General features: G+C 75.0%; 83 protein-coding genes and 1 pseudogene. 40 read left to right on the top strand and 44 right to left on the bottom strand.

Features of this window, described 5'->3' with window-relative positions; translation table 11 throughout:
- Positions 1-113 precede the first annotated feature (113 nt).
- On the bottom strand, positions 114-425 hold the full coding sequence (locus ABZ497_RS22465; RefSeq protein ID WP_359807820.1) for a putative quinol monooxygenase: 312 nt from the start codon (positions 423-425) through the stop codon (positions 114-116).
- A 97-nt stretch (positions 426-522) separates the two neighbouring features.
- Here ABZ497_RS22465 and ABZ497_RS22460 point away from each other — a divergent pair, with 97 nt between their 5' ends.
- The 5 genes from ABZ497_RS22460 (at position 523) to ABZ497_RS22440 (ending at position 6,736) form a co-directional block, all read left to right on the top strand.
- On the top strand, positions 523-852 hold the full coding sequence (locus tag ABZ497_RS22460) for a helix-turn-helix domain-containing protein (protein WP_359807819.1): 330 nt from the start codon (positions 523-525) through the stop codon (positions 850-852).
- 249 nt (positions 853-1,101) lie between these two features.
- Complete coding sequence (locus ABZ497_RS22455) at positions 1,102-1,407, top strand: hypothetical protein (protein WP_359807817.1); 306 nt, start codon at positions 1,102-1,104, stop codon at positions 1,405-1,407.
- A gap of 105 nt (positions 1,408-1,512) precedes the next feature.
- A complete protein-coding gene (locus ABZ497_RS22450; protein WP_359807815.1) occupies positions 1,513-3,018 on the top strand; it encodes a hypothetical protein in 1,506 nt (501 codons plus the stop codon).
- A gap of 365 nt (positions 3,019-3,383) precedes the next feature.
- Positions 3,384-4,451, top strand: a complete 1,068-nt coding sequence (locus ABZ497_RS22445; RefSeq protein ID WP_359807825.1) for a polyprenyl synthetase family protein — start codon at positions 3,384-3,386, stop codon at positions 4,449-4,451.
- Positions 4,452-4,702: 251 nt separating this feature from the next.
- Positions 4,703-6,736: a SpoIIE family protein phosphatase gene (locus ABZ497_RS22440; RefSeq protein ID WP_359807813.1), complete on the top strand. Its 2,034-nt coding sequence runs from the start codon at positions 4,703-4,705 to the stop codon at positions 6,734-6,736.
- 64 nt (positions 6,737-6,800) lie between these two features.
- On the opposite strand, the gene ABZ497_RS22435 is transcribed toward ABZ497_RS22440, so the two are convergent.
- On the bottom strand, positions 6,801-8,681 hold the full coding sequence (locus ABZ497_RS22435; protein WP_359807812.1) for a protein kinase: 1,881 nt from the start codon (positions 8,679-8,681) through the stop codon (positions 6,801-6,803).
- A gap of 128 nt (positions 8,682-8,809) precedes the next feature.
- On the bottom strand, positions 8,810-9,388 hold the full coding sequence (locus ABZ497_RS22430) for a helix-turn-helix domain-containing protein (RefSeq protein ID WP_329491171.1): 579 nt from the start codon (positions 9,386-9,388) through the stop codon (positions 8,810-8,812).
- 430 nt (positions 9,389-9,818) lie between these two features.
- Between ABZ497_RS22430 and ABZ497_RS22425 the strand changes: the two genes are divergently transcribed.
- The 3 genes from ABZ497_RS22425 (at position 9,819) to ABZ497_RS22415 (ending at position 13,178) form a co-directional block, all read left to right on the top strand.
- The gene (locus ABZ497_RS22425) at positions 9,819-11,282 is read left to right on the top strand and encodes an MFS transporter (RefSeq protein ID WP_359807810.1); all 1,464 of its coding nucleotides are present in this window, start codon (positions 9,819-9,821) and stop codon (positions 11,280-11,282) included.
- Positions 11,283-11,432: 150 nt separating this feature from the next.
- Positions 11,433-11,876 (top strand): Rrf2 family transcriptional regulator, encoded by a 444-nt coding sequence (locus tag ABZ497_RS22420; RefSeq protein ID WP_359807808.1) that lies wholly within the window; start codon positions 11,433-11,435, stop codon positions 11,874-11,876.
- 87 nt (positions 11,877-11,963) lie between these two features.
- Positions 11,964-13,178 (top strand): globin domain-containing protein, encoded by a 1,215-nt coding sequence (locus tag ABZ497_RS22415; RefSeq protein WP_359807824.1) that lies wholly within the window; start codon positions 11,964-11,966, stop codon positions 13,176-13,178.
- A 96-nt stretch (positions 13,179-13,274) separates the two neighbouring features.
- On the opposite strand, the gene ddaH is transcribed toward ABZ497_RS22415, so the two are convergent.
- Together ddaH and ABZ497_RS22405 are read right to left on the bottom strand one after the other, a co-directional pair.
- The gene (gene ddaH, locus ABZ497_RS22410) at positions 13,275-14,102 is read right to left on the bottom strand and encodes a dimethylargininase (protein WP_359807807.1); all 828 of its coding nucleotides are present in this window, start codon (positions 14,100-14,102) and stop codon (positions 13,275-13,277) included.
- Between the two features lie 331 nt (positions 14,103-14,433).
- A complete protein-coding gene (locus ABZ497_RS22405; protein WP_359807805.1) occupies positions 14,434-15,336 on the bottom strand; it encodes an MBL fold metallo-hydrolase in 903 nt (300 codons plus the stop codon).
- A 290-nt stretch (positions 15,337-15,626) separates the two neighbouring features.
- On the opposite strand from ABZ497_RS22405, the gene ABZ497_RS22400 reads away from it, so the two are divergent.
- Positions 15,627-16,409 carry an SGNH/GDSL hydrolase family protein gene (locus tag ABZ497_RS22400; RefSeq protein ID WP_329491165.1) on the top strand — a complete coding sequence of 261 codons (783 nt, stop codon included), beginning with the start codon at positions 15,627-15,629 and terminating at the stop codon, positions 16,407-16,409.
- A gap of 7 nt (positions 16,410-16,416) precedes the next feature.
- Here ABZ497_RS22400 and ABZ497_RS22395 read toward each other — a convergent pair whose 3' ends face one another.
- Positions 16,417-16,848, bottom strand: coding sequence for a DUF2809 domain-containing protein (locus ABZ497_RS22395; RefSeq protein ID WP_359807803.1), 432 nt, complete (start codon positions 16,846-16,848; stop codon positions 16,417-16,419).
- A gap of 204 nt (positions 16,849-17,052) precedes the next feature.
- Between ABZ497_RS22395 and ABZ497_RS22390 the strand changes: the two genes are divergently transcribed.
- Positions 17,053-17,457, top strand: a complete 405-nt coding sequence (locus ABZ497_RS22390) for a hypothetical protein (RefSeq protein WP_359807801.1) — start codon at positions 17,053-17,055, stop codon at positions 17,455-17,457.
- A 155-nt stretch (positions 17,458-17,612) separates the two neighbouring features.
- Entirely contained in the window at positions 17,613-19,055 is a 1,443-nt protein-coding gene (locus ABZ497_RS22385) for a DUF2252 domain-containing protein (protein WP_359807799.1), read from the top strand.
- A 51-nt stretch (positions 19,056-19,106) separates the two neighbouring features.
- Here the strand turns inward: ABZ497_RS22385 and ABZ497_RS22380 are convergent, their stop codons facing one another.
- From ABZ497_RS22380 to ABZ497_RS22365, 4 genes are all read right to left on the bottom strand, one after another.
- The gene (locus ABZ497_RS22380) at positions 19,107-19,802 is read right to left on the bottom strand and encodes an alpha/beta fold hydrolase (RefSeq protein ID WP_359807797.1); all 696 of its coding nucleotides are present in this window, start codon (positions 19,800-19,802) and stop codon (positions 19,107-19,109) included.
- A 75-nt stretch (positions 19,803-19,877) separates the two neighbouring features.
- A complete protein-coding gene (locus ABZ497_RS22375) occupies positions 19,878-21,506 on the bottom strand; it encodes an MFS transporter (RefSeq protein ID WP_359807795.1) in 1,629 nt (542 codons plus the stop codon).
- Positions 21,503-22,066 (bottom strand): XRE family transcriptional regulator, encoded by a 564-nt coding sequence (locus tag ABZ497_RS22370; protein ID WP_359807793.1) that lies wholly within the window; start codon positions 22,064-22,066, stop codon positions 21,503-21,505. The genes ABZ497_RS22375 and ABZ497_RS22370 overlap by 4 nt, the downstream gene beginning before the upstream one ends.
- Before the next feature lie 191 nt (positions 22,067-22,257).
- A complete protein-coding gene (locus ABZ497_RS22365; RefSeq protein ID WP_359807792.1) occupies positions 22,258-23,688 on the bottom strand; it encodes an MFS transporter in 1,431 nt (476 codons plus the stop codon).
- Positions 23,689-23,758: 70 nt separating this feature from the next.
- On the opposite strand from ABZ497_RS22365, the gene ABZ497_RS22360 reads away from it, so the two are divergent.
- Positions 23,759-24,748, top strand: coding sequence for a helix-turn-helix domain-containing protein (locus ABZ497_RS22360; protein ID WP_359807790.1), 990 nt, complete (start codon positions 23,759-23,761; stop codon positions 24,746-24,748).
- A 149-nt stretch (positions 24,749-24,897) separates the two neighbouring features.
- Here the strand turns inward: ABZ497_RS22360 and ABZ497_RS22355 are convergent, their stop codons facing one another.
- Positions 24,898-25,125, bottom strand: a complete 228-nt coding sequence (locus tag ABZ497_RS22355) for a hypothetical protein (protein ID WP_359807788.1) — start codon at positions 25,123-25,125, stop codon at positions 24,898-24,900.
- Positions 25,126-25,174: 49 nt separating this feature from the next.
- On the opposite strand from ABZ497_RS22355, the gene ABZ497_RS22350 reads away from it, so the two are divergent.
- Together ABZ497_RS22350 and ABZ497_RS22345 are read left to right on the top strand one after the other, a co-directional pair.
- A complete protein-coding gene (locus ABZ497_RS22350; RefSeq protein WP_359807786.1) occupies positions 25,175-25,849 on the top strand; it encodes an LppX_LprAFG lipoprotein in 675 nt (224 codons plus the stop codon).
- A 180-nt stretch (positions 25,850-26,029) separates the two neighbouring features.
- On the top strand, positions 26,030-27,370 hold the full coding sequence (locus ABZ497_RS22345; RefSeq protein ID WP_359807784.1) for a DUF5685 family protein: 1,341 nt from the start codon (positions 26,030-26,032) through the stop codon (positions 27,368-27,370).
- Between the two features lie 374 nt (positions 27,371-27,744).
- On the opposite strand, the gene ABZ497_RS22340 is transcribed toward ABZ497_RS22345, so the two are convergent.
- From ABZ497_RS22340 to ABZ497_RS22320, 5 genes are all read right to left on the bottom strand, one after another.
- Complete coding sequence (locus tag ABZ497_RS22340; protein ID WP_359807782.1) at positions 27,745-28,053, bottom strand: hypothetical protein; 309 nt, start codon at positions 28,051-28,053, stop codon at positions 27,745-27,747.
- Positions 28,046-28,204, bottom strand: a complete 159-nt coding sequence (locus ABZ497_RS22335; RefSeq protein WP_329491152.1) for a hypothetical protein — start codon at positions 28,202-28,204, stop codon at positions 28,046-28,048. The genes ABZ497_RS22340 and ABZ497_RS22335 overlap by 8 nt, the downstream gene beginning before the upstream one ends.
- Positions 28,205-28,316: 112 nt before the next feature.
- Positions 28,317-28,718 carry a TIGR03618 family F420-dependent PPOX class oxidoreductase gene (locus ABZ497_RS22330; RefSeq protein WP_352296660.1) on the bottom strand — a complete coding sequence of 134 codons (402 nt, stop codon included), beginning with the start codon at positions 28,716-28,718 and terminating at the stop codon, positions 28,317-28,319.
- Between the two features lie 119 nt (positions 28,719-28,837).
- Positions 28,838-29,470, bottom strand: coding sequence for an MBL fold metallo-hydrolase (locus tag ABZ497_RS22325; RefSeq protein ID WP_329491149.1), 633 nt, complete (start codon positions 29,468-29,470; stop codon positions 28,838-28,840).
- Positions 29,467-30,552 (bottom strand): S-(hydroxymethyl)mycothiol dehydrogenase, encoded by a 1,086-nt coding sequence (locus ABZ497_RS22320; RefSeq protein WP_359807781.1) that lies wholly within the window; start codon positions 30,550-30,552, stop codon positions 29,467-29,469. The genes ABZ497_RS22325 and ABZ497_RS22320 overlap by 4 nt, the downstream gene beginning before the upstream one ends.
- Before the next feature lie 520 nt (positions 30,553-31,072).
- Between ABZ497_RS22320 and ABZ497_RS22315 the strand changes: the two genes are divergently transcribed.
- Entirely contained in the window at positions 31,073-32,377 is a 1,305-nt protein-coding gene (locus tag ABZ497_RS22315; protein ID WP_359807780.1) for a cytochrome P450, read from the top strand.
- Positions 32,378-32,511: 134 nt separating this feature from the next.
- Positions 32,512-32,754, top strand: coding sequence for a ferredoxin (locus ABZ497_RS22310; RefSeq protein WP_359807778.1), 243 nt, complete (start codon positions 32,512-32,514; stop codon positions 32,752-32,754).
- A 61-nt stretch (positions 32,755-32,815) separates the two neighbouring features.
- Here the strand turns inward: ABZ497_RS22310 and ABZ497_RS22305 are convergent, their stop codons facing one another.
- The 3 genes from ABZ497_RS22305 to ABZ497_RS22295 all read right to left on the bottom strand — a co-directional run bounded on the left by ABZ497_RS22305 (position 32,816) and on the right by ABZ497_RS22295 (position 36,522).
- The gene (locus ABZ497_RS22305; protein WP_359807776.1) at positions 32,816-34,108 is read right to left on the bottom strand and encodes a phosphotransferase; all 1,293 of its coding nucleotides are present in this window, start codon (positions 34,106-34,108) and stop codon (positions 32,816-32,818) included.
- 226 nt (positions 34,109-34,334) lie between these two features.
- Positions 34,335-35,231, bottom strand: a complete 897-nt coding sequence (locus ABZ497_RS22300; protein ID WP_359807774.1) for a PhzF family phenazine biosynthesis isomerase — start codon at positions 35,229-35,231, stop codon at positions 34,335-34,337.
- Between the two features lie 196 nt (positions 35,232-35,427).
- Positions 35,428-36,522, bottom strand: coding sequence for a DUF5937 family protein (locus ABZ497_RS22295; RefSeq protein WP_359807773.1), 1,095 nt, complete (start codon positions 36,520-36,522; stop codon positions 35,428-35,430).
- A gap of 101 nt (positions 36,523-36,623) precedes the next feature.
- Here ABZ497_RS22295 and ABZ497_RS22290 point away from each other — a divergent pair, with 101 nt between their 5' ends.
- The 8 genes from ABZ497_RS22290 (at position 36,624) to ABZ497_RS22255 (ending at position 44,481) form a co-directional block, all read left to right on the top strand.
- Entirely contained in the window at positions 36,624-37,985 is a 1,362-nt protein-coding gene (locus tag ABZ497_RS22290; RefSeq protein WP_359807771.1) for an MFS transporter, read from the top strand.
- 26 nt (positions 37,986-38,011) lie between these two features.
- Positions 38,012-38,593, top strand: a complete 582-nt coding sequence (locus tag ABZ497_RS22285; RefSeq protein WP_359807769.1) for a hypothetical protein — start codon at positions 38,012-38,014, stop codon at positions 38,591-38,593.
- Between the two features lie 142 nt (positions 38,594-38,735).
- Positions 38,736-39,539: an MBL fold metallo-hydrolase gene (locus tag ABZ497_RS22280; protein WP_329491138.1), complete on the top strand. Its 804-nt coding sequence runs from the start codon at positions 38,736-38,738 to the stop codon at positions 39,537-39,539.
- Positions 39,540-39,545: 6 nt separating this feature from the next.
- Entirely contained in the window at positions 39,546-39,983 is a 438-nt protein-coding gene (locus ABZ497_RS22275) for a nuclear transport factor 2 family protein (RefSeq protein WP_329491137.1), read from the top strand.
- Positions 39,984-40,160: 177 nt separating this feature from the next.
- Positions 40,161-41,417, top strand: a complete 1,257-nt coding sequence (locus ABZ497_RS22270; RefSeq protein WP_359807767.1) for an FAD-dependent oxidoreductase — start codon at positions 40,161-40,163, stop codon at positions 41,415-41,417.
- A 470-nt stretch (positions 41,418-41,887) separates the two neighbouring features.
- Positions 41,888-42,313: an Hsp20/alpha crystallin family protein gene (locus ABZ497_RS22265; RefSeq protein ID WP_359807765.1), complete on the top strand. Its 426-nt coding sequence runs from the start codon at positions 41,888-41,890 to the stop codon at positions 42,311-42,313.
- Between the two features lie 893 nt (positions 42,314-43,206).
- Complete coding sequence (locus ABZ497_RS22260; protein ID WP_329492369.1) at positions 43,207-43,485, top strand: MerR family transcriptional regulator; 279 nt, start codon at positions 43,207-43,209, stop codon at positions 43,483-43,485.
- A gap of 192 nt (positions 43,486-43,677) precedes the next feature.
- Positions 43,678-44,481, top strand: coding sequence for a hemolysin III family protein (locus tag ABZ497_RS22255; RefSeq protein ID WP_359807763.1), 804 nt, complete (start codon positions 43,678-43,680; stop codon positions 44,479-44,481).
- A gap of 1,198 nt (positions 44,482-45,679) precedes the next feature.
- Here the strand turns inward: ABZ497_RS22255 and htpG are convergent.
- From htpG to ABZ497_RS22215, 8 genes are all read right to left on the bottom strand, one after another.
- Complete coding sequence (gene htpG / locus ABZ497_RS22250) at positions 45,680-47,620, bottom strand: molecular chaperone HtpG (RefSeq protein ID WP_359807761.1); 1,941 nt, start codon at positions 47,618-47,620, stop codon at positions 45,680-45,682.
- A gap of 211 nt (positions 47,621-47,831) precedes the next feature.
- Positions 47,832-48,518 carry a type III effector protein gene (locus ABZ497_RS22245; RefSeq protein ID WP_359807759.1) on the bottom strand — a complete coding sequence of 229 codons (687 nt, stop codon included), beginning with the start codon at positions 48,516-48,518 and terminating at the stop codon, positions 47,832-47,834.
- Between the two features lie 186 nt (positions 48,519-48,704).
- Positions 48,705-49,880 (bottom strand): alpha-hydroxy-acid oxidizing protein, encoded by a 1,176-nt coding sequence (locus ABZ497_RS22240; RefSeq protein ID WP_359807757.1) that lies wholly within the window; start codon positions 49,878-49,880, stop codon positions 48,705-48,707.
- A gap of 129 nt (positions 49,881-50,009) precedes the next feature.
- Entirely contained in the window at positions 50,010-50,702 is a 693-nt protein-coding gene (locus tag ABZ497_RS22235) for an O-methyltransferase (protein ID WP_359807756.1), read from the bottom strand.
- A gap of 231 nt (positions 50,703-50,933) precedes the next feature.
- Positions 50,934-52,541, bottom strand: a complete 1,608-nt coding sequence (locus ABZ497_RS22230; RefSeq protein WP_359807755.1) for an alpha/beta hydrolase — start codon at positions 52,539-52,541, stop codon at positions 50,934-50,936.
- A 205-nt stretch (positions 52,542-52,746) separates the two neighbouring features.
- On the bottom strand, positions 52,747-54,003 hold the full coding sequence (locus tag ABZ497_RS22225) for an MFS transporter (RefSeq protein ID WP_359807753.1): 1,257 nt from the start codon (positions 54,001-54,003) through the stop codon (positions 52,747-52,749).
- A 256-nt stretch (positions 54,004-54,259) separates the two neighbouring features.
- Positions 54,260-56,041 (bottom strand): ABC transporter ATP-binding protein, encoded by a 1,782-nt coding sequence (locus ABZ497_RS22220; protein WP_359807751.1) that lies wholly within the window; start codon positions 56,039-56,041, stop codon positions 54,260-54,262.
- Positions 56,038-58,038 carry an ABC transporter ATP-binding protein gene (locus tag ABZ497_RS22215; protein ID WP_359807749.1) on the bottom strand — a complete coding sequence of 667 codons (2,001 nt, stop codon included), beginning with the start codon at positions 58,036-58,038 and terminating at the stop codon, positions 56,038-56,040. Before ABZ497_RS22215 ends, ABZ497_RS22220 begins: the two co-directional genes overlap by 4 nt.
- Before the next feature lie 1,006 nt (positions 58,039-59,044).
- On the opposite strand from ABZ497_RS22215, the gene ABZ497_RS22210 reads away from it, so the two are divergent.
- The 9 genes and pseudogenes from ABZ497_RS22210 to ABZ497_RS22170 all read left to right on the top strand — a co-directional run.
- Positions 59,045-60,385, top strand: a complete 1,341-nt coding sequence (locus ABZ497_RS22210; protein ID WP_359807748.1) for a condensation domain-containing protein — start codon at positions 59,045-59,047, stop codon at positions 60,383-60,385.
- A gap of 165 nt (positions 60,386-60,550) precedes the next feature.
- Positions 60,551-61,438: a diiron oxygenase gene (locus ABZ497_RS22205; RefSeq protein ID WP_359807746.1), complete on the top strand. Its 888-nt coding sequence runs from the start codon at positions 60,551-60,553 to the stop codon at positions 61,436-61,438.
- A 115-nt stretch (positions 61,439-61,553) separates the two neighbouring features.
- On the top strand, positions 61,554-62,399 hold the full coding sequence (locus tag ABZ497_RS22200; RefSeq protein WP_352293770.1) for an aminoacyl--tRNA ligase-related protein: 846 nt from the start codon (positions 61,554-61,556) through the stop codon (positions 62,397-62,399).
- Positions 62,386-63,447 carry a nitronate monooxygenase gene (locus ABZ497_RS22195; RefSeq protein WP_359807744.1) on the top strand — a complete coding sequence of 354 codons (1,062 nt, stop codon included), beginning with the start codon at positions 62,386-62,388 and terminating at the stop codon, positions 63,445-63,447. Before ABZ497_RS22200 ends, ABZ497_RS22195 begins: the two co-directional genes overlap by 14 nt.
- 4 nt (positions 63,448-63,451) lie before the next feature.
- The gene (locus tag ABZ497_RS22190; protein ID WP_352293773.1) at positions 63,452-64,465 is read left to right on the top strand and encodes a methyltransferase; all 1,014 of its coding nucleotides are present in this window, start codon (positions 63,452-63,454) and stop codon (positions 64,463-64,465) included.
- A 111-nt stretch (positions 64,466-64,576) separates the two neighbouring features.
- Positions 64,577-64,816: an acyl carrier protein gene (locus ABZ497_RS22185; protein ID WP_329491118.1), complete on the top strand. Its 240-nt coding sequence runs from the start codon at positions 64,577-64,579 to the stop codon at positions 64,814-64,816.
- A complete protein-coding gene (locus ABZ497_RS22180; RefSeq protein ID WP_359807742.1) occupies positions 64,813-65,478 on the top strand; it encodes a cysteine hydrolase in 666 nt (221 codons plus the stop codon). Before ABZ497_RS22185 ends, ABZ497_RS22180 begins: the two co-directional genes overlap by 4 nt.
- A 584-nt stretch (positions 65,479-66,062) precedes the next feature.
- Positions 66,063-68,120, top strand: a complete 2,058-nt coding sequence (locus ABZ497_RS22175) for a molybdopterin cofactor-binding domain-containing protein (RefSeq protein ID WP_359807741.1) — start codon at positions 66,063-66,065, stop codon at positions 68,118-68,120.
- Positions 68,121-68,192: 72 nt separating this feature from the next.
- Positions 68,193-68,639: pseudogene (locus ABZ497_RS22170) on the top strand ((2Fe-2S)-binding protein); the annotation flags it as partial.
- 219 nt (positions 68,640-68,858) lie between these two features.
- On the opposite strand, the gene ABZ497_RS22165 reads toward ABZ497_RS22170, so the two are convergent.
- From ABZ497_RS22165 to ABZ497_RS22140, 6 genes are all read right to left on the bottom strand, one after another.
- Positions 68,859-69,401, bottom strand: a complete 543-nt coding sequence (locus ABZ497_RS22165; RefSeq protein ID WP_359807739.1) for a GNAT family protein — start codon at positions 69,399-69,401, stop codon at positions 68,859-68,861.
- Between the two features lie 90 nt (positions 69,402-69,491).
- The gene (locus tag ABZ497_RS22160; RefSeq protein ID WP_359807737.1) at positions 69,492-70,088 is read right to left on the bottom strand and encodes a TIGR03086 family metal-binding protein; all 597 of its coding nucleotides are present in this window, start codon (positions 70,086-70,088) and stop codon (positions 69,492-69,494) included.
- A 208-nt stretch (positions 70,089-70,296) separates the two neighbouring features.
- Positions 70,297-71,046, bottom strand: a complete 750-nt coding sequence (locus ABZ497_RS22155) for an SDR family oxidoreductase (RefSeq protein WP_359807736.1) — start codon at positions 71,044-71,046, stop codon at positions 70,297-70,299.
- Positions 71,047-71,140: 94 nt separating this feature from the next.
- The gene (locus tag ABZ497_RS22150) at positions 71,141-71,833 is read right to left on the bottom strand and encodes a class I SAM-dependent methyltransferase (RefSeq protein WP_359807734.1); all 693 of its coding nucleotides are present in this window, start codon (positions 71,831-71,833) and stop codon (positions 71,141-71,143) included.
- Between the two features lie 77 nt (positions 71,834-71,910).
- A complete protein-coding gene (locus ABZ497_RS22145) occupies positions 71,911-72,696 on the bottom strand; it encodes a transglycosylase family protein (protein ID WP_359807732.1) in 786 nt (261 codons plus the stop codon).
- Positions 72,697-73,223: 527 nt separating this feature from the next.
- The gene (locus tag ABZ497_RS22140) at positions 73,224-73,979 is read right to left on the bottom strand and encodes a LysE family transporter (RefSeq protein WP_359807730.1); all 756 of its coding nucleotides are present in this window, start codon (positions 73,977-73,979) and stop codon (positions 73,224-73,226) included.
- Positions 73,980-74,048: 69 nt separating this feature from the next.
- On the opposite strand from ABZ497_RS22140, the gene ABZ497_RS22135 reads away from it, so the two are divergent.
- Positions 74,049-74,480: an Lrp/AsnC family transcriptional regulator gene (locus ABZ497_RS22135; RefSeq protein ID WP_329491109.1), complete on the top strand. Its 432-nt coding sequence runs from the start codon at positions 74,049-74,051 to the stop codon at positions 74,478-74,480.
- A 31-nt stretch (positions 74,481-74,511) separates the two neighbouring features.
- Here ABZ497_RS22135 and ABZ497_RS22130 read toward each other — a convergent pair whose 3' ends face one another.
- The 3 genes from ABZ497_RS22130 to ABZ497_RS22120 all read right to left on the bottom strand — a co-directional run bounded on the left by ABZ497_RS22130 (position 74,512) and on the right by ABZ497_RS22120 (position 79,507).
- A complete protein-coding gene (locus ABZ497_RS22130; RefSeq protein ID WP_359807728.1) occupies positions 74,512-75,180 on the bottom strand; it encodes a response regulator transcription factor in 669 nt (222 codons plus the stop codon).
- A 104-nt stretch (positions 75,181-75,284) separates the two neighbouring features.
- A complete protein-coding gene (locus tag ABZ497_RS22125; protein ID WP_359807726.1) occupies positions 75,285-76,964 on the bottom strand; it encodes a histidine kinase in 1,680 nt (559 codons plus the stop codon).
- Positions 76,965-77,080: 116 nt separating this feature from the next.
- On the bottom strand, positions 77,081-79,507 hold the full coding sequence (locus tag ABZ497_RS22120) for a SpoIIE family protein phosphatase (RefSeq protein ID WP_359807724.1): 2,427 nt from the start codon (positions 79,505-79,507) through the stop codon (positions 77,081-77,083).
- A 182-nt stretch (positions 79,508-79,689) separates the two neighbouring features.
- Here ABZ497_RS22120 and ABZ497_RS22115 point away from each other — a divergent pair, with 182 nt between their 5' ends.
- The 3 genes from ABZ497_RS22115 (at position 79,690) to ABZ497_RS22105 (ending at position 82,169) form a co-directional block, all read left to right on the top strand.
- Complete coding sequence (locus ABZ497_RS22115; RefSeq protein WP_359807722.1) at positions 79,690-80,013, top strand: DUF4326 domain-containing protein; 324 nt, start codon at positions 79,690-79,692, stop codon at positions 80,011-80,013.
- A gap of 145 nt (positions 80,014-80,158) precedes the next feature.
- The gene (locus ABZ497_RS22110) at positions 80,159-81,475 is read left to right on the top strand and encodes a PQQ-binding-like beta-propeller repeat protein (protein ID WP_359807719.1); all 1,317 of its coding nucleotides are present in this window, start codon (positions 80,159-80,161) and stop codon (positions 81,473-81,475) included.
- Positions 81,476-81,539: 64 nt separating this feature from the next.
- Positions 81,540-82,169 carry a uridine kinase gene (locus ABZ497_RS22105; protein WP_359807716.1) on the top strand — a complete coding sequence of 210 codons (630 nt, stop codon included), beginning with the start codon at positions 81,540-81,542 and terminating at the stop codon, positions 82,167-82,169.
- Here ABZ497_RS22105 and ABZ497_RS22100 read toward each other — a convergent pair.
- The 5 genes from ABZ497_RS22100 to ABZ497_RS22080 form a co-directional block, all read right to left on the bottom strand.
- Positions 82,123-82,974, bottom strand: a complete 852-nt coding sequence (locus ABZ497_RS22100; protein ID WP_359807714.1) for a DNA-formamidopyrimidine glycosylase family protein — start codon at positions 82,972-82,974, stop codon at positions 82,123-82,125. The genes ABZ497_RS22105 and ABZ497_RS22100 overlap by 47 nt on opposite strands.
- A gap of 46 nt (positions 82,975-83,020) precedes the next feature.
- On the bottom strand, positions 83,021-83,464 hold the full coding sequence (locus ABZ497_RS22095; protein ID WP_359807711.1) for a universal stress protein: 444 nt from the start codon (positions 83,462-83,464) through the stop codon (positions 83,021-83,023).
- A 261-nt stretch (positions 83,465-83,725) separates the two neighbouring features.
- Positions 83,726-84,736, bottom strand: coding sequence for a zinc metalloprotease (locus tag ABZ497_RS22090; RefSeq protein WP_359807709.1), 1,011 nt, complete (start codon positions 84,734-84,736; stop codon positions 83,726-83,728).
- 293 nt (positions 84,737-85,029) lie between these two features.
- The gene (locus ABZ497_RS22085) at positions 85,030-85,734 is read right to left on the bottom strand and encodes an AAA family ATPase (protein WP_352293803.1); all 705 of its coding nucleotides are present in this window, start codon (positions 85,732-85,734) and stop codon (positions 85,030-85,032) included.
- A gap of 353 nt (positions 85,735-86,087) precedes the next feature.
- Complete coding sequence (locus ABZ497_RS22080) at positions 86,088-87,014, bottom strand: LLM class F420-dependent oxidoreductase (RefSeq protein WP_329491098.1); 927 nt, start codon at positions 87,012-87,014, stop codon at positions 86,088-86,090.
- A 162-nt stretch (positions 87,015-87,176) separates the two neighbouring features.
- Between ABZ497_RS22080 and ABZ497_RS22075 the strand changes: the two genes are divergently transcribed.
- Together ABZ497_RS22075 and ABZ497_RS22070 are read left to right on the top strand one after the other, a co-directional pair.
- On the top strand, positions 87,177-87,530 hold the full coding sequence (locus ABZ497_RS22075) for a DUF6401 family natural product biosynthesis protein (RefSeq protein WP_359807706.1): 354 nt from the start codon (positions 87,177-87,179) through the stop codon (positions 87,528-87,530).
- A gap of 186 nt (positions 87,531-87,716) precedes the next feature.
- On the top strand, positions 87,717-88,442 hold the full coding sequence (locus ABZ497_RS22070) for an alpha/beta hydrolase (protein ID WP_359807822.1): 726 nt from the start codon (positions 87,717-87,719) through the stop codon (positions 88,440-88,442).
- A 28-nt stretch (positions 88,443-88,470) separates the two neighbouring features.
- On the opposite strand, the gene ABZ497_RS22065 is transcribed toward ABZ497_RS22070, so the two are convergent.
- The gene (locus ABZ497_RS22065; RefSeq protein ID WP_359807705.1) at positions 88,471-89,343 is read right to left on the bottom strand and encodes an SDR family NAD(P)-dependent oxidoreductase; all 873 of its coding nucleotides are present in this window, start codon (positions 89,341-89,343) and stop codon (positions 88,471-88,473) included.
- Between the two features lie 393 nt (positions 89,344-89,736).
- Between ABZ497_RS22065 and ABZ497_RS22060 the strand changes: the two genes are divergently transcribed.
- Positions 89,737-91,431: a fatty acid CoA ligase family protein gene (locus ABZ497_RS22060; protein ID WP_359807702.1), complete on the top strand. Its 1,695-nt coding sequence runs from the start codon at positions 89,737-89,739 to the stop codon at positions 91,429-91,431.
- A 74-nt stretch (positions 91,432-91,505) separates the two neighbouring features.
- Here ABZ497_RS22060 and ABZ497_RS22055 read toward each other — a convergent pair whose 3' ends face one another.
- Complete coding sequence (locus ABZ497_RS22055; RefSeq protein ID WP_359807699.1) at positions 91,506-98,045, bottom strand: type I polyketide synthase; 6,540 nt, start codon at positions 98,043-98,045, stop codon at positions 91,506-91,508.
- A gap of 80 nt (positions 98,046-98,125) precedes the next feature.
- Positions 98,126-102,355 (bottom strand): SDR family NAD(P)-dependent oxidoreductase (locus ABZ497_RS22050; RefSeq protein ID WP_359807696.1); only part of this gene is annotated, 4,230 nt, incomplete at its 5' end.

Raw genomic sequence — 102,355 nt, 5'->3', positions numbered from 1 at the left:
CACCACCGCGTCACCCAAGCCCTCGACGCCCTCACCCGCGGCGCCCACCTCCCCTTCCTCCTCCGCGGCATCCCCGCCGAATAGCAGCCCGCCGAATGGCAGCCGGCGGCGGGCTATTCCCGGCCGTAGGGACTGTGCATCGTCAGGAAGCGGATCTCCAGGTCACTGGCCAGGTAGTCCATCCGCCGCTCCCAGAAGGCGCTCAGGTGCGGCAGGGCCAGGTGGGCGTCGAGGTCGGCCTGGCTTCGCCACGCCTCGTAGAACACGAAGACGCCGGGCTCCTCGCGATCCTCGTGGAAGTGGTACTCCAGGCAGCCCGGCTCCCGCCGGGTGGGGGCCACGAAGGAGAGCAGCAACTCCTTCAGCTCCACCGCCCGTTCGGGCTTCGGGCGGGCGATGCCGACGAGCGTGACCAGCTGATCCATGCGAACTCTCCCTCATCCAAGGTACGACGAATCTCGTACCTCGGGACGGTACCGCTGCCGGAGGTACGATTCAAGCCGTACCTGAGGGAGGTCACCCATGCCCGACGAGGAAGGGCACCCGGCCGTCGAGGAGATCGAGCTCGGCAAGGTGCTGGCGGCGCTCGCCGACCCGCTGCGCCGCCGAGTGGTCCGCGAGCTGGCCTGCTCGCCGGACGGCGCCGCGCGCACCTGCAGTTCCTTCGCCCTGCCCGTCTCGAAGGCCACCGTCACCCACCACTTCCGCGCGCTGCGCGAGGCCGGCCTGATCCGGCAGGTCGACCGGGGGAACAGCCGGATGGCCGCCCTCCGCCGCACCGACATCGACACCCGCTTCCCCGGCCTGCTCGCCCTCCTCACCGCCGAGGCGCAGGCCCCCGGCGACGGCTGATCCGATGCCCACAGAACGCGGTGCACAGGAAGTCGGTATGGCCGACTTCCTGTGCACGCCCGGGTGTTCTCCAGACGCACAGGGTGCCGTCACCCCAGAAGGGACCGGCCGGGGCGACCGGTCCGCCTAGCCCCGCCCTACGATGGCCGGATGCCCGCAGAACCGATGCGTTTCCCGCCCCGGCCCCTACGCGATGTGCAGGCGCGGCACCTCCGGCAGGCCGGCGGGTGCGGTGGGGGTGCGGCCGTCGTGACGGTCGACTTCGAGCCGTGCACCGGCCCCACCCACTTCGAGCTCACCCTCCCGGACGACGTCCGGTTCCGCTTCGGCCCCGCCGGCGGCGACGAGGACTACCGCGAGGTCTTCTCACTCCTCGAAGCGCTCGACGAGGGCATGCGCGAGGTGCTGGCCGAGGACGGGCGGATCACCGTCCACTGCCGGGCCGTGCTGCGGTCCATGGTCGTCCACCCCGTCGACTCCCACCCCCGCGCGTTTCGTGAAGCAGGGCGGCTCGCCGCACGCAAGGCCCTGGAACAGGTCTTCGGCGCCTCCTGACACCACCGGCGCGGCGGCCCGAGCACAGGAAGTCGGCCGACCCGACCTCTCGTGGGTAATGTGTGTGCCCCAGCAGACCGGTGTGAGTGCGAGCGAGGTAGCGACGTGGAACCGGCGGGGGACGGCACGACACACGACCGGGCGTCGCCGGACGTTCGCAACGACCTCTCCGGCCGGGTCACCGGGGCAGCCGTTCAGGCGGGGGACATCCACGGCGGCGTGAACGTCGTGGTGGTGAACGCGGCACCGGAGAGCGGCCCTCCCCACGAGGCCGTCGCCGAGGCGCTGCGGAAGTCCTCGCACAGCTGGCGAGCACGTTTCTCCAGCGTCGATCTGGTCAACCTGCCACGGATCGCGATGCTCTCGGACGGCAGCGCGATCCTCGGCGCGGCGAGGAACGCGCAGCTCGACACCACCAAGCCGTTCCGGGGCCAGGGGCTGGCCCCCGGGCTCTTCGTCGCCCATGTCAGACCGTTGTTCGAGACGTGGGACGCCGAGTCGGCGACCAGGCTGTGCGAGAGCACGATCGACCACGTACACCGCGGCCTGCTGGTCTCCTTCGAAGCGCGGATGCGCTGCCGCAATCCCCCGACGATGCCTCCGTCGGAGCCCACCGGAGTCCTCGCGAAGGACCCGCACCTCTGCTTCGACATCGGCGGACGCAGCGTCGTCGTCACCTTCGACCCGCACTGGCTCACGACGGCCACCGCTTCGGGCACGCTCCACGACGCCGCGCGGAACCCACTGGTCTACTCCGGCCTCGGTACCGTGGCCGCGGTCCTGGACGACGGCACGATCCGCGTCTCCGCGCTCGTCTTCGGCCAGCCCGAGACCCCGTTCCAGTCACACCTGAAGCACATGGGCGCGTCCGCACTGCGCACGCCGGCCGGACTCACCGCCGCCGATTTCCGCAACGAGTTCTCCACCCGCCCCGGGGAAGGGGTCGCCATTCCCCGCACCCGAGAAGGAACTGCCGTGAGCCGTACGGGTATCGCCCTGCTCTTCGACGAGGGCCGGGTGATCCCGGGCCAGATCGACCGCGCCGTGCTGACCCAGTCGACCAGGATCGCCCCGGAGTACCGTCGCGACCTCGGCGTGGCCGTCGCGAGCCTGTCACCGGGGCCCGCCTTCGCCGCGGGAGCCACCCCGGGCGACATCGCCGCGCACCTGCTCGCCCGCACGCCCCCGCTCTGGAAGTCCCTCACCGTCCCGGGGCTCACCGCGCTGATCCGTTCGCGCAACCTCGCCGTGTCGACCGTCACCGGGCTCACCGCGGGGCAGCTCGGGGACCTCGACGAGTTGATGCGGGCGGAGACGCCGGGCTATCTCGGCGGCGTCGAGCTGGACAGGGCCCTGCCGATGCAGCGGGAACTCCTTCCGCAGTGCGACCAGTACCACGTGGTGGGCGCCGAACTCCGGTTGGTCTACACCGCTGCGAGCCGCTACCTCGACGAGGCCAACGACGAGGACCTCGACCGGCCGCCGGCCCAGTGGCGGGACACCGGACTCTTCCGAACCGTGGTCTGGGAGGAGGACACCCGTCGGTCGGAGGCGGAGGAGGCCGAGGCCGCGTTCCTCCTCCGCGACTGGCTCGGCGGGCGGACCGAGTAGCCGCGGAAGCGCACCCGGCCGTCGAGGAGATCGAGCTCGGCCCGCGTGCCGTCGGCGAGCGCCGACGGCACGCGGGCCGACCGGGAAGTCGGCCCCGCCGACTTCCCACTCCCCCGACTCGGTGTCAGGACCACCCGGGGCCGACGCGGGCAGCGGCCGACAGGTCGGGATCGCGGCCGGAGCAAGGGTGCCGAGGCCACCTCCCAGCCGAAGGCCGGGGAGCCCGGCCGACCCGGCAAAGCTCCACGGGACACGAACCGCGCCTGTCCGTAGCCGCGCCGCGCGCGCCGCCCGCGAGGCGCCCGGCCCCCGTCGGCGGGCCCCGGCGCGGGGGTGCGAGGGTAGGGCACGTGAACCAAACGATCATGGCAGCCGCCCGCGAACGGGCCGCCGGACACCGGCGGCGGTTCGACCTCCGTTTCGAGGCCTACTTCGCCTCCCTGCCGGAGCGCCTCGACACGCCACCGCTCAGCCGCTTCACCCCCCGCTGCCTGGAGCTGCTGCGGGACCTCTCGCTGCGCGGCGGCAAGCGGCTGCGGGTCGCCCTGCTGTACGAGGCCGCCCGGCTGGTGACCACCGAGCCGGTGCCCGGTCTGGCAGAGGCCGCGCTGAGCATCGAACTGCTCCAGACGCACGGGCTCGTCCACGACGACATCATCGACGACGCGCCGGTCCGCCGGGGCGGCCCCTCCACCTACTACGCCTACCGCGAGGAGTTCCCGGCGGCGGAGCGCACCGCGCTGGGCCTGGCCGTCCTGGCCGGGGACCTCGCCGCCTTCCTCTCGATGCGCGTCCTGCTGGAGGCGGACGTCCCCGCCGAGCTGCGCCAGGCGATGCTGGAGGTGCAGCTGAACGCCGCCGCGGAGACGGTCACCGGCCAGATCGTCGACCTCGAACGCGACTTCCGGGCGCTTCCGGAGGAGGAGTTCCTGCACACCGTCTGCGAGTACAAGTCCACCCGCTACTCCGTCCTCGCCCCGCTGCGGCTGGGCCTGCTGGCGGCCGGCGAGGACGTGGCCGCGCACGACGCGCGCCTGCGCCGGTACGCGACGCTGGTCGGCATCGGCGGCCAGCTGCGCGACGACTACCTCGACCTGTTCGCCGACGAGGCGGCCACCGGCAAGTCGACCGGCGCCGACCTCCGGTCCGGCCGCCGCAGCTACGCCGTGAGCGCCCTGCTCGCCGCCGCGGACGACGCGCAGCGGGCCGTGGTGGAGTCCGCGCTCGGCGATCCGGACTGCTCCGCGGCGACGGTCGGGCGCGTCCGCGAGCTGGCCCGGTCGCTGGGCGTGGACGGCAGGCTCCGCGCCGACATCCGCCGCTGCGCCGAGGCCGCCGCCGGGGAGGCCTCGGGCTGGCGCCCGCACTGGCGCGAGGAGGCGGTGGCCTTCTTCGAGGGCCTCCCGTTGTCCAACGTGCTGCCGACCGGGTGAGCGCAGCGGGCGGCCCGGGCGGCCCCGGCCGAACTCGCGGCCGCCGGGCACTCACGCGTCACCCCCGGCAAGGGCGACAATCGTGGCATAACGGTACAGATGTACCGGCCAGACCGTATCGTGCCAAGGACGGCCGCGGGCGATCGCCGCAAGGGCAGACCCGAGGGCAGCCGGCCGGAGGCAGCCGGACACCCCGGGTACGGGGACGCGGTTGCCGCACGACACAACACCGGACAAGGGGGCACCACGGGGTGGTCGAGCCGCAGCTGACACCCGAGGTCTTCGACCGGGCGATCGTGGCGATCGCCCTGACCGCGGGCCGGGAACACCGCCTGGTCTACCGCAACGACGCCTTCCGCGAGCTGTTCGGGCCGCGGTCGATCGGGGTCCCCGTCCGGGAGCTGTTCGCCGAACCCGGGGTGGAGAGATTCTTCGAGACGCTCGACCACGTCCTCGCCGACGGCACCGCCCGCCAGGTGACCACGCCCCGGACGGTGGAACGGCCCGGGGACGGTGACGGTGACCACCGGCACTTCGTCTACAGCTGCTCCCCGATCTCCTCCCGCTTCGGCCCCGGCATCCTGATCGCCGCGATCGACACCACCACCGAGGTGCACGCCGCCCAGCAGGCCGAACAGCTCTCCACCGACCGCCTGCGCACCCTGGAGCGGTACGAGGCGCTGATCTCCGCCGTCTCCCAGCTGGTCTGGATCGTCCGCGCGGACGGCAGCATGGCCGAGCTCGTGCCCGGCTGGCAGCGGCTCACCGGGCAGCCCTGGCGGGAGACCATGGACGAGGCCTGGTTCGAGCTCATCCACCCCCGGGACCGGGCCGGGCTGGCCGAGCAGTGGCTGAAGGCGGCGGACGCCGAGCCGTCCATGTTCGAGCACTCCTTCCGGGTGCGCACCGTCACCGGGGAGTACCGGCACGTCTCCGCCCGCGCGGTGCCGATCGTCCGCGAGGGCCGGCCGGTGGAGTGGGTCGGGGCCACCTCCGACATCGAGGACCGCTGGCGCAACCGGCTCCGCGAGCGGCTGCTCGCCGGGGCCCTCGCGGTGACCGAGACCGCCCGCCCGGACGACGCCTTCGCCGCCGTCGCGGACCTCGTCGTCCCGGAGCTCACCGACGCCTGCACGGTGTTCCTGCTCTCCACCCGCGAGCACGCCACCCGGCCCGACGAGATCCTCGGCACCCGGATCGCCTCCACCGCCCGGCCCGGCCTGCCTCCGCTGCCCGCGCTGCGCCAGCAGAGCTACCGGCTCGGGCCGGCCGCCCTGCGGGTCGTCGCCCGCCAGGCCCCCGCGCTCCTGACCTTCCCGGTCGGCGAGATCCCCCCGGGCGTCGTCCCCCGGGAGTCGGCCCAGTGGCTCACCCGGGCCCGCGCCACCAGCCTCACCCTGCTGCCGATCGTCATCGACGGCATCACCGTCGCCCTCGCCGCGGCGGCCGGCTGCGAGGACACCCCGCCGCCCGGCCGGCCGGACATCGACCTGCTCCAGGACGTCCTCCAGCGCGCCCAGGCCACGCTGCGCCAGACCCTGGAGCTCCAGCGCACCCGGCAGGTGGCACTCGTCCTCCAACGGGCGCTGCTCACCGCCCCGCCGGTCGTCCTCGGCGCCGAGCTCGCCGCCCGCTACCAGCCCGGCAACCGGGCGGCCGAGGTCGGCGGCGACTGGTACGACGCCTTCCTGCTGCCAGACGGCTCGCTCGCCCTGACCATCGGCGACGTGGCCGGGCACGACCTCACCGCGGCCACCACCATGGGGCAGCTGCGCAGCATGCTGCGGTCGGTCGCCTACAACCGCACTCATCTGCACACCCCGGCCGACACCCTCGCCGCGCTCGACACGGCCGCCGACGGCCTCGGCGTGGCCGCCTTCGCCACCGCCGTCCACCTGAACCTCACCCGGGTCGGCGACGGCTGGCGGATGACCTGGTCGAACGCCGGGCACCCGCCGCCACTGCTGGTACCCGCCTCGGGCGAGCCGCGCTTCCTGGTGACCGAGGAGACCGACGTGCCGCTCTGCGTGGCCCCCGCCGAGCGGCGCCACACCCACAGCACCGGAATCGCGCCCGGGGACACCGTGCTCCTCTACACCGACGGGCTGGTCGAGGTGCCCGGGGAGAACCTGACCGTCGGCCTGGGCCGGCTGGCGCAGGCGGCGGGCGCCGTCGGCCACCGGCCGCTGGACGAACTCTGCGACCACGTGCTCGCCCAGGTCGCCGAGACCCGGGACGACATCGCCCTGCTGGCCTTCCGCGCACTGGCCGCGCCGCCCGTCTGAGGCCGGCGCGGCTCGGGTACCGGTCCCGGGGACCGCGCTCAGGCGCTGCCGCCGGGTGCCGCGCTCAACTGCCGCGCGGGAAGGACCGCTTCACGGTGCCCTTGGTGTCGGCGGAGAGGTAGCCGCCGCCGTACTCGCCGGACAGGTAGACCTTGATGCTGGGCGTGCCGTCGGAGCTGTCCGGACCGATGATGAGGTAACGGCTGGTCGGGTTGGGGACGTTGAGGGTGTCCTGGGCCTTCTGGAGCAGGGCCGGGATGATGTCCCAGTCGTAGCTCCGCAGGTCGACGGTCTTCTGACGGGACGTCATGGTGCCGCCCGCGGTGCGGGTGACCTTGCCGTCGCGGTAGTTGAGCCGGTCGAACACCGTAGGGTCGGCCGCGGTCGGCCCCTCGGCGCTCGCGTAGGTGGGGTAGACGGTGAGCTGGGTGATCTTGGAATCCGCCAGCGACGGGCGGAAGGCCTCGACCGTCGTGCGGACCCCGGCCGGGGTGAGGAAGTCCGGGGGGACGGCGGACGGGGGCGCGGTCTTGGCCGTCACCGACGGGGCGGCGACCGGCTCGGGCGCGGTCGACGCGGCGGCGGGGGTGGTGGGGCCCGTGCTGCCGGTCGCCGCCGGGCCGGACACCGACGGGCCCGGGGCGGCGCCCGTGCCGTTCTCGGTGCCCGAGTCGGGCAGGAGGATCCAGGTGAGGGCACCCGTCAGTGCGACGGCGACGACCGAGAGGGTGACCGCCCGCGCCCGCCCGCCCCGGGGCACCGGGGCCGCCGGGCCGGGCGTGGTCGTGCCGGTCGGGACGGCGTCCGCCGGGACCGCGTCGACCGGGTGCCCGGGGAAGCCGGGGCGGCCCGGCCCGGCAGCGCCGGGGTGACCGAACGTGTCGGCCGGGGCGGCGCCGTAGCCGTACCCGGGACCGGCGCCGGAGCCGCTGTCGTACCCGGGACCGCCGGGACCGTCCCCGGCGCCGGGGGCGGTTCCGGGCGCGGATCCGGCCCAGGCGTTCATCGCCGGGTCGGTACCGGGCCACGGGGTCGCCGCAGGCCGCGGGAGGTCGAGACCCGTCGGCGACCAGGCCACCGGACCGGAGGCCGGGCCCGGGGCGGCCCCGGCCTCCGCGGCTGCGAGCGCCTGGTCGAGCTGCTCCGCGCTCGGCCGGACCGCCGGATCCCTGGCGAGCACGGCCGCCAGCACCGGGGCGAGCCGCCCCGCCCGCGCCGGCGGCGGCAGCGGCTCGTCCAGGACGGCCGCGAGGGTGGCGAGCGTGGTGGCGCGGCGCAGCGGGTGGTGGCCCTCGACCGCGACGTACAGCATCATGCCGAGCGACCACAGGTCGGACGACGGGTTGCCCTCCGCCCCGCGGATCCGCTCGGGGGCGATGTACTCGGGCGAGCCGATCAGGGCCCCGGTGCTGGTGAGGGCGGTGGCGCCCTGCATGGCGGCGATGCCGAAGTCGGTGAGGACGGGCGTGCCGTCCGGGCGCAGCAGTACGTTCCCGGGCTTGACGTCGCGGTGCTGGATGCCGGCGGCGTGGGCGGCGCGCAGGGCGGAGAGCACCCCGCGGCCGATCCGGGCCGCCTCGGGCACGGTGAGCGGGCCGCGGGAGAGCCGGTCGGCGAGGCTGCCGCCGGTGACCAGCTCCATCACGAGCCAGGGGTGCGGATGGTCTGCGGTGTCGACGATGTGATGGATGATCACCACGTTCGGGTGCTGGAGCCGCGCCAGGGAGCGCGCCTCGCGGAGCACCCGCTCGCGCAGCTCCGACGCGTCCTCGGGATTGGCGGCCGCCATCGCCGGGTCGGGCGGGCGGACCTCCTTGAGCGCCACCTCGCGGTGGAGCGCGTTGTCCCGGGCGCGCCAGACCAGGCCCATGCCTCCGCCGCCGAGTCGTTGCAGCAGCTCGAACCGGCCGTCGATGAGCCGTGCGTCCGACCCGTCAGCGTTCATGCCCGTCATCGTAGGAGACGCCGCCGACACGCCGGTGGCCGGGACGGCCCGCACCCGCTTCTCCCCGGTCGCGGGCGAGCGGGCGGGTGCGAACGGCCCGCCGGGGAGCGCCGGTCGCCGGTCCCCGGTCAGGCGGTGGTCCGCACGCCGTCCAGGGCGATGGCCAGGACGCGGTCGCGCTGCTCCTCGTCGGGGAACGCGACCGAGCTGACACCCGAGACGAGGCGCAGCAGGTCGTCGATGGACATGTCCGCCCGCGCCACCCCCGCGTCCTGCGCGCGCCTGAGCAGCGGTGCGCTCGCGTCGAACATCGACTGCCGGCAGGCCAGGAAGATGTCCGACTCCTCCCCCTCCAGCGCCTCGCGGATCGCCCGCTTGGTCAGGGTGTAGGCGACGAACCTGCGCAGCCAGCCGGTCAGCGCCTCCCAGGGCGACTCGCCCGACAACTCCCCTGCGGCCAGACTCAGTTCATTGACCTCGTTGGCGTAGACCGTCTCGAAGAGGTGCCGACGGGTGGGGAAGTTGCGGTAGAGGGTGCCGATGCCGACGCCGGCCCGCCGGGCGATGTCCTCCAGCGAGGCCTCGGCGCCGTGCTCGGCGAAGGCCTCGCGGGCGGCAACCAGCAGCGCATCGAAGTTGCGCGCGGCATCGGCGCGGCGCGGACGCTGGGCCGCCACAAACTCGCCGACCACGACCTGTTCCGTCACTGGGGCTCTCTTTTCGGACACCGGGTTGAAGCGGAGGTACGCCTCCGCTAATCTGGAGGCATGCCTCAACTTTAGCAGTGAGGTCCTGTCCCCGCCCCTGCCGGCACACCCGGTGGAGGCACCAGCACGCCCGTCGATCCGGCACCGGATCCCGAGCGCACCCGCCGGCCCGCGCCGTACGCACCAACCCTGTTGGCCCGTTCTCCACACCTCGCACTTCGCCGCGCGTCCGGCGGTACGCACCACAGCTCCGACCGCACCGGCACCGGCGCCGGCACCGGCACCGCACAGCGCGCGCCACCCAGCACACGGCGCACCACGCACCACGCACCACGCCACGCACCACGCACACCAAACACCACGCACACCGCTTCCGCCCGCAGCCCGTGGGCGCGCTCCCCTTGCGCGCCCCATGCCCCGAGAAGGTTCGATGAGCCGCCCGTCCAATCGCCTCACCTTCGGCGTCCTCGCGACCGGCGCGGGCGTGTTCGCCCTGCTCCAGTCGCTGATCACGCCCGCCCTGCCCACCGTCCAGCACGCGATGAACACCTCGCAGGCCACCGTCACCTGGGTGATGACCGCCTACCTGCTCTCCGCCTCGATCTTCACGCCGATCCTCGGCCGGGTGGGCGACCTGGTCGGCAAGAAGCGCACCCTGGTCGCCGCGCTCGGCGCGCTCCTGGTGGGCTGCCTGGTCGCCGCCCTGGCTCCCAACATCACCGTCCTGATCATCGCCCGGGTCATCCAGGGCATCGCCGGCGCGCTCTTCCCGCTGTCCTTCGGCATCATCCGCGACGAGTTCCCCGCCTCCCGGGTGGCGACCGGCATCAGCAACCTGTCCGCCGTCATCGCGGTGGGCAGCGGCCTCGGCATGGTCCTGGCCGGACCGATCGTCGGCGCGCTGGACTACCGCTGGCTCTTCTGGTTCCCGGTGATCATCGTCGCCGTCACCGCCGTGATCGCCCAGCGCTACGTCCCGGAGTCGCCCAAGCGCGCCGAGGGCGCCGGCGGCGCGGGCAGTGTCAACTGGCTCGGCGCCGCCCTCCTCTCCGGCTGGCTGGTGGCCCTGCTGCTGCCCATCAGCCAGGCCTCGAAGTGGGGTTGGGGCTCCAACGGGGTGATCGGCCTGCTGGTCGCGGCCGTCGTCCTGTTCGGCCTCTGGGCCCTGGTCGAGGCCCGCTCGCGCAACCCGCTGATCGACCTGCGGATCATGCGCCTCCCGGCGGTCTGGACGACCAACACCGCCGCCCTGCTCTTCGGCGGCGGCATGTACGCGGTCTGGGCCTTCCTCCCCGGCTTCGCGCAGACGCCGACCTCGGCCGGCTACGGCTTCGGGTCGAGCATCACCGGCGCGGGGCTGCTGATGCTGCCCATGCTGGTCACCATGTTCGTGGCCGGGATCCTCAGCGGGCGCCTCGCCGGCCGGTTCCCCGCCAAGGCCCAGCTGACCGCGGGCGCCGTCTTCGGCTCGGCCGCCTGCGCGATGCTCGCCGCCTGGCACGACCGGCCGTGGCAGGTCGCCCTGGCGGCGGGGGTCTTCGGGCTCGGCATCGGCCTCGCCTTCGCCTCGATGAGCAACCTCATCGTCCAGAGCGTGCCCGCCGCGCAGACCGGCGCGGCCACCGGCATGAACGCCAACATCCGCACCATCGGCGGCTCCATCGGCGCCGCGCTGATGACCAGCCTGGTCACCGGCCACCTGCAGCCCTCCGGCCACCCCTACGAATCGGGCTACACCCACGGGTTCGCCCTGCTCGCCGCCTTCTGCCTGGCGGCGGCCGTCGCCGCCCTGCTCGTCCCGGCCCGTCGGCCCGCACCGTTCGTGATCGGCGGCCCGGCCGCCGCCGACCCGGTCGCGGGCGCGCCGGCCCGGCCGGAGGCGGTCCGGAGCTGACCGGGTCACCCGCCCGCCCCGCCCGCCCACCACGCGCCCCGCCGGCTCCCGGCGGGGCGCGTCCGTGTGCCACCGGGTGCAGCTCCGTCCGGGCGCCGAGGGCGCACCCCAAATTGGAGTACAGAATTCGCATTCGATAGCCTGCCGGGCGTGAGGCTGACCAAGAGCACCGACATCGCCCTCCGCATCGCCATGCGGCTGGCGGTCCTCGACGAGGACGCGAACCCGACCACCCGCGAGGTGGCCGAGTCGGTGGGCGTGCCGTACACCCACGCCGCCAAGGTCGTCAGCCGGCTCCAGCACCTCGGTGCGGTCGAGGCGAGGCGCGGGCGGGGCGGGGGCCTCGCGCTCACCTCCGCCGGCCGGACCGGGTCGCTCGGGGTGCTGGTGCGCGAGCTGGAGGGCGTCGGCGACGTGGTCGGCTGCGAGGACGAGCCGCCCTGCCCGCTACGGGCCGCCTGCCGGCTGCGCGGGGCACTGCGGACCGCGCAGGAGGCGTTCTTCGCCTCGCTCGATCCGCTCTCGATCGACGACCTGGTCGGCCCGCCCACCGGGCCGGTCCTGCTGAGCCTCTCCGGCAGACCCGCCGGCTGACCCCACACCTCCGTTCACCGACCCGCCGGGTCGCGCCTCCGCACGACCTTTAATATGCATTCCAGATACCAGTTCGGAGTGAGCCCCATGCTGTCCGCCAAGTCCGCCGAGATCGTCGAAGCCACCCTGCCCGCCGTGGGCGGCGCGATCGGCGAGATCACGCCGCTCTTCTACGACACACTCTTCGCCGACCACCCGGAGCTGCTGCGCGACCGGTTCAACCGGGGCAACCAGGCCAACGGCACCCAGCGGCAGGCGCTGGCCGGCTCGATAGCCGCCTTCGCGTCCGCCCTGATCGCCCGCCCCGACCTGCGGCCGGACGCCATGCTCGCCCGGATCGCCCAGAAGCACGTCTCGGTCGGCATCCGGAACGACGAGTACCCGATCGTCCAGAAGTACCTGTTCGCCGCCATCGTCGAGGTGCTCGGCGAGGCCGTCACCCCGGAGGTCGCCGCCGCCTGGGACGAGGTGTACTGGCTGATGGCCAACGCGCTGATCGCCATCGAAGACCGGCTGCGCGCCGAGACCGCCGCCGCGCAGTCGGGCGACCCGGACGACCTCTGGCGCCGCTTCACCGTGATCGCCCGGCGCCGGGAGACCGACGACGTGACCACCTACCTGGTCCGCCCCGCCGACGGCGGCCCCGTCCCGCCCGCACGGCCCGGCCAGTACGTCTCGGTGCGCGCCACGATGGCGGACGGCGCCCGGCAGATCCGCCAGTACAGCCTCTCGGGGAGCTCCGGCGGCGCGCTCCGGTTCACCGTCAAGCGGGTCGGTGCCGGGGCCGACGGGGCACCGGCCGGCGAGGTGTCCAACCACCTGCACGACCACCTGCACACCGGCGACGTGGTCGAACTCGCCCCGCCGCTCGGCGACCTCACCCTCGCCGACGGCGCCGGACCGGTGCTGCTGGCCTCGGCCGGGATAGGCAACACGCCGATGACGGCCATGCTGGACCACCTCGCCGCCACCGGCTCCCCCCGAACGGTGATCTCCGTGCACGGCGACCGGGACCAGCACGCGCACGCCTTCCGGGCCGAGCTCGACCGGCTCACCGCCGAGCTGCCGAACGCCGTCGCGCACGTCTTCTACGAGCGGCCGGTGGGCGACTGGCCCGCCGAGCGCACCGGCCTGGTCGACCTCTCGACGGTGCCGGTCCCGGCCGGGACCGTCGCCTACCTGTGCGGGCCGCTGCCCTTCCTGCGCTCGGTGCGGGCCCAGCTGCTCGCGGCGGGCGTGGCGGCCGCCGACATCCACTACGAGGTGTTCGGCCCCGACCTCTGGCTGGGACAGGACGCCTGAGCCCTGGCGGCCACTGCCGAACCACCGCTGCCCGAGCGACCCCGGCCCGAGTGCCCTCCCGACGGCCGGGGGCGCTCAGCGGACGGCCGGGGGCGCTCAGGCCGGCCGCAGCTCCAGGGTGCAGCACTTGGCGCCGCCGCCGCCCTTGAGCAGCTCGGAGACGTCCACCGGCACCGGTTCGTAGCCGTGCTCGGCCAGCCGGCCGGCCAGCGCCTTGGCGGCCTCCGGCAGCAGGACCCGCCGCCCGTCCGAGACCGCGTTGAGGCCGAACACCTCGGCGTCCGCGCGGTCGGCGAGGATCGCGTCGGGGTAGAGGCTGCGCAGCAGCGCCTGGCTGTCGGGCGTGAAGGCCTCGGGGTAGTACATGACGTGGTCGTCGCCGAGGACGGCGAGCGCGGTGTCCAGGTGGTAGAAGCGCGGGTCGACCAGGGTCAGGCCGAGCACCTGGACCCCGAACAGGGCCCGGGCCTCGGCGTGCGCCGCCGGATCGGTACGGAACCCGGTGCCGGCCAGCACCCGGCGGCCCACCACCAGGTGGTCGCCCTCCCCCTCGTTGACGTGCCCCGCCCGGTGGACCTCGCGGTAGCCGGCGGACCGGAACCACGCCTCGTGGGCGTCGGACTCGCCGGCCCGCTCGGGATGCCGGAAGGTCGCGATCAGGGCCCGGCCGTCCAGGACGGTTGCCCCGTTGGCGGTGTAGACCATGTCGGGCAGGCCCGGCACCGGCTCGATCAGCTCGACGGTGTGGCCGAGCCGCCGGTAGATCGAACAGAGCCGCTCCCACTGGCGGACGGCGAGCTCGGTGTCGGTCGGCCGGGCCGGGTCCATCCAGGGGTTGATCGCGTAGTCGACGGTGAAGTGCGTCGGCCGGCACATCAGGTAGCGCCGCGGCCTCGCGGTGCGCTCCGGGGTTCGGTTCGGCATGCGGCTACCTCCGCCGTCCGGGACTGCTGGGATCGGGATCGGGATGCTGTGCGCTGGGGCGCCGGGGCGGTGGAGAACGCGGCCTCGGATACCGGAGCACGTGGGGGCGTGCCGGTGCGCTGCGCACCCAGAGGGCGGCTGCCCACGCGAGTCAGTTCGCACACATGAGCGGACACCATCGCCGGGTGCAACTCCCCGCGCACCCGGCGCGCACCCCGGCGCACGGGGGCGCCGGGTGCAGGGGCACCGGGCACCGGGGCGCCGGGGCGCCGGGGCACGGGTGTGCGGAGGCACCCTCACGGTGCCGGGGCGCCGCCGCCCGGCCGCCGGCCTACCAGCGCAGGACGAAGTCGACCGGCCTCGTCCGCAGCCCGGCGCACCGCTCGGCCAGCGCCCGCAGCCGCCGGTCGGCCTCCTCGGCCGGCATCCGCCGCCGGTCGCCGTGCCCCGGCAGCACCCACTCGAAGCGCAGGCGCCCGACGCCCCGGGCGAGCGAGGCCGCCAGCTCCTCCATCGAGTACCAGGTGACCCCGTCGGCCACCTCCAGGTCGCCGGTGGTGCGCGACCAGTAGAAGCTGTCGCCGCTGAAGCAGTACCGGTCGTCGGCCACGTACAGGACGCTGCCCAGGGTGTGCCCGGGGAACGGGTGGGCCACGACCCCGGGGGCGATCTCGACGGGTTCCCGGCCGCGCAGCACCCGGTCGGCGTCGGGCGCGGCGTCGAGGTCCCCCTCGTGGATCCAGAGCCGCGCGCCGAACCGGTCGGCGTACGCGCGGCCGTGCGCCGCGTGGTCGCGATGGGTGAGCAGCACGTCGGTCACCGGGCCGAGCGCCTCGTAGCGGGCGGCCAGCGGTTCGGCGTACCGGGGCGTGTCCACCATCAGGTACCCGCCGGGCCGGCGCAGCAGGTACGCGTTGGCGCCGGCGGTGTGCTGGGAGTTGTGGCCGCACAGCAGCAGGCCCTCGTCGAGCGCGAGCGGGAACGGCTCCCGTGCCGGTTCGAGCGGCCGGCCGCGGAGGCGGACGGAACGGGTGGGGCAGGCGTGGGCGGCGGCGTACAGCTGCCGCAGCTCGGCCTCGTCGCGGGGCGGGCGGACGACCTCGGAGCGGCCGTCGCGCTCGTGGATCAGATCGGGGGCGAGCTGGCGGGCGACGTCGCAGTTGGTGCAGCGGTCGTCGACGTACCAGCCCGTTCCGGGGGTCCTGGACGCGGTGAGGGGATCGGTGTCGGTCATGCTTGCGCCCTCCTGGGTGGGGCGCCCGCCGAACGGCGGGGCCCTTCCAGGGTGGGCACCGGCGGACCGGAAGCGGAAGGGGGTCGCGATCTTGTCATTTCTCCGACGGAGCTATCCGGACCACCTCCCTGACGGGCCATCAGGCCGGTTCGACCGCCCGCCGCCCCCGGCGCGCCCCGCCCCCCGCGATATTCCCGGAACCTGCTGAATCCGTACGTGGTCCATCTCACGTCCCCCCGAGGGCCACCTACGGTGGCGTAGGTCACTTGAGACAGTGAACTATCTCCTTCATGCCGAACCTCCAGGAGACTCTTGACCTCAGTTCGTACGCGGCCCTCGGAGACAGCTTCACCGAGGGGCTCAACGACCCCGGCGTCGGCGGCGCCTTCGCCGGCTGGGCCGACCGGCTCGCCGGCCTGCTCGCCGACGGACGCCCGCCGGGCGAGTTCCGCTACGCCAACCTCGCGGTGCGGGGCCGGCTGCTCGACCAGGTCACGGCGGAGCAGGTGCCGCAGGTCCGGCGCATCCAGCCGGACCTGGTGACCTTCTGCGCCGGCGGCAACGACATCCTGCGACCCGGCAGCGACCCGGACGAGGTCGCCGAGCGCTTCGAGCGCGCCATCGTCCAACTCACCGAGTCCGCCGGGACGGTGCTCATCTGCACCGGCTTCGACACCCGGGGCGTGCCGCTGCTGAAGCACCTGCGCGGCAAGATCGCCACGTACAACGGCCACATGCGGGCCGTCGCCGACCGCAACGGCTGCAAGGTCGCGGACCTCTGGTCACTGCGCGCGGTGCAGGACCGCCGGGCGTGGAGCGAGGACCGCCTGCACCTCTCGCCCGACGGCCACCAGCGGGTCGCCCTGCTGGCCGCCCGCTCACTGGGCCTGCGCACCGAGCAGGACCCGGAGGCGCCCTGGCCGGTCCTGCCGTACCAGTCCGCCGCCGACCAGCGCCGGGAGAACCTCCAGTGGGCGCGCGAGTTCCTGCTGCCGTGGGTCGGCCGCCGACTGCGCGGCGAGTCCTCCGGCGACCACGTCGAGGCGAAGCGGCCGGAGCTGCTCCCGCTCTGACGAACCGTCAGGCCCGGCCGGGTGCGGTCCCCCTCCCCACGGAAGCGGACCGCACCAGCCGGACCGCCCCCGCGTGCAGCAGCGCGGCGGCCGCCGCGCCGACCAGGTACCAGCAGAGGTCCGGCGCGTTGAAGGTGGACCCGAGCACCAGCCGGGCCACCGTGCTGCGCCGCGCCAGGTCGTCGGGGACGCCCGTGAGCTGGAACAGCTCCACCGCCCAGCTCAGCCCCGCCGCCACCGCGCCGGCGGCCACCGGACGCAGCCGCGGCGCGGCGAGCACCACCAGGGCGTACACCAGCACCGTGTAGAGCGCGTCGCCCGCGTACTTGGCGAGCTCGCCCCCGCCGACCGCCCGCACCCCGAGCCCGGCCCCCACTACCAGCACCGCCGCCACCCCGGCCACCGCCCGGACACCGCCACTCCCCCGAAGCTCACCCATCGGGCCACCCTAGGGGGTGTCGCGAGCCGGGGACCACCCGGTGCCGCGGTGGCGCCCGGTCGGTGAGGGACGGAGAATCCTTGGTGGTCCCGGTCGGTCCGGAGCCGCCCCGCGCGCGGCGCCGGGCGCCGTCGCCGACCCGTACGCGCACGCCTCCTCGGGGGCGTCCACCGGTCGGCGGTGGTGGCACGATCCGGAGCTGACATGACCGATCCGCGCACGATCCTCTGGCAGGCACGCCAAGGCCCCGTACCGACGGACTGGCACGTCTTCACGAAGAGGCGGGGCAAGCTGAAGGGGTTCTTCCGGGGGACCTCGGACGATCCGGACCCGCTGCTGGTCATCACCCCGGACGGCACCGTCGAGTACACGGACGAGCGCCACCCGCCGACCGTCGTCGACTTCTACGCCCTCACCGACATCACCCTCCAGGTGAGGGGGCAGAGCTTCTCCGACAGCACCATGGTGAACCTCGCCGTGTGGATCGACCTCCAGTACCGCGACGGCACGAAGGCGAAGTGGCGGTCCGCGTCCTTCCCGGGCGACCTGCGGGCCGTCCAGGGCTTCATCGAGGCGTACGGCGCCCACAAAGCACTTCTCGGGGGCTGACGCCGCGCCCCGCCCCCGCAACCGCGGCACCGCCCCGGGCGTCCCTCCCTCCCGACGGGTTGTCCGGGCGGGCGGGTAACCTGCTGCCCGGCCCGCCGACGGGCCGGGTCCGCACAGGTCGCGGGCGGGAACGACAGAGGACGGGGCGGGGCACCATGACGCAGCTCACCGAAGCGGTGGAGGAGTCCGGCGTGCGGGCGGAAGCGGCCGGCCGGGGGCGGCGGTTCGCCGTCGACGGGTTCGCGCCGCACCACGACGGCCGCTCCCGCGAGCGCGGCAAGGCCCTGCGCGAGCGCGTCCCGCGCCAGCGGCACGCCGAGTTCGCCACCGCCGACGACCGTCCGACCGCCACAGCGGCGATCGAGGCGTCCAACGCCGGGCGGATCACCGAGCTGGTCCCGATCCGGCTGGGCCGGATGGCGGCCACGCCGTTCGCCTTCCTGCGCGGCTCGGCCGGCCTGATGGCCGCCGACCTCGCCCCGACGCCCACCTCCGGGATCACCGCCCAGCTCTGCGGCGACGCGCACGCGGCCAACTTCGGCCTGTACGGCGACGCCCGCGGGCAGCTGGTGATGGACATCAACGACTTCGACGAGACCGTGCCCGGCCCGTGGGAGTGGGACCTCAAGCGGCTCGCCGCCAGCCTGGTACTGGCCGGCCGCGAGGTCGGGGCCGACGAGACCACCGCGCGCCAGGCCGCGTTCGACGCCGCCGGCTCGTACCGCCGCACCATGCGCGCGCTGGCCAAGCTGCCCGTCCTGGACGCCTGGAACGCCGTCGCCGACGACCAGCTGGTCTCGTTCGCGCAGGCGCACGACCTGGCCGACGCCCTGCAGAAGGTCGGCGCGAAGGCGCTGGGCAACACGAGCGCCAGGTTCGCGGCCAAGTCCACCGTCCGCGCGCAGGACGGCGGCCTGCGGTTCACCGCGGCGCCCCCGGTGCTCAGCGAGGTCCCGGACGCGACTGCCGCCGCGGTGGCCGCCGCGCTGGGCCCCTACGTCGGCACGGTGCCCGCGGAGCTGCACCCGCTGCTCGCCCGCTACCGGGTGCAGGACGTGGCGTTCCGCGTGGTGGGCACCGGCAGCGTCGGCACCCGCTCGTACGTCGTGCTGCTGACCGACCACCGGGAGCAGCCGCTGGTGCTCCAGGTGAAGGAGGCCCGGCCGTCGGTCCTGCTGCCGCACCTGGCCCGCGCCGGGTACCCGGTGACCGCGCCGGAGGGCCACGAGGGCCGCCGGGTGGTCCTCGGCCAGAAGCGGATGCAGGTGGTCAGCGACACCCTGCTCGGCTGGACCACCGTGGACGGACTGCCCTACCAGGTACGGCAGTTCCGCAACCGCAAGGGCAGTGTGGACCCGGCGGCGCTGCTGCCCGCCCAGCTCGACGACTACGCCCGGATCACCGGCGCCCTGCTCGCCCGGGCCCATGCGCACACCGCCGACCCGGGCCTGATCACCGGCTACTGCGGCAAGAACGAGGAGCTGGACGAGGCGGTCGCCACCTTCGCGGTGGCGTACGCGGACCGGACCGAGGCGGACCACGCCGACCTGGTCACGGCCGTCCGGGCGGGCCGGCTCCCGGCCGAGCACGGCGTCTGATCCCGGGCCCGGCGCCGCCCCGGTCGCCCGGCGCGGCGCCGCGGGCGCCCCTCAGCGCCGGGCGAGGTCCAGGAACGGCGCGACGGCCGCGACGAACTCCGCCGGCCGGGTGTGGTGCACCAGGTGCCCGGCCTCGACGGTGACCACCCGGCAGTCGGGGATCCGCCCGGCCATCTCGGCGATCCGGTCCTGCGGGACGTGGCTCGCCCGGCCCCCGGCCACCACCAGGGTGGGTGCGGTGATCGCGGCCATCCGCTCCAGCCAGACCGGCTCGGGGGTGTCCAGCTGCGCCTTGACCGGCTTCACCACCGCCCAGTCGAAGTCCACCGGCCCGGCGGGCGCGTCGGCCACCGGGGCCGCCGGCCGCGGGTAGGGCGCGGGGACGTCCTCCAGCACCAGCCGGCCGACCCGCTCGGGGTGCTCCTGCGCCAGCAGGTACGCCACCACACCGCCCATCGAGTGCCCGACGACATCGACCCGGTCCAGCCCGAGGGCGTCCAGGAAGGCGAGGACGTCGTCCCGCATCGTCTCGACGCCGTACCGGCCCGGCCGGCCGCTGTCCCCGTGGCCGCGCAGGTCGAGCGCGAGGACGCGGTGGCGCGGCGCGAGGTCCGGCAGCACGCCGGCCCAGTCGGTGGCCCGCTCGCCGAGCGCGTGCAGCAGGAGCAGCGGCGGGGCACCCGGCGGGCCGGACTCGCGGTAGGCGAGGGTGACCTCCGGCAGTTCCACGGTCCGATGATCGGTCATGCCGATCACCGTATGCCGTGGCCCCCGGCTGCCGACAGGCCGTTCGCCCACCGCTCAACCCGGCCGGTCACGGTCCTATCCCCGGGCCCGTACCTCGCCGGCCCGCACCTTCCCGGCCTGTACCTCGCCGGCCTGTACCTCGCCGACCGGCACCTCGCCGACCCCGCCGGCCCGCACCTCGCCGGTCCGGCCGGGGGCGGGCGCTCCGGGTCCGGCCTGCCCGGGCAGCGGTACCGCCACCGGTCGCGCGTCCTCCCGGGCCGCCACCGGTCCGCCGTCCTCCCGGGCCGCCGCCCGGCTCGCGAGCACCGAGGCCAGCACCGCCAGGGCGGCCACCGCCGCGCAGACGGCACTGGCGGAGGTGTACGCGGCCCGGTGGCCGCCACCGCCGCCCGTCGCGCGCAGGTAGACACCGGAGAGCGCCGAGACGCAGACCGCCGCCGCTATCCGCTGCGCCATCTGCAGGATCGCCCCGCTCACCCCGGCCGCCTCGGCGGGCGCGTGGCGCAGCACGTACGCCTGGTTGGTCGCGCCCATCACGCCCGCGGCCGCGCCGCCGAGCAGTTGCAGCCCCGCCAGCAGCCAGGGCAGCCCACCCGTCGGCGCCCACCGCACGACCAGGCCGCCGGTGAGCATCACCAGCGCCGCGAGCGTCAGGCCCGCGGTGACGGTCCGCCGGCCGAAGCGCTGCACCACCCGCCAGGCGAGCGCCGAGGCGACGCCCATCGAGACCGCCGAGGGCAGCGCGACCAGCGCCGCGCCCATCGGGGAGAGGCCGAGCCCGTCCTGCAGGAACATCGCCAGCACCAGCCCGGCCGCCACGGACGAGCCGAACTGGGCCATCGCCACCGCCGTGCCGAGCGCGTACGGCGCGGACCGGGTGAGCGCCGGGTGGATCAACGGGTGCCCGCCGGCCCGGGCGCAACGGCGCTGCCACCACACCAGCGCGCCCAGCAGCAGGGCCGCGCCGGCGCCGAAGGCCAGCCAGCCGGTCCAGGCGGGCGGCTGCACGAACGGCAGCATCAGCACCAGGGTCAGCGCGGCGACCAGCAGCAGCCCGACCAGGTCGAGGTCGGCGTTGCGGGCACTGGGGCGCGGGCGCGGCAGGCAGCGGGCCGCCAGCACGACGGTCGCCAGCCCGAACGGCACGTTGAGGAGGAAGGTCAGCCGCCACCCGAACTCCGGTCCGACCGCGGCCAGGACGGCGCCGCCGATCGGCGGCCCGAGCGCGAAGGCCAGGCCGCCGGTAACGGCGTACATCCCGAGCGCCCGGGCCCGCAGCTGGCCGTCGAACACGTCCTGGATGGTGCCGATCATCTGGGAGTTGACCAGCCCGGCCCCGGCGCCCTGGAGCAGCCGGGCGGCCGCCAGCACCCAGGGCTCGGTCGCGGTCGCGGAGAGCACGCTGACGGCGGTGAACACGGCCAGGCCGGTGACGAAGAACCACTTGCGGCCGCGGACGTCGCCGAGCCGCCCGCCCGGGACCAGGGCCAGGCCGAAGGCGAGCGAGTAGCCGGCGACGATCCACTGCAGATGGGCGGGGCCGGCGTGCAGGCTCTCCCGGAGGGCGGGTATCGAGGTGTTGAGGACGGACTGGTCGAGCAGGGTGGTGAACCCGCCCGCGACGCAGACCAGCAGGACGCGGCGCCCGGCGGCGTCGAAGCGCTCCCGGGGCGGCGCCGCCGGGCCGGTGGCGGGGGTCACGGCTCGACCACCACCAGGACGTAGCGGGCGGCCTCGGACCCCGGGCTGCGGAACCGGGTGCTGTCGGCGGTGAACCGCAGGCAGTCGCCGGCCGCGAGCTGCTGCGGCTCGCCGTCGACGGTCAGCTCCAACCGGCCCTCCAGCAGCCAGAGGTGGTGCTCCAGGCCGGGGACGGACGGCCGGTCGTAGGCGATGTCGGCGCCCGCCGGCAGCAGCCCCTCGATGATCTCGGCCCGCAGCGAGCCGTCCGGCGGGGACACCGAACGCCGCACGAACCCCGTCGCCTCGTCACGCCAGACCCGCTGCTCCCCGGCCCGGACCAGCCCGGCCGGGGCCGACTCGACCTCGGCGAGCAGCCGCGACATCGTGCGCCCGTACACGGCGCAGAGCCGGCCGAGCAGGGCGGCCGTCGGGCTGACCTCCGCCCGCTCGACCCGGGACAGCGTGGACCGGCTCACCTCTGCCCGGCGCGCCAACTCCTCCAGCGTCCAACCGCGTTCGACGCGGAGTTCGGCCAGTCGGATGGCCAGCCGCTCGTCGGCGGCCGTATCGATTCCCATATTCGCGATGCTATCCCGAATATGGGATCACCTACAGGGCGCGGGCCCCGGCCGAGCGGCCCGGCGGGGGGCGCCGGCGCGTGGCGTGCACGGCCGCACCCCGGTGGTGCCACCGGTGTGCGGCCGGTGCGCGGCGCGATCACCCCGGCGGCACCGGCCGCTCCGCGCCCCGGCGCCCACCCGGCGCTACGTCAGCAGTCCGGGGCCTCCGAGGCCGCAGACCCGGGTCGGCCCGGCGCCTCCGGCGTGCCGCCCGCGGGAGCGGCACGGCCCAGCGTGCGGATCGCCGGGATCGCGAACAGCGCCACGCAGCCCGCCAGGCAGGCACCCGCCGACACCAGCAGCAGCCGCCCCGGGGAGGCCAGCGCGGTGGCCGGTCCTGCCAGGATCTGACCGAGCGCGATCCCGGACACCGAGCCCGCCAGCTCGTACGCGCTGACCCGGTTGAGCACCGCCGGCGGGGTGTGGGTCTGCACACTGGTCGCCCACATCACCGACCAGAACGCCCAGGCGCCGCCGCCGAGCACGTGGCCCGCCAGCAGCACCGGCAGGCCGGTGTCCAGTGCGACGCAGAGCGGCAGCACGGTGTACAGCGCCATCGCCGCCGCACCGGCGGCCAACGGCCGGGCCGGGCGCACCCGCAGGGCCAGCAGCCCGCCGAGCACCGTTCCGACGCCGAGGAAGGAGACCGCCAGACCGTAGGCGTTCGGGCCGAGCCGGGCACCGACCAGCGCGGAGCTGAGCGGCACCAGCGGACCGAAGAGCAGCACGCCGTAGCCCACCCAGATCAGGATCACCGCCCACATCCAGGTGCGCGCACGGAACTCCTGCCAGCCCTGGCGCAGGTCGCGGCGGAGCGAACCGCCGGTGCGGGCACCGGGGTCGGCGCCCGCCGGGGAGCCGGCGGCGGCCGGGGCGGCCTCGGGCGCGCCGGCCGGGGCGAGCCGGATGAGCGCCAGGCACAGGGCGCTGAGCAGGAAGGTGGCGCCGTCGATCGCGTAGACCGTCCCGGCGCCGGTCAGCGCGATCAGCAGGCCCGCCAGGGCAGGGCCGAGCAGTTGGGCGAGCGCGTCGGCCACCTTGAGCGTGGCGTTCGCCCGCTGCGGCTCGCGGGCGACCAGCGGGACCATCCCGTTCACCCCCGGCTGGAACATCGCGGTGGCCGCACCCGCCAGCGCCGCCATGGTCACCAGCAGCCAGAACGGCGGCGGTGCCACGAAGAACGCGGCGGCCAGCACCCCCTGGGTGAGCACCCGGGCGAGGTCCGCGCCGACCATCATCCGGCGCGCACCGACCCGGTCGGCGAGCACTCCGCCGAACAGGACCAGGGCGACGACCGTCCCGGTCCAGATGCCGAGGACGATGCCGACCCCGGAGATCCCGTAGAGCGCGCCGACCGCGAGTGCGGTGGCGACCGGCATCATCGCGTCGCCGACCAGCGAGACCGCGCGGGCGACGAAGTAGAGCGTGAAGCGCCGGTCCCACAACGGGGGCCGGGCGGGCGGCGGACCGGTCCGGGCGGCGCGAGTGGTCCGGACGTTCCGGGTGGTCCGACTGTTCTGCGCGTCCTTGGTGTTCCGGCTGTTCTGTGCGTTCTGCGTGTGCGTCTGCGAGGTGGTCACAGCACGATGGTGGTCTGGACCATTCGACCACCCCAGTGTCCCGAACGACATGATGGGGTACTTTCGCGCCATGACGCTTCGTCCGCCGCCCGGATCCCCGGCGCCGCACCGGGTCGTGGCCCTGCTCCAGCCCCCGCAGTCGACCTTCCTGCTGGCCTGCGCGACCGAGGTGCTGGGCGACCACGGCCCGGCGATCCCCGCCCGCTACACGTTCGAGGTCTGCACCGAGCACCCCGGTCCGGTGCGGACCCAGGTCGGCTACGACCTGCTGGTCACGGCAGGCCTGGACGCGCTGGAGCGCGCGGACACCGTCCTGGTCCCCGGCTGGCAGCAGCCGGCCGGCGCCGAGGTGCCGCCGGCGGTGGTCGAGGCGGTCCGCCGGGCACACCGGCGCGGCGCGCGGATCGTCGGCATCTGCTCGGGCGCCTTCGTGCTCGCCGCCGCCGGACTGCTGGACGGCCGGCGGGCCGCCACCCACTGGGCCCGGGCCGCCGAACTGGCCGACCGGTTCCCCCAGGTCCGGGTCGACCCCGCGGTGCTCTACGTGGACCACGGCGATGTCGCCACCAGCGCCGGATCGGCGGCCGGCGTCGACCTCTGCCTGCACCTGGTGCGCACCGACCACGGCGCCGCGCACGCGATGCGGATCGCCCGGCAGATGGTGATGCCGCCGCACCGCGAGGGCTGCCAGCTGCAGTACGCCGAACTGCCGACCTCCGGACCGGTCACCGACTCGCTGGCCCCCCTGCTGGAGTGGCTGGGCGGGCGGCTGGACCAGCAGGTCAGCGTCGCCGAGATGGCGCTCCACTCCCAGGTCTCGGGCCGCACGCTGACCCGGCGCTTCACCGAGCAGCTGGGCATCAGTCCCGGACGCTGGCTGCTGGACCGGCGGATCGCCGCCACCCGGGCCCTGCTGGAGGAGACCGACCTGCCGGTGGAGACCATCGCGCACCGGGTCGGCCTCTCCTCGGCGGTCAACCTGCGCCGGCGCTTCCACGAAGCCCTGCGCACCACGCCCGCCGCCTACCGGCGGGCCTTCCGCTCGGACCCGACCCGATAGGCCCAGGGCCGCCGCGGGACCGCCCGGGGCCGGGTCGCACCACCCCGCCGGAACGCCCCTGACCTGGCCCGATAGGGTCGGTGGGCCGGGCGGGCGCGGAGCACGCGCCACCACGGGGACGTCGCACCGCGCGGCGGGCCCGGCCGTCGTCACCGTGTCACCACCAGGTCGGGGGAAGAAGTGCGCCGTTCCACAGGTCTCGTCAGTACCGTGCTCGCGCTGCTGTGCGCGGCGGGCTGCTCGTCCGCCGCCGGCGGGAGCGCCGCCGGGCCGTCGGCGAGCGGCTCGGCGAGCGTTTCGGCGTCGGCGGGCGCACCGGCGGCGAGCACCGCGGCCGCGAGCACCCCGCCGCCGTCCGGCGCTCCGGCGACGCCCACGGGTGCCACGAGCGCCCCGGCCGCGCCGTCCGCGGAGCATGCCGCCGCCGTGCGCGAGGCCGCGGCCGCCACCGGCCGCACCAGCGCCAGGGTCGGCCAGACCGTGCAGCTCACCAACGGCGACACCACGTACAACCTGGCCGTGGCCGGGGACTTCGACATGGCGGCGGACCGGGGGCAGCTCGGCGTCGACCTCCCCGGGGGCGCGATCAGCCACCTCGACGAGGTCTTCGCCGACGGCCAGGTGTACGTGCGCGGCTCCGCGGGAGTGCCCGCGGGGTCCTGGGCGGCGATCGACCGCGAGCGGACCGTCGCGCACGCCCTGCTCCGGTCGCCGGTCAACGACCCGGAGCACGTCCTGCAGCAGCTCTCCACGCTGACCCGGGTCGTCCGGAACGGGGAGGAGGAGCTGGACGGCGTCCGCACCCTGCGGTACAGCGGCGTGCTGGCCGACGACGCCGTCGTCCTGCGCCTGGCACCGGAGGTCCAGGCCAAGCTGGCGACCTACCGGAGCCTCGGCGGCGGCGACCTCCGGATCCCGGCCGAGGTCTGGGTCGACCCCCAGGGCCGGGTGGCGAAGGTCCGGCTGGTCCTGGACATGGACCCGATCCACGCCGTCACCACGGTCACCTTCACCGAGTTGGGCAAGCCGGTGAAGGTGTCGCCGCCCCCGGCGAAGAGCACCAGCGCGGTCACCGAGCTCTCCGGCGTCCTCACCGGCTGACCGGCCCGCGCCGGGCGCGGAGCCGGTCCCGCACGCCTGCGGCCTGCGCCGCGACCTCCGGCGGACGGCCTCCCCGCCGGTGTTACCCACCTGGTTCACGACCCTTCCAAAGCCGTGAACTGCCGGTCATATGATGTCCGCGATCGGGGGCCGACCAGGGCCCGCGCACCAAGGGGGATCATGTTCGGGATCATCAGGCCGTGTCGGCACCGGCTCTCCGAGCGGCTGCAGGCCTCGTGGATGGCTCATCTGTGCGGACTCTGCCTGGCACTCAGGGACGACCACGGCCAACTGGCCCGGACGGCCACCAACTACGACGGTCTGATCATCTCGGTGCTGGTCGAGGCACAGAGCGCGAAGGACGACGCCTCCTGGCGCCGCACCGCCGGGCCCTGCCCGCTGCGCGGGATGCGCACCGCCTCGGTCGCCAAGGGCGAGGGCGCCCGGCTGGCGGCCGCCGTCTCCCTGGCGCTCGCCTCGGTGAAGATCCGCGACCATGTCGAGGACCGGGACGGCGTGTTCGCCCGGCGCCCGGTCGCCGCCGGGGCCCGCGCCGTCACCAGGCGCTGGGACCGCAAGAGCGCGGGCGGCGCCTCGGCGGTCGGCTTCGACACCGCCGTCCTGCTCGACGCGGCCTCCCGCCAGGGCGCGTTGGAGCGTGCGCTGCCCCCGGGCGGGTCCGTCCTGCTGGTCACCGAGCCGACCGAGAGCGCCACTTCGGCGGCGTTCGCCCACACCGCCGTCCTGGCCGGCCGGCCCGGCAACGCCGAACCGCTGGCGGAGGCGGGGCGTCTGTTCGGGCGGCTCGCCCACCTGCTGGACGCCGCCGAGGACCAGGCCGAGGACGCCGCGAGCGGAGCCTGGAACCCGCTCACGGCGACCGGCACCGACCGGGCCGAGGCCGAACGCCTCTGCCGGGACGCCGTCCACGGCATCCGGCTCGCGCTGCGCGAGGTGGAGCTGACCGACCGGTCCCTGGTGCACACCCTGCTCGCGCACGAGACGGAGCGGGCCGTGGAGCGCGTCTTCGGCCCGGCCGCGCACACCGCCACCTGCCGGACCCGGACGGCGCCCGCCGACGGCGCCGCCGCGCACGGTTCCGCCGGGAACGGGGGCGCCGGGCACGGCTCCGACCCGTACGGTTCCGACCCGTACCGGTCGGCGCCCCGGCAGGACCCGGGGCAGGCGCCGCCCGCCGGTCCCGGCGCGCCGATCCCGCCCTGGGTGCCGCAGGGCCCCGGGTTCACCCCGCCCGGCGGCCGCCCCCCGCACCGGCGCAACCTGCTGGCCGGCTGCGCGGTCTGGGCGCTGATGGCCTGCACCTGCCAGCTGATGTGCTGCTCGCACGACGATCCGTTCTCGCGCGAGCGCAAGGAGGGGTGGTGCGCACGGCAGGACGTCGACTGCGGGGACTGCGGGGACTGCTGCAGCAACTGCGGTGACTGCTGCAACTGCTGTGGAGACGGCGGGTGCTGCGACGGCTGCGGATGCGACGGGTGCGACTGCGGCTGCGACTGCTGAGCACCGCCGCCCTGCGCGGGCCGGGCGCGATCGCCGCCCGCGCAGGGCCACTGCCCCCGCCTCAGGTGGAGCCGGGGTCGTCCGCGAGGCCGGGCCGCCCGGCGCGGCGGCTCCGACCTGCGACGGACCACGGCTCCGCGACTTCTTCGCCCCGCTGCCCGCCGAGGTCCTCGCCGGGCCGGTACTCCTGCTCAGCGCGCGGCGCAGCAACGAGGCGCCGGAGGCGGCGGCCGACTGGGAGCGGACCTGGCAGCAGCTGACGGGCTGGCGGCGCTGGCTGGACCTGCCCGAGGGCGGTCACCTGTGTCTGGGCGCCTTCTTCGACCGGCACCTGCTCGGCCGCCCGAGCGCACTGCTGAACGGCCCTCGGCGGACTACCCGGAGGTCCGCTTCGTGAAGTAGTCCACGCCCGCACCGGCAGCCACGGCCACGCCGCCACCGGCGCCGACAGCGACACCCGCACCGGCGCCGACACCCGAGCAGCCGGCTCCCCCGCCTCGGGCCGGCCCGGCCGGGTCCGGCAGCGGGACACGTCCTGCCACCGGCAGCCCGCCCGTCGCCGAACCGGACAGCGGGTCCGGCAGCGAACCCGACCAGGGAGCGGACACCGGCCCGCGCTGCCAGAGCGGCAGCACCGCGACCGGCCCGCGCTCACCGGCCGTCGTCACCCCGGACTCACGCATCGAACCCCGCCTCGGCGGCCGCCCGACGGTCCGCCGTCAGCGAGTCGCCCAGGCGCGCCAGCAGCACCCGGAAGCGCTCCGTGTCCTGCTCCGTCATCCGCCCGTCGGGCAGCGCCCGCCCGCCCTGCTCCTCGACCGTTCCCTCGTTCATGCCGCCAACGCTAGGCGCCGGCGATCAACGGCCGATAAACACCCACATCACGGAGGCACCACGGGTACCACGAAGCTCCGGGCACACCCACGGGCCGCTGCCGTCGCGGCCGTTACGCCCGGCCGAGCACCCGGTCGACGGTGATCTCGATGACCACGCGGTCCGGGTTCACCCGGGGCTCGCGGTACCGCTCGGTGTACCGCCGGACGGCATCGGCCACCGCGTCCGGCTCGTCCCGCACCACGGCCACGCCCTCCAGCGTCGACCAGCGCGCGCCGTCCACCTGGCAGACCGCCACCCGCATGCCCTCGGCCCCGGCGGCCTGCACATTGCGCACCTTGCGACTGGTCCGGCTGCTGATCACCCGCGCCGTCCCGGTCTCCGGCTGGTACGTCACCCCCACCGGCACCACGTGCGGCGAGCCGTCGGGGCGCCGGGTGGTCAGCGTGGAGATGTGCCGCTCCCGCCAGAAGGCGAGGAAGGCTTCGTCGAGTGCGTGCGGATCATGGGCCATGCCCGCGATCGTACGGCGCCCGGCCCGGTGCGCGGGGCACCGGGCCGGGCATCGCCCCCGGTCACCGGCCGGAACCGGTTCAGGCTCCGGCTCCGGCCGGTGACCGGGGACCATCGCGGTCAGTGGCCGCGCGCGATCCACTCCGGAAGTGCGGGCGCCTCGGCGGCGATCGTGGTCGGGTCGCCGTGGCCGGTGCGGACCACCGTCTCCGGGGGGAGCGAGAGGAGGCGGTCCCGGATCGAGTCGATGATCGTCGGGAAGTGCGAGAACGACCGGCCGGTGGCGCCCGGGCCGCCCTGGAAGAGGGTGTCGCCGGTGAAGACCGTGCCGAGCCCGGGCGCGTGGAGGCAGACCGCGCCGGGCGCGTGGCCGGGGGTGTGCAGCACGGTCAGCTCGGTGCCGGCCACCTCGATCCGCTGTCCGTCGGCGAGTTCGCCGTCCGGCAGGCGGTCCGGGTGGGTGAGCTTCCAGAGCGGCAGGTCGTCCGGGTGCAGCAGGATCGGCGCACCGGTGCGGTCGGCGAGCGCCGGGGCCGCGTCGATGTGGTCGTTGTGTGCGTGGGTGGAGACGATCGCCAGCAGGCGGCGCCCGCCGAGGGCCGCCTCGATCGCCTCGGCGTCGTGCGCCGCGTCGATCACCACGGCCTCGTCGTCGTCACCGACGATCCAGACGTTGTTCTCCACCTCCCAGCTGCCGCCGTCGAGGTCGAAGGTGCCGGCCGTGACCAGCCGGTCGATCCGCGCGCCGCTCACAGGATCACCACCGAACGGAGCACATCACCCTCGTGCATGCGCGCGAACGCCTGCTCCACGCCGTCGAGTTCGATGGTCTCGCTGACGAACGCGCCGAGGTCCAGCCGACTCTGGAGGTAGAGGTCGATCAGCATCGGGAAGTCCCGCGACGGCAGGCAGTCGCCGTACCAGGAGGACTTCAGCGCGCCGCCCCGGCCGAACACGTCCAGCAGCGGCAGCTCCAGCGTCATCTCCGGCGTCGGGACGCCGACCAGGACGACCGTGCCGGCCAGGTCACGGGCGTAGAACGCCTGCTTGTACGTCTCCGGGCGGCCGACCGCATCGATCACGACGTCCGCGCCGTGGCCGCCGGTCAGCTCGCGGATCGCCTCCACCGGGTCGGCGGTGCGGGAGTTGATGGTGTGGGTGGCACCGAGCTTCTCCGCGGTGATCAGCTTGCGGTCGTCGATGTCCACCGCGATGATCTTCCCCGCGCCGGCCAGCCGCGAGCCGAGCACGGCCGCGCCGCCGACACCGCCGCAGCCGATCACCGCGACCGAGTCGCCCCGGCCGACGTTGCCGGTGTTGATCGCGGCGCCGATGCCCGCCATCACACCGCAGCCCAGCAGGCCCGCGACGGCCGGCTCGGCCCTCGGGTCGACCTTGGTGCACTGGCCGGCCGCGACCAGGGTCTTCTCCGCGAACGCGCCGATGCCCAGCGCCGGGGACAGCTCGGTGCCGTCCAGCAGCGTCATCTTCTGCTTGGCGTTGTGCGTGTCGAAGCAGTACTGCGGGCGCCCGCGCTCGCACGCGCGACACTGGCCGCAGACCGCACGCCAGTTGAGGGCGACGAAGTCACCGGGCACGACCTCGGTGACGCCCTCGCCGACCGACTCCACGATCCCCGCCGCCTCGTGCCCCAGCAGGAACGGGAAGTCGTCGTTGATGCCGCCCTCCCGGTAGTGCAGGTCCGTGTGGCAGACGCCGCAGGCCTGGATCCGCACCACCGCCTCGCCCGGCCCGGGGTCGGGTACGACGATCGTCGTCACCTCCACGGGCGCGCCCTTGGCACGCGCGATGACTGCCTTCACCTGCTGGGCCATCCGATTCCACCTCCGTCGGCCGGTGCGGCTCTGCACCGGCGTGACCTGCGTCAAACGACTTGCCCACGAAGCGTATCGCCCGGTGCGGGGCGCGCCCGGCGAACGGCCCCGGTGATCCCGCTCACCGCCCCCGGGCGGCGGGGGCGCGTGGGCACGACCGAGCGCCCGTCATCGGCCCCTCAACCACCCCGCGTTGGCTGGAATGGTTGCTGACTGTGGCTCGGCGCCCACGTACGGTCGTAACGACCCGTCCGACTCACCCGCCCCGTCCGCCCGCGTCGCCGCCCGGGCCGGCCGCACCGTGCCAGGCCTCCCCGACCGACCGTTTCCGCCGATCCGCCCCGCCCTGCACCACCCCGGCACCCCCTGCGCCGTCCCGACCGCCCGCCCCCCTGCGCCGTCCCGACCGCCCGCCCCGACCGCATGCCCCCGACCGCCTGCCCCGCCCCCGCGCACCTCCCCGGATCCACCCCCCGTCGGGCCGCCCCTGCGGCCCACCGCCCTGGAGTCTGGAGTACGGATGTCCGCCGAGAACAGTGCCACCCGTGCCACGACCGGCCCCGCCGAGACCCATGCGCCCGGCCCGCCCCGTCCGGCCCCGGCGTCCCACCCGGCCGCGCCGCCCGCGCTGGCCGGCCCACCTGCCCTGCCCGCGCTGCCGCCGCTGCACTGCCTGCGGCGCCTCGAACCGGGCCCGCCGCGCCTCGGGGCGCTGCCCACCGGCACCCCGGTCTGGCTGGTCAGCCGGCACGCCGACGTGCGGCAGGTGCTGACCGACCCGCGCCTGGGCCGCGCCCCGCTCTACGCGCCCGAGGCACCCCCGCTCACGCTCACCCCGAACCTCCTGGACAACCCGGAGGGCATGCTGAACCTCGACGGCGTCGACCACCAGCGGCTGCGCCGCACGGTGCAGCGGGCGTTCACCCCGCGCGCGATAGCCCGCTGGCGGCCCTGGGTCGCCTCCGTGGTCGAGGCCCTGCTGGACGAGCTGATCGACCAGGGCTCCCCCGCCGACATCATCGCCGCCTACACCCGCCCGCTGCCGGTGGCCGTGATCAGCAGGCTGATGGGCCTCGACGGCCTGGACGGCAAGCGCCTCGCCCACTGGAGCGACCACGCGCTCTCCACCACCGCGCACTCGACCGAGTCGGTCCGGGTGGCCATGGAGGAGTTCGCCGGTTTCGGGGCCGGCCTGATCGCCGAACGCCGGGCCGCGCCCGGTGACGACCTGGTCAGCGGCCTGCTCGCAGCGGCCCGGGAGAGCGGGGGCATCACCGAGCGGCAGCTGGTCTCGCTGGTGATCGGCCTCGTGGTGGCCGGGCACGAGACGACCATGACGATGCTCGGCAACGCCCTGGTCTATCTGCTGAGTGACGGCCGCGAGGCCTGGCACCGGCTGGCCTCCGACGAGCAGAGCGCGGTCGCCGCCACCGAGCAGCTGCTGCGCGGCGTCCCGCTCGGGGACGGCGACGCACTCCCTGGTCTGTTCCGGCGCGCCGTCGAGGAAGTGGAGATCGGCGGCGTGGTGATCCCGGCCGGCAGCGTGGTCGCCGCCGACACCACGACCGCCAACCACGACCCCGAGGTCTTCACCGGCGATCTGCTGACCGAGCTCTTCTCGCCGCTGGCCGCGCCGATGTACACCTTCGGCGCCGGGCCGCACCACTGCCTGGGCGCCTGGCTCGCCCGGATGGAACTGGAGCTGGCCCTGCACCGGCTGGCCCGCCGCTTGCCCGCGCTGCGGCTCGTCGGGCCGACGGACTCCATCGACTGGCGGCGCGGGCTGCTGACGCGCAGTCCGAACACGCTCCAGGTCGCCTGGTGACTCCGGACTCGACCGGGCCCGCGTCGGTCACCCGGCGTGCGGGCTCCCGGCAGTCGTCCTCCCCGACCGCTCCCGCGGCCGCGGTTGCGGCGGCTGCGGCTGCGGCCGGAGGCCCGCCCGGGGAGGACGACCCGGTGGTGGTCCGGGTCGACCGGGACCGCTGCATCGGCTCGGGCATGTGCGCGCACACCGCTCCCGGCTCGCTGGCGCTGGGCGCCGACGGCGTGGCCCACCCCCTGCGGGGATCCGCGCCCGACGGCGGACCGGCCGGCGAGCGGCTGACGGCGCGACTCGCCGAGGCCGTCGACTGCTGCCCGGTCGAGGCGCTCGCCCTGCACTCGGCACGGGACGGCCGCCGGGTCGCGCCGTCCGACTGAGACCGCCGGCGCCGCCCTCCGGCCCCGGGGAGCGGCGGCGCCGACCGCCCCGGACGACCGCTCAGGCCCGGGCGGCGGCTTCCGCGCAGGCCAGCGCGGCGCGGAGCTCGCTCACCGGATCACCCTCGTGGTACGGCCGCTCACTGGTCTCGATGTGGTCCAGGAACTCCTGGTACCGCACCGCGTAGGCGAGGTGGTAGAGCGGCTCGACCAGCGCCAGGGCGCGCTCCGGGTCCGACCCGGGGGCGTGCTCCCGCCAGGCACCGGCCCACACCGCGGCGACCTGCGCCCAGCGCTCGTCGGACACGTACTGCCGGGGGCGCAGCCCGTCCAGCGCCGGGTGCCCGAAGCAGGAGTCCGCGTAGTCGACGACCACCGCCCGCGTGCCGTCGGAGCGCCAGTTCCCGGGGTGGAAGTCCCCGTGCACCAGGGTCTCGGGCAGCCCGCAGGCGGCCAGCTCCGCGACCAGCGCGGGCAGCCGGTCCGCGAGCGCCCGGGCGGCGGCGAACTCCTCGGCCGTCAGCGACTCGCCGGACGCTCCCGGGCCGGCCGGCTCCGCGGCGCCCTCCGCTTCCCGCTCCAGACGGTCGAGCAACGCGCCCACCTGGGCGACCAGCGTGCGCGGGGTGCGGTCCCGCAGGCCGGCCGCGGCGGCCCGGCCGTCGGCGGCGAGCGCCGCCTGGGCGGCGACCAGCCGAGGCACCACGGCAGCGACCTCCTCCCCGGACGGACCCCAGCAGTCCTCCCCGGGCACGTGGTCGAGCAGCAGCCGCCCGTGCACCGGGTCGGTGCCGAGCAGCCGCGGCACCAGGGTGGGATCGACGCTGCCGAGCAGCGCGATCACCGCGCCCTCGTCGGCGTTGAACGCCGGGTTGGTCACCTTCAGCCAGGCGTCGACGCCGGTCGCCGTCCGGTAGCGGAAGAGTCCGGACAGGTTCCACGTCCGGACCTGCTCCACCGGGCCGGCCACCGGACGGCCCACCCGGTGCAGCGTCCGCTCCGCCCAGTCGAGGGTGGCCCGCAGCCCGGCCTGGGTGGCCCAGCCGGCCCGCCGCTCGGCCGGCCCGAGCAGGACGGCCGCCTCGGCACCCGCCTGACGCGGCACCAGGGTGGCCGGGCGCTCCAGTGCCTCCGCGTGGTAGACCACGTGCCCGCCGCTGCCGCCGCCACCCGCCGCCACCTCGGCGAGCCGGAGCACCAGCACGGGCACCCCCAGCTCCTCGGACAGCCGCTCGACGACCGGCCCGGCCGACGACCACCACGCCCCGTCCACCTCGAACGGCCCTACCGGGCCGAGGTATTCACTGCCGTGGGTGACGTGGATGCTGACCGTCCGACCGTTCGCCTGTTCCATCCGCGCAGGCTCCCCCACCCGTTCGACGTGCGCAAGCCGGTTTTCCGCGCACCGCCTCCGCCCACCGCCTCCGCCCACCGCCTCCGCCCACCACCTCCGCCTCGGCCGCGCTACCGAACCGACCGACCGACCGACCGACCAGGCTGACTCCCCCACTGCCCCTGCGTGCTCTGCGCACCCGAGGTGACGGAGCGCCACCACCGACGGTCCGAGGGCCCCTCGGCCGCTACGGGATCACCACCCCCGCGCCCGAGACCCGGACGCGGGTGTCGTCCGCGCGCAGCTCGACGCCCAGCACGCCCGGGCGGCCGAGGTCCTCGCCCTGGTGGATCGTCAGGGTGGCCGGTGCGGTCACCGCGCCCCGCTCCCGCAGGTAGGCGCCGAAGGCGGCGGCCGCCGCGCCCGTCGCCGGATCCTCCACGACGCCGCCGACCGGGAACGGGTCACGGGCGTGGAAGACGTGCTCGCTCTCCCGCCAGACCAGCTGCACGGTGGTGAGCCCGCGGGCCGTCATGTAGGCGGCGAGGCCGTCGAAGTCGTAGTCCAGCCGGGCCAGCCGGTCACGGGTGGCGGCGGCCAGCACCAGGTGCCGGGCGCCGGCGTAGGCGATCCGGGGCGGCAGCGCCGCGTCCAGCTCGTCGGCCGACCAGCCGAGCAGGGCGAGCGCCTCCTCGACGTCCGCGCCGCTCACCTCCTGGACGTGGGGCTCGACGCTGGTCAGCGTGGCGCGCAGGACGCCGTCCGCGCCCTTGTCCACCTCGATCGGCACCTCGCCGGCCTGCGTGGCGAAGACGAACCGGCCCGGGCCCGTCCGCTCGGCGAGCGCGACGGCGGAGGCGACGGTGGCGTGGCCGCAGAACGGCACCTCCAGCAGCGGGCTGAAGTACCGCACGGTGTAACCGGCCCCGGCCGGGCCCGCGACGGAGCCGGCCGCGTCCGGTATCAGGAAGGCCGTCTCGGAGTAGCCGAGCTCGGCGGCTATGGCGAGCATCCGCTCCGCGGACAGGCCGGAGGCGTCGAGCACCACACCGGCCGGGTTGCCACCGCCGGGGTCGGTGGAGAAGGCCGCGTAGCGCAGGACGTCACTCTGGGGAACTGCCGCGGGCGCGTCGTCAGTGATCATGCCCGGTCGAACGCCGTCGTTCGGCCGCCTGTTCCCACCCGCCGGCCCCGATCGGTGGTGCGGCGCACGTCGCACGCCCCTCCCCGGCCCGCGCGCCCCCGACGCACCACCGCCGACGACCCGCCGGTCCGTCCCGTCCCGTCCCGTCCGGTCCCGGAGCCCTCCCTCGCGCCAGCACCGCACCGGCACCGCACCGTCAGCGCAGCACCGCCTCCAGCAGGTCCGAGCCCAGCCGGGCACTGCCCGCCAGGTCGAGCTGGTACAGCATGTACCGCCCGCGCCGCCGGGTGGTGAGCAGCCCGGCCCGGCGCAGCACCGCCAGGTGCCGCGACACCTCCGGCGCGCTGAGCTGCCAGGCCGCCGCCAGCTCCCCCGTGGTGTGCGGACCGCGCGCCATCGTGCGGGCGAGCCGGAGCCGGACCGGGTGGGCCAGCGCCTCCAACCGCTGCTGCACCACGGCGAGCGAGACCGGCTCGGGCAGCCCGCCCTCCGCGATCGGGTACTGCACCACCGGCCGCCACCCGGGCTCATGCACCACCAGCAGGTGCGGGTACCCGAAGGCGGTCGGCACGAAGGTCACTCCCCCGGCGTCGGAACGGGTGGCGCTGTCCTGCAGCTTGTCGATGACGATCCGCCGCCGCCCGTCCGCCCGCTCCTCCAGGGCGATCGAGGAGGACACCGCCGCCAGGGCGCTGCCGAGGCCGTGCCGGGCCAGCCGGTCCGCCTTGTGCCGGGCGTCGGCCGCGAGGTCCGGCAGCACCCGGCGCCAGGCAGCCGCGAAGAACGCCTCCCCGCAGTCCTCCAGCAGCCGGCGGAGCAGGGCCCGGACGGCCGGCGGGTCGGCGAACAGCCGGTCGGCGAAGGCCGCCTGGCGAGGGCCCCGGGCCATCGCGAGCTCCCGGGCCCGCTCCTGCGCCACGGGGTCGCTGAGCGGCGAGTCGCGCCGCTCGGAGAGCCGGGACGTCCCGCAGGTCATGAAGGAGGCCGCCCGGACGTACAGCTCGTCGTCGATCCGGTCGACGGCGTCCAGCTCCTCGGCCAGGGTGGCCCCCGGCCGGCCCGGGACGAGGAAGTCGGCCCGCGAGGAGCGCCAGAGGAAGTCGGCCTCGGAGAGGCGTTCGGACAGCTCCGGGGCGAGCGAGGCGGCCGTGCTCGCCGCCCAGCCGTGCAGCCCGGGGTGGTGCGCGGGCTCGGCGAGGACGTGCAGCATCGAGCTCAGCTCGGCCAGCGGCGAGGGGGTGAAGAAGACGCGGTCGTCGGGCAGCGCGGTGATGTCGATGCTGAGGCTCACTCCGGTGATCCTGCCAGCCCGTCACGACGGCAGCGCCGTCGATTGACGGGAGTCGTCAATCGACGTGCTCCGGGGCGGTGCGCGGCCGCACGGTACCGGCCATGAACCAGCTCCAGCAGAAGTCCCGCTCCGCAGAGGCCTCCGCCCGGGCCGGCCGGCCGCCGAGCCCGACCGCCGCCCGGCCCGGGCCCGCCGCCCTGCTCGCGCTGCTCACCGCCGCCGGTGGCCTCCGCTACGCCACCGCGCTGCTGGTGGACGCGCTCGGCACCGGTCTGCTCCGCCCGTTCATGCTCCTCTACGGCATCGGGGTGCTGCGGCTCGGCGCGGGCACGGTCGGCCTCGCGCTCTCCGCCGGTCTGCTGGCGGGCCTGCTGGTGCTCCCGCTGACCGGCCGCTGGATCGACCGCGGCGCACGCAGCCTCCCGGCGGCGGCGACCCTGCTGATCAGGGCGGTGGGCTCGGTGGTGCTGCTGTGCGCGGACGGCCTCGGCGGGTTCACGGCGGCCGCCGTGCTGCTCGGCATCGGCGGCCAGAACTGGCCGACCACCCACGCGGCGCTGGTCAGCACCCTCACCGAGGGGCGCACCCGGGACGCCGCGCTGGCCGCCGGGCGGACGCTGCGCAACGCGGGTCTGGGCGCGGGCGCGCTGCTCGCCACCCTGGCGGTGACCGGCGGGTCGGGCGCGATCCGGCTGCTGGCCGGGGCGACGGCCGCCGCGTGCCTGGTCGCGGCGGCGCTGGTGCACTCGCTCCGGGTCACCGACCCCGGCGCCGCGGCCGCCCCGAGCCCCGCACCGGCCGCCGACCCGGCCACCGTTCCGGACCCGGCCGACGCACCGGACCCGGCCCCGGCCGCCGACCGGGCCCCTGACCCGACGGCCGGCTCCGCCGCCGCTCCGGTGCTGCGCCGGATCGGCCTGCTCAGCATCGCCGCCCTCCCCTACGCGTTCTGCTTCGACGTCCTGGAGGTCGCCCTGCCCGCGCTGCTGGTCCTCCATCTGCACGCGTCCCCGGCCTGGTCCTCCGGGGTGTTCGTGGGCAACACCGTGCTGGTGATCACGCTTCAGCTTGCGATCGTGCTCCGGCTCGCCCGCCGTTCGCGACGGGCCGTGCTGGCCTCCGCCGGAGCGGTCCTGGCGCTCGCCTACCTGGGCTTCTGGGCGGCGTGGGCGATCGGCGGCACCGCTGGTGCGGCCACCGTGGCGGCCGTCTCGGTGCTGTTCACGCTGGGCGAGATCCTCTACAGCGGCTCGGGGACGGCCCTGGTCGCCGCCGTCGCGCCGCCCCGGCTGCTCGGGCGGGCGCTCGCCCGCTGGGAGCTGTCGACGGGCGTCGGCCGCGCGCTGGCCCCGGCCGTGCTGACCGCGCTGCTGGCCGCCGGGCCGGGCGTGCTCTGGCCCGCGCTGGCGGCCGCCACCCTGTTCGCGGCCGGGGCGGTGACCAGGCTGGCTCCGCGGGGGTGACCGGTCGGCGGTGGGAGGATCCCCCCATGGCCGTCACCGTCTTCCAGCAGCAGCTCCGCGACCGCTTCCTCGCCGCCACCGTCACGCCGCCGCCGGTGCCCTGGCAGCCCGTCGGTCCCGGCATGATCGCGGTCGGCGGGCTGCTCGGGATCGGCTTCGCCACCGACCCGGCCACCGGGCACGACCTCGTCCTGGCGGTCTCGACCGCCGGGCACGGCCTCTTCGACGCGACGACCGGCGAGAAGATCGCCCGGGTGTACGACCCCGAGGAGGAGCCGGACGGTCCGGACCTCGCCTGCCCCGGCATCGGCCCGGTCGCCGACGTCCGCGTCCCGGTGGCCGGCCTCCACGGCGGCGGCCTGCACACCGGTACCGACGACGGCTGGCACGTCGAGGTGCTCGTCCCGGAATGGCCCAACGAGCGGGTCCTGCTCTGCACCGGCGGCGGACCGTACACCGGCGACCACGGCGAGACCTGGTGGCAGGTGTTCCACTCCTCCTGGTCGACCTTCCGCGCCGCCGGGTTCTCCCCCTCGGGGCGGACCCTGGCCGTGGCCACCAGCAGCGACCTCACCCTCTGGAGCCGCCCCGACCCGCGGGGCCGGTGAGCGGTCCGGCTCCCGCCCGAGGTGCGGGCCGCACCGGCCGGCGCGGGACCGCCCGAGGTGCGGGCCGCGCTCCGGTCGCCGATGCTGGGCGGCGACGCGCGCGCTGCACGGCGGCCGGCCCGGCCCGAGGAAGGACACCCGCATGAGCTCACTCGACTTCGAGGTCATCGACAGCCCCGACAGCTCGCTCAACAAGACCTCCGTGCTGGTGACCGGGCCCGACGACGCCCTGCTGGTGGACGCCGGGTTCACCCGCTCCGACGGGCGCCGGCTGGTCGACCGGATCCGGGCCTCGGGCAAGCGGCTGACCACGGTGTTCGTCAGCCACGGCGACCCGGACTTCTACTTCGGCGCGCAGGAGGTGCAGGACGCCTTCCCGCAGGCGCGGTTCCTGGCCACGGCGTCCACCGTCGAGCACATCCAGGAGTCCTACGAGGGCAAGCTCAAGGCCTGGGCGCACCTCGGACCGGAGCTGCCGACCCGCCTGGTGCGGCCGGAGCCGCTGCACGGTGACGAACTCGTCTTCGAGGGACACCGGTTCGAACTGCGCGGCGCCGACTTCCACCTGCCGGACCGGCACTACCTCTGGCAGCACCACCACCGGGCGCTCCTCGGCGGGGTCCTGCTCTTCGAGGGCCTGCACGTCTGGACCGCCGACACCCCGACCCCGGCGCAGCGGGGCGCCTGGATCGACCTGCTGGACGGCATGGAGGCGCTGGAGCCGGAGTTCGTGGTGGCGGGCCACCGGACCGCCGACGCGCCCACCGACACCACGGCGATCGCGCACACCCGCGACTACCTGCGCTCCTTCGAGACCGAGATCGGCCGGGCCCCCGACGCGGCCGCCGCCAAGGAGGCGCTGGAGCACCGCTACCCGGGGCTGGGCATGGCACTGGCGGTCGACCTCGGTACGAAGGTCGCCAAGGGCGAGATGGTCTGGGGCTGAGCCGCGATGATCGAGATCCCGAGGTCCGAGATGTCGTTCGCCGAGTCCGACGCGCCCGCGGACGTGGTGCGCCGCCAGTACCTGGCCTCGGCACGCGGCGATCTGGCCGCGCTGCGGGCCACCCTGGCCGAGGACGTCGAGTGGACGGAGATGGCCGGCTTCCCGCTGGGCGGCACCTACCGGACGCCGAAAGGCGTCACCGGCGGCGTGATGGAGCGGCTGGCCGCCGACTGGGAGGACTGGACGGCCCACGACGACAGCTACGTGGTGGCCGGCGAGAACGTCGTGGTGCTGGCCCGCTACACCGCGGTCAACCGGGCCACCCGCCGACCGCTCGACGTCCGGGTGGCCCACCACTTCACGGTGCGCGGCGGCCGGATCGTCCGCTTCGAGCAGTTCGTCGACACCGCACTGGTCCGCGAGGCGATGACGCACACGCCGTGACGCGGGTGCCCTGACGCGGGGCGCCCTCACGTCCGCCTGCTGGCCGCCGCAAACCCCGAACGCCCTCGCTCCACCCGTTCGGGGGAGCCTGTCGCGGCGCGCCTGGCGTGGCCTCGACAGGCCCTCCGACCGGCGGCAGGCTGTCCGTGATTCCGGCCGGAGAGCGAGGAGTTCAGCATGAGCACGGACACAGCGGGTACGGCCGACGGGCGCGGGCGCCCGTACGTCATCGTCGGCGCCTCCCTCGGCGGCGCGAAGGCGGCCGAGGCCCTGCGCGAGGCCGGCCACCAGGGCGACATCGTCCTGATCGGCGCCGAGCACGAGCGCCCGTACGAGCGGCCGCCGCTCTCCAAGGGCTATCTGCTCGGCAAGACGCCGCGCGAGAAGATCTACGTCCACCCGCCGCAGTGGTACTCCGACCACGACGTCACGCTGCGGCTCGGCACCGCCGTCACCTCGATCGACCCGGTCGCGCACACCGTCACGCTCGCCGACGACGGCCGGATCGAGTACGCGAAGCTGCTGCTCACCACCGGTTCGGTGCCGCGCCGGCTGCCGGTACCCGGCGCGGAGCAGGACGGCGTGCACTACCTGCGCCGGGTGGAGGACAGCGACCGGATCAGGGCGGCGCTGGTACCGGGTGCCCGGGTCGTGGTGATCGGGGCCGGCTGGATCGGCCTGGAGACGGCGGCGGCGGCGGCCCGGACGGCGGGTGCCGAGGTCACCGTGCTGGAGGCGGCCGAGCTCCCGCTGCTGCGGGTGCTCGGCCGCGAGGTCGCCCAGGTCTTCGCCGACCTGCACCGTGACCACGGCGTGGACCTGCGGTTCGGCGCCCAGGTGGAGGAGTTGACGGGCGAGGACGGCACGGTCACCGGCGTCCGGCTCGGCGACGGCACGACGGTGGCGGCGGACGCGGTGATCGTCGGCATCGGCATCGCCCCCGACACCGCGCTCGCCGAGTCGGCCGGGCTGGCGCTCGACAACGGCGTGAAGACCGACGAGTACCTGCGCACCTCCGACCCGGACATCCACGCGGCGGGCGACGTCGCCAACGCCTTCCACCCGCTGTACGGCCGCCACATCCGGGTGGAGCACTGGGCCAACGCACTCAACCAACCGCAGACCGCCGCGCGCGCGATGCTCGGCCAGGACACGCCCTACGACCGGGTGCCGTACTTCTTCACCGACCAGTACGACCTCGGCATGGAGTACACCGGCTACGTGGAGCCCGGCGGCTACGACCGGGTGGTCTTCCGCGGCGATGTGAAGGCCAACGAGTTCATCGCCTTCTGGCTCGCCGACGGCCGGGTGCTCGCGGGGATGAACGTCAACGTCTGGGACGTCACCGACCCGATCCGCGAACTGATCGTTTCCAAGCGCGTGGTGGACGCCGACCGCCTGACGGATCCCAAGATCCCCCTCAGCGAGCTCTGAGGCACAACAAGAGCCCTGGCCGGCAAGGAGCCACCCGATCAATCGCCGCGGGCGACGAACGGGACCCGGCTCGGTGGCCAGGGCTCCACCCGGCGGGCGTGAACGCCCTCGACAAGGGGGGTGGCCCAGCCGGCACCGGGACGAGTCCGTCCCTCACCTGCGGCGAGCGGCCATCCTCGTCCGCCCCCCGCTCGACCTGGTGGGCGGCGGCATCGGCGCTCGGGCAGGTGGTGGCCCCGCATCATGAAGTGCAGCGCCGACACGCTCGCCGCACAGACCTCGCCACGCCGAAGGTCGCGCGCACCAAGCTCCCCAAAGTTGAGCGTCAGCTTGTCAAGAAAGCTCTGGCGTCGCTATAACTTTCTCGTCGAGGTGCCCAGGCAGGAGGACAGAGCCGGGCAGGTCCGGCGCCATGGCGCCTCTGGGCACCCGTGACCGTTCACGACCGTGAGGAGCTGATCCCTTTGTTGATGCGTACCGACTCCCTGCGCGGAATGCGCGACCTGGACCGGCTGACCCAGCAGTTGGTCGGTACCGCCTCCCAGCCGGCGGGGATGCCACTGGTCGCCTACCGCGACGGAGAGGTGTTCGTGCTGCGCCTGGACCTGCCGGGCATCGACCCGAAGACCATCGACCTGGACGTGGAGCGCAACGTCCTGACCGTGCGTGCGGAGCGCGCGTCCGGGCTGCCGCAGGGCGCGGAGGTGCTGGCGGACGAGCGGGTGCTGGGCCGTTTCTCCCGGCAGGTGTTCCTGGGCGACGCACTGGACACCGACCGGATCGAGGCCGACTACGACCAGGGGGTGCTGAGCGTGCGCGTGCCGATCAGCGAGAAGGCCCGCCCCCGCAAGATCGCCATCACGGCGAAAGGCGAACGCGAGGCCATCTCCGCCTGACCGCGGCGAGGCGCCCCGCCTCGTGCGGGGCGAAGACCGCCTCCCCGACCGGCGCGGAAAATCTATGCCCGCTGGAGTAGACATTGCCGCGCACCGTGGTTAGTGTTTCTCTCGTAGCCGAGATCAAGCGGTACCCGCCAGACACGAACTGGCGGGCAGCAGTTCAGAAGTGCGCAGGTCGGCACGGTTGCAGGGTTCTGAAGCCATGGATGGTGCAGTAGGCGACGGGGCTGGCGGCCGGGCCGGGTGGCCCGCAGGTATCAGGGGCCACCACCGAGCGGTACCGCAGTTCAGCAAGTGCACTACTCGTAGGTGAAGTTGAGTTCGGCAGTACCGGCAGTCGCAGTACGCGGTACCCCGGTGAAGGCGCCCAGGCTGCGGGCGCGCGCACCGGGAGTCCGGCAGTGGGGTTCCAAGCCGAGCAGGTTGAGCAGGACGGGCGACGGGGCTGGCTGCCGGAGTCGGCGGGACCGCCAGGGACCGCCGCAGCAGGACCAGGTAGTTGGCACTACCACGCAGTGGGAAGTACCGCAGTTCGCAGTAACCGGCCCGTACAGAGGATGAATGGAGGGACAACGCGCCATCAGGATCGCCCGGCCCGTGAGGAAACAGCCCGGGCGGACTCCGTAGACCCCAACGCAAGGACGGTGGTTTCCGGTCACGCATACGCGATCCCCGCACACCCCCTCCCCGGGGGCAGTGCGGACACAAGGACCCCGGCCCCAGAGCCGGTAGATGGTGTAAAACCCTTCGGGGCCCCGGGAGCCGCAACGGCCCCGGGGCCCCTCAGCGCGTCCCCGGGCACAACAACAAGAAGAGGTGCAGTGACCACGACAGCCATTCGACCGCATACCCCCGACTCCCTCGACGACGACGACTACCCCGCCTACACCATGGGCCGCGCCGCCGAGATGACCGGCACCACCCCCGGCTTCCTACGCGCCCTCGGCGACCAGGGCCTCATCACACCCCTGCGCTCCGACGGCGGCCATCGCCGCTTCTCCCGCTATCAACTACGGATCGCCATGCGCGCCCGCGACCTCGTCGACCAGGGCACCCCCATCGACGCCGCCTGCCGCATCATCATCCTCGAAGACCAACTCGAAGAAGCCCTGCGCATCAACGAACAGCTCCGCCGCGACGCCGGACAGGAACCCGCAGCCGACACCTGATCCACCCACCACGCCGACGAGACCGGCCCGCGGTGAGCGGCAGGTGCTCACCGCAGGCCGCCCCGGTCGCCCCCGACCGCCGGCCGGCCACTCCCACCGCACGGCCCGCCTCACCGGCGCAGGCTGGTTCCAGCACCCGGGCCTTCCTGCGGGCGTCGGCCGCACGTCCTCCGCCCTTCCTAAAGTGAGCGCATGATCGCCGAAGACACCCAGCCGCCGGGAGACGGAGGAAAGTCCCGGCCCGGCCCCCGCACCACGTCCGGCTCCCTCCACACCGCCGCGCTTGATGCGCCCGCCGGCACGACCGGCCGGCCGACCGGCCGGCTGACAGCCACCGGCCCGGCCGGCGGCGCGCCGTGCGCGGCGGTAGCGCTGAAACCGAGATTTCGGGGTTGGCTGCACGCCGGCATCTTTCCCCTCTCACTGGCCGGCGGCGTCGTCCTGATCGCCCTTGCGCGCCCGGCCGCGGCGGTGGCGGCCTGCTCGGTGTTCGCGCTGTCGGCCTGGCTGCTGTTCGGTACCAGCGCCGTCTACCACCGGGGAACATGGGGCCGGCGCGGGGAGGCGGTCCTGCGGCGGCTCGACCACGCGAACATCTTCCTGATCATCGCCGGCACCTACACCCCGCTGGCGGTGCTGCTGCTGCACGGACGGCGCCGGACGGTGCTGCTCACCGTGGTGTGGGCGGGCGCCCTGGCCGGCATCGCCTTCCGCACGCTGTGGATGGGGGCTCCCCGGTGGCTGTACACCCCGTGCTACATCGCCCTGGGCTGGGCAGCCGTCCTCTACCTGCCCGACTTCGCACGCACCGGCGGCACCGCGGTCGTCGTCCTCGTCATCGCCGGCGGCCTGCTCTACACCGCGGGAGGTGTCGTCTACGGACTCAAACGTCCAGACCCGTCACCGTACTGGTTCGGCTTTCACGAGGTCTTCCACGCCCTCACCGTCGCCGCCTTCAGCGCGCACTACACGGCCGTTCTTCTCGCAGCCACATGACTTGGTCGTCGCGGGCACCGGACACGGGTGCAACGGGCGGTCACTGCAGCTCTTCATGGATCTTCGGGGACGCGGCGAGGGGCCCCGGAGCCGTTGCGGCTCCGGGGCCCCGAAGGGGTACAACACCATCTACCGGTCTGGGCCGGTCCTTGGGTTCCGCGCTGCCCCGGAGGCCGGGGTGTGCGGGGATCGCGTATGCGTGACCGGAAACCACCGTCCTTGCGTGGGGGTCTGCGGTGTCCGCCCGGGCTGTTTCCTCACGGGCCGGGCGATCCTGATGGCGCTTGCGCCCTCCATTCATCCTCTGGACTGCACTGTCACTTTCGTACTGCCAGTACTGCACTCACTGAACTACGCACAACCGGTACCGCTGGTGGCGGCCCCTGACACCTGCGGGCCGCCCGGTCCGGCAGCCAGCCCCGTCGCCGTCCTGCACCTGCCTGGCTTCGGAACTCCACTGCCGGACCGAACTGCGAACTTCTGTCCAACAACCCCGGCCAGTTCGTGTCTGGCCGGTATCGCCGACTGCTGTCTACGAGAGAAACGCTAGACCCGCCCGCGAGCAATGTCTACTCCAGCGCACATAGATTTTGCGTTCGCCGCGAATGAGGTATTCTTCCGGTGCGTGGCGGCGGCACCCCCCGAGCCGCCGCCACGCCCTGCCGACGAACAAGCAGTAGCGCGCAGGGGGCGGGAGTGGAGGGCCTGGCGCCCGGAGCGCCGCAAACCGCCCGGGACGGGCAGGCTGCCCTCGTCGAGGCGATCATCGAAGCTGTCCGCGGCGGCGGCGAACCATCCGCCGGCTGCTGGCCCGCTTCGCCGAACCGGACTCCATCGCCGACCTGTACGCCCTGCGCGATTCCCTCCACCCCCCGCCCATCCGGCCCCCAGGCAGAGTGACTCCTGCCAGGCTGGTGACCAGGTGGGCGGTGCCGTCGGCGAGCCGGTAGGAGAAGCCCGACGACGGTGACCCGGCCGGCCTGGACCGCCGCGGCAGGCACGCGGGAGCGGTCCGGCAGCAGGTCGACGGGGCGCCGTCTGCGCGAGGCGATGCGGTCCGCGTCCTCGGTGTGCCCGGCCGCGGCAGCGCCCCAAGGCCCTTCCCAGCGGCGCGCGCCGGGCGGGGACGGCCGAGCGCGGTGCGGGGCGCGGCCGGCCGGACTGGTCGGTTGACCGGCGGGCCGCGCCCCGGCGGGGGCTACAGGGCGTGGGTGAGGCGGTCGGCCAGCAGGCGTGTGAAGCGGGCCGGGTCGGGCAGGTCTCCGCCTTCGGCGAGCAGGGCGCTGCCGTGGACGAGTTCGGCGGTTTCGGCCAGCGCCGGGTTGTCCGCTCCGGCCTGGTGCGCCTGGTGCAGGGCGGTGATGAGGGGGTGGCTGGGGTTGAGTTCGAGGATGCGCTTGACCTGGGGAAGTTCCTGGCCCATGGCCCGGTACATCTTCTCCAGGGTGGGGGTCAGGTCGTGGGCGTCGCCGACCAGGCAGGCGGCGGAGGTGGTCAGGCGGGTGGAGAGTCGGACCTGCTTGACGTGCTCGGCCAGCGTGGTCTGGAGCCAGGCGAGGAGAGCGGCGAAGTCCTCTTCGCGCTGCGCCTTCTCCGCCTTCGCCTCGTCACTGCCTTCCCCGTCGGCGTTGTCGTCGAGGTCGACCTGGCCCTTGGCGACGGACTGGAAGCGGTGGCCGTCGAAGGCGGGGATCTGGTCGGTCCAGACCTCGTCGACGGGGTCGGTGAGGATCAGGACCTCGTAGCCCTTGGCGGTGAAGGCCTCCATGTGCGGGGAGTTCTCCACCATCGCCCGGTTCTCGCCGGTCAGGTAGTAGATGGTGTCCTGGCCGTCCTTCATCCGCGCGACGTAGTCGCGCAGCGTGGTCGGCTTCTCCGCGTCATAGGTCGAGGCGGCGCTGACCAGTTCCAACAGGGCGTCGGTGTTGTCGCGGTCCTCGATCAGGCCCTCCTTGAGGGCCCGGCCGAACTGCTCCCACACCTTGGCGTAGGTCTCGCCGTTCTTGGTCCGCATGTCCTTGAGAGCGCCGAGGACCTTCTTGACGAGGCGCCGGCGCACGGCGGTGATCTGGCGGTCGTGCTGCAGGATCTCGCGGGAGACGTTCAGCGACAGGTCGTGGGCGTCCACCACGCCCTTGACGAACCGCAGGTAGTTCGGCATCAGCGCGTCGCAGTCGTCCATGATGAACACCCGCTTGACGTACAGCTGCACGCCCCGCTTCGTGTCCCGGGAGAACAGGTCGAACGGGGCTTGGGCGGGGATGAACAGCAGCGCCTCGTACTCGAAGGTACCCTCGGCGCGCATGTGAACGGTCTCGGCCGGGGCCTGCCAGTCATGGCTGATCTGCTGGTAGAACTCGCTGTACTCGGCCTCGGTCACCTCACTGCGAGGACGGGCCCACAGCGCCTTCATCGAGTTCAGCGTCTCCGGCTCGCCCGCAGCCGCACCGTCGGCGTCGGCGCTGTCGTCGGCAGTGGTACTGCCGGGCTCGGTGGCCATCCGGATCGGCCAGCGGATGAAGTCCGAGTACTGCTTGACGATCTGCCGGATCTTCCACCGGGCCAGGTAGTCGCCCAGCCCGTCCTCACTGTCCTCGGCCTTGAGGTGCAGGGTGACCGAGGTGCCCACCGGCAGACCTTCGACTTCCGCGATCGTGTAGGTGCCCTCGCCGTCGGACTCCCACACGGTGCCCTGCTCGGTGCCGGCGCGACGCGTGTGGAGGGTGACCTTGTCGGCGACCATGAACGCCGAGTAGAAGCCGACGCCGAACTGGCCGATCAGGTGCTGCGCGGCATCCGCGTCCTTCGCCTCCTTGATCTTCGCCAGCAGGCCGGCGGTGCCGGACTTGGCGATGGTGCCGATCAGGTCGACGACGTCGTCGCGGGTCATGCCGATGCCGTTGTCCCGCACCGTCAGGGTGCGGGCGTCCTTGTCGACCTCAAGGACGATGTGCGGGTCGGAGGCCTCAAGGGTGGAGTCGGTGAGGGATTCCAGGCGGAGCTTGTCGAGGGCGTCGGAGGCGTTGGAGATCAGCTCGCGCAGGAAGATGTCCTTGTTGGAGTAGATCGAGTGGATCACCAGCTGCAGCAGCTGGCGGGTCTCCGCCTGGAACTCCAGCGTCTGGGTCGGACTGGCCACGGGAGGCTTCTCCTTCGAGTGATGGAAAGGGTTCGTATCCGGTCAGGGCACCGGGGCCGGCGGGTGTACCGCGTGGCCGGCCCCGGAGGTGTTCAGATGTGGCTGAGGAGCTGGTAGGGCTGCTCGGGGCGGGTGTGGCCGGGCCGGGGCGGTGCCGTACACCGGTCGACAGCGTGCGGGTCGCGCACCCGTAGCGGCGTGCCCGGCGCGGTCACGGGCCGGCTGGCGGTGTGCGGCGCTGCCGAGCGCTGTCGTCCCGCAGCTGGTCGGCTCGGGCGGTGAGCCGATCGAGGCGGTCGGTGAGCTTCGGGTGGCCCGCCTCCAGGAGGGGTCGGGTCTCGGCGAGCGGGGCGAGCAGACGGGCCGGGTCGTGGTGGCCCAGTGCGTCCAGGAGGCGTTCGACGGCGGGGGCTGCCTGGGGGCCGAGGCCGTCCAGGGCGCCGATCTGTCCGGCGAGGCGGCGCAGGTCGGCGGCGTTGTCGCGGGCCCAGGTGGCCACCGCGCGGTCGGCGGCGCGCTGGCTGCGCGTGGCCTGGACGCGCTGCTCGCCGGTGCTGCCCGCCTCGGTGCCGGCGTCAGCGTTGGGGCGCAGGCGCAGGTAGCGGCGTTCGGCGGCCTGGCGGCTCTGGACGCCCAGCGGTTCGGCGAGCTCGGCCCACGTGGCGCCCGCGTCGCGGGCGGTCTCGATCAGGCCGGTCTCCCAGTCGGCGAGTTCCGCGCGCAGGTGGCGCAGCAGCAGGAGTGCGGAAAGGGCCTGCTGCGGATCGTTTTGTCCGGTGTCGTCCGGGGGTGCGTGGCGGGCGGTGCGGGCGGCGGCGTCCATCCTGCCCAGCGCGGCGGCGGCGGCCAGGAACGAGGCCGGCCCCACCCCGGCCGCGCCGGTGTCCTGGCTGTCCATGTTGTCACCCTTTCGATGACTGGAGGCTTGTCATCATAGGGATGACATAGTACACGATTCGCGTCGCGTCACACCGGTTGCGAACTCTGCGCCGGCCGCACTCCCTTGCCGAGCGCCACCGTGTCCGCGAGGACGAGCAGGGGGCCCTGCCGATCCTGGCCCCCTCCCCGGCCCGGCGGCTCGTCGTCAGCTCCACCCCCGGCGCAGGGCGTCCTCGGCACGCAGGTCGGCGAGCGTCGGGTAGCCGTCCACCGCCATGATCAGGTCGGCCTCGGCGAGCAGCGAGCGCAGCACGTGCACCACGCCGTCCTCGCCACCGAGGGCCAGGCCGTAGGCGTACGGGCGGCCGACGCCGACCGCCGTGGCGCCGAGGGCGAGTGCCTTGACCACGTCGGCGCCGCTGCGCACACCGGAGTCGAAGAGCACGGGCAGGCCGTCGGCGGCCTCGACCACGCCGGGTAGCGCGTCCAGCGCCGGCAGGCCGCCATTGGCCTGCCGGCCACCGTGGTTGGAGCAGTAGACGCCGTCCACGCCGCCGTCCCGGGCGCGGCGGACGTCCTCCGGGTGGCAGAGGCCCTTGAGGATCAGCGGCAGCTCGGTGAGCGAGCGCAGCCAGGGCAGGTCGGCCCAGGTGAGCGGGTTGCCGAAGACACTCGCCCACTCCAGCACGGCGGCGCCCGGGTCCTCCTCCGGGGCCTTGGCGAGGCGGGCCCGGAAGACCGGGTCGGAGGTGTAGTTGGCCAGGCAGTGCCCGCGCAGCTGGGGGAAGTTGCCGGTGGCGAGGTCGCGCGGGCGCCAGCCGGTCACCCAGGTGTCCAGGGTGACCACGATGCCCCGGTAGCCGGCCTCCTCGGCTCGGCGCACCAGGCTCTCGGCGAGCGCCCGGTCGGTGGGGGTGTAGAGCTGGAACAGGCCCGGGGTGTCGCCGAGTTGGGCGGCGACCTGCTCCAGCGGGTCGACCGAGAGGGTGGAGGCCACCATCGGCACGCCGGTGCGCGCGGCGGCCCGGGCGGTGGCGAGGTCGCCGTGGCCGTCCTGGGCGCAGAGGCCGATCACGCCGATCGGCGCCAGGAACAGCGGTGCGGGCCACCGCATTCCGAGGAGGTCCACCGACAGGTCGCGCCGCGCGGCGCCGACCATCATCCGGGGCACCAGGCCCCACCGGTCGAAGGCAGCCGTGTTGGCGCGCTGGGTCCGCTCGTCACCGGCGCCGCCGGCCACGTAGGACAGCAGCGTCGGCGGCAGCGCGGCCTCGGCACGCGCCGCCAGCTCGGCGAAGGCCATCGGGAGCTTCGGCTGCCTGCCGAACAGCGCGTCGAAGTAGATCTCGTTCTGGTAGTCCCCGAACTGCTGCCCCGTCATGACCGGTCGCCGTCCTCTCCTGGGGCCGGTCCGTCCGGGCCGGTCCCGGGCGGCGGCCGCGCCGGCCCCACCCTGTCAAACCACGGGCCGCCGGGGGAGACCCCCGCGCGTCCGGACGGGCCCCGCCGGTCAGGCGGTGACCAGCGCGACGACGAAGCCGTCGTAGCCCTTCTCCCCCACGGTCTGGACGGCGGTGGCGGTCAGCCGGGGGTGCGCGGCGATCAGCTCGGTGAAGCGGCGCACGCCCTGGACGCGGGGGTCCGTGCTGGTCTCGTCGGTGACGGCGCCGTCGCGGACCACGTTGTCGCCGATGATCAGGCTGCCGGGCCGGGTGAGCCGTAGCGCCCACTCCAGGTAGTCGGGGTTGCTGGGCTTGTCGGCGTCGATGAAGACCAGGTCGAAGGGCTCGGCGCCCTCCTGCTCCAGTTGCGGCAGGGTGTCCAGCGCCGGGCCGGTGCGCAGGTCCACGACCGGTGCGAGCCCAGCCCGTTCGAGGTTGCGGGTGGCGACGGCGGCGCACCGCTCGTCGGCCTCCAGGGTGACCACCCGGCCGCCCTCGGGCAGCGCGCGGGCGAGCCAGATGGTGCTGTAGCCGCCGAGGGTGCCGATCTCCAGCACCCGGCGGGCACCGTGCACGCGGGCCAGCAGGGCGAGCAGCTTGCCCTGGTTGGGTGCCACCTGGTGCGGGGGCAGCCCGGCCGCCTCGCCGTCGGCGACGGCGGCGAGCAGGGCGGCGTCCTCCTCGACCAGCAGGCCGTTGAAGTAGTCGTCGACGGCGGTCCAGGTCTGCTGCGGGGTCGGCCGGCCGGTCTCCGTGGTCATCACGAGTTCCCTTTCAGTACTGACTCAGTTCCGAAGGGAAACCTACGCCATGCCCGAGCCGGCCCGAGCACCGGCCCCAGCCCGAGCCGGCCCGAGTACCGGCCCCTCCCCCGGGCCCGAGCCGGACCGAGCACCGGCCCCTCCCCCGGGCCGGGGCCGGGCCGCACACCGGCCCCCCGCCGCACGGACGGGGGGCCGGTCGCCCGTCGGCTGCCTGCCGACCCGGCGGGGTCAGGCCACCGGCGGGAAGGCCTCGGCGTCCGGCTTGAGGAGCTGGCCGGGAGCCGGCACCTGCCGGCCCACCAGGTAGGAGGTGACCAGCTTGTTCAGCTCCTTGCTCCGGCCGACCGCGCAGTGCTCGATCACGTCGACGCTGACCAGGACGGCGCTGCCGAGCTGGCGCTGCATGCGCTTGGCGAAGGTGTACTGGGTGGCCGGGTCGTAGAGGTTGCCGATCACCATCACCGGGGTGGCGGTGCGCCGGTTCCACGGGCCGGTGTACCGCTCGACGTCACGCGCGGGGGCCGGCCAGGTCGCGCAGGCGGGCGCGTCGAAGGCCTGGTAGCGCCCGAAGGTCGGCGCGTCGCGCTCCCAGGAGCGGGCCGCGTTGACGAAGGCCCGGGGGTTGGACGGGTACGGCTTGTCCTGGCAGTTGACGCCGTAGTAGGAGTCGTCCGCCGAGTACGGGGTGTCCGCCGGGGCCTCGCGCAGCGCGGCGGGCACGGTCACCGCCAGCGGGTCGGCGTCGGCCGCGTTCTTCGGGACGGCCAGGGACGGGGCCTTCTGCTGGCGGAGCACGTCGTCCAGCGCCTGCAGCGAGGTGGCCAGCGGGGCCTGCCGGCTCTGCGCGTAGAGCGCGTTGGCGACCTGGCTGGTGAAGCTGGACAGCGTCACCTGGGAACCGCTCGGCAGGGTGACCGGGGAGGTGCGCAGGTGGTCGCGGATCGCGTCGAACTTCGCCCGGGTGTCGCCCGCGCCGAAGGCGCAGCGCGGCGCACCGGCCGCTGCGCAGCGCTTCAGGTACTCGTCCAGGGCGAGTTCGAAGCCGTCCGCGCGCTGCCGGTCGTACTCCAGGCCGTCGTGCAGCCGCAGGTTCGGGTCGACGTTGCCGTCGATGATCACCGCGCGGACCTTGTCGGGATACATGTTGGCGTAGGTGGCGCCGATCAGCGTGCCGTAGGAGAAGCCGGCGAAGGAGAGTTGGCGGTCGCCGACCCCGCGGCGCATCCGGTCGAGGTCACGGACCACGTTCTCGGTCGACATGTGCTCGATCAGCGGGCCGGCGTTGCGGTCGCAGGCGTCGGTGTAGTCCCGGGTGGCGGCAAGCGTGCCGTCGATCTCGGCCTTGGTGACGGGCACCCCGGTCAGCCGGTCGAAGACGCCGTTGGCCTCCTCGTCGGTGCCGAAGCACTTCAGCGGGTTGCTCAGGCCGACGCCGCGCGGATCGAAACCGACCAGGTCGAACCGGGCCTGGACCTCGGGCTCGAAGCGGGTCGTGGTCGCCCAGAGGTAGCCGCTGCCGCCCGGGCCGCCGGGGTTGAGGAACAGTGAGCCGATCCGCTTCGCCGGGTCACCCGCGCGCCGGCGCATCATGGCGATGCCGATCTTCTCGCCGGACGGGTGCGCGTAGTCCAGCGGCACCGGGTAGACGGCGCAGTCGTATATCCCGGGGTCCGGCTTGGACGGGTCGGGATTGCACGGTGCCCAGGCGACCGGGTCGACCCGGGCCTCGGCGGCCGCCGCGCCCGGGTCGGGTGCCGCCGAGGCGGCGGCGGTGGTGCCGGCGACGAGCGCGAACGCGCTGGCGACCGCCAGCGCGAGACTGGTGATACGGGACACGTAACCTCCTCCGGTTCTGCAAACCCGGTCAGCCTGGCAGCCGCTCCTCGGGAGGGGAAGACCACGTACCGCCGTGGATTCTTCTGGTGCGACGCCATCTGTCCGGCAATTTCCGTTATCGGAACAGGATTTGGCGCAAAATCCGCTGCGGGCCGTCCGCACCCCCTCCCCATCCGGACAGCGCCCGCCTGCTGGTGATGGCCCGTCAGGTTCGCGCGGGTAGCGCCTGCGCCGCCGGTGGCGCCGCCACGGCTCCCGGGCGGCGGTGCTCCGCCCAACGCACCGCCGGCCCCATCGCCCAACCGGCCGCCGCGAACAGTGCGCCCAGCAGCAGCCAGCCCGGCGTGCCCCAGCTCAGCAGCAGCGTGGTGAGCAGCAGCGGCCCGATCGTGCGTGCCACGGCCACGCCCGAGCCGAAGAACCCCTGGTACTGGCCGGTCTGATGGGCCGGCGCCAGGTCGAAGGCGATCTGCCAGGAGCCGGCCGACTGCCGCAGCTCACCGGCCACCTGGAGCGCCGCGGCGGCGACCAGCAGCCCGCCCAGCGCCCAGGGCGGCAGGCCCGCGGCTGCGGCCATGGCGAAGACCACGCAGGAGACGAGCAGGACGACGCCGGCCTCGCGCACGGCCCGCGAGGCGGTCCGCAGTCCGGTGACCCGGCGGGCCACCCGCACCTGGAAGAGCATCACCCCGACCGTGTTGAGGACGAACAGGCCCGATCCCAACCAGCCGAGCCCGGGCGCCCGTTCGGCGATCCAGAGCGGGATCACCAGGCTGAGCAGGGGCATCCGCAGCAGCAGGACGGTGTTGAGCAGGGTCACCACCGCGAACGGCCGGTCCGAGAGCACCTCCAGCCGGGGCGCGGCGCCGGTCCGGTCCCGGCCGGGCGCCACCTCGGGCAGTCGCAGCAGCGTCAGTCCGGCGCTCAGGAAGCCCAGCGCGGTCACCAGGAAGGCGGCGAGGAAGGCCGTCCGCGTGCCGACGGTCAGGACGACGCCGCCGAGGGCCGCGCCGAGCGCCAGTCCCGCGTTGAGGGTGGACTGCAGCCGGGCGAGCAGTTCGGTGCGCTCCTCGCGCGGAACGAGGCCGCCGACCAGCGCCTGGCGCGCGGCCGTGAGCCCGGACTGCGTCGTGGCGTACACAGAGGCGGCGAGCAGGAACGCCGCGAAGGAGTGGACGACCAGGAAGGAGGCGACGGCCGCACCGGTGGCCAGGGCCAGCAGCACCGCCGTGCCCCGCGGCCCACGCCGGTCGGCGAGGTGGCCGAGCGGGACTCCCGCCAGCGAGCCGATCGCCCAGGCGACGGCCAGGCCGAGGCCGAGCCGGGCGGGCGAGAGGCCGACGACGTGGGTGAAGTACAGCGCCGAGCAGGTGAAGTACGCGCCGTCGCCGATCGAGCTGATCAACTGGGCGGCGGCGAGGGTCCGCCGGGCCCCGGCCGGTGGGACGGATCGAATCGACACAGCTCTCCCGGGTCGGGCGGCCGTTAGCCGCTCGGTAGCACTGACAGGATCAATGCTAGGGAGCGGGTGGACCGGCCGACAGGGCCAGTGGTGTGGCACCGGAGTGGGCCACTTCGCCGCCGGGGCAGGTCAGGGCCGGTCCCGGTCCGGCCCCGCCCCGGCGAAGGGGGCGGGACCGGGCCGTCGGCCCAGCGGTAGACGCGGGCCCGCCGACGGCAGAGCTCAGCGGTAGACGCGGACCCGCCGACGGCAGAGCTCAGCGGTAGACGCGGGCCTGCAGACGGTAGAGCTCCGCGTACAGGCCCTCCGCGGCGGCGAGTTCGGCATGGCTGCCGACCTGCGAGACCCGGCCGCCCTCCAGCACCACGATCAGGTCCGCCATCCGCACCGTCGAGAAGCGGTGCGACACCAGCAGGGTGACCGCTCCGGTGTCCGCCCGGGCCTGGGCCGCGAGGTCGGCGAAGTGCTCGAACAGCACGTGCTCGGCGGTGGCGTCCAGGGCGGAGGCCGGTTCGTCGAGCGCCACCAGCAGCGGGCGGCGGCGCAGCAGGGCCCGGGCCAGGCCGAGCTTCTGCCACTGGCCGCCGGAGAGTTCGGCTCCGTCGCCGTAGCCGCGGCCGAGCAGCCCGTCGAGGTCGCCGTCGACCCGGGCCAGCGCCGGGCCGCAGTCGGCGCTCTCCAGAACCCGGGTGAGCGCCGCGTCGTCGTCCAGCCGCTCCAGGTCCCCGATGCCCACGTTGTCCCGCAGCCTCAGCTCCAGCCGGGCGAAGTCCTGGAACAGCGTGGCCACCCGGCGCTGCCAGAGCTGCGGGTCGCACTCCTCCAGGTCGACGCCGTCGATCAGGATCCGGCCGGAGGTGGGCCGGTAGAGCCCGCACAGCAGCTTGACCAGGGTGCTCTTGCCGGCGCCGTTCTCGCCGACCACGGCGAGCGCCGCGCCCGCCGGGATGTCCAGGGTGACGTCGTCCAGGACGGCCCGCTGCTGGCCGGGGTACCGGAAGGTGACGCCCTCCAGGCGGATGCCGACCGTCATGGCCTCGGGGACGGCGCCGCCCGCCGCCTCCTCCCGGCGCGGCTCGCGGAGCCCGTCCAGCCGCTGCAGGGTGCGGCCGGCGCCCTGGAGCACCGAGAGCAGCGTGAGCGCGCTGGAGACCTGAAGGCTGACCTGCGCGGCCAGCGTGATGACCAGGATGACGTCGCCGATGCCGGCGCCGGCGCCGCTGTTCACGGTCTGCCGGGCGACCAGGTAGATCGCACCACCGTACGCGGCGGCGAAGGCCAACTGCCCTGCCGCGCGCAGCAGCCCGGCCTTGGCGTGGGCGCGGGCGAGAGTGCCGGTGGCGCGCCGCCAGTCGCGGCCGTGGCGCTCGATGAGCACCGACGCGGCGCCGGACAGCCGCACCTCCTTCACGGAGGCGTGGGTGGTGGCGAGTTCGAGCAGGTGCCGGCCCAGCCGGTTCTCCGGCGCGGTGGCCTCCTTGCCCCGATCGACCAGGAGTTGGGCCCGGTTGCCGACCAGCACGGGCACCACGGCGAACAGCGGGAGCAGCAGCAGCCACGGGTTGAGCAGTCCGAGCAGGACGGCGGTGACGGCCATCTGAAGCCCCAGGCCGCCGAGTTGGAGGACGGCTTCGAGCGCGGCGCGGGTGCGCGGCAGCTCCTCGCGGATCAGGGTCAGGGCGTCGGCGACGTCGGCGCGGTCCAGCTTCTCCAGGCCGCAGTCGCCGTGGGCGATCGAGATCACCTCGGCCTGCAGGCTGAGCTCCTCCAGCTCACCCAGCTCGAAGTAGGAGAGGTGGGCGAAGTGATTCATCGTCAGTTCGACGACCAGCAGGAGCGCCGTGGTCAGCGCCAGCCAGGTGGCGGCCGAGCCGGTGCCGTCGATGGCGGCCGTGGTCAGCTCCTTGAGGCTGACCGCGATCAGCGGCGTGGCCAGGTAGCCGACGGTCATCAGCAGAACGGCGTGGGTCAGCCGGCGGGAATCGCAGTGCACGGCGAGCCTCAGCAGCCGGCGCACGGCGTGGAACAGTGTGGTCATCGGGCACCCACCGGGCGCATGGTGCGGTCCTCTTCCTGTCCGTCCGGGTCCTGCGCGCCGGTCGGGCCGTCGCCGGATTCCTCGTCGCGCGCGAACCGCTCCGCCTGGATCCTGAACAGCTCGGCGTAGCGGCCGTCGAGTTCCATCAGCTGCTCGTGGGTGCCGCTCTCCGCCACGCCGCCGTCGGCCAGCACGACGATCCGGTCCGCGCGGCGCACGCTGGAGAACCGGTGGGCGATGATCACGCTGGTGATGCCCTCGGTCATCTCCAGGAAGCGGTCGAAGAAGGCCGCTTCGGCCCGCACGTCGAGCTGCGCGGTGGGCTCGTCGAGGATCAGCAGCGAGGCGCCGGCGTCCACCGCGAGCAGGGCGCGGGACAGCGCGATGCGCTGCCACTGCCCGCCGGAGAGGTCGCTGCCGCCCTCGTACTGGGTGGACAGGACGGTGTCCAGGCCCTTCGGGAGCCGCGCGACGATCTCGGCCGCTCCGGCCCGTTCGGCGGCGGCGAGCAGTGCCTCGCGGTCGCCGAGCAGCTCCGGCCGGCCCATCCCGATGTTCTCCGCGGCGGTGAGCTGGTAGCGCGTGAAGTCCTGGAAGATGACGGCGATCCGGCGCTGCCACGCCTCGGCGGGCAGCCCGGCGAGGTCGGTGCCGCCGGCGGTGACCCGGCCCTCGGTCGGCTCGTGGAGCCCGGCCAGCAGCTTGACCAGGGTGGTCTTGCCGGAGCCGTTGAGGCCGACGATCGCGGTCGACCGGCCCGGCCGCAGCTCCAGCTCCAGGCCGCGCAGCACGTCGGGGCCGTCCTCCTGGTAGCGGAAGGCGACGTTCTCGAAGCGGATCGGACCGTCGATCGCGGGCGAGGCCCCGGTGGGCGACATACCGGCGGGCGAGGTCCCGGCGGCGGAGCCCGGCGCGGGGCCGACGCCGGGCCGCGCGGGCACCCGGGCGCGGGCCAGGGCCTCGAAGCGGACCAGGGAGTCGTAGGCCGCCAGCCCGTACTGGGTCTGGACGTCGCTCTCCGGGAAGTAGACACCGAAGCGCATCGGGATCAGCACGGCCTGGAGCGCCACCGAGAGCTGGAGCAGCGACAGCGTGCCGTCGACCCCGCTGCGGGCCAGGACCACGAGCGCGGTGCCGCCGCCGAGCAGACCGACCACCGCGAGGCCGACGAAGGGCCAGAAGAGCAGCCGGCGGCGGCCGGTCCAGAGCGGTTCGAGGTATTCGCGGGCCTCCCGCTCGTGACGGCCGAGCAGCCAGGGCAGCAGCCCCAGCATCCGGGTCTCCTTGGCGAGTTCGGGCCCGCCGGCGGCCCGCCGCAGATAGCCGACCCGGCGGCGCGGGGCGGCCAGCGAGCCCAGCAGGGTGGCGAAGCGGCCCAGCGAGCCGCGCTGGCCGAAGCGGATGACCAGGGCGGTGAGGGCCACCATGACCCCGGGGAGGACACCCAGCGTGACCGCCACCATCACGGCGGCGCCCGCCAGTTGGGCGTAGCGGGCGATCAGCGCCAGGGCTCCGGCGGCGGCGTCGCCCGGAGTGGGCCGGGCCCGGTCGAAGGCGCTGCGGGCGTCAGAGAGCAGGTCGAGCACGTCCTGCCGCTCCAGCTCCGCCGCGGGTAGGTCGTTCAGCGCGCCGTCCATCAGCCGGCCGATGCAGGCGCCGTCCACCCGGCGGGTGACCACCTCGCTGACCACGGTCTGGAACGGGGTCAGCAACTGCTGCAGCACGAACGCCCCGACGGCGATGCCGAGCGCCGCGGCGACCTTCTCCCAGTCCGCTCCCGTGGTGCCCCCGGCCGCCGCGGCGGCCGGGATGTCCGCGATGACCCGGCTAGTCCAGGCGATGAACGCGATCGGCAGCAGCCCGACCACGAGGTGGACCACGGCGCCCGACACGAGCAGGCCGGCGCCGGCATGGCGCAGCAGCTCGACGACGGCGCGCCAGCGCCTGACGCGGCTGCCGAGCCAGCCGACGTCGGCAGACGGAACGGATGACGACACCTTGAAAACCCCCGTGGACAAGTGTGCTGACGAAGCCGGCGGACCGGTGAGGCACCGGCCCGACGAGCCGGGTGAACGACGAGCAGGGCGAACGATGAGCCGGGTGAACGACGTGCAGGGCGAACCACAGGACGTGGACCGGAAGGACGGACGGACGGAACCGGCGGACTGCCGGGCCGGTGAGGAAGGGAGCGGACGCGTGACGCGTCGTCGACCGCGGTCGTTCGTACCGGTGCTGGAAGACACCCCGAAGCAGGACCGGCGGCTGTGCGGTTCGGCGCGAGCAGGAGCCACGGGGTACCCGGGCGGTCGGCGGAGGGGCGGGCGTGGGTGACAACCGATTATGTTCCGCTGCTGCTCATGATCGTGCGCCGCGATCAGCTTGGACTAGACCAGTGGTCACGTCAAGGAATTCGTGGAACTGCCGGTTCCGGGCGGGCCGGGTGGTTCGGCCCGCCCGGCCGAGGGGCGGCGCGGGCCGCCGGAAGGTGCTGGACAACCCGAAGCGGTGGTCGCTAGGGTCCGAAGCGGAAGGGAGCAAACCGGCCGGCCGGGTCGGTGTCTCCGTCCTTCACCTCGGACCGGGGTCGACGTGGGCCGCCGCCCGATCGGTGGCCCCGCACCTCTGGAAGCCGGACCGAGGGCGAGGCCCACAGCCAGCCCCACCCTCCGCGGCGTCCCACCCTCCACCGGACTTCACGCCGCACCGTCCCCGCGACCGCCGGTCCGCCCACCGCACCGCTCCCGCCTCGCGTTCCGCCGGGCCGGCCGCGTACGGCGGTCGACCGGGCCCGCCCGCACGTCCCCGAGCGATGCCCGCACCCCCGAGGCGCCCCACTGCCGTGGCGCCCGGCCGAGGACGCGGCAGCCCCACCGCATCACCGCACCGCACCACGCCGTCAACCGACCGCGCCGCTGACGCGGCGCAGCCCCGAGAGGCATAGGCATGGAACAACGTCGTGTCGGCTCCCTCCGGTTCCATGGGGACCGGACCGGGAGCGCCCCGATGACCTGGGGTCAGCGCGCCATCTGGAAGTCCATCCAGTGGCTCGACGAAGGCGCCCACTACTACAACATCCCCCGGGTCGTGTCCGCACCACCCAGTCTGACGGTCCATCAGATTGAAAACGCACTGGGCCGGTTGCTCTCGCGCCATGAGGCACTGCGCACCCGGTTCGAGCAGACCGGGCAGGGGCCGGTGCAGCACGTGTCGGCCTCCGGCGAGCTGGCCGTCCCCGTCCACGAGGCCCCGCCGGGCGAGGGCGCGACGGTCGCCGACGAGGTGTCCCGGGCGCTGGCGGCCGAACCCTTCCGGCACCGCGAGGAGTGGCCGTTCCGCTGCGCCGTGGTGACGGAGCAGGGCGAGCCGGTCCAGGTCGCGCTGGTCTTCTCGCACCTGGGCGTCGACTTCTGGGGCGTGCAGCAGGTCGAGCAGGACCTGCGCGACCTGCTCGCCGGGCAGGACCCGGAGCCGCCGGCCTGGCAGCCGCTGGACCAGGCGGGGTTCGAGACCGAGGGCCCGGGCGCCGCCCGCGGCGCCGCCTCGGTCGACTACTGGCGCCGGAGCCTCGCGGGCCTGCCGCCCACGATGTTCCCGGCCACACGGTTCCCGCCGGTCGCGGGCGAGGCCTCCCCGGTCCCGGACGCCGCCGAGCGGTTCGTCCGGCTGCGCATGGACTCGCCCGCCACCGCGGTGGCCGCCAGCGCGCTCGCCGACCGCTGCGGGGTCAGCACCGGTACCGTCCTGCTCGCCGGGACGGCCGCGCTGCTCGGCGCGTACACCGGGAACAGCACCGCCGTCCTGCAGTTGATCGCCGTCAACCGGCACGACGAGCGCAGCCGCCGCCTGGTGGCCGCGATGACCGCCAACGCGCTGTTCTCGCTGGACGTGGCCCGGCCGACCTTCGAGGAGGTCATCCGCGCCAGCTTCCTCGCCGGCATGAACGCCTACCGCTTCGCGCAGTACGACCCACTGGTGGTCGACGGGGTGATCGACGCGGCCCGGGAGGCGAGCGGCGGCGCCCTGCGGCTCGCGTCCTTCTTCAACGACGTCCGCCTGCACGACCGTTGGGAGCGGCTGCCGGCCACGGACGGCTCCGCGGAGCAGCTGCGGGCGCTCACCGAGAAGACCGAGGTCTCGCTGATCGGCACCTGGGAGCGCCAGGACGCCGACTTCTTCGTGCACACCACCTACGAGCCGGACACCTGCCTGCTGTACCTGATGGCCGACACCGCGCTGATCCCCCGTCCGGAGATCGAGCGCCTGCTGCGCGCCTTCGAGCGGCTGCTCGTGGAGAGCGCGGCCGGCCTGCCGGGCCTGGACACCCTCCCGGTCGCCGGCTCCTGACCCGACCTCCCTCCCCCACCACCGAAGTACGCCCGGCCGAAGTACGCCCGGCGTAGGTCCGGTCACGCCCGAAGTACGTCCACGTACCTCGGAGCGCGCCCGACGTTCACCCAAGTACGCCCGACGTACCCCCAGAAGCCCTCCGTCGCACAGGAGCACGCACCCATGAGCAGCACCGCACCCGCCATCTGGGACGAGGAGGTCAGCGCCGCCGTCGAGCGCCTGACCACCGCCGCCGAGAACGAGTACTACAACCCGTACCAGACCTTCGACTGGCCGGAGAGCATCCCCGAGGGCGCCCTGTGGATGAGCGAGGACCTGATGACGGTCCACGGCACCGACGCGGCCGCCGAGCTCACCCGCGAGCAGTACCTGACGCTGGCCAAGTGGGAGAGCGTCAACTTCTACAGCCTGAACGTGCACGGCATCCGCGAGCTGATGCAGGAGGTCGTGGCGCGCATCCACGCCCCGGGCTACGAGATCCCCACGCCGTTCTTCCACCACTTCCTGGGGGAGGAGAACGAACACATGTGGTTCTTCGCCGAGTTCTGCCTGCGCTACGGCGGGAAGCTCTACCCCAACCGGGCGATGAGCTTCGGCGACCAGAAGCACTCCGCGCTGTTCGACAACTTCATCGTGTTCAGCCGGATCCTGATCTTCGAGCAGATCGTGGACCACTTCAACAGCAAGATGGCCGGTGACACCGCGCTGCCGGAGACGATCCGGGCGATCAACCGGGTCCACCACCAGGACGAGTCCCGGCACATCGCGTTCGGCGCCCAGCTGGTCCGCGCGCTCTGGGACCGGCTGCGCGAGGCCGGCGACGAGCAGGAGCTGACCGCCGCCCGGCAGTACATCGAGAAGTACATCAACGCCTCGATCCAGCAGCTCTACAGCGTGGACGTCTACCGGGACGCCGGCATCCCCGACCCGTTCGCCTTCCGCACCCGGCTGCTGGCCGACCCGGCCCGGGGGCCGGTCCACGACGCGATCGTCAGCCGCACCACCGCCTTCTACCGCCGGATCGGCGTGCTCGCACCGAAGGCCGCCTGAGCCCTCGGCCCCGCCGGGACCACCGGCCACCGGAACCCCCGGCACACGAGAACCGCCGGAACCACCGGAACCACCAGCCCTCCGGCCCCATCCACGAGAACGAGGTACCGCTCGCATGACATCGACCGTAGAGCCCGCCGCCGTCCGGCTGCGCGACCCCGGCCCCGGCCTGGTCGCCCTCGACCCCGACCGGGCCGCGCTGCTGCTGGAGCTCGACGCGCTCTTCACCGGCCTGGCCGACCAGGTCGCCGCGCCCGCCGTGGTGGGCCCGCCGCTGCTGCCCGTCGAGGGCCTGGCCAAGCTCGACTACTTCCGGAACTTCCCCCACCTCGGGGTGCTCGCGGCCCGCCTGTCCGAGCAGGCCGTCGACGAGCTGGCGGCCGGTGCGGAGGCCGGCCGGCAGCCCGTCGAGCCCACCGGCTACGTGCTGCCCTCGGCCACCTGCTACGGCGTGCTGCTCTCGCTGGAGGGCCAGGAGGTCGGCGAGGAGCTGCGGCTGACCGCCGTCGGCCGCTGCTTCCGCAACGAGGACCACTACGACGGCCTGCGCCGGCTCTGGGGCTTCCACATGCGCGAGGTCGTGTACTTCGGCTCGGCCGACGGTGCCCGCGACCACCTCGCCACCTCCCGGGTCTTCGTCGAGGAGCTGGCCGGGCGCCTCGGCGTCGAGCTGTCCTACCAGCCCGCCAACGACCCGTTCTACGACCGGACCGGCTCCCGGGCGAAGCTGATGGCCCTGGACCCGGTGAAGTACGAGTTCGTCGCCACCGACGGCACCGCGATCGCCTCGGTCAACCGCCACCGCAACTTCTTCGGCGAGCGGCTCGGCATCACCTCGGGCGGCGCGACCGCGCACAGCAGCTGCACCGCGTTCGGCGTCGAGCGCTGGGTGCACGCGATGCTGCTCGCCCACGGCACCGCCGAGAAGGCACTGGCCCGGGTGCGCGATGTCCGCGCCTGACACCGGGGAGCGGGCCCGGGTGCTCGCCGCGGCCGAGCGCGGCGCCGCCGCCCTCGGCGTGGAGTTCCCTCTGGCGCAGGCCGGTATGGGCGGCATCGCCGGACCGGCCCTGGCGGCCGCCGTCAGCGAGGCGGGCGCGCTGGGCACGGTCGCGCTCTACAAGGGCGACCGGGCGCTGGCCGTCGAGCTGATCGGCGACACCGCCCGCCGCACGGCGCGCACCTTCGGCGTCAATCTGATCCCCGAGGTGTCGGGCCGGCTGCTCCCGGAGCAGATCGGCGCGCTGATCGAGGCGGCCGACCGGCAGCTCGTGCTCAACAGCTACGGCCTGCCGCCGGAGGCCGAGGCCCGCCGGGTGCTCGACGCCGGCCACCGGCTGGTCATCCAGGTCGGCACGCCCGAGGAGGCGGCCGCCGCCGCGGCGCTGGGCGCCCACGCCGTCGTGCTGCAGGGCACCGAGGCCGGCGGCCACCACCTCGGCACCCGGCCGCTCGCCGAGCTGCTGGCCGCCTACGACCAGGAGCCGCCCGCGCTGGTGGCCGGCGCCGTCACCGACGGCGCCGGCCTGCTGGCCGCGCTCCGGGCCGGGGCGAGCGGGGCGCTGTGCGGCACGGTCTTCGTGACCACCGCGGAGTCCGCCGCGCACGACGACTACAAGACGGCCGTCGTCGCGGCGACCGGTGCGGACACCCTGATCACCGACCGCTTCTCGATCGGCTGGCCCGGCCGTCCGCACCGGGTGCTGCGCGGGCCGGTCACCGATTCGCCCGAGCCGCCGCCGGCCACCCTGATCGCCTGGACCACCGTGATGGGGGTCCGCCGTCCGGTGCCGCGCGGCTCCGCGGCCGCCCCCACCGTCGAGGCCGAGGGCCGGATCGACGCCATGGCCCGCTACGCCGGCCTCGGCAGCGGGCGGATCACGGCCGTCGAGCCCGCCGGGCGGGTGGTCGCCCGGCTCCGCGAGGAGTTCCGGGCCGCCCTCGCCGGCGACGCCGCCCTCACCGGCGACGCGGCCCCCGACTCCCTCCGACCCTCCGAAAGGACGTGACCCCATGGCCCTGGACCTCGGACTGACCCAGGTCAGCCAGCTGGCGTTCGGCTACTGGCACTCCCAGGTACTGATCGCCGCGGTCGAGCTCGCGGTGTTCGACGCACTCGCCGACGGCCCGCTGGGCGTCGACGAGGTCGCCGAGCGCTGCGCCGTCCCCGCGGACTCCGCGCTGCGGCTGCTCGACGCCGCGACCGCCCTGCGGCTGCTGACCCGGGACCCCGACGGCGGGTACCGCAACACCCGCACCGCCGAGCGCCTGCTCACCACCGGCTCGCCTGAGTCGCTGGTGCGCTGGGTCCGGGTGATGGGCCGCTGGTACCAGCCCTGGGGCCGGCTCGGCCAGGCCCTGGAGCAGGGCCGCGCGGTCGAGGACCGCAGCGGCCGGCTCACCGACGACCCGGCGTACGTCGAGGACTTCATCCTCGGCATGCACGAGTACAACTCCCGGACGGCGGAGGCCGTCGCCCGGGCGCTGCCGCCCGAGGACGCCCGGCGGCTGATCGACGTCGGCGGCGGCGCGGGCAGCTACAGCATCGCGTTCTGCCGGGTCTGGGAGGGGCTGCGGGCCGAGGTGGTCGACCTCGCGCCGGTGGCCGAGCTGGCGGGCAAGGTGATCGGCGAGGCCGGTCTGGCCGACCGGATCACCGCCCGGACCGGCGACTACTACCGGGACGCCTTCGGCACCGACGCCGACGTCGTGCTGCTCTCCAACGTGCTGCACCAGGAGAGCCCGGAGAACTGCCTCTCCATCCTGCGGCGTTCGGCGGCGGCGCTGCGCCCCGGCGGCCGGGTCCTGGTGCACGGCCACTTCCTGGAGGAGTCCCGCACCGCCCCGGTCTTCACCACCCTGCACAACCTCTCCGCCCTCGCCCTCTGGAGCGGCGGCCGCAGCTACACCACCGCCGAGATGGCGGAGTTGATGACGGCGGCCGGGCTGTCGGACATCGAGGTGCTGCCCACCGCCGAGCAGTCGGCCCGCCTCCTGGTGGGCCGCGCCGGGGGCACCACCGCCTGAGCGCCGCCCGTACCGCCCGCCCGTCCTACCGCCTGCCGGGCCGGCGCCGTCCCCGCGGACTCCGTCACGGACGCGTCGCCGGCGCACCTTCGAAACCTCCCAGGAGCTGTCATGCAGCAGATCATCGAGTGGATCAACGCCAAGAACCCCGAGCTGGACCGGGAGATCGACCGCGAGGAGGACCTCATCGAGGGCCGCCTCATCGACTCCCTGGACTTCCTGGAGTTCATCTACCTGCTGGAGAGCATCTCCGGCCGCACCATCGACCTCCAGGAGGTCAGCGTCGACGACTTCCGCACGGTCGAGCGGATCGAGCAGCGCTTCCTCGCCGACCTGATCGAGGCGGCATGACGACCGCCGACCCGCACCTCGCCCCGCACCCGGCGTCCTCCGCCCTGGTCACCATCGACCTGCAGCGGGACTTCCTCTCCGAGAGCCCCTACGGCATCCCCGGCACGACCGAGGTGCTGCCGCAGGTGCGCCGGACGGTCGAGGCCTTCCGCGCCGCCGGCCGCCCGGTGGTCCACGTCGTCCGGCTGTACGAGAAGGGCGGCGGCAACGCCGACCTGGTCCGCCGGACGCTGCTGGCCTCCGGCACCGACCTGGTCTCGCCCGGCTCCGAGGGGAGCGGGCTCGCCCCGGCGCTCGCCCCGCTCGGCGCGCCCCCGCTCGACCCCGAGCTCCTGCTGGCCGGGCAGGCCCAGGCGTTGGGTCCGAGCGAGTACGCGATCTTCAAACCGCGCTGGGGCGCGTTCTACCGGACGCCCCTGCAGGAGCTGCTGGAGGGGCACGGCGTGGACACCGTCGTCCTCGTCGGCTGCAACTTCCCGAACTGCCCCCGGGCCACCCTGATCCAGGCCAGCGAGCGGGACTACCGGGTGGTGGCCGTGCCCGACGCGATCTCCCGCACCAGCGAGCAGGGGCTGGCCGAGGTCGCCGGGCTCGGTGTCCAACTGCTCGACACCGCCGAGCTGCTGGCGGGGTTCGGGTTCCCGGCGCCCGAGGAGGGCTGACGTCCGCGGGTGGTCGGAGCGGGCCGCCCCGGTCCGCTCCGACCACCCGCACGGGCGCCTCCCGCGGCTTTGCGGTCCCGCTCGCCGGCGGGCCCGCGGACACCCCGGGCCGGACCCGCGGCCGAGCGGCGAACCCCCGTACGGGCAGGGCCCGGCCGTCACCCGGACAGCGGTACCGCGGCCGCCGCCACGCCCTGCGGTGCCGTCCGTATCCGCCCCATCCGACATCCCCGCAGATGCCCGTTCCGGCCCGAAGTGCCCGTGTTGACCGGCCAGCAACCCCCTCCTATGCTCGACCGCGTTCGTGATCCGGCACCGGGGCCGGGGCCGCCGAGGCCGCCCGGCCGGAGCCGACCCCGGCTCGAAGGGCTCCTGCCATCAGCACCTCCGTCGCATCCCCGGACAGCGGGCGGGACACCGCCGCCCAGGCCGCCGCCGACCGTGCCGCCAGGCCCACCGGCCGCCGCCGCTTCCTCACCTATCTGCTGGCCGCCCCCACCCTCACCGTCGCCGCCCGGGCCGGACTCGACGCCGCCGCACCCGCCACCGCCCACGCCGCCGAACGGGCCGCCGAGGCACCGCAGTTGCTCGGTCTGCCCGGCATCCCCGACATCCTGGACCTCGGCGACGCGCTGATCGTGGCCGGACTGCCCACCGCCCACCTGCTGGTCCTGGAGATCACCCCCGGCGGTCGCGCCGCGCTCCACCTCCCCCGGCTGGAGGTCGGCCAGGGCCTCACCACCACCATCGCGATGCTCGTCGCCGACGAACTCGACGCCCGGCTCGGCGATGTCGACGTCCCGCTCTCCGACGGCCGCCCCGACCTGCTGTTCAACCAGCTCACCGGCGCCTCCAACTCGGTTCGCTCGCTGTACGACCCGGTCCGCGCGGCGGCCGCCGCCGCCCGCGCCCGGCTGGTCACCGCCGCCGCCCGCCGCTGGTCGCTGCCGGCCGACACGCTGCGCACCGCCGACTCCGCCGTCCTCGCCCCCGACGGCCGTCGGGCCGGTTACGGCGAACTCGCGGCCGAGGCCGCCGCCGTGGCCGTCCCGGCCGTGCCCGCCACCCCGAAGCCGACCGACCAGCAGCGCCTGGTGGGCCGGCGGACCGGGCGGATCGACGCCCGGTCCATCGTCACCGGCCGCGCGAAGTACGCCGGCGACCTCGCCGTCCCCGGCGCGGTGCCGACCGTGGTCGCCCGCCCGACCACCATCAACGGCACCCTCAGGTCCCTGGACGCCTCGGCCGCCCGCACCATGCCCGGCGTCCTCGGCGTGGTGCGGATCCCGAGCGGCGTGGCCGTCCTGGCAGAAACCTTCGACCAGGCACTCAAGGCCCGCGACGCGCTTCGCACCTCCTGGAACCCCGGTCCGGTCGCGGCGCTCTCCGACGCCGACATCCGGGCCCGACTCCGCGCCGCCCACGCCCCGTTCCTCGTCCCGCCGCTGCTCACCCAGTACGTGGACGGCGAGTTCGACTTCGCCTTCGTCAACCACGCGCCGATGGAGGTGCTGACGGCCGTCGCCGACGTGCGCCCCCACCGGGCCGAGATCTGGTTCGCCTCGCAGACCCCGATCGTGGCCCAGCAGACCATCGCCGCCGAACTCGGCCTGCCACAGGACGCCGTCACCGTCCATGTGGTGCGCGGCGGCGGCTCGTTCGGCCGGCGGCTGTTCTTCGACGCCGCACTGGAGGCCGCCCAGATCTCCCGGGCGGCGGGCCGCCCGGTCAAGCTGATGTGGACCCGCAACGACGACATGCGCCACGGCCGGATGCGCCCCGCCAGCCACCACCGGGTGCGCGCCACCTACGGCCTGGGGCAGGTGCTCAGCTACGAACACCGGGTCGCCACCGTGCGGACCGACTTCCGGCACGGCCTCGGCGAGGCGCTCACCGCCGCCGGGTTCAACCTCTCGGTGGCCGGGATCAGCCTCGCCCAGGCCTTCTTCCTGCTCAGCGAGAAGAACCCGTACAACGTCGGCGTCCCGACCCAGTTGCTCTCCGAGGTGCCGCTGGAGGTGCCCACCGGCAGCTGGCGCTCGGTCTACTCGGGCACCGTCCGGGTCGCCGACGAGATCATGATGGACGAACTGGCCCGGCGGCTCGGCCAGGACCAGGTCGCCTTCCGCCGGGCCCGGCTGCGCGACGCCCAGGGCCGGGCCGTCCTGGACAAGGTCGCCCAGGCCGGCCGGTGGGGCCGCCCGATGCCCGCCGGCCAGGCCCAGGGCATCGGCTACCACGACGAGAACGGCGGCCGGGTCGCCTACCTGGTCGAGCTGGACGCCTCCGACCCCCGCCGGCCGCGGGTCACCCGGGCGGTGATCGCCGCCGACGTGGGCCGCGTGATCAACCCCAGTGGTCTGGAGGCCCAGTTGACGGGCGCGCTGATCGACGGCATCTCGGTGATCCTCCGGGCCGGCAACCACATCGACCTCGGCGCCGTCCGCGAGGGCAGCTTCTCGGACTTCCGCTACGCCCGGCAGCGGGACACCCCGCCCTCGGTCGAGATCCACCTGCTGCCGCCGAGCGGCCCACCCGGCGGCGCGGGCGAGCTGGGCGTCCCGGCGGCCTCGGCCGCGGTCGCCAACGCCTACGCCCGCGCGACCGGAACCGCCCCGCGCTCCTTCCCGCTCGACTTCTGACCCGCCGCCCGCACTCCCCCGGTGGGCCCGGTCCGCCGCCGCCACCGACCTCTTCGAAGGGCACGACTCCCCATGCCCAGCCACACCTTCGTCCTCAACGGGCAGCCGGTCACCGTCGAGGCGCCGGACGACATGCCACTGCTCTGGGTGCTGCGCGACAAGCTCGGCGTCACCGGCCCCAAGTACGGCTGCGGGGTCGGTGTCTGCCGCGCCTGCACCAGCCACCTGGACGGCGAGGAGTTCCAGCCGTGCACGGCGGCGGTCAAGGACTGCGCCGGACGGACGGTCACCACCATCGAGGGCCTCGCCGACGGCGAGGTCCTGCATCCCGTCCAGGAGGCCTGGCTGGAGTGCGACGTCGCCCAGTGCGGCTTCTGCCAGCCCGGCCAGATCATGACGGCCGTCGCCCTGCTGCGCCGCACCCCGGCGCCGACCGACGCCGACATCGACGGGATCCAGAACATCTGCCGCTGCGGCACCTACCCGCGGATCCGCGAGGCGATCAAGAAGGCCGCCGCCGCCCAGGCGGCCCCCGCACCCACGGCGACGACCGGTTTCGCACCCGGACTCGTACCCGTGTTCACCACCCGGGCCACGGCCGGGCCCGCAGCGCGCCGCACACCCTGAGCCCGGCCCGGGACGGACCGGCCACACCCTTGCCGAACCGGAACGTCTCGGCCCGGCCCGTGCCGACAACGGTGGCCGCGCCCTTGCCCGAACGGGCCCGCACCAGCGAGATCACCGTCCATCGCCGGGATTCGGCCGCCATTCCGCTTCGAGGATGCCGAACATCTCGGAGTCCCGCCAGCCGTCCCGGATCAACGCGGTGTGCCGATGCCGCCCTTCGTACGTCATGCCGAGCCCGGCCAGCAACCGGGAGGACGCGAGGTTGCGGGGGTCACAGGTCGCGTAGATCCGGTGGAGTCCCAACTCCCCGAACCCGCGCGACAGTAGCTCCCGTCCGATCGCCGTGCCCACGCCACGCCCCCAGGCCCTCGGGTGCACGATGTAGGCGATTTCGCCCTGCCGATGGCGACGGCTGCGAATGTGCAGCTCACCCATGCCGACGGGTTCGCCCTCGAAGCGGGCGACGTAGACGTATCGCTGCTGACGGGCGTGCGACCAGGCGTCGACGGCGGTCTGCACGAACGCGCGCGTCTGGTCCTCGGTGTTCGGCCCCCACGCCTGGTAGCGACAAGCCTCCTCAAGGCCGGCCCAGGAGTGCACGGCCTGCCAGTCGTCGAGCACGGGCTTGCGCAGAGTCACCGCGGATCGGGTCATCGGCGGATCCTGCCGGATTCCGTACGGGCGGGAGCCGGAGCCGGTTGGTCCGGGCGCCGGCCACCGGCGACCGGCCACCCCGCCCGCGGCTCAGCGGGCCTCACGGTCCCGGCCGAAGAAGGCGGCCAACCGGTCGTAGACCGGAGCGTCCTCGGGCGCGGCCACCTCGGGGCCGAAGGAGTGGTGCTCCTCCTCGCTGCCCCGGTACTCGGGGCGCAGCGCGCCGCGCCCCCAGTCGAGCGCGGCCCGCCCGACCTCCTGGTCCAGGCCGGCCGTGGACTGGCCGGTGGAGCGGGCCACGTCCCAGCCGTGCACGGCGAACTCGGCGATCTGCTGGTCCAGCGGGAAACGGGCGGGCAGGTGCTTCCCCCCGGGGAGTTCGATGACGCCGTCCAGGTCGCCGGCCGCGCGCCAGGCGGCCACCAGCTCTTCGGCGCCGGCCTCGAAGGCGTGCAGCCAGTCGCCCTCGACCCGGTCGAAGGGCTGTGACCAGTCCGGGTCGCCGCCCTCGGCCCGGAGGGTGAACTGCCGCAGGTCGAACAGGAGGTGGCTGACGAGCTGGGTGACGTCCCAGGAGCGGCAGGTGCTCGGGTGGGTGCCCTGCTCGGCACCGATGCCGTCGATCAGCCCGGCGGTCTGGGCGAGGGCCCGGGCGAGCAGGTCGATCGGGTCTTCCGTTGCGGTCATGGCACACCTCTTCGCTTCGGGGCGGGCGGTCGGACCGGCCGATCGTAAGCGGGGGGACCGACAACCGGCCCGGCGCAACACCGCGCCGGGCCGGCCGTCGCCCCGTTCGACCGGCCCGCCGACCGCCGGCCGCCCCGAACGGGCCGGACCACGCCGGACCACGCCGGATCAGGCCCGATCAGGCCCGATCGGACCGGACCACGCCCGATCAGGCGGCGAGGCCGCCGTCCACGGCGATCTCGGCGCCGGTGATGTACCGGCCGTCCTCACCGACGAGGTGCGCGATGGTGGCCGCGACATCCTCGACCCGGCCGTAACTGCCGAGTGCCGTCAGCCCCCGCTGGAACTCCGCCGACGGACCGTCCGCCGGGTTCAGCTCGGTGTCGATCGGGCCGGGGTGGACGACGTTCGCGGTGATCCCCCGCGGGCCCAGCTCGCGCGAGAGCGCCTTGGTGAGACCGATCATGGCGGCCTTGCTCGTCCCGTAGAGCGTGGCACCGGGGAAGGCCACGTGCTTCGCGACGCAGCTGCCGATCGTGACGATCCGCCCGCCCTCGGCCAGGTGGGCCGAGGCCGCCTGGGCGTAGAGGAACGGCGCCCGGACGTTCACCTCCAGCACCCGGTCCACGTCGTCGAGCGTGAGCTCCTCGATCGGGCCGAGCACGCCGACGCCGGCGTTGTTGACCAGGATGTCGAGCCGCCCGAAGCGCTCGGCCACGGCCTCGACCACGGCCCGGACGGCCTGCGGGTCGGCACTGTCCGCCCGGACGGCCCAGCCGCGCCGGCCCATGGCGGTGATCTTGGCCGCGACCGCCTCGGCCCGCTCCGCACTGCCCTGGTAGGTGACCACGACGTCGGCGCCGTCCTCGGCCAGCCGCAGGGCCACCGCCTCCCCGATCCCCCGGCTGCCGCCGGTCACCAGGGCCACCTTGCCGTCGAGCTTCGCAAGCTGGGTCATCGTCATATCGTCAGAACTCCTTGACTCGTTCGCGGACATGACTCAATCCTCGACCGGCGCCGCCCACGAGTCCGGCGGTATTCGGACGTCGCGTTCAATCTTCAACAATCGGCTGTTCCCGGTAGTACGAGGCCACCGCGGGCTGGCCGGTCCAGTTCGGACCGGCCGCCGGGTCCGCCCCCAGGTACCCGAACGGCAGGCGCACGGTCCGCGCACCGTCCAGCACCAGCAGGTGCCGCCGGGCCCGGTACTCGAACCCGGCCGCGCGCAACGCCGTCAGGACGGCGCGCGCGGCGCTCGATCCGTCCGCCCGGCGCACCGAATCCGGGTCGAAGTGCGCGGCGAGCCGCCCGTCCGGCACCAGCCGGCCCGCCGCACGGGCGATCGCACCGAGCTGGTCGCCGAGGTAGTGCAGTCCGTGCACACAGGTGATCAGGTCGTAGGCGCGCTCCGGCACCCAGTCCGCCACCGCCGCCGTCACCAGCTCCAGCCGCGCCGCACCCGCCGGCAGGGCGGCCGGCGGGGCCGACGGGCCCACCAGGTCGACACCGGTCAGCACGCTCGCGGTCGGCAGCCGGTGGGCGGCCTCGACGAGCGCCCGTCCTTCCCCGCTGCACAGGTCCAGCCAGCTGGGGGCGCCGCAGCGGCCGCCCAGCCACCCGGCCGGGTCGAAGCCCAGCTCCCGGGTGTAGCTGTTGACGCCGCTGAGCCCTCGCTCGCGGTTCATGGTGTTGTTGGCGACCACGTCCGAGCTGGTCAACTCGCCGTCACCGATCAGTCGGGGCATGGCGTCGACCCTACCGACGCGCCCGAGCGGCCGCCCCTGGACGGGGCGGCCGCTCGGTGCGAGGTGCGGGGCGGGCGTCAGACGCTGAGGGTCTGACCCGGGAAGATGAGGTCCGGGTTGCCGCCGATCGCCTTGACGTTCTTGGCGTGCAGGCTCGCGGTGTCGGTGCTGAACTTGGCCGCGATGTCGCTCAGGGTGTCGCCGCTCTTGACGGTGTAGCTGCCGCCGGAGCCGTTCCGGTCGGCGGCGGCCGGCTTGGCCGGCATGGCCGGCTTGGCGGTGTCCTGGGACTTCCAGGACTGGGTCTTCTGCGACTTCTGGGCCTGGTCGCCCTGCGCGGCCTTGCCCGGGGCCTGCTTCGCCTGCGGGGTCTGCGCGGGCTTGGCGGGCTTGGCGGGCTTGGCCGGCTGCTGCGCCTTGGGGGCGGCCTCGGCGGCGGTGTCGACGGCCGCCGGGGCGCCGCCCTTGGCCAGACCGGCCTTCGCCGAGCAGACCGGCCAGGCGCCGGGCCCCTGCGAGGCGAGCACCTTCTCGGCGACCGAGATCTGCTGCGCCTTGGTGGCCTGGTTGGCCTGCGAGGCGTAGGCGGTACCGCCGTACGCGGCCCAGGTGGACGGGGTGAACTGCAGTCCGCCGGAGAAGCCGTTGCCGGTGCTGATGCTCCAGTTGCCACCGCTCTCGCACTGGGCGACGGCGTCCCAGGTCGAGGTGGACGCGGCGGAGGCCGAGGTGGCCGTGACGAGGCCGGCCACCGGCAGGGCCGCGACGGCCCCGCCGACCAGCACCAGACGGGCACGGCTGCGGCGCTTCCCGGCGGTGGTGGTGTTGGTGGTGGCAGCGGCGGTCTCGTTACGGATCGTCATGAAAGTCCTCTCGACAAGCCCCGGGCGGGCAGGCGGAACCAGACCCTTGGCAGGGCCTTCGCGCTCACCTCACTCGACGGGCGGCCGGGCACGTGTCGGACGTGCCGCGCCGCCCCGGCCACCCTCGCTCGCCGACGGCCTGTTCGAGCCGATCGCGTCAACGGGCACGGCCCTCGCGCCGGGGGTCAGTCGGCGGGCTGTGCGTCGGGGGTGAACCCGGGTGGTGCTCGTTGCACCGCCAATGAAGCTACGGCCCCACCCGGGGCGGCTTCAAGCAATTCTTGGACGCCGCAGGTCAGTTGACTGTTACCGGCGGTATCGATCATGAAACTGTGCCCGAAATTTACGTGTTTGACCGCATTTTCAAGATCGAATGATCAATTTCCGTGCCATCGCTCACACCTGTCCATCTGTGAGGCCCCCCACACCGTCGACACAGAGCGATGGCGGGCCGACGGACCGTCACCACCGCCACCGGAGTTCCCGGTTCCGCGGGCCGCCCCCGTGGCATCGCCCACACCTGTCACTCAGCGTGGCCACGCCATGCGCAGCGCGTAGCACACGACCAGTCCGTACCCGACGCAGTAGCTGAGCACCCGGGCCCGCGGCGAGAGTCGCGCGCCCACCGAGACGCCCACCGCCGCCAGCCCCTGCTGCCAGAGCAGCGAGGCCACCAGCACCCCGGCGACGAAGGCCACGCCACCCGGGCCGCCCCGCGGGCCGCTACCGCCCGTGACCAGGGCGGCGAAGTAGAGCGCGGTGGTCGGATTCACCGCGGTCAGGGCGGTGAACCGCAGGAAGGCCCGGACCGGAGGGCCCGCCGGCCCCGCCCCACCCCCGCCCGCCGCGCCCACGAAGGCCCTGCCGCCCCGGCCCGCCCTGCCGCCCCGGTTCGCCCTGCCCGGGCCCGCCGGCCCGCCCGGTGCCAGCCGCAGCCCGAGCAGCCCCCGGACCGCCACCACCACCAGCACCACCGCCGAGCCGATCCGGGCCCAGGACTCCCAGCCGGCGGAGGTCGATGCCCATCGGGAGCCGAGCGCCGTGGCGAGCGCCGCGTACGCCGCGTCCACGCAGGCCACCGCGCACGCCGCACTCACCGCGGCCGCGCGCCCGCGCCGCCCCTCCTCCAGCAGAAGCACCCCGACCGCCCCCAGCGGCACCGCCACGCCCAGCCCCGCCCCGACGCCCGCCAGCGCCGCCGCCGCGGGCCCCGCCGCGGCCGCCACGCCCTGGATCGGGTCCGTCGCCGTCACCCCGGCCCCGAGGGCCGTCCCGAAAGTCATGGCGCCACCGTGGCCCACCCGCCGCGACAACGGCGGCCGGAAACCGGCCAGGGCCGCGACAATCGCGGTATGGATGCCCTCGACAGCGAAATCATCGGCGAACTGCGCGCGGACGCGCGGATCTCCTACCGCGACCTCGGCGCGCGGGTGGGCCTGAGTGCCAACGCGACGGCCGACCGGGTCCGCCGGCTGGTCCGCAGCGGTGTGATCCGGGGCTTCACCGCCCTGGTCGACCCGGCCGCCGACACCGCCCGTCCGGGCCTGACCGTCTTCGTCGACGTCCGGCTGCGGCCGGAGACGGACAGCGACGCCTTCGAGACCACCGCGCTACGACTGCCCGGCGTCACCGAGGCCGCCCATGTCACCGGCGAGTACGACTACCTGCTGCGCGCCCGGGTGGCCGACGCCGCCGGACTCGACCAGCTGCTACGCCGGCTGAAGCACGAGGCGGGCGTCGCCCACTCCAACACCCGGCTCGCCCTGCGGATCGCCACCCGCTGACCGGGGACCCGGCACCGGGCACCCGGCCGGGTCAGATCCCGCCACCCAGCCCCGCGTCGCGCGCCAGCAGCGCCGCCTGCACCCGGTTCTCGCAGCCCAGCTTGGCCAGGATCCGGCTGACGTACGTCTTCACCGTCGCCTCGCTCATGTGGATCCGGGCGCCGGCGTCGGCGTTGGAGAGCCCCTCGCCCAGCAGGGCCAGCACCTCCAGCTCGCGCGCGGTCAGCACCTCCAGCCGCTGCCGGGCGGACGCGCCCCGGGCCACGGCCGGGCCGCTGCGGGCGCCGGCCAGCGAGTCCACGATGTACCGGGTCGCGGCGGGAGAGAGGAAGGCGTTCCCGGTGGCGGCGGCGCGGACGGCCTGGATCAGCTCGGCCGGCGCGGTGTCCTTGAGCAGGAACCCGGCCCCGCCCTCCGTGACGGCGCGCAGGACGTTGTCGCGCTCCCCGAAGGTGGTGAGGATCAGCGCCCGCGCGCCGGGCACCACCCGGCGCAGCTCGCCGAGGGCGGTCAGCCCGTCCATGACCGGCATCTGGATGTCCAGCAGGACGACGTCGACCCGGTGGGCCAGCGCGAGGTCGAGGGCCTGCCGGCCGTCCGCGGCCTCGGCGACCACGTCGATGTCGTCGGCGGAGGACAGGATCATCCTGATCCCGGCCCGGATGAGCGGCTCGTCGTCGGCGACGAGGACTCGGATCACTGCTGGTCATCCCCTCGATGTGGTGCGGGTGGCGCTGCTCGCCACCATCCTCACATCTCGCGGGCCGACCGGTCACCGGCCCGGGCGGCCCCGGTGGCGCGGCCTCAGGACCGGGCCGGGTAGTGCTGCTTCTCCAGCAGCACGCCGTCCTTGAAGCAGAACCGCGCCACCTCCTCCTCGCTCCCCAGGCCGCCCGTGGTCCCGTAGACGAAGTAGCGGCAGGAGGAACCGGCCGGCGGGGTCGGGCCGCTGCCCTCGTAGTCCTGGGTGAAGAGGCTGTTGCCGATCGGGAGGCGGCCCCCCACCTCGGCCTCGGGAGTGCCCTCCTGGAGCGAGTCGTACAGCCCGCGCGGCACGGTCGCGTCGCCCGCGGCGCCGATGAAGGCCACCACACCCCAGACCAGCAGGCCGAGCACGGTGAGCAGCACCACCACCCCGCCGACCGCGCAGCCGATCGCCGGGCTGCGCCGCCGCCGGTCGCCGGACCCGCTCCCGACCTCCGGCAGCACGTCCCGCACCCAGGCCTCCTCCTCCGCGCCCGGGGCAGCGGCCGGATCGCCGCCGGCCCCCTCGTAGGGGAGCACCGCGGCGAGCCGGAACCCGGCCTCGGCGGTCGGCCCGGCGTGCACCATCCCGCCGACCAGCCGGGCCCGCTCACGCAGTCCGGTCAGCCCCTGACCGCCGCTGACCGGCGCGACCCGGCCACCCGCCGGCACTTCGGCCGGCTCCGGGGCGCGGGGGTTGGCCACCTCGACCACCAGGGCGTCCGGCTCGTAGCGCAGCGCCACCGAGATGGGCGCGCCGGGGGCGTGCTTGTGCGCGTTGGTGAGCGCCTCCTGGACGATCCGGTACGCGGCCTGGCCGACGCTGGCGGCCGCGGGTCGGCGCTCGCCGTCCTCGCCGAAGGAGACCGTCGTCCCGGCCGCCCGGGAGGACTCGACCAGCTTCTCGATGCCCTCCGTGCCACCGGTGCGCACGGTGGCGCCGGCCGGCCCGCCGACCGGGGCCGGCTCCCGGGCGCTCGACTCGTCGTGCAGCACGCCCACCACCTCGCGCAGCTCCCGCATCGCGGTGACGGCGGCCAGCCGCAGCACCCCGACCGCCTCCCGCTGCCGGTCGGACAGGGTGCGGTCGACCTCCAGCGCGCCGGAGTGGACGGAGATCAGGGCGAGCTGGTGGCCCAGGCTGTCGTGCATGTCCTGGGCTATCCGGTGCCGCTCGCGCAGCCTGGCCTGGTGCGCCACCATGGCACGCTCGCGCAGCAGCTGCTCGTTGCGCTCGCGCAGAGCGTCCAGCAGTGCCCGGCGCTGGGCCCGGTAGCGGCCCCAGAGCGCGGGCAGCACGGCGATCAGCAGGAACCCGCCCAGCGAGAGCCCGATCGTCAGCTTGATCGGCGTCGACCCGGCCTCCTTCACTACGCTGACGGCCGTCGTCAGCAGGAAGGCACCGGCGAACGAGCCGGCCAGCACGCCGACCCGCCTCACCCGGGCGCCGGCCGACCAGCCGGCGAAGACCAGCAGCGGCAGTGTCCCGCCGAACCAGCCGCAGGCGCCGGCCGCGAGCAGCAGCACGGTCGAGGGCAGGGCGCGCCGGAGCAGGAAGAGCACGGCCGCCCCGAGGCCGACGACCGGCCAGAGGCAGGTGTGGGAGACCACTTCGATCAGCGCCGCGAGCGCGCCCACCAGCAGCGCGCCGACGGCCTCCCGGGCCACCGTCCAGGGCCGCCAGGGCCCGGGCAGCGCCGCTCGTACCGCCCTCGACCAGGCCTTCGCTATCGCGTCCACGCCGCGAGGTTAGCGAAGCGGCCCGCCCGGGCACCGCCACCGTTCGTCGTTGCCCGCCCCGACGAAAGTCGCGGGCCCGACGGAAGTCGCGGGCTCCGTCGGCGGCTGCGGCCGGCTCACCCGTAGGCGGTGAGCATCAGCGCCACGTCGTCCACCCGGTCGGTGGAGCCGACCTCCTGCAGCAGCCGCTCCGCCAGCCGTTCCAACCCGTCCTCCGCGTCGCCGGCCGCACCGGCCGGTCCGGCGAGGGCGTCGCGCAGCCGGTCCACGCCGTGGTCGATCTCCACCGCGGGGTCCTCGACCAGCCCGTCCGTGTAGAGCGCGAGCAGCGAGCCCGGCGCCATCCGGAACTCGCTCACCGGGTACTCGGCCCAGTGGTCGACGCCGAGCAGCGGCCCGCCCGCCACGTACAGCGCCTCGGTGCTGCCGTCCGGGTGGCGCAGCACCGGCGGGAGGTGGCCGGCCCGGGCGATCCTGGCGGTGCCGTCGGCGGGGGTGAGCCGGATCAGGCAGCAGCTGGCGAGCAGCCCGGGGTCGAGGTCGAGCAGCAGCCGGTTGGTCTGCGCGAGCACCTGGTCCGGCGGGTGGCCGCTGGCGGCGAAGGCCCGGACCGCGCTGCGCAGCTGGCCCATGGTGGCGGCGGCGCCGACGCTGTGGCCCTCGACGTCGCCGATCACCAGGTTGAGGTCGTGGCCGGTGACGATGGCGTCGTACCAGTCGCCGCCGATCTCCATCCCCTGGGTGCCGGGCAGGTAGCGGGCGGTGATCCGGACGTTCTCCAGGCGCGGCAGCCGGTGCGGCAGCAGGGCCTGCTGGAGGCCGCGGGCGAGGGCGAACTCGGCGTCGTAGAGCCGGGCCCGCTCCAGGGCCTGGGCGATGAAGCCGCCGAGGGCGGTGAGCAGCCCGCGTTCCTCCAGGGTGAAGGCGCGGGACTCGTCGAAGCCGATGATGCAGCTGCCGACCGGGTGGCCGGAGGCGATCAGCGGGAGGAACGCCCAGGCGCGCATCTCGTCCAGGGCGATGCCGGGGTAGGCGGCGGCGAGTTCGTGGACGGACTCGAAGAAGATCGGTGTGCCGGAGCTGAGCGCCTCGGCGCCGGGCACCCGGGCGCCGACCGGGGTGCCCTCGAAGCGGTCCAGGAAGCCGTCCGGGTAGCCGCTCTGGGAGACCAGGTGGAGGCGCTTGTCGCGGACGGTGTAGATGGCGAGCTCCTGGCCGCCGAAGGCCGGCAGGATCTGGTCGGCGACGGCCCGGCAGACCTCCCGGACGGTGACGGCCTCGCTCAGCGCGCTGGCCAGCTGGAGCAGGTGGTACATGGCCCCGACGCTGGTCCGGGCGCCGGGCGGGGGTTCGGCCGGCGGCTCCGGCGCGCCGGAGGGCGGCTCGGCGGCGACCACCCGACCGGTGACGCCGTGGGTGTCCGGGTAGAGCGAGAACGCCAGCCAGCCGTCCGGCGGGCGGGCCGCGAGGAAGGCGGTGGGCTGCTGGGAGACCATCGCGGCGCGGTAGCGGTTCTCGTAGACCGGGTCGGAGAGCCAGGGCAGCACGTCCCACGGGTGGTGGCCGACCAGGTCCTCGCGGCGGGCGTGCAGCAGCAGCTCGACGCTGCGGTTGGCGTAGGTGATCCGGCCGTCCGGGTCCAGCGAGAAGACGCCGTCGCGCAGCCGCTCGACGGCTTCGGCCGCGGCGGTGCCGGTCCTGGTGTCCAGCACGGCGCCGACCAGGTGGGTGCGGCCGTCCGGCCCGGCCGTCTCGGGCACCCGACCCCAGAACTCGACCGGATAGGGGTGGCCGCCGTGGTCGAGCGCCCGGACCCGGGCGGCCAGCATCCGGCCCTCGTCCAGCGCGGCCCGGGCGGCGGCCCGGAACTCCGGCAGGTCGCCGGGGGCGATCCGGGTGGTCAGGGTGGCCGCCCGGCCGTCGAACTCGGCGGGCGACATCCCGAAGATCTCGCAGAACGGCTCGTCGACGGCGAGCGCCCCGGTGGCCAGGTTCCAGTCGAACAGGCCGACCCTGGTGGTCGGCGGGGACGGTGGCGCCAGCTCGACCACGGCGGTCTCGCCATTGGGTTCGATCAGCCGCCCGTTCCCGTCCAGCGCCGCCAGCGCGGCGGCCAGCCCGTCGGCCACCGACCGCAGGTGCCGCTGCGCGCCCGCCGGCACGCCTTCGTCCGAGGCGGCCCAGAGCACGCCGATCACCCCGTACGTCTCCTTGCCCGCCTTGACGGGCACGCAGGCGGAGGCGAAGTCGTAGGGCATGCCGACGGCCATCTGCGGGAAGCGCCGCATGGTGTCCTCGGTGTCGGCCAGCGCGATCACCCGGCCGGTGCGGAAGCTGACCGCCACCGGCATCGGCCCGGCCGCGGCGATCCGCCGGTACTGGGCGATGATCGACAGCGGCACGCCCGCGATGGTGCAGAGCACCAGTGAGCGCCGGTCCCGGGCCCGCAGGTAGACCATCCCGCCGTACGCGTCGGTCTCGGCGAGCACCCTGCGGACGGCGGTCGCGAGCAGCGCGTCCCGCTCGTGCGTCGCCCCGGCCACGGCATCGCGCTCCCGGGGGCGGCGCGCGTCGGGTCGCGTCGCCCGAGTCCCGCCGGTCACATGCGGACCGGGCCGGTCCGCCGGCACACCCTGGCGCATCTTCTCTTGCTACGCCCGGGTCAAGGGACTGTCAAGGCGAGCCCCGCGTGCCGCCCGGGCCGGACCGCGCCAGCATGGTCACCATGCCGACCGATCCGGGCCGCACCACCGTGGTCAACCTCAAGGGCCATCGCGACGATCCCGACTACGCCGACGTCGTCTACGTCGGGCGGGCGATGCACCGCGGCGGCTGGCACCTCGACGAGTCGCCGCTGCACTGCCCCTACCGGCCCGGACCGGACCTCAGCCGGGAGCGGATGCTCGCCGAGTACCGCGCCTACCTGCTGGACCGGCCGGACCTGCTCGCCCTGCTGCCGGAGCTGCGCGGCCGCCGGCTCGGCTGCTGGTGCGTCCCGCTCGCCTGCCACGCCCAGGTGCTCGCCGAGCTGGCCGACCACGGCAGCTGAGGCGGGCCGCCGGGGCCGGCGACGCTCGTCCGGGTGGCCGGGCACCGCCCCCGACGCCGGCCGCCCGCGAACCGTCCGGACGCGCTTCGATATCCTCACTCGGACAGCGCAGCGCAGCGGCTGCCCCGGGGAAACGAGTACGTCCATGCAGCCGGCACCGTCCGACCGTGCCCGAACGGCGCAGACCGAGGAGGCCGGCGCCGCCTGGCAGTGGGACGGCGAGAGCGGCGACCGGCCGGCCGAACCGGCCGACGTGCTGAGCGGCGGCTCCGAGTCGGGCGGCGGGCCGCGGCTGACCCGGCGGCGGCTGCTGACCGGCGCCGGGGTGCTCGCGGCGGGCGCCGCGGTCTGGGCGTTCGCCCGCTCGGCGGACGAACCGGCGCCCGCTCCGCCCCGGCCGCTGCCGACCCGCGTCGCCGGACCGCAGCCGCTCTGGACGTACCGGGGCCGGGAGGCGATGGCGGCCGAGCGGCTGACCGGCCGCCCGGCCGTCCCCGTCTTCCTCACCCGCGAGGGGCTCCAGGTGCTCGACCCGGCCGACGGCAGGCCGCTGCGGCTGCTGTCGTTCGCCGCGGCCAAGGCGGACTGGCCGAACGACGTGCAGCAGCCGGGCGCCCATGTGGTGGTCGGCCCCGACCGGGTGTTCACCACCTCCAACGGCCACCTCGACAGCCACCACCTCACCGACCCGGCCGCCGAGTGGAGCCTGCCGCTGCCGGAGGAGCTGGGCAACGGCACCGTCACGCTGTTCGGCTGCGCGGGCGACGTCGTGTACGGCGAAGTCCAGCCCCGGCCGTTCACCGGGGACGGCCGGCTCTTCGCGGTGCACGTCACGGACCGCCGGGTGCTCTGGTCCCGTCCGTCCGAGGGGGAGCGGCCGCTCTCCCCGCTCACCGCGGCCGGGGGCCGGGTGCCGGCCTTCGACGGCTCGGCCGGCGGCCTGCGCCTGCTGGAGGCCGCCACCGGCAAGCGGCTCTGGACGGTGCCCACCGACAGGGGCACGGGCTGGGCGGTCACCGACCCGGAGCACGTCTACGCCCCGCAGGGCCCGGCCGGGCTGCGGGCCCTGCGGGTGGCGGACGGCGGCCCGCACTGGTCGGTCGTCCCGGGGCCGGCCGACGAGTGGCGGCTGCTGCCGCCGGTCGCCGGTGGCGCCCTGGTCCACCTGTTCCGCGACAACGGCCTGGTCACCGCCCACGCCGCGGACACCGGGGCCCAGGTCTGGGAGCACCGCCTGCCGTTCCGGCTGGACCGCCGCAGCAGCCCGCTGCTCGCCGGGCCGGTCCTCTACGTGCCCGGTCCGGCCGCCGCGGGCGTCCGCGCCCTGGACGCCGCCACCGGCGAGGAGCGCTGGACCTTCCGCGACTCCGGCCCTGGAGTGGACGTCTGGTCGCTCTCCCACGACGCGACCCGCCTGTACGCCGGCCACGACGACGTCCTGCACGCGCTCCCGCTCGCCTGACCCGCGGTCACCGCTGCGCGGCCCCGGTCCCGCCGCCGCCCCGGCGACGGGGGAGGATGGCGGCGTGCAGGTACACCCGATCTCGCCCGACCGGCTCGCCGAGCGCCTCGCCGACCGCGTCACCGCCCTGCCCGGAGCCGGTGAGCGGTGGCTGCGGGTCGCCGTGGACGGCGCCCCGGCCGCCCGGCCCGGCGCACTCGCCGACGCGCTGGTGGAGCCGCTGCGGGAGCGCGGCCGCCCCACCCTGCGGGTGTCGGCGGCCGCCTTCCTCCGCCCGGCCTCGGTCCGGCTGGAGTACGGCAAGCAGGACCCGGACGCCTACCACGACCTCTGGCTGGACGACGGCGCCCTGCTGCGCGAGGTGCTGGACCCGCTGGAGCCCGGCGGCACCGGCCTCGTCCTGCCGTCGCTGCGCGACCCGGTCACCGACCGGGCGACCCGCGCGCCGTACACGCCGCTGCCGCCCGGCGGCGTGCTGCTGCTGGACGGCGCACTGCTGCTCGGCCGCTGGCTGCCGCTGGAGCTGACCGTCCATCTGGCGCTCACCCCGGCCGCGCTGGCCCGCCGCACACCGGCCCAGGAGCAGTGGACGCTGCCCGCGTTCGCCCGCTACGCGGCCGAGACCGTCCCCGCCGAGGCGGCCGACCTCACCGTCCGGGTCGACGACCCGCGCCACCCGGCCCTGGTCGAGTAGCGGTCCGCGTCCCAGGGGCCGGCCCGCGCTGGCAGTGCGGGCACCAGAACGCCACCCGCTCCTGCGGCGGCGTGCCCTGGGTCGCCGTCCGGACGACCGTGCCGCAGCGCGCGCACGGCCGCCCGGCCCGGCCGTACACCCAGTGCCGGCGGCCCGGCCGGGTGTCGCCGGTGGTGACGTGCCCGGGGCGCAGCCGGTTGGCGTCGAGGATCTGCTGGGAGCGCTCCACCAGCCTTTCGGGGCGCGGGAGTTCGCCGACCGGCGTCCACGGGGTGACCCCGGCGAGGAAGCAGAGCTCATTGGCGTAGACGTTGCCGATGCCGGCCAGGTTGCGCTGGTCGAGCAGCGCCTCGGCGAGCGGCCGACCGGGCTGGGCCAGGAGCCGGCGGACGGCCTCGCCCGCGTCCCAGTCGGGGCCGAGCAGGTCGGGCCCGAGGTGGCCGACGACCCGCTCCTCCTCGGCGGTGCGCAGCAGCTCGACGACGGGCAGCCGGTAGCCGACCGCCGTGCTGTGCTCGGTGCCGAGGACGGCCCGGATCTGCCAGGCGGGTCCGCCCGACCATCGCTCGCCGGGGCGGTAGACCGCCCAGCGGCCGTCCATCCGCAGATGGGTGTGGAGGGTGAGGCCGCCGTCGAGCCGGGTCAGCAGGTGCTTGCCGCGCGGGGCGACCTCCAGCACCCGCCGCCCGGTCAGATCGGCGGTGGCGTGCGCGGGCACCCGCAGATCGGCCGCGGTCAGCACCCGGCCGGCCAGTTCCTCGTGCAACCGGGCCGCCACACGGTAGACGGAGTCACCTTCAGGCATGCCCCCATCCTCCCCCGCCGGCCGGCGCCGACACGGTCGGCGGGGCCTACTTCTCGCGCACCACGACGACCGGGCAGGGGGCGTGTTCGGTGAGGTGGCGGCTGACGGATCCGAGCAGGGCGCCGGAGAATCCGCCGAGGCCCCGGCTGCCGACCACCAGCAGGGCGGCGCCCTGGGCCGCCTCCAGCAGGGCCTGCGCGGCGTTGCCGGGCATCACCGTCTCGGCGATCCGGACCCCGGCCTCGGCCCCGGCGACCTTGGCGACCGTCTCGGAGAGCGTCCGCCCGGCCAGTTCCTCGGGGTTGAAGCCCTCGGCCGGGGGCATCGCGAGCCCGGCCCAGCCGTAGAACGCCGGGTACTCCCAGGCGGCGATCGCCCGGACGCCGCCGCCGGCCAGCCTGGCGTAGTCGATCGCCCAGCGCAGCGCCCGCTCCGAGGCGGGCGAGCCGTCCACGCCGACGACGATCAGGGGTTCCGCGCTGTCGGCCATGCCGCTGCTCCTTGTTCGACTACCTCGGCTTCACCTGCCGCTGACCAGGCAAACATAGATCAATACGGGCATATGGCCGCTAATTGCCACGCCGAAGACGTCGAACACTTTCGAACCCTGTGCGGTCCCATTCCCGAGACCGAAGAAGCGTGACGTGCCCGCGGGTCCGGTGGACGGGCGGCCCGGAGGCGGAGACTGGTACTGGCGGGTGCGCGGGCTCGTTGCCCGCGCACCCGCCAGGGTCTCTGGACGGACGGTCCGTCAGGCCCGGTAGGCGGCCCAGGCGTTGGACATCCTGGCGACCTGTCCGGGGGTGAACTGGGTCATGCAGGAGTCGTAGGTGTAGTCCATGAAGTTGTGGATCGGGTCGACGCCGGTGGCCGTGCAGGTGTCGCGGCCGGCCGGGCACTGGTACGCGGCGGTCTTCTCGGCCGGGGTGTCCGAGACGTAGTCGCCCTGGCCGCCGCAACCGCCCTGGAAGGTGTGGTACAGCCCGAGCCAGTGGCCGACCTCGTGGGTGACGGTGTCGCCCTCGTTGTAGTTGGTGGCCGAGCCGCCGGGGAACGAGCTGTCGAGGATGACCACGCCGTCGTCGCTCGGGTTCGACCGGTAGGAGCTGGGGAAGGTCGCCCAGCCGAGCAGCGACTGGCCGAGCTTGGCGGTGTAGAGGTTGAGGGCGTTGGCACCCCCCTTGCGCAGCGAGCTCTTCATCGACCGTTCGGCCGAGGAGCCCGGGGTGATGCCGTTGTACCAGGACGAGTTGTCGGTGTAGTCGGTGCCGGTCAGCTGGAACTGGAACTGGCTGGCGGTGTTGCCCGCGCCCTGGCCGCCGTAGGCGGCGTTGAGGACGGAGATCTGCCGGCTGATGTCCGTCGCGGTCAGCTTTCCCGTCGATCCGGCGTGGACCACGTGGACGTACACCGGGATGGTCGTGGTGGCGGCGAGCGTCCCCGGGGCGAGCAGCGCGCTGCCCTGGGAGGAGTGGGCCAGTTGGGCGACCCGGGCGCTGAGGTCCGCGTCCATCGCGTGGGCCTGGGCCTCGGTGACGGCGTTGGGCTCCTGGCCGCCCGGGCTGCCGGCGGGCTTGCGGGCCCCGGCGTCCTGGCTCTCCCCGCCGACGCACGGGGCGGCGACCGCGCCGGGGGCCTGCGCGGCGGCGGTGGAGAACGCCGAGGGGGCGGCGAACTGGGTGAGCCCGAGGGCCGTGACGAGGGCTGCGGCGCTGAGGAATCTGCGGGGGACACGCGAGGGTACGCGGGCAGAACGACGCATCTGCGCTCCTGAGGGGGAGTTGTGGGGGGTGGCGGAGGGGGGCCGCCGAGCCTAGGCTACGCAGGGCCGCGTGTACGCGTCAGGTTTCTTCCGGCCGCGAAGTTCTGACGACATATCGGACATAACCCGGAAGCCCGATCGAGTGACCCCGGTCACAGGTGGAGCATTTCCGGTGCCGCACGGTCGGGGCAACGCCCCCGGGTTGTCCGAAAGTTGACGCTCCGTCCGCCGGACAGGCCTCGGAAGGCCGACCGGACCGGTCGGGTCGGCGGCCCCACACCGCCTCGCCGAGACTACGACGCCACGAAGACGATCTCCCGCACGGCGCGCGCACCGGCCCGGTCGAGCACCACCGCCGACGCACAGCCCGCCGGCGGCTCGCCCGTCCCGGCCAGCCGTCCGCGCAGCCGCCGGGCGGACTCGCGGTGCCGGGCGAAGGCGTACGCGGAGACGCGCTGGCCCCGGGCGTGCTGGCCGTCCCGGGCCTCCTCCGCGCTCGCGTCCAGCAGGATCAGGTGCACCCGGCGCCCCTGCCGGGCGGCCGCGCGGCCCAGCCAGTACCGCACCCAGGGCAGCGTGCCGCAGTCGTGCACCGCGAGCGGGCCGCCGGCCAGGACGGCGCGGCGCAGCCGCCGGTAGTGCGCGGCCCGCACCAGCGGGCGGTAGGCGGCATAGGGCAGCCAGCCGGGGACCCGGGCCGCGTACTCCTCCCGCACCTGCTGGGAGTCGACCAGCGGGGCGCGGACGCAGCGGCGCATCAGGGTGCTCTTGCCGCTGCCCGGCAGGCCCGACACGACCAGCAGGTCGTCGGCGCGGTAGTGCAGCGCCTGCGCGGGCACCGCGGCGGCCCCCGCCTCGGGGCACCCGGCCGCGCCGGGCCCCCGGCGCAGGTCGTGCAGGCCGCGCGGGCGCAGCACCGCCGCGGCCGGGCGGACCTCGGCGGCGCACGCCGATCTCGGTACGGGCACCTTGGCCCCGGACACCCCGACCTCAACCACCGGCACTCCCCCTGACTCCGCGGCCCCGGCTCCCCGGCCTCCGCCTCCCGAAGAAACCTTCCCCCTTCAAGAGAGAGTAAAGACTAGTGGTCAGCGCCGGTACGGCCGAGCCCTCCCGCGCCGCGGCGGCGCCTCCCGCACAACGCCCTCGCACCACGCCCTCGGAACCGACGCATTCGCCCCGGCCGTTCGTACCGGCTGTTTCGGCCCGGCGGGCGGGGCTGAGCGCGCCGCCCCCGCCCGCCTCCGCCCGCCCGCCCGCGCCCACCCGGCGGCGCAGGCGGGCGGAGGCGGGCGGAGGTGGGCAGGGGAGGGCAGGGGCGGGCAGGGGAGCCGGACGGTCGCGGGGCGGGTCAGCCCAGCTGCGGAGCGACCCGGGAGGCGATCAGCTCCAGGTGGTCGAGGTCGTCCAGGTCGAGGATCTGGAGGTAGAAGCGCTCGGAGCCGACGGCGGCGTAGCGGCCGATCGTCGCCACCACCTCGTCGGGGGTGCCGGCCAGGCCGTTGGCCTTCAGCTCGTCCACGTCGCGGCCGATCGCGGCGGCCCGGCGGGCCACCTCGGCGTCGTCCCGGCCCACGCAGGCGACCAGGGCGTTGGAGTACACCAGGTCGTCGGCCTGGCGCCCGGCCCGCTCGACGGCGGCCCGGACCCGGCCGAACTGGGCGGCGCTCTGCTCGACCGAGACGAAGGGCAGGTTGAACTCGTCGGCGAAGCGGGCGGCCAGCGCCGGCGTCCGGGTCGGGCCCGTGCCGCCGACCAGCACCGGGATCTTCTCCTGGGCGGGCTTGGGCAGCGCCGGCGACTCGGTCAGCCGGTAGTACTCGCCGGCGAAGTCGAAGGTGTCGCCGACCTTGGTGTTCCAGAGGCCGGTGATGATCGCCAGCTGCTCCTCCAGCCGCCCGAACTTCTCCTTGGGGAACGGGATGCCGTAGGCGGTGTGCTCCTCCTCGAACCAGCCGGCGCCGAGGCCGAACTCGACCCGGCCGCCGCTCATCGCGTCGACCTGGGCGACCTGGATGGCGAGCACCCCGGGCAGCCGGAAGGTGGCGGCGGTCATCAGGGTGCCCAGGCGGATGGTGCTGGTGTCGCGGGCGAGGCCGGCCAGCGTGATCCAGGCGTCGGTCGGGCCGGGCAGGCCGCTCACCCCGCCCATCTTGAGGTAGTGGTCGGAGCGGAAGAAGGCGCTGAAGGCGCCGAGCTCCTCGGTGGTCCGCGCCACCCGGAGCAGCGTGTCGTAGCTCGCGCCCTGCTGGGGCTCGGTGAAGATTCGAAGATCCATGCGGTCCATTCTGGGGCAGATCGCCCCGTGCTTCCGGGCGATCCGCGCTTTCGGCCACCCGGCGGGGCGGGCGGCGGGACCGGCCGGGCCGCGGGCGGCGGGGTGGCCAAGGTCTCAGCCCGCGCGGCCGCTCCCCCGCCGCCGCTCGCCTACCTTGGACGGATGTTCGCCACGCCCGACGAGTCCCACCGCGACTCCCCCGACCAGCCGGCCGGCTGCCCGCTGCCCGGGATCGTCGCCGCCTTCACGCCGCGGCTGGCCGAGTTCGCCTTCGAGCCCGGCTTCGTCGCCGCGGTCGACCAGCACGTCGCCCAGTTGCGCGAGCTGCTCTACGCGCAGGGCCCGGCGCTGCTGCCCCTGGCGCTGGACCGCGCGGAGCTGTCGCAGTACGCGGCGGAGTTCGTCGACGCGCTGATCGACATCGGCTGGCGGGAGCCGGTGGGGTACGACTTCGCGGTGCACCGGCTGACCGCGATCTGCTGGCTGGTGCGCGAGCAGGACCTGCTCACCCGCTGAGGACGGGCGCGGCCGGGGCGATCCTCCCGGGCGGGCCCGGCGCCGGCGGGTCGACGCGTACAGTGGCGGTCCAACGGACGGACGGCGGGGGCGGGACGGTACAGGGTGAGCGGCGACACGGGGAGCACGGTCCGGGCGGGTCGCGAGAGCGGTGCGACCGGCCACCGGGCGCTGGTCTGGCGGGAGCTGCCCGAGCGCCCGGCGGCCGCGGTGCTGGTCCTGCACGGCGGCCGGGAGCACGGCCTCGGCCGGCCCGGCCCGGTCAACCTGCCCGGTCTGCGGATGACCGGCTTCGTCCGGGCCCTGCGCCGGGAGACGGCGGGGGCCGGGGTCGCGATCGGCACCGTCCGCTACCGTCACCAGGGCTGGAACGGCGAGCGCGCCGACGCCGCCCGGGACACCCGGGCCGCGCTCGGCGACCTGGCCGAGGAGCTGGGGCACGTGCCGACCCTGCTGGTCGGCCACTCGATGGGCGGCCGGGCGGCGCTGCGCGCGGCGGGCCACCCGAACGTCACCGGCGTGGTCGCGCTGGCGCCCTGGTGCCCGGCGGAGGATCCGTGCGAACAGCTCGCCGGCCGGAGCGTCCTGATGCTGCACGGCGACCGCGACAAGGTCACCGGCCCGGCCGACACCCGCGCCCTCGCCGCCCGCGCCCGCTCGGCCGGGGCCGGGGTCTGCGGCTACACCGTGGTCGGCAGCGGTCACGCCCTCCTCCGGCGCTCCGGTGACTGGCACCGTGCCACCGCCCGGCTCTGCACCGGACTGCTCGGCCTGCGCGACCTGCCCGCCGAGGTCGGGGCCGCGCTGGCGCTGCCGGCCGGCAGCCGCGACGCCCTCGCCCTCCCGCTCCCCGCCCAACCGCGCACGGCGCCACCGCGCCGCCTCACCCCGGTCCTGCCGACCGACGCCTGACGCCGCGCGCCGGCGGCCGCCCCGGCGGTCACCGCACCCCGGCGGCCGGGCCGGGCGCGGGCACCGCGCGCTCCGCCGCACGGCTGACCTCCTCCCAGCCGGCCCAGGTCTCCATCCTGGTCCGCGCGATGTCGAACGCCAGGTCGTAGACCATGCTCCCCAGCAGCAGGCGCAGCGGAGGCTCGTCGCTGTCGACGAGCCGGAGCAGCGCCTCGGCGGCGAGCTTCGGGTCGCTGTCGACCGAGCCCTCGGCGAACTGCTTCGCCAGTTCGGCCCGGAGCGGGTCGTAGGCGTCCAGGGTGTCGGTGCGGTGCATCGCCGTGTAGAGGTCGGTCCAGTAGCCACCGGGCTGCACGATGCTCACCTTCACGCCGAAGCCCGCCACCTCCCTCGCGATCGCCTCGCTCAGGCCCTCCAGCGCGAACTTGCCGGCGCTGTAGAGCCCGGTGCTCGGGAATCCGCCCAGCGCGGCGACACTGGAGATCTGCACCAGGTGCCCGGAGCCCTGCCCGCGCAGCACGGGCAGCACCGCCTGGCTCACCCAGAGCGCGCCGAAGAAGTTGACGTCGAGGTGGGCCCGGGCCTCGGCCTCGCCGAACTCCTCGACCATGCCCATCGAGAGCATCCCGGCGTTGTTGACGACGATGTCGAGCCGGCCGAAGTGGCCGACGGCCTCGGCGACCGCCGCGAAGACGGCGCCGCGGTCGGTCACGTCCAGCCCGAGGGGCAGCACCCGCCCGGGGTGGGCGGCCGCCAGCTCCTCCAGCGGCCCGGTGGTGCGCGCGGCGACCGCGACCCGGTCCCCCGCGGCGAGTGCCGCGTCCGCGAAGGCACGGCCGAGGCCCCGGCTGGCGCCCGTGATGAACCAGACCCGGTCGGTGCTTGCGGCTGAGGTGCGCATACCCGGTACTCCTCCACTTACGAGAGACGAGACGGTTCGTCTCGTTTGATGGCCCCACTATCGCCCCGTTCCAGCTTCTCGTCAAGACGAGACGTATCGTCTCATTGGCTTCGCGTGCGCCCGGCGATCCGGGCCGGGCGGTCCATCTGCACCGCGCACGACCCTTTTTGACGGTTCTCGACCGCGATGATCGCCCGGCCGGTAGCGTCACTCCTGTCGTCCGAGGCCCACCGGCACCGGCTGCCGCACGGGCACCGTGTGCCGCCCGGTGCGACATGTCAGGGCGGCGCTACGGGGAGCGCGCCTTCGTGTGGACCCCGAGGAGTGAGAACCAGTGATGACTGCCAGGCGCCACCGTGGAGTCGAGGCCACCGCCGGACGGGCGGCCCGCCGATGACCGTCGCACCCCGGCACCCCTTCGAGGCCGAGGCCGGTCTCGCCGACTACCTGGAACGGCACGCCCGCACCTCCCCCGAGAAGACCGCGATCATTCACCCCGACGGCCGGGAGCCGGACGGCGCGATCCGCTACCGCGAGCTCAGCTACGGCGAACTGCAACGCCGGGTCGAGGAGTTGGCGGCCGGGTTCAGCCGGATCGGGATCACCTCGGGCATGCGGACCATCCTGATGCCCAAGCCCGGACCGGATCTGTACATCCTCGTCTTCGCGCTGCTGCGGATCGGCGCGGTACCGGTGGTGGTGGACCCGGGCATGGGCATCAAGCGCATGCTCAACTGCTACCGCGCGGTGGGCGCGGAGGCCTTCGTCGGACCCTCGGTCGCGCACGCCGTCCGAGTGCTCGGCCGCCGCACCTTCGCGACCGTCCGGATCAAGGTGACGCTGGGCCGGCGCTGGTTCTGGGGCGGCCACACCCTGGACGGGCTGCTCGGCGGCTCCGGCTCGGCGCCGGCCCGGCCGGTGACCGGCGACGACCTGATGATGATCGCCTTCACCACCGGGAGCACCGGGGCCGCCAAGGGCGTCGAGAGCGTCCACCGGATGGCCACCGCGACGGCCCGCCAGATGCACGCCGCGCACGGGCGCGACCGTGACGACATATCCCTGGTCACCGTCCCGATCTGGGGGCTGTTCGACCTCATCTACGGCTCGACCATGGTGCTCGCGCCGATCGCGCCGGCCAAGGTGGCGCAGGCGGACCCGGAGCTGCTGACGGCGGCCCTGACCCGGTTCCGGGTGTCCACCGTGTTCGGCTCCCCGGCGCTGTTCCGCGTCCTCGCCGCCCACCTGGAGCGCGAGCGCGTCCCGCTGCCCGAGCTGCGCGGCGTGGTGTCCGCCGGCGCACCCGTCCCGCCCGACCTGGTCGCCTCGCTGCGCCGGGTGCTGGACGAGCGGACCGGGATCCACGTCGCCTACGGCGCCACCGAGGCGATGCCGATCTCCTCGATCGAGTCCACCGAGATCCTGGGCGAGACGGCGGCCCGGGGCGCGCTGGGCGACGGCACCTGCGTCGGCCGGCCGGTCGACGGGACGCTGGTGCGGCTGGTGCGGGTCGACGACGGCCCGCTGCCGGACTGGGAGGACGACCTGGCGGTCCCCGCGGGGGAGATCGGCGAGATCGTGGTGGCGGGGGACGTGGTCAGCCCGCGCTACCACGCCACCGCGGACGCCAACGCCCAGTACAAGATCCGCGAGCGGCCCGCCGACGGTCCCGAGCGGACCTGGCACCGGACCGGTGACCTGGGCTACCTGGACGACGCCGGGCGCCTCTGGTTCTGCGGGCGCCGGGCCCAGCGGGTGCGCACCGCCGGGGGCGACCTGCACACCGTCCGCTGCGAGGGGGTCTTCAACGCGCACCCGCTGGTCCGGCGCAGCGCGCTGGTCGGCATCGGGGCCCCCGGGGCCCAGCGCCCGGTGGTGTGCGTGGAGACCGAGGACGGCGTCTCCGAGGAGCAGTGGCCGGAGCTGCTGACCGAGCTGCGCCGGCTCGGCGCCGACCGGCCGCTGACGGCCGGGCTGCGCGAGTTCCTGCGGCACCCGGGGTTCCCGGTCGACATCCGGCACAACGCGAAGATCGGGCGCGAGGAGCTGGCCGGCTGGGCCGAGCGGCAGACGGCCGCCCGCACCTGAGCCGAACCGCGCGGGCCGGTCCGGACGGTGCTCCCGTCCGGACCGGCCCGCGCGGGTGCCGGGGGGTCAGCGCGTCAGCGCGTCAGCCAGAAGGCCTCGCGCTGGAAGGCGTAGGTGGGCAGGTCCACCCGCCGCCCGCCCGGCAGGGCGGTCCGCCAGTCGACGTCCTGGCCGCGCACCCACCGCCGGGCGAGCGCCTCCAGTTCGCCGGCCGTCCCGGTCGCCGGGGCCGCGGCGTCCGCCTCCGGCCGGCCGTCGATCACGTTCTCGGCCGGCGCCCCCTCGGCCACCGCCTTGAGCCCGCCGAGGAACCCCTCCCGGTCGGCCGCGAACACCACCGCGCGGTGCTCCAGGCCCGCCCGGCCGGTGGCCAGCGAGAAGGCGACGTCCAGGGCGGACGGCTCGGCCCCGGACTCCAGGAAGGCGGCGAGGCGCGCCGCCTGGGCGGCCAGCCCGGCCGCGGTGCGGCCCGACAGTGCCCAGGGCAGCGGCCCGTGCTGCCGAGCCGGAGCGCCCCCGGCGTCCGGGGCGTCCTCGGCCACGTGTTCCAGCACGACATGGGTGTTGGTGCCGCTCATCCCGAACGAGGACACCCCGGCCCGCCTGGGCCGACCGGTCTCCGGCCAGGACCGCGCCCGCGTCAGCAGCCGGACCGCGCCGGCCTCCCAGTCCACCTGTGGTGACGGCCGGTCCGCGTGCAAGGTCCTGGGCAGCACGCCGTGCCGCATGGCCAGCACCATCTTGATCACTCCGGCCACGCCGGACGCCGACTGGGTGTGGCCGATGTTGGACTTCATGGTGCCCAGCCAGAGCGGCCGTTCGGGCGAGCGGCCGGCGCCGTAGGCGGCCAGCAGCGCGGTGGCCTCGATCGGATCGCCCAGCGCCGTACCGGTACCGTGCGCCTCCACCGCGTCGACCTGATTGGGCGTCAGGTCGGCGTTGGCGAGGGCCTGCTGGATCACCCGCCGCTGCGCGGACCCGTTGGGCGCGGTGAGCCCGTTGCTCGCGCCGTCCTGGTTGACGGCCGAGCCGCGGACCAGGGCCAGCACCGGGTGCCCCTGCCGGCGGGCGTCCGACAGCCGCTCCAGCAGGACGACGGCGACGCCCTCGGCCATCCCCATGCCGTCGGCCTCCGCCGAGAAGGACTTGCAGCGGCCGTCCGCCGACAGCTCGCCCAGCCGGCTCAGCCCGACCAGTTCGGAGGGGTAGGACATCACGGTGACCCCGCCCGCCAGGGCGAGCGAGCAGTCGCCCTGGCGCAGCGCCTGGGCGGCCAGGTGCAGGGCGACCATCGAGGACGAGCACGCCGTGTCGACGGTGACCGCCGGGCCCTCCAGGCCGAGGGTGTAGGAGACCCGGCCGGAGAGGATGCTGATCACGTCGCCGAGACCGAGGTGCGCCGACAGCTCGTCGGTGACCTCGGCCCGGGCGCCGTAGCCCTGGTAGCGGGAGCCGATGTAGACGCCGGTTCGGCTGCCGCGCAGGGCGTGCGGGTCGATGCCGGCCCGCTCGACGGCCTCCCAGGAGGCCTCCAGCAGCAGCCGCTGCTGCGGGTCCATCGCCAGCGCCTCGCTCGGGCCGATGTCGAAGAACCCGGGGTCGAACTCGGCGGCGTCGTGCAGGAATCCGCCCTCCCGCGTGCAGGTGGTGTCGGGGCGTCCGGGCTGCGGGTGGTAGAGGCCCGCGAGGTCCCAGCCGCGCTCGGTGGGCAGCCCGGAGACGGCGTCCGTACCGGCGTCGAGCAGCTGCCAGAGGTCCTCGGGCGTCCGGACGCCGCCCGGCAGCCGGCAGCTCATCGCCACGATCGCGACGGGGTCGTCCCCGGCCGCGGCACCGGCGGGCGCCGGGTGCTCGGCCACCTGGGGCGACTCCCCCAGGATCTCGGTCCGCAGCCGGTCGGCGAGCGCCCGGACCGTCGGGTGGTCGAACACCACGGTGGTCGGCAGCCGCAGGCCGGTCGCGGCGTTCAGCCGGTTGCGCAGGTCGACCGAGGCCAGCGACTCGAAGCCGAGTTCGCGGAAGGGCCGCCCGGTCGCGATCGCCTCGGGCGAGTCGTGGCCGAGCACCGCCGCCACCGTCCCGGCGACCAGTTCCAGCAGCTCCCGGTCGGCCTCCGCCGCCGGGCGGCCCGCCAGGCGGTCGCGCCACCGGGCGAGCGCGTCCGCCGCGTGCCCGGGCTCCGGCTGCTCGCTCCGGCGGCCCCGGCGGGCCTCGGGGATGGCGTCCAGGAGCGGCCGCGACCGGGCGGAGGCGAAGGTCGGCACGAAGCGGTCCCAGGCCACGTCGACCAGGGCGACGAAGGTCTCGTCGCGGTCCAGCACCTGCTGGAGGGCGGCGACGGCCGGTTCGGGGTCCATCAGCGGCAGCCCCTGCCGGAACAGCCGGCGCTCGGCCTCCTTCGACGGGCCCTCGGGGCCCCAGCGGTCCGGGGTGTTCCAGAGCCCCCAGGCGACCGAGGTCGCCCGCAGCCCGCGGGCCCGGCGCTGCTGCGCGAGGGCGTCCAGGTAGGCGTTGGCCACCGCGTAGGCGCCGTGGTCGCCGCTGCCCCAGACCCCTGCGACGGACGAGAAGAGCACGAAGGCGTCCAGGTCGTCCCGGTCGAAGATCTCGTCGAGGTGGCGGGCGCCATCCGCCTTGGCCGCGACCACCTCGGCGAACTCCGCCGGGGTGGTGGCGTCCAGCGAACTCAGCCGGATGAAGGCGGCCGCGTGCACGACGGCCCGCACCGGCGTGCCGTCCGCCGCCAGCCGGGCCACCAGCGCGGCGAGCGCGGACCGGTCCGCGACGTCGCACGCGGTGACCGTCAACCTGGTACCGGTGGCCGCGAGTTCGGCCCGCAGCGCGTCGGTGGCCGGACCGCCGGCGGCGGAGCGGCTGGTGAGCACCAGGTGCTCGGCCCCGCTGCGGGCCAGCCAGCGGGCGAGATAGGGGCCGACCGCCCCGGTGGCGCCGGTGAGCAGGACGGTGCCGCGCGGCCGCCAGCCGGCCGGTTCGGCCGCCGTCCCCGGCTCGGCCCCGGCCCCCGCTGCGACCTCCGCCCCGGGGGCCGGGGCCGACGCGCGGACCAGCCGGCGCGCGTACAGGCCGCCGGCCCGGACGGCCACCTGGTCCTCGTCGGCGATACCCGCGAGCACGCCGCACAGCCGGGCGCGCGCCCGGTCGTCCGGCTGCCCGGGCAGGTCGACCAGGCCGCCCCAGCGGTCGGGGTGCTCCAGGGCGACCGTCCGGCCCAGGCCCCAGAGGGCGGCCTGGCCGGGGCTGTCGAGCGGGTCGGCGGCGCCGACCGTGACCGCGCCGCGCGTCGCGCACCAGAGCGGGGCCGCGACACCGGCGTCACCGAGCGCCTGCACCAGGGTCAGCGTGAGCACCAGGCCCACCGACAGCGCGGGGTGCTCGGGGTGCGGCTGCCCGGCCGGCGCCAGCAGCGACAGCACGCCCGCCAAGGGCTCCGGCCCGCCCGCGAGTTCGCGCAACCGGTCGGCCAGCCCGGCGCGGTCCGCGGCCGGGTCGAGCGCGATCCGCAGCACCCGGGCGCCGTGCTCGGCGAGGGCGCGTTCGGCCTCGGCGGCCCACGGGTCACCGGTGTCACCGGCCGGGGCCACCACCAGCCAGGTGCCGGACAGGGCCGGCCCGGACGGCTCGCGCAGCGGCTGCCAGTCGATGACGTACCGCCAGCCGTCCACCACGGACAGCGTCCGCTGCCGCTGCCGCCAGGCGGCGAGCAGCGGCAGGGCGGGCGCCAGGGCGTCGACGGCCGCCCCGCCGTCCGGTCCGGCGCCGAGCGCGCGGGCCAGGGCCTCGATGTCGCCCTGCTCGACGGCCGCCCAGAACGGCTGGTCCGCGAGCGGCCGGCCGCCCGGCTCCGGCTCCTCCTCCGGCTCGGCGTCGAGCCAGTAGCGGCGGCGCTGGAAGGCGTAGGTGGGCAGTTCGACCGGGCGGCCGCCGGCGGTGGCGGCGCTCCAGTCGACCGGCACTCCGGCGGCCCAGAGCCCGGCCACCGAGGCCAGCAAGCGCTCCGGCCCGCCCTCGTCACGGCGCAGCGTGCCCGTCACCGTCGCCGTGGCCTCCGCGCTCTCGACGGTGTCCTGGATGCTCGCCGCCAGCACCGGGTGGGGGCTGACCTCGACGAAGACCCGGTGGTCGTCGTCGAGCAGCGCCCGGGTGGCGGCCTCGAACTCCACCGGCCGGCGCAGATTGGCGTACCAGTAGGCGGCGTCCAGCTCCCGCCCCTCCATCAGCCGCCCGGTGACCGAGGAGTAGAACGGGATCGCGGCCGGGCCCGGCACGACCGGCGCCAGTACCCCGGCCAGCTCGTCCCGGACCAGATCGATCTGCGGCCCGTGCGAGGCGACGCCCGCCTGGACCCGGCGGACCCGGACGCCGTCCGCCTCGCAGTCCTTCACGAAGGCGCCCAGCGCGTCGAGGTCCCCCGACACCACCACGGTGCCCGGCCCGTTCACGGCCGCCACCGAGAGCCGGCCCTCCCAGGCCCGCAGGCGCTCGCGCACCTGCTCCACCGGCAGGAACACCGGGGCCAGCCCACCGCGTCCGGCCAGTCGGGCCAGGGCCCGGCTGCGCAGCGCGGCCAGCCGGGCGGCGTCCGGGAGCGTCAGCACGCCGGCCACGCAGGCCGCCGCCACCTCGCCCTGGGAGTGCCCCACCACGGCCGAGGGTTCCACCCCGTAGGAGCGCCAGACCGCCGCCAGCGACACCAGGACGGAGAACAGCACGGGCTGGACGACGTCGATCCGGTCCAGCGACGGCGCGCCGGGCGCGCCCCGCAGGACGTCCAGGAGGTCCCAGTCGACGAAGGGCTTCAGCGCCTCGGCGCACTCCGCCATGCGGGCCCGGAAGACCTCCGACTCCGCCAGCAGCTCGACACCCATCCCGAGCCACTGCGAGCCCTGGCCCGGGAAGACGAAGACGGTGCCGTCGTGCTCGGTGACGGCGGACCGGACCACCGCGGCGGCGGGCCGGCCCTCGGCCAGCGCGTCCAGGCCGTGCAGCAGCGCCGCCCGGTCCGCGCCCAGGACCGCAGCCCGCTCCGGCAGCGCCGCCCGGGTGACCGCCAGCGCGTGGCCGACGTCCCGCACGCCCAGCTCCGGCCGCTCCCGCAGATGCGCCGCCAACCGGCCGGCCTGGGCCCGCAGGGCGCCCTCGTCACCACCCGACAGCAGCCACGGCACTACACCGTCCCCGCTCGCCTCCGCCGACTCCGCCGGCTCCGGCGGTGCCTGCTCCAGCACCACATGCGCGTTGGTCCCGCTGATCCCGAACGAGGACACCGCCGAACGCCTCGGCCGCCCCGTCTCCGGCCACGGCCGCGCCCGCGTCAACAGCTCCACCGCACCCGACGACCAGTCCACCTGCCCGGTCCGCTCGTCCGCGTGCAGGGTCTTCGGCAGCACCCCGTGCCGCATCGCGAGGACGGCCTTGATGACCCCGGTGACACCGGCGGCGAACTGGGTGTGGCCGAGGTTCGACTTCACCGAGCCCAGCCAGGCCGGGTGCTCCTGCGGCCGGCCCTGGCCGTAGGTGGCCAGCAGCTCGACGGCCTCGATCGGGTCGCCCAGCGCGGTGCCGGTGCCGTGCGCCTCCAGCAGGTCGACCTGGTCCGGCGTCAGCCGCGCCTCGGCGAGGGCCTGCCGGATCACCCGGCGCTGCGCGGCGCCGTTCGGCGCGGTCAGGCCGTTCGACCTGCCGTCCTGGTTGATCGCGCTGCCCCGGAGCACCGCGAGCACCGGGTGGCCGAGGCGGCGGGCGTCGGAGAGCCGCTCCACCAGCAGCAGGCCGACCCCCTCGGCCATGCTCATGCCGTCGGCGCCGGCGCCGAACGCCTTGGAGCGGCCGTCACGGGCCAGGGCCCGCTGGCGGGCCAGCTCCAGGATGCCGTCCAGGGTGGACATCACCGTCACCCCGCCGGCCAGGGCGAGGTCGCACTCGCCCTGGCGCAGCGAGCGGGCCGCGAGGTGCAGCGCGACCAGCGAGGACGAGCAGGCCGTGTCCACCGTGACGGCCGGCCCCTCCAGCCCGAGCGTGTAGGAGACCCGACCGGAGGCGACGCTGCCCGAGCGGCCGTTGCCCAGGTAGCCCTCCAGCCCGTCCGGCACCCGGCCCAGCCGGGTGCCGTAGTCGTGGTAGCCGAGGCCCGCGAAGACGCCGGTCCGGCTGCCGCGCAGGGAGTGCGGGTCGATGCCCGCCGCCTCGACGGCCTCCCAGGACGTCTCCAGCAGCAGCCGCTGCTGGGGGTCCATCCCGAGCGCCTCGCGCGGCGAGATGCCGAAGAACTCCGCGTCGAACTCCGCGACGTCCGTCAGGAAGCCGCCCTGCCGGACGTAGAACGTGCCGGGCACGTCCGGGTCGGGGTCGTACCGGCCGTCGATGTCCCAGCCGCGGTCCCGGGGCAGGTCGGCGATCACGTCCGCGCCGTCGGTCAGCAGCGTCCAGAGGTCCTGCGGGGTGCGCACCCCGCCCGGGAGGCGGCAGGCCATGCCCACGATCGCGATCGGTTCGGGCGCGGGGTCGGCGAGCTCGGCGTTCTGCCGGCGCAGCAGCTCGTTCTCCTTCAGCGAGAGCCGCAGGGCTTCGACGAGGCGGTCCTGGGTCTCAGCCATCTTTCCTCCACTGGCGGTTCCGGGTCGGTCGGCATGCGGGGCCCGGGCGGGCGGACCGGCCGGGCGGTCGGGGCGCGGCGTCATGTCGCGCTGCCGAACGCGCGGGCGATCAGGTCTTCGGCGTCCATGCCGTCGAGCCGGTCGAGCTCGTCCTCCGCGACGGGCGCCGGGTCGGACGTCGGGTCGGACGTCGGGTCGGGTGCCGAGACAGGGGACGGCTCGGGGGACGGCCCGGGGGCCGCTGCGGGGGCCGGGGCCTCCTCGGCGAGGCCCAACAGCACGTCGAGCAGGCCCAGTTCCCGCAGCCGGTCGAGCGGCAGCGCGGCGAGGGTCCGGCGGATCCCGTCCTCGTCGGCGCCGGTACCGGGCACCGCGGCGGCCCCGGCCCCGGGCGCCTCCCCGTCGGGGAAGAGCTCCCGCCGCAGCCGCTCGGCGAGTTCGCGCGCGCTCGGGCTCTCGAAGACCACGGTGGCGGGCAGCCGCAGCCCGGTCGCCGTGTTCAGCCGGTTGCGCAGCTCGACGGCGGTCAGCGAGTCGAAGCCGAGGTCCTTGAAGGGGCGGTCCGCCCCCACCAGGTCCGGCCCGTCGTGGCCGAGCACGGTGGCGGCGTGGCCCCGGACCGCCCGCAGCAGGACGCGGGTGCGTTCGGCCGCGGGCAGCCTGGTCAGTCGCAGGACGAGCGAACCGTCCTCCGGCCGGCCGGTGCCGGCCGTCCGGCGCGCCGGGGCGACCAGCTCGCGCAGCAGCGGGGGGACGTCCCCGCCGCGCTCGCGCAGGCCGGCCAGGTCGAGCGGCGCGGCCACCAGCGTCGACCGGTCCAGCCGGACCGCGGCGTCGAACAGGGCGAGGCCCTGCTCCGGGGTCATCCCGAGGGCGCCGCTCCTGGCCAGCCGCCCGTGGTCGCTCGCGCCGAGGTGTCCGGTCATCCCGCTGCGGGGCTCCCAGAGCCCCCAGGCGAGCGAGAGCGCCGGCCGGCCGGCCTCCCGCCGCCGGGCGGCGAGCGCGTCCAGGAAGGCGTTGGCCGCCGCGTAGTTGGCCTGCCCGGGGCTGCCGAAGACACCGGCGGCCGAGGAGTAGAGGACGAAGGCGGCGAGGTCCTCACCGGCGGTGAGCTCGTGCAGCGCGAGCGCCGCGTCGGCCTTGGGCCGCAGCACCGCGTCCAGCTGCTCGGCGGTCAGGGACTCCACCACGCCGTCGTCGAGCACGCCCGCGGTGTGCACGACGCCGCTCAGTGGCGGTCGGACCCCGGCGAGCAGCTCCCGCAGCGCGTCGCGGTCGGCGGTGTCGCAGGCCGCGATGGTCACCTCGGCGCCCAGTTCGCGCAGCGAGGCCTCCAGTTCACCGGCACCCTCGGCCGCCGGGCCACCACGGCCCACCAGCAGCAGATGCCGCACCCCGTACGCCGTCACCAGGTGCCGGGCCAGCAGCGACCCCAGCGTGCCGGTACCACCGGTGACCAGCACCGTGCCCTCGGGGCCCAGCTGCCGGGGGACGGTCAGCACGACCTTGCCGACCAGCTTGGCCTGGCTCAGCTGCCGGAAGGCCTCGGGTGCCCGCCGGACGTCCCAGCAGGTCGTCGGCAGCGGCGACAGCACGCCCTGCTCGAAGAGGTCCACCAGTTCGGCCAGCATCTGCTGGATCCGGTCCGGTCCGGCGGCCGCCACCAGGTCGAACGCCCGGTAGGTCACGCCCGGGTGCGCGGCAGCCACCTCACCGGCGGCGCGGACGTCGGTCTTGCCCAGCTCGACGAACCTCCCGCCGCGGGGCAGCAGGCGCAGCGAGGCATCGACGAACTCCCCCGCGAGGCAGTCCAGGACGACGTCCATCCCGCGCCCGCCGCTGGCCGCCAGGAACGCCTGCTCGAAGCCGGTGGTCCGCGAGTCGGCGATGCGGTCGTCGTCGAGGCCGAGCGAGCGCAGCGCCGGCCACTTGCCCCGGCCGGCCGTGCCGTAGACCTCGGCGCCCCGGTGCCGGGCCAGTTGCACGGCGGCCGTTCCGACGCCGCCGGCGGCGGCGTGGATCAGCACCGACTCGCCGGGGCGCAGGCCGGCCAGCTCGTACAGGGCGTAGTAGGCCGTCAGGAAGGCGACCGGCATGGCCGCCGCCTCGGCGAACGACCAGCCCTCGGGAATCCGGGCCACCAGCCGGGCATCGGCCACCGCGACCGGTCCGAAGGACTTGGGCAGCATGCCGAGGACGCGGTCCCCGGGGGCGAAGCCGGTCACCCCCGGGCCGGTCTCCAGCACCACCCCGGCGCCCTCGCCGCCGAGGTACGCCCCCGGGTCCGGGTACATCCCCAGCGCGACCAGGGTGTCGCGGAAGTTCAGTCCGGCCGCGCGGACCGCGATCCGCAGCTCACCGGCGGCCAGCGGCGCGAGCGCCTCGGGGTGCGGGGCGAACGCCAGGCCCTCCAGGGTTCCCGACGCGTCGGCGGTCAGGTGCCAGGCGGGCGGGTCGGGCCGCTCAGACGGGTCGGGCAGCTCAGTCGGGTCGGGCAGTGCCAGTTCACCCCGGGCCGCCACCGCCCGGGCCAGCCGGGGGGCGTGCAGTACGCCGTCGCGGACCGCGAGTTGGGGCTCGCCGGTGGCGACGGCGGCGTCCAGCAGCCCGGGGGCGGCGGGATCGTCGTCGAGGTCGACGAGGACGAACCGGCCGGGGTGCTCGGCCTGGGCGGAGCGGAGCAGCCCCAGTACGGCGGCGCCCACCGGGTCCGGCGCGCCGTCCGTCGCCCGGGCGGCCACCGCACCGCGGGTCACCACGGCCAGCGGGCCGGCGTCGGCCGGGGTTTCGGCCAGCCTGGCCCGGACCTCCGTCAGTGCGTGCCGGACGGCGTCCCGGACGGCCCGGGCCGGGTCGGCGTCGCCCGCCGCGGTGACCAGGATCCGCGCCGTCCGCGCGACCGGTCCGGCCGGGAGCGGCAGCGGCTGCCAGGCCACGTCGAAGAGCGCGTCGGGGGCCACCGCCTCGCGCTGCGCGAGCGCGCCGCCCGGGATCTCCCGGACCAGCAGCGAGGCCGCCGAGGCCACCGGACGGCCGTCCTCGTCGGCGACCAGCAGCGACACGCTGTCCTCACCGGTCGGCACGAGCCGGACCCGCAGCGCCGTGGCGCCCGAGGCGTGCAGGCGGAACCCGCTCCACGAGAAGGGGAGCCGGGCGGCGCCGCCGACGCCCTGGAGCGCCCAGGCGTGCAGGGCGCTGTCCAGCAGGGCGGGGTGCAGTCCGTAGCGCCCGGCCCCGGCGCGCTCGGACTCCGGGAGGCCGACCTCGGCGAAGAGCTCCGGACCGCGCCGCCAGAGGGTCCGCAGGCCGCGGAACGCCGGTCCGTAGCGGTACCCGGCCTCGTCGAGGCTCTCGTAGAAGCCTGCGGTGTCCACCGCGACCGCACCGGCGGGGGGCCAGACGGCCAGGTCGGCCGGCTCCTCCACGGGGTCGGCCGGGGCGAGGGTCCCGGAGGCGTGCCTGGTCCACGGCCGCCCCTCGCCCGGGCGGGCGTGGACGGTCACCGTGCGCCGTCCGGTGTCGTCGGCGTCCCCGACCGCGACCTGGATGCCGACCGCCGCCCGCTCGGGCAGCGCCAGCGGCGCCTCGATGACCAGTTCCTCGACGACCGGGCAGCCGGCCTCGTCACCGGCCCGGACGGCCAGCTCGACGAAGGCCGTCCCCGGCAGCAGCACCGTCTCCCGCACGGCGTGGTCGGCGAGCCACGGGTGGCCGCGCCGCGACAGCCGGCCGGTGAGCAGCAGGCCGTCACCGCCCGCCGGGGCGACCACGGCGCCGAGCAGCGGATGGCCGGCGTCCCCCAGCCCGAGGCCGACGGCCGAGCCGCCCTGCTCGTCCGCCGCGGTCCGCACCCAGTAACGGCGGCGCTGGAAGGCGTAGGTGGGCAGTTCGACCGGGCGGCCGCCGGCGGTGGCGGCGCTCCAGTCGACCGGGACACCGGCGGCCCAGAGCCCGGCCACCGAGGCCAGCAAGCGCTCCGGCCCGCCCTCGTCGCGGCGCAGCGTGCCCGTCACCGTCGCCGTGGCCTCCGCGCTCTCGACGGTGTCCTGGATGCTGGTGGTCAGCACCGGATGGGGGCTGACCTCGACGAAGACCCGGTGGCCGTCGTCGAGCAGCGCCCGGGTGGCGGCCTCGAACTCCACCGGCTGCCGCAGATTGGCGTACCAGTAGGCGGCGTCGAGCTCCCGCCCCTCCATCGTCTTCCCGGTGGTCGAGGAGTAGAACGGCACCTCGGCCGGTCCCGGCTCGACCGGCGCGAGCACCGCCAGCAGTTCCTCGCGCAACCGCTCCACCTGCGAGGTGTGCGAGGC

It is taken from the genome of Kitasatospora sp. NPDC005751 (assembly GCF_040630835.1).
Taxonomy (GTDB): Bacteria; Actinomycetota; Actinomycetes; order Streptomycetales; family Streptomycetaceae; genus Kitasatospora.
The sequence above is the reverse complement of the archived record's forward strand: the minus strand, read 5'-3'. Positions and strand labels throughout refer to the sequence as shown.

Excerpts from the sequence above, each read along its gene's own strand:
- ABZ497_RS22345 (WP_359807784.1), top strand. The coding sequence starts at position 26,030 with ATGTTCGGGATCATCAGGCCGTGTCGGCACCGGCTCTCCGAGCGGCTG.
- ABZ497_RS22425 (WP_359807810.1), top strand. The coding sequence starts at position 9,819 with ATGAGCCGCCCGTCCAATCGCCTCACCTTCGGCGTCCTCGCGACCGGC.
- ABZ497_RS22235 (WP_359807756.1), bottom strand. The coding sequence starts at position 50,702 with ATGACCACGGAGACCGGCCGGCCGACCCCGCAGCAGACCTGGACCGCC.
- ABZ497_RS22210 (WP_359807748.1), top strand. The coding sequence starts at position 59,045 with ATGACCTGGGGTCAGCGCGCCATCTGGAAGTCCATCCAGTGGCTCGAC.
- ABZ497_RS22205 (WP_359807746.1), top strand. The coding sequence starts at position 60,551 with ATGAGCAGCACCGCACCCGCCATCTGGGACGAGGAGGTCAGCGCCGCC.
- ABZ497_RS22160 (WP_359807737.1), bottom strand. The coding sequence starts at position 70,088 with ATGACCGCAACGGAAGACCCGATCGACCTGCTCGCCCGGGCCCTCGCC.
- ABZ497_RS22340 (WP_359807782.1), bottom strand. The coding sequence starts at position 28,053 with ATGCGTGAGTCCGGGGTGACGACGGCCGGTGAGCGCGGGCCGGTCGCG.
- ABZ497_RS22385 (WP_359807799.1), top strand. The coding sequence starts at position 17,613 with ATGACGCAGCTCACCGAAGCGGTGGAGGAGTCCGGCGTGCGGGCGGAA.
- ABZ497_RS22405 (WP_359807805.1), bottom strand. The coding sequence starts at position 15,336 with ATGACCGACACCGATCCCCTCACCGCGTCCAGGACCCCCGGAACGGGC.
- ABZ497_RS22245 (WP_359807759.1), bottom strand. The coding sequence starts at position 48,518 with ATGGACAGCCAGGACACCGGCGCGGCCGGGGTGGGGCCGGCCTCGTTC.
- ABZ497_RS22285 (WP_359807769.1), top strand. The coding sequence starts at position 38,012 with ATGGCCGTCACCGTCTTCCAGCAGCAGCTCCGCGACCGCTTCCTCGCC.
- ABZ497_RS22360 (WP_359807790.1), top strand. The coding sequence starts at position 23,759 with ATGACGCTTCGTCCGCCGCCCGGATCCCCGGCGCCGCACCGGGTCGTG.
- ABZ497_RS22255 (WP_359807763.1), top strand. The coding sequence starts at position 43,678 with ATGATCGCCGAAGACACCCAGCCGCCGGGAGACGGAGGAAAGTCCCGG.
- ABZ497_RS22460 (WP_359807819.1), top strand. The coding sequence starts at position 523 with ATGCCCGACGAGGAAGGGCACCCGGCCGTCGAGGAGATCGAGCTCGGC.
- ABZ497_RS22390 (WP_359807801.1), top strand. The coding sequence starts at position 17,053 with ATGACCGATCCGCGCACGATCCTCTGGCAGGCACGCCAAGGCCCCGTA.
- ABZ497_RS22135 (WP_329491109.1), top strand. The coding sequence starts at position 74,049 with ATGGATGCCCTCGACAGCGAAATCATCGGCGAACTGCGCGCGGACGCG.
- ABZ497_RS22270 (WP_359807767.1), top strand. The coding sequence starts at position 40,161 with ATGAGCACGGACACAGCGGGTACGGCCGACGGGCGCGGGCGCCCGTAC.
- ABZ497_RS22280 (WP_329491138.1), top strand. The coding sequence starts at position 38,736 with ATGAGCTCACTCGACTTCGAGGTCATCGACAGCCCCGACAGCTCGCTC.
- ABZ497_RS22055 (WP_359807699.1), bottom strand. The coding sequence starts at position 98,045 with ATGGCTGAGACCCAGGACCGCCTCGTCGAAGCCCTGCGGCTCTCGCTG.
- ABZ497_RS22185 (WP_329491118.1), top strand. The coding sequence starts at position 64,577 with ATGCAGCAGATCATCGAGTGGATCAACGCCAAGAACCCCGAGCTGGAC.
- ABZ497_RS22330 (WP_352296660.1), bottom strand. The coding sequence starts at position 28,718 with ATGGCCCATGATCCGCACGCACTCGACGAAGCCTTCCTCGCCTTCTGG.
- ABZ497_RS22080 (WP_329491098.1), bottom strand. The coding sequence starts at position 87,014 with ATGGATCTTCGAATCTTCACCGAGCCCCAGCAGGGCGCGAGCTACGAC.
- ABZ497_RS22140 (WP_359807730.1), bottom strand. The coding sequence starts at position 73,979 with ATGACTTTCGGGACGGCCCTCGGGGCCGGGGTGACGGCGACGGACCCG.
- ABZ497_RS22190 (WP_352293773.1), top strand. The coding sequence starts at position 63,452 with ATGGCCCTGGACCTCGGACTGACCCAGGTCAGCCAGCTGGCGTTCGGC.
- ABZ497_RS22275 (WP_329491137.1), top strand. The coding sequence starts at position 39,546 with ATGATCGAGATCCCGAGGTCCGAGATGTCGTTCGCCGAGTCCGACGCG.
- ABZ497_RS22265 (WP_359807765.1), top strand. The coding sequence starts at position 41,888 with ATGCGTACCGACTCCCTGCGCGGAATGCGCGACCTGGACCGGCTGACC.
- ABZ497_RS22115 (WP_359807722.1), top strand. The coding sequence starts at position 79,690 with ATGCCGACCGATCCGGGCCGCACCACCGTGGTCAACCTCAAGGGCCAT.
- ABZ497_RS22150 (WP_359807734.1), bottom strand. The coding sequence starts at position 71,833 with ATGCCCCGACTGATCGGTGACGGCGAGTTGACCAGCTCGGACGTGGTC.
- ABZ497_RS22240 (WP_359807757.1), bottom strand. The coding sequence starts at position 49,880 with ATGACGGGGCAGCAGTTCGGGGACTACCAGAACGAGATCTACTTCGAC.
- ABZ497_RS22260 (WP_329492369.1), top strand. The coding sequence starts at position 43,207 with ATGGGCCGCGCCGCCGAGATGACCGGCACCACCCCCGGCTTCCTACGC.
- ABZ497_RS22335 (WP_329491152.1), bottom strand. The coding sequence starts at position 28,204 with ATGAACGAGGGAACGGTCGAGGAGCAGGGCGGGCGGGCGCTGCCCGAC.
- ABZ497_RS22075 (WP_359807706.1), top strand. The coding sequence starts at position 87,177 with ATGTTCGCCACGCCCGACGAGTCCCACCGCGACTCCCCCGACCAGCCG.
- ABZ497_RS22060 (WP_359807702.1), top strand. The coding sequence starts at position 89,737 with ATGACCGTCGCACCCCGGCACCCCTTCGAGGCCGAGGCCGGTCTCGCC.
- ddaH (WP_359807807.1), bottom strand. The coding sequence starts at position 14,102 with ATGCCGAACCGAACCCCGGAGCGCACCGCGAGGCCGCGGCGCTACCTG.
- ABZ497_RS22110 (WP_359807719.1), top strand. The coding sequence starts at position 80,159 with ATGCAGCCGGCACCGTCCGACCGTGCCCGAACGGCGCAGACCGAGGAG.
- ABZ497_RS22300 (WP_359807774.1), bottom strand. The coding sequence starts at position 35,231 with ATGATCACTGACGACGCGCCCGCGGCAGTTCCCCAGAGTGACGTCCTG.
- ABZ497_RS22200 (WP_352293770.1), top strand. The coding sequence starts at position 61,554 with ATGACATCGACCGTAGAGCCCGCCGCCGTCCGGCTGCGCGACCCCGGC.
- ABZ497_RS22445 (WP_359807825.1), top strand. The coding sequence starts at position 3,384 with ATGGCAGCCGCCCGCGAACGGGCCGCCGGACACCGGCGGCGGTTCGAC.
- ABZ497_RS22155 (WP_359807736.1), bottom strand. The coding sequence starts at position 71,046 with ATGACCCAGCTTGCGAAGCTCGACGGCAAGGTGGCCCTGGTGACCGGC.
- ABZ497_RS22315 (WP_359807780.1), top strand. The coding sequence starts at position 31,073 with ATGTCCGCCGAGAACAGTGCCACCCGTGCCACGACCGGCCCCGCCGAG.
- ABZ497_RS22180 (WP_359807742.1), top strand. The coding sequence starts at position 64,813 with ATGACGACCGCCGACCCGCACCTCGCCCCGCACCCGGCGTCCTCCGCC.
- ABZ497_RS22465 (WP_359807820.1), bottom strand. The coding sequence starts at position 425 with ATGGATCAGCTGGTCACGCTCGTCGGCATCGCCCGCCCGAAGCCCGAA.
- ABZ497_RS22435 (WP_359807812.1), bottom strand. The coding sequence starts at position 8,681 with ATGAACGCTGACGGGTCGGACGCACGGCTCATCGACGGCCGGTTCGAG.
- ABZ497_RS22065 (WP_359807705.1), bottom strand. The coding sequence starts at position 89,343 with ATGCGCACCTCAGCCGCAAGCACCGACCGGGTCTGGTTCATCACGGGC.
- ABZ497_RS22220 (WP_359807751.1), bottom strand. The coding sequence starts at position 56,041 with ATGACCACACTGTTCCACGCCGTGCGCCGGCTGCTGAGGCTCGCCGTG.
- ABZ497_RS22195 (WP_359807744.1), top strand. The coding sequence starts at position 62,386 with ATGTCCGCGCCTGACACCGGGGAGCGGGCCCGGGTGCTCGCCGCGGCC.
- ABZ497_RS22400 (WP_329491165.1), top strand. The coding sequence starts at position 15,627 with ATGCCGAACCTCCAGGAGACTCTTGACCTCAGTTCGTACGCGGCCCTC.
- ABZ497_RS22100 (WP_359807714.1), bottom strand. The coding sequence starts at position 82,974 with ATGCCTGAAGGTGACTCCGTCTACCGTGTGGCGGCCCGGTTGCACGAG.
- ABZ497_RS22165 (WP_359807739.1), bottom strand. The coding sequence starts at position 69,401 with ATGACCCGATCCGCGGTGACTCTGCGCAAGCCCGTGCTCGACGACTGG.
- ABZ497_RS22380 (WP_359807797.1), bottom strand. The coding sequence starts at position 19,802 with ATGACCGATCATCGGACCGTGGAACTGCCGGAGGTCACCCTCGCCTAC.
- ABZ497_RS22095 (WP_359807711.1), bottom strand. The coding sequence starts at position 83,464 with ATGGCCGACAGCGCGGAACCCCTGATCGTCGTCGGCGTGGACGGCTCG.
- ABZ497_RS22320 (WP_359807781.1), bottom strand. The coding sequence starts at position 30,552 with ATGGCCCAGCAGGTGAAGGCAGTCATCGCGCGTGCCAAGGGCGCGCCC.
- ABZ497_RS22290 (WP_359807771.1), top strand. The coding sequence starts at position 36,624 with ATGAACCAGCTCCAGCAGAAGTCCCGCTCCGCAGAGGCCTCCGCCCGG.
- ABZ497_RS22415 (WP_359807824.1), top strand. The coding sequence starts at position 11,964 with ATGCTGTCCGCCAAGTCCGCCGAGATCGTCGAAGCCACCCTGCCCGCC.
- ABZ497_RS22305 (WP_359807776.1), bottom strand. The coding sequence starts at position 34,108 with ATGGAACAGGCGAACGGTCGGACGGTCAGCATCCACGTCACCCACGGC.
- ABZ497_RS22090 (WP_359807709.1), bottom strand. The coding sequence starts at position 84,736 with ATGCGTCGTTCTGCCCGCGTACCCTCGCGTGTCCCCCGCAGATTCCTC.
- ABZ497_RS22145 (WP_359807732.1), bottom strand. The coding sequence starts at position 72,696 with ATGACGATCCGTAACGAGACCGCCGCTGCCACCACCAACACCACCACC.
- ABZ497_RS22395 (WP_359807803.1), bottom strand. The coding sequence starts at position 16,848 with ATGGGTGAGCTTCGGGGGAGTGGCGGTGTCCGGGCGGTGGCCGGGGTG.
- ABZ497_RS22370 (WP_359807793.1), bottom strand. The coding sequence starts at position 22,066 with ATGGGAATCGATACGGCCGCCGACGAGCGGCTGGCCATCCGACTGGCC.